This is a genomic window from Sphingomonas kyeonggiensis (assembly GCF_014196745.1).
GTDB classification, from domain to species: domain Bacteria; phylum Pseudomonadota; class Alphaproteobacteria; order Sphingomonadales; family Sphingomonadaceae; genus Sphingomonas; species Sphingomonas kyeonggiensis.
Genome location: NZ_JACIEH010000001.1, coordinates 1,182,935 through 1,298,277, shown reverse-complemented (window position 1 = coordinate 1,298,277; position 115,343 = coordinate 1,182,935). Strand labels below are relative to the sequence as shown.

General features: G+C 66.4%; 96 protein-coding genes and 1 tRNA gene (2 of these 97 running past the window's edge). 44 read left to right on the top strand and 53 right to left on the bottom strand.

Annotation, left to right across the window (positions count from 1 at the left end; translation table 11 throughout):
- From GGR46_RS06200 to GGR46_RS06175, 6 genes are all read left to right on the top strand, one after another.
- A protein-coding gene (locus GGR46_RS06200; RefSeq protein ID WP_183995546.1) for a TCR/Tet family MFS transporter crosses the window boundary here: on the top strand, positions 1-832 show its 3' portion. 395 nt of this gene lie to the left of the window's left edge; 832 of the gene's 1,227 nt are visible here — the last part of the coding sequence; its start codon lies off the left edge, out of view; its stop codon occupies positions 830-832.
- Between the two features lie 67 nt (positions 833-899).
- Positions 900-2,405: a class I adenylate-forming enzyme family protein gene (locus GGR46_RS06195; protein WP_183995544.1), complete on the top strand. Its 1,506-nt coding sequence runs from the start codon at positions 900-902 to the stop codon at positions 2,403-2,405.
- Entirely contained in the window at positions 2,402-3,175 is a 774-nt protein-coding gene (locus tag GGR46_RS06190; protein ID WP_183995542.1) for a thioesterase family protein, read from the top strand. Before GGR46_RS06195 ends, GGR46_RS06190 begins: the two co-directional genes overlap by 4 nt.
- A gap of 112 nt (positions 3,176-3,287) precedes the next feature.
- On the top strand, positions 3,288-3,704 hold the full coding sequence (locus GGR46_RS06185) for an EF-hand domain-containing protein (RefSeq protein WP_183995540.1): 417 nt from the start codon (positions 3,288-3,290) through the stop codon (positions 3,702-3,704).
- Positions 3,705-3,800: 96 nt separating this feature from the next.
- A complete protein-coding gene (locus GGR46_RS06180) occupies positions 3,801-4,520 on the top strand; it encodes a response regulator (RefSeq protein ID WP_183996815.1) in 720 nt (239 codons plus the stop codon).
- Between the two features lie 127 nt (positions 4,521-4,647).
- Positions 4,648-6,054 (top strand): sensor histidine kinase, encoded by a 1,407-nt coding sequence (locus GGR46_RS06175; RefSeq protein ID WP_183995538.1) that lies wholly within the window; start codon positions 4,648-4,650, stop codon positions 6,052-6,054.
- Positions 6,055-6,212: 158 nt separating this feature from the next.
- On the opposite strand, the gene GGR46_RS06170 is transcribed toward GGR46_RS06175, so the two are convergent.
- The 3 genes from GGR46_RS06170 to GGR46_RS06160 all read right to left on the bottom strand — a co-directional run bounded on the left by GGR46_RS06170 (position 6,213) and on the right by GGR46_RS06160 (position 8,384).
- Positions 6,213-6,935, bottom strand: coding sequence for a DUF6683 family protein (locus GGR46_RS06170; RefSeq protein ID WP_183995536.1), 723 nt, complete (start codon positions 6,933-6,935; stop codon positions 6,213-6,215).
- Positions 6,936-7,111: 176 nt separating this feature from the next.
- Positions 7,112-7,534, bottom strand: coding sequence for a nucleoside-diphosphate kinase (gene ndk / locus GGR46_RS06165; protein WP_183995534.1), 423 nt, complete (start codon positions 7,532-7,534; stop codon positions 7,112-7,114).
- Between the two features lie 403 nt (positions 7,535-7,937).
- The gene (locus GGR46_RS06160; protein ID WP_183995519.1) at positions 7,938-8,384 is read right to left on the bottom strand and encodes a DNA polymerase III subunit chi; all 447 of its coding nucleotides are present in this window, start codon (positions 8,382-8,384) and stop codon (positions 7,938-7,940) included.
- A 120-nt stretch (positions 8,385-8,504) separates the two neighbouring features.
- Here GGR46_RS06160 and GGR46_RS06155 point away from each other — a divergent pair, with 120 nt between their 5' ends.
- The 4 genes from GGR46_RS06155 to rsmA all read left to right on the top strand — a co-directional run bounded on the left by GGR46_RS06155 (position 8,505) and on the right by rsmA (position 14,102).
- Positions 8,505-10,805 (top strand): LPS-assembly protein LptD, encoded by a 2,301-nt coding sequence (locus tag GGR46_RS06155; protein ID WP_343058041.1) that lies wholly within the window; start codon positions 8,505-8,507, stop codon positions 10,803-10,805.
- A 96-nt stretch (positions 10,806-10,901) separates the two neighbouring features.
- Positions 10,902-12,293 (top strand): peptidylprolyl isomerase, encoded by a 1,392-nt coding sequence (locus tag GGR46_RS06150; protein WP_343058040.1) that lies wholly within the window; start codon positions 10,902-10,904, stop codon positions 12,291-12,293.
- Position 12,294: 1 nt separating this feature from the next.
- Entirely contained in the window at positions 12,295-13,290 is a 996-nt protein-coding gene (gene pdxA, locus GGR46_RS06145; RefSeq protein WP_183995513.1) for a 4-hydroxythreonine-4-phosphate dehydrogenase PdxA, read from the top strand.
- Positions 13,287-14,102, top strand: coding sequence for a 16S rRNA (adenine(1518)-N(6)/adenine(1519)-N(6))-dimethyltransferase RsmA (gene rsmA, locus GGR46_RS06140; RefSeq protein WP_183995511.1), 816 nt, complete (start codon positions 13,287-13,289; stop codon positions 14,100-14,102). Before pdxA ends, rsmA begins: the two co-directional genes overlap by 4 nt.
- A 91-nt stretch (positions 14,103-14,193) precedes the next feature.
- Here the strand turns inward: rsmA and GGR46_RS06135 are convergent, their stop codons facing one another.
- Positions 14,194-14,736 (bottom strand): tetratricopeptide repeat protein, encoded by a 543-nt coding sequence (locus GGR46_RS06135; RefSeq protein WP_246425905.1) that lies wholly within the window; start codon positions 14,734-14,736, stop codon positions 14,194-14,196.
- Positions 14,733-15,917: an RsmB/NOP family class I SAM-dependent RNA methyltransferase gene (locus GGR46_RS06130; protein WP_183995509.1), complete on the bottom strand. Its 1,185-nt coding sequence runs from the start codon at positions 15,915-15,917 to the stop codon at positions 14,733-14,735. The genes GGR46_RS06135 and GGR46_RS06130 overlap by 4 nt, the downstream gene beginning before the upstream one ends.
- Positions 15,918-16,140: 223 nt before the next feature.
- Between GGR46_RS06130 and purT the strand changes: the two genes are divergently transcribed.
- The gene (gene purT, locus GGR46_RS06125; protein ID WP_183995507.1) at positions 16,141-17,310 is read left to right on the top strand and encodes a formate-dependent phosphoribosylglycinamide formyltransferase; all 1,170 of its coding nucleotides are present in this window, start codon (positions 16,141-16,143) and stop codon (positions 17,308-17,310) included.
- A gap of 91 nt (positions 17,311-17,401) precedes the next feature.
- Positions 17,402-18,724: an SAM-dependent methyltransferase gene (locus GGR46_RS06120; protein WP_183995505.1), complete on the top strand. Its 1,323-nt coding sequence runs from the start codon at positions 17,402-17,404 to the stop codon at positions 18,722-18,724.
- A 4-nt stretch (positions 18,725-18,728) separates the two neighbouring features.
- On the opposite strand, the gene GGR46_RS06115 is transcribed toward GGR46_RS06120, so the two are convergent.
- From GGR46_RS06115 to GGR46_RS06095, 5 genes are all read right to left on the bottom strand, one after another.
- On the bottom strand, positions 18,729-19,151 hold the full coding sequence (locus tag GGR46_RS06115) for a hypothetical protein (protein WP_183995503.1): 423 nt from the start codon (positions 19,149-19,151) through the stop codon (positions 18,729-18,731).
- A gap of 34 nt (positions 19,152-19,185) precedes the next feature.
- Entirely contained in the window at positions 19,186-20,217 is a 1,032-nt protein-coding gene (locus GGR46_RS06110) for a phosphatase PAP2 family protein (RefSeq protein ID WP_343058039.1), read from the bottom strand.
- A gap of 88 nt (positions 20,218-20,305) precedes the next feature.
- Entirely contained in the window at positions 20,306-21,763 is a 1,458-nt protein-coding gene (guaB, locus tag GGR46_RS06105) for an IMP dehydrogenase (RefSeq protein WP_183995500.1), read from the bottom strand.
- A complete protein-coding gene (locus tag GGR46_RS06100; RefSeq protein ID WP_221262568.1) occupies positions 21,732-22,229 on the bottom strand; it encodes a hypothetical protein in 498 nt (165 codons plus the stop codon). Before GGR46_RS06100 ends, guaB begins: the two co-directional genes overlap by 32 nt.
- 72 nt (positions 22,230-22,301) lie before the next feature.
- Positions 22,302-23,108 carry an HpcH/HpaI aldolase/citrate lyase family protein gene (locus GGR46_RS06095; protein WP_183995496.1) on the bottom strand — a complete coding sequence of 269 codons (807 nt, stop codon included), beginning with the start codon at positions 23,106-23,108 and terminating at the stop codon, positions 22,302-22,304.
- A 48-nt stretch (positions 23,109-23,156) separates the two neighbouring features.
- Between GGR46_RS06095 and GGR46_RS06090 the strand changes: the two genes are divergently transcribed.
- Genes GGR46_RS06090 through GGR46_RS06075 form a run of 4 tightly spaced genes read left to right on the top strand, consistent with a single transcriptional unit; the run spans position 23,157 to position 26,834 of the window.
- Positions 23,157-24,149 carry an SPFH domain-containing protein gene (locus tag GGR46_RS06090; RefSeq protein WP_183995494.1) on the top strand — a complete coding sequence of 331 codons (993 nt, stop codon included), beginning with the start codon at positions 23,157-23,159 and terminating at the stop codon, positions 24,147-24,149.
- 1 nt (position 24,150) lies between these two features.
- Entirely contained in the window at positions 24,151-24,600 is a 450-nt protein-coding gene (locus GGR46_RS06085) for an NfeD family protein (protein WP_183995492.1), read from the top strand.
- 51 nt (positions 24,601-24,651) lie between these two features.
- Positions 24,652-26,472, top strand: coding sequence for a DUF885 domain-containing protein (locus tag GGR46_RS06080; RefSeq protein ID WP_183995490.1), 1,821 nt, complete (start codon positions 24,652-24,654; stop codon positions 26,470-26,472).
- Between the two features lie 32 nt (positions 26,473-26,504).
- A complete protein-coding gene (locus GGR46_RS06075) occupies positions 26,505-26,834 on the top strand; it encodes a ribosomal maturation YjgA family protein (RefSeq protein ID WP_221262567.1) in 330 nt (109 codons plus the stop codon).
- A gap of 39 nt (positions 26,835-26,873) precedes the next feature.
- Here the strand turns inward: GGR46_RS06075 and GGR46_RS06070 are convergent, their stop codons facing one another.
- The 3 genes from GGR46_RS06070 to GGR46_RS06060 are packed head-to-tail and all read right to left on the bottom strand — an operon-like array spanning position 26,874 to position 29,355.
- Positions 26,874-27,194 (bottom strand): hypothetical protein, encoded by a 321-nt coding sequence (locus GGR46_RS06070; protein ID WP_183995488.1) that lies wholly within the window; start codon positions 27,192-27,194, stop codon positions 26,874-26,876.
- Between the two features lie 59 nt (positions 27,195-27,253).
- Complete coding sequence (locus GGR46_RS06065) at positions 27,254-27,703, bottom strand: hypothetical protein (RefSeq protein ID WP_183995486.1); 450 nt, start codon at positions 27,701-27,703, stop codon at positions 27,254-27,256.
- 38 nt (positions 27,704-27,741) lie between these two features.
- The gene (locus GGR46_RS06060) at positions 27,742-29,355 is read right to left on the bottom strand and encodes a phosphoenolpyruvate carboxykinase (protein WP_183995484.1); all 1,614 of its coding nucleotides are present in this window, start codon (positions 29,353-29,355) and stop codon (positions 27,742-27,744) included.
- 188 nt (positions 29,356-29,543) lie between these two features.
- Between GGR46_RS06060 and GGR46_RS06055 the strand changes: the two genes are divergently transcribed.
- The 8 genes from GGR46_RS06055 (at position 29,544) to GGR46_RS06020 (ending at position 35,438) form a co-directional block, all read left to right on the top strand.
- Complete coding sequence (locus GGR46_RS06055) at positions 29,544-30,251, top strand: response regulator transcription factor (protein WP_183995482.1); 708 nt, start codon at positions 29,544-29,546, stop codon at positions 30,249-30,251.
- The gene (locus tag GGR46_RS06050) at positions 30,220-31,800 is read left to right on the top strand and encodes a sensor histidine kinase (RefSeq protein ID WP_183995480.1); all 1,581 of its coding nucleotides are present in this window, start codon (positions 30,220-30,222) and stop codon (positions 31,798-31,800) included. Before GGR46_RS06055 ends, GGR46_RS06050 begins: the two co-directional genes overlap by 32 nt.
- Positions 31,801-32,229, top strand: coding sequence for an HPr kinase/phosphorylase (locus tag GGR46_RS06045; protein WP_183995478.1), 429 nt, complete (start codon positions 31,801-31,803; stop codon positions 32,227-32,229). It begins immediately after the preceding gene.
- On the top strand, positions 32,226-33,155 hold the full coding sequence (gene rapZ / locus GGR46_RS06040) for an RNase adapter RapZ (RefSeq protein ID WP_183995476.1): 930 nt from the start codon (positions 32,226-32,228) through the stop codon (positions 33,153-33,155). Before GGR46_RS06045 ends, rapZ begins: the two co-directional genes overlap by 4 nt.
- Position 33,156: 1 nt before the next feature.
- The gene (locus tag GGR46_RS06035) at positions 33,157-33,564 is read left to right on the top strand and encodes a PTS sugar transporter subunit IIA (RefSeq protein WP_183995474.1); all 408 of its coding nucleotides are present in this window, start codon (positions 33,157-33,159) and stop codon (positions 33,562-33,564) included.
- Positions 33,561-33,833: an HPr family phosphocarrier protein gene (locus GGR46_RS06030; protein ID WP_183995472.1), complete on the top strand. Its 273-nt coding sequence runs from the start codon at positions 33,561-33,563 to the stop codon at positions 33,831-33,833. Before GGR46_RS06035 ends, GGR46_RS06030 begins: the two co-directional genes overlap by 4 nt.
- 32 nt (positions 33,834-33,865) lie before the next feature.
- Positions 33,866-34,666 carry a TrmH family RNA methyltransferase gene (locus GGR46_RS06025; protein WP_183995470.1) on the top strand — a complete coding sequence of 267 codons (801 nt, stop codon included), beginning with the start codon at positions 33,866-33,868 and terminating at the stop codon, positions 34,664-34,666.
- Between the two features lie 76 nt (positions 34,667-34,742).
- Entirely contained in the window at positions 34,743-35,438 is a 696-nt protein-coding gene (locus GGR46_RS06020; RefSeq protein WP_183995468.1) for an META domain-containing protein, read from the top strand.
- A gap of 197 nt (positions 35,439-35,635) precedes the next feature.
- Here the strand turns inward: GGR46_RS06020 and GGR46_RS06015 are convergent, their stop codons facing one another.
- The 3 genes from GGR46_RS06015 to GGR46_RS06005 all read right to left on the bottom strand — a co-directional run bounded on the left by GGR46_RS06015 (position 35,636) and on the right by GGR46_RS06005 (position 38,528).
- The gene (locus tag GGR46_RS06015; protein WP_183995466.1) at positions 35,636-36,304 is read right to left on the bottom strand and encodes a tetratricopeptide repeat protein; all 669 of its coding nucleotides are present in this window, start codon (positions 36,302-36,304) and stop codon (positions 35,636-35,638) included.
- A 66-nt stretch (positions 36,305-36,370) separates the two neighbouring features.
- Positions 36,371-37,147 carry an AAA family ATPase gene (locus GGR46_RS06010; RefSeq protein WP_183995464.1) on the bottom strand — a complete coding sequence of 259 codons (777 nt, stop codon included), beginning with the start codon at positions 37,145-37,147 and terminating at the stop codon, positions 36,371-36,373.
- 4 nt (positions 37,148-37,151) lie between these two features.
- A complete protein-coding gene (locus tag GGR46_RS06005) occupies positions 37,152-38,528 on the bottom strand; it encodes a DNA recombination protein RmuC (RefSeq protein ID WP_425506529.1) in 1,377 nt (458 codons plus the stop codon).
- A gap of 268 nt (positions 38,529-38,796) precedes the next feature.
- Between GGR46_RS06005 and GGR46_RS06000 the strand changes: the two genes are divergently transcribed.
- Positions 38,797-39,162, top strand: a complete 366-nt coding sequence (locus GGR46_RS06000; protein WP_183995462.1) for a hypothetical protein — start codon at positions 38,797-38,799, stop codon at positions 39,160-39,162.
- A gap of 30 nt (positions 39,163-39,192) precedes the next feature.
- Here GGR46_RS06000 and def read toward each other — a convergent pair whose 3' ends face one another.
- Together def and recR are read right to left on the bottom strand one after the other, a co-directional pair.
- Positions 39,193-39,720 carry a peptide deformylase gene (gene def, locus GGR46_RS05995; RefSeq protein WP_183995460.1) on the bottom strand — a complete coding sequence of 176 codons (528 nt, stop codon included), beginning with the start codon at positions 39,718-39,720 and terminating at the stop codon, positions 39,193-39,195.
- A gap of 40 nt (positions 39,721-39,760) precedes the next feature.
- A complete protein-coding gene (gene recR, locus GGR46_RS05990; RefSeq protein ID WP_183995458.1) occupies positions 39,761-40,357 on the bottom strand; it encodes a recombination mediator RecR in 597 nt (198 codons plus the stop codon).
- A 154-nt stretch (positions 40,358-40,511) separates the two neighbouring features.
- Between recR and fmt the strand changes: the two genes are divergently transcribed.
- Together fmt and truA are read left to right on the top strand one after the other, a co-directional pair.
- A complete protein-coding gene (gene fmt / locus GGR46_RS05985; protein ID WP_183995456.1) occupies positions 40,512-41,441 on the top strand; it encodes a methionyl-tRNA formyltransferase in 930 nt (309 codons plus the stop codon).
- Positions 41,438-42,178, top strand: coding sequence for a tRNA pseudouridine(38-40) synthase TruA (gene truA, locus GGR46_RS05980; RefSeq protein ID WP_183995454.1), 741 nt, complete (start codon positions 41,438-41,440; stop codon positions 42,176-42,178). The genes fmt and truA overlap by 4 nt, the downstream gene beginning before the upstream one ends.
- A 30-nt stretch (positions 42,179-42,208) precedes the next feature.
- Here truA and GGR46_RS05975 read toward each other — a convergent pair whose 3' ends face one another.
- From GGR46_RS05975 to GGR46_RS05935, 9 genes are all read right to left on the bottom strand, one after another.
- On the bottom strand, positions 42,209-43,399 hold the full coding sequence (locus GGR46_RS05975) for a class I SAM-dependent RNA methyltransferase (RefSeq protein WP_183995452.1): 1,191 nt from the start codon (positions 43,397-43,399) through the stop codon (positions 42,209-42,211).
- Entirely contained in the window at positions 43,390-44,784 is a 1,395-nt protein-coding gene (locus tag GGR46_RS05970; RefSeq protein ID WP_183995450.1) for an NAD(P)H-hydrate dehydratase, read from the bottom strand. The genes GGR46_RS05975 and GGR46_RS05970 overlap by 10 nt, the downstream gene beginning before the upstream one ends.
- Complete coding sequence (locus GGR46_RS05965; RefSeq protein WP_221262566.1) at positions 44,781-45,074, bottom strand: hypothetical protein; 294 nt, start codon at positions 45,072-45,074, stop codon at positions 44,781-44,783. Before GGR46_RS05965 ends, GGR46_RS05970 begins: the two co-directional genes overlap by 4 nt.
- 154 nt (positions 45,075-45,228) lie before the next feature.
- Entirely contained in the window at positions 45,229-46,950 is a 1,722-nt protein-coding gene (gene ilvD / locus GGR46_RS05960) for a dihydroxy-acid dehydratase (protein ID WP_183995448.1), read from the bottom strand.
- A 222-nt stretch (positions 46,951-47,172) separates the two neighbouring features.
- Positions 47,173-47,874: an N-formylglutamate amidohydrolase gene (locus GGR46_RS05955; protein ID WP_183995446.1), complete on the bottom strand. Its 702-nt coding sequence runs from the start codon at positions 47,872-47,874 to the stop codon at positions 47,173-47,175.
- Entirely contained in the window at positions 47,871-48,593 is a 723-nt protein-coding gene (locus tag GGR46_RS05950) for an enoyl-CoA hydratase/isomerase family protein (protein WP_183995444.1), read from the bottom strand. The genes GGR46_RS05955 and GGR46_RS05950 overlap by 4 nt, the downstream gene beginning before the upstream one ends.
- 200 nt (positions 48,594-48,793) lie before the next feature.
- On the bottom strand, positions 48,794-49,594 hold the full coding sequence (locus tag GGR46_RS05945; RefSeq protein ID WP_183995442.1) for a 4-(cytidine 5'-diphospho)-2-C-methyl-D-erythritol kinase: 801 nt from the start codon (positions 49,592-49,594) through the stop codon (positions 48,794-48,796).
- Complete coding sequence (locus tag GGR46_RS05940; RefSeq protein WP_183995440.1) at positions 49,594-51,174, bottom strand: tetratricopeptide repeat protein; 1,581 nt, start codon at positions 51,172-51,174, stop codon at positions 49,594-49,596. Before GGR46_RS05940 ends, GGR46_RS05945 begins: the two co-directional genes overlap by 1 nt.
- Position 51,175: 1 nt before the next feature.
- Positions 51,176-52,828: an electron transfer flavoprotein-ubiquinone oxidoreductase gene (locus GGR46_RS05935; RefSeq protein ID WP_183995438.1), complete on the bottom strand. Its 1,653-nt coding sequence runs from the start codon at positions 52,826-52,828 to the stop codon at positions 51,176-51,178.
- 127 nt (positions 52,829-52,955) lie between these two features.
- Between GGR46_RS05935 and GGR46_RS25350 the strand changes: the two genes are divergently transcribed.
- Genes GGR46_RS25350 through moaB form a run of 3 tightly spaced genes read left to right on the top strand, consistent with a single transcriptional unit; the run spans position 52,956 to position 55,991 of the window.
- Positions 52,956-53,672, top strand: a complete 717-nt coding sequence (locus tag GGR46_RS25350) for a uracil-DNA glycosylase family protein (RefSeq protein ID WP_183995436.1) — start codon at positions 52,956-52,958, stop codon at positions 53,670-53,672.
- Between the two features lie 2 nt (positions 53,673-53,674).
- Positions 53,675-55,477: a lytic transglycosylase domain-containing protein gene (locus GGR46_RS05925; RefSeq protein ID WP_183995434.1), complete on the top strand. Its 1,803-nt coding sequence runs from the start codon at positions 53,675-53,677 to the stop codon at positions 55,475-55,477.
- Positions 55,464-55,991: a molybdenum cofactor biosynthesis protein B gene (moaB, locus tag GGR46_RS05920; protein WP_183995432.1), complete on the top strand. Its 528-nt coding sequence runs from the start codon at positions 55,464-55,466 to the stop codon at positions 55,989-55,991. The genes GGR46_RS05925 and moaB overlap by 14 nt, the downstream gene beginning before the upstream one ends.
- A 47-nt stretch (positions 55,992-56,038) precedes the next feature.
- On the opposite strand, the gene GGR46_RS05915 is transcribed toward moaB, so the two are convergent.
- Together GGR46_RS05915 and GGR46_RS05910 are read right to left on the bottom strand one after the other, a co-directional pair.
- On the bottom strand, positions 56,039-56,551 hold the full coding sequence (locus GGR46_RS05915; RefSeq protein ID WP_183995430.1) for a YbjN domain-containing protein: 513 nt from the start codon (positions 56,549-56,551) through the stop codon (positions 56,039-56,041).
- A gap of 127 nt (positions 56,552-56,678) precedes the next feature.
- Positions 56,679-57,020, bottom strand: a complete 342-nt coding sequence (locus tag GGR46_RS05910) for a VOC family protein (protein WP_183995428.1) — start codon at positions 57,018-57,020, stop codon at positions 56,679-56,681.
- Positions 57,021-57,072: 52 nt separating this feature from the next.
- On the opposite strand from GGR46_RS05910, the gene GGR46_RS05905 reads away from it, so the two are divergent.
- A complete protein-coding gene (locus GGR46_RS05905; RefSeq protein WP_183995426.1) occupies positions 57,073-58,143 on the top strand; it encodes a PA0069 family radical SAM protein in 1,071 nt (356 codons plus the stop codon).
- A gap of 40 nt (positions 58,144-58,183) precedes the next feature.
- On the opposite strand, the gene GGR46_RS25150 is transcribed toward GGR46_RS05905, so the two are convergent.
- The gene (locus GGR46_RS25150) at positions 58,184-60,283 is read right to left on the bottom strand and encodes a GDSL-type esterase/lipase family protein (RefSeq protein ID WP_221262565.1); all 2,100 of its coding nucleotides are present in this window, start codon (positions 60,281-60,283) and stop codon (positions 58,184-58,186) included.
- A 314-nt stretch (positions 60,284-60,597) separates the two neighbouring features.
- Between GGR46_RS25150 and GGR46_RS05895 the strand changes: the two genes are divergently transcribed.
- Positions 60,598-63,207 carry a M1 family metallopeptidase gene (locus GGR46_RS05895; RefSeq protein WP_183995424.1) on the top strand — a complete coding sequence of 870 codons (2,610 nt, stop codon included), beginning with the start codon at positions 60,598-60,600 and terminating at the stop codon, positions 63,205-63,207.
- Between the two features lie 41 nt (positions 63,208-63,248).
- Here the strand turns inward: GGR46_RS05895 and GGR46_RS05890 are convergent, their stop codons facing one another.
- Entirely contained in the window at positions 63,249-64,841 is a 1,593-nt protein-coding gene (locus tag GGR46_RS05890; RefSeq protein ID WP_183995422.1) for a long-chain fatty acid--CoA ligase, read from the bottom strand.
- Between the two features lie 184 nt (positions 64,842-65,025).
- On the bottom strand, positions 65,026-68,499 hold the full coding sequence (gene dnaE / locus GGR46_RS05885; protein WP_183995420.1) for a DNA polymerase III subunit alpha: 3,474 nt from the start codon (positions 68,497-68,499) through the stop codon (positions 65,026-65,028).
- A gap of 210 nt (positions 68,500-68,709) precedes the next feature.
- On the opposite strand from dnaE, the gene GGR46_RS05880 reads away from it, so the two are divergent.
- Positions 68,710-69,198 (top strand): division/cell wall cluster transcriptional repressor MraZ, encoded by a 489-nt coding sequence (locus tag GGR46_RS05880; RefSeq protein WP_183995418.1) that lies wholly within the window; start codon positions 68,710-68,712, stop codon positions 69,196-69,198.
- A gap of 1 nt (position 69,199) precedes the next feature.
- A complete protein-coding gene (locus GGR46_RS05875; protein ID WP_183995416.1) occupies positions 69,200-69,628 on the top strand; it encodes a hypothetical protein in 429 nt (142 codons plus the stop codon).
- Positions 69,629-69,731: 103 nt separating this feature from the next.
- Here the strand turns inward: GGR46_RS05875 and GGR46_RS05870 are convergent, their stop codons facing one another.
- Positions 69,732-70,334, bottom strand: coding sequence for a hypothetical protein (locus tag GGR46_RS05870; protein WP_183995414.1), 603 nt, complete (start codon positions 70,332-70,334; stop codon positions 69,732-69,734).
- 180 nt (positions 70,335-70,514) lie between these two features.
- On the opposite strand from GGR46_RS05870, the gene gyrA reads away from it, so the two are divergent.
- From gyrA to GGR46_RS05835, 7 genes are all read left to right on the top strand, one after another.
- Entirely contained in the window at positions 70,515-73,283 is a 2,769-nt protein-coding gene (gene gyrA / locus GGR46_RS05865) for a DNA gyrase subunit A (RefSeq protein WP_183996803.1), read from the top strand.
- A gap of 54 nt (positions 73,284-73,337) precedes the next feature.
- Complete coding sequence (locus GGR46_RS05860) at positions 73,338-73,685, top strand: DUF952 domain-containing protein (RefSeq protein WP_183995412.1); 348 nt, start codon at positions 73,338-73,340, stop codon at positions 73,683-73,685.
- A gap of 90 nt (positions 73,686-73,775) precedes the next feature.
- A tRNA-Glu gene (locus tag GGR46_RS05855) sits at positions 73,776-73,850 on the top strand.
- 627 nt (positions 73,851-74,477) lie between these two features.
- Positions 74,478-74,861 carry a hypothetical protein gene (locus GGR46_RS05850; RefSeq protein ID WP_183995410.1) on the top strand — a complete coding sequence of 128 codons (384 nt, stop codon included), beginning with the start codon at positions 74,478-74,480 and terminating at the stop codon, positions 74,859-74,861.
- Entirely contained in the window at positions 74,858-75,418 is a 561-nt protein-coding gene (locus tag GGR46_RS05845) for a hypothetical protein (protein WP_183995407.1), read from the top strand. Before GGR46_RS05850 ends, GGR46_RS05845 begins: the two co-directional genes overlap by 4 nt.
- Positions 75,415-76,770, top strand: a complete 1,356-nt coding sequence (locus tag GGR46_RS05840; RefSeq protein WP_183995405.1) for a COG3904 family protein — start codon at positions 75,415-75,417, stop codon at positions 76,768-76,770. Before GGR46_RS05845 ends, GGR46_RS05840 begins: the two co-directional genes overlap by 4 nt.
- Entirely contained in the window at positions 76,760-78,052 is a 1,293-nt protein-coding gene (locus GGR46_RS05835) for a COG3904 family protein (protein WP_183995403.1), read from the top strand. Before GGR46_RS05840 ends, GGR46_RS05835 begins: the two co-directional genes overlap by 11 nt.
- 91 nt (positions 78,053-78,143) lie before the next feature.
- On the opposite strand, the gene GGR46_RS05830 is transcribed toward GGR46_RS05835, so the two are convergent.
- The 12 genes from GGR46_RS05830 to GGR46_RS05775 form a co-directional block, all read right to left on the bottom strand.
- A complete protein-coding gene (locus GGR46_RS05830) occupies positions 78,144-78,326 on the bottom strand; it encodes a hypothetical protein (RefSeq protein ID WP_183995401.1) in 183 nt (60 codons plus the stop codon).
- A gap of 215 nt (positions 78,327-78,541) precedes the next feature.
- Positions 78,542-80,260, bottom strand: coding sequence for a hypothetical protein (locus GGR46_RS05825; RefSeq protein ID WP_343058034.1), 1,719 nt, complete (start codon positions 80,258-80,260; stop codon positions 78,542-78,544).
- Positions 80,261-80,415: 155 nt separating this feature from the next.
- Positions 80,416-81,504, bottom strand: a complete 1,089-nt coding sequence (locus GGR46_RS05820; protein WP_183995399.1) for a protein-glutamate methylesterase/protein-glutamine glutaminase — start codon at positions 81,502-81,504, stop codon at positions 80,416-80,418.
- Positions 81,505-81,509: 5 nt separating this feature from the next.
- Complete coding sequence (locus GGR46_RS05815; protein ID WP_183996799.1) at positions 81,510-82,322, bottom strand: CheR family methyltransferase; 813 nt, start codon at positions 82,320-82,322, stop codon at positions 81,510-81,512.
- 157 nt (positions 82,323-82,479) lie between these two features.
- The gene (locus tag GGR46_RS05810; RefSeq protein WP_183995397.1) at positions 82,480-82,962 is read right to left on the bottom strand and encodes a chemotaxis protein CheW; all 483 of its coding nucleotides are present in this window, start codon (positions 82,960-82,962) and stop codon (positions 82,480-82,482) included.
- Positions 82,959-84,770, bottom strand: coding sequence for a methyl-accepting chemotaxis protein (locus tag GGR46_RS05805; RefSeq protein ID WP_183995395.1), 1,812 nt, complete (start codon positions 84,768-84,770; stop codon positions 82,959-82,961). Before GGR46_RS05805 ends, GGR46_RS05810 begins: the two co-directional genes overlap by 4 nt.
- 80 nt (positions 84,771-84,850) lie before the next feature.
- Positions 84,851-86,545, bottom strand: a complete 1,695-nt coding sequence (locus tag GGR46_RS05800) for a methyl-accepting chemotaxis protein (RefSeq protein WP_183995393.1) — start codon at positions 86,543-86,545, stop codon at positions 84,851-84,853.
- 15 nt (positions 86,546-86,560) lie between these two features.
- Positions 86,561-87,070: a chemotaxis protein CheW gene (locus tag GGR46_RS05795; protein ID WP_183995390.1), complete on the bottom strand. Its 510-nt coding sequence runs from the start codon at positions 87,068-87,070 to the stop codon at positions 86,561-86,563.
- 4 nt (positions 87,071-87,074) lie between these two features.
- Complete coding sequence (locus tag GGR46_RS05790; RefSeq protein ID WP_183995388.1) at positions 87,075-89,039, bottom strand: chemotaxis protein CheW; 1,965 nt, start codon at positions 89,037-89,039, stop codon at positions 87,075-87,077.
- Complete coding sequence (locus tag GGR46_RS05785; RefSeq protein ID WP_183995386.1) at positions 89,036-89,404, bottom strand: response regulator; 369 nt, start codon at positions 89,402-89,404, stop codon at positions 89,036-89,038. The genes GGR46_RS05790 and GGR46_RS05785 overlap by 4 nt, the downstream gene beginning before the upstream one ends.
- The gene (locus tag GGR46_RS05780; protein WP_183995384.1) at positions 89,401-89,712 is read right to left on the bottom strand and encodes an STAS domain-containing protein; all 312 of its coding nucleotides are present in this window, start codon (positions 89,710-89,712) and stop codon (positions 89,401-89,403) included. The genes GGR46_RS05785 and GGR46_RS05780 overlap by 4 nt, the downstream gene beginning before the upstream one ends.
- Before the next feature lie 430 nt (positions 89,713-90,142).
- On the bottom strand, positions 90,143-93,145 hold the full coding sequence (locus GGR46_RS05775) for a P-loop NTPase fold protein (RefSeq protein WP_425506541.1): 3,003 nt from the start codon (positions 93,143-93,145) through the stop codon (positions 90,143-90,145).
- 664 nt (positions 93,146-93,809) lie between these two features.
- Between GGR46_RS05775 and GGR46_RS05770 the strand changes: the two genes are divergently transcribed.
- Positions 93,810-96,533 carry a winged helix-turn-helix domain-containing protein gene (locus GGR46_RS05770; protein WP_183995380.1) on the top strand — a complete coding sequence of 908 codons (2,724 nt, stop codon included), beginning with the start codon at positions 93,810-93,812 and terminating at the stop codon, positions 96,531-96,533.
- A gap of 116 nt (positions 96,534-96,649) precedes the next feature.
- Positions 96,650-103,099: an IPT/TIG domain-containing protein gene (locus GGR46_RS05765; RefSeq protein WP_183995378.1), complete on the top strand. Its 6,450-nt coding sequence runs from the start codon at positions 96,650-96,652 to the stop codon at positions 103,097-103,099.
- 49 nt (positions 103,100-103,148) lie between these two features.
- Here the strand turns inward: GGR46_RS05765 and GGR46_RS25710 are convergent, their stop codons facing one another.
- The 4 genes from GGR46_RS25710 to GGR46_RS05750 form a co-directional block, all read right to left on the bottom strand.
- Positions 103,149-103,274, bottom strand: a complete 126-nt coding sequence (locus GGR46_RS25710; RefSeq protein WP_281396561.1) for a hypothetical protein — start codon at positions 103,272-103,274, stop codon at positions 103,149-103,151.
- 171 nt (positions 103,275-103,445) lie between these two features.
- On the bottom strand, positions 103,446-105,758 hold the full coding sequence (locus tag GGR46_RS05760; protein ID WP_183995376.1) for a TonB-dependent receptor: 2,313 nt from the start codon (positions 105,756-105,758) through the stop codon (positions 103,446-103,448).
- Positions 105,759-105,783: 25 nt separating this feature from the next.
- Positions 105,784-106,746, bottom strand: coding sequence for a FecR family protein (locus GGR46_RS05755; RefSeq protein WP_183995374.1), 963 nt, complete (start codon positions 106,744-106,746; stop codon positions 105,784-105,786).
- A complete protein-coding gene (locus GGR46_RS05750) occupies positions 106,736-107,332 on the bottom strand; it encodes an RNA polymerase sigma factor (protein ID WP_183995372.1) in 597 nt (198 codons plus the stop codon). Before GGR46_RS05750 ends, GGR46_RS05755 begins: the two co-directional genes overlap by 11 nt.
- Before the next feature lie 188 nt (positions 107,333-107,520).
- On the opposite strand from GGR46_RS05750, the gene GGR46_RS25705 reads away from it, so the two are divergent.
- A complete protein-coding gene (locus GGR46_RS25705) occupies positions 107,521-108,759 on the top strand; it encodes a MipA/OmpV family protein (protein ID WP_183995370.1) in 1,239 nt (412 codons plus the stop codon).
- Positions 108,760-109,229: 470 nt separating this feature from the next.
- Here GGR46_RS25705 and GGR46_RS05740 read toward each other — a convergent pair whose 3' ends face one another.
- The 4 genes in view from GGR46_RS05740 to GGR46_RS05725 are tightly spaced (at most 53 nt apart) and all read right to left on the bottom strand, a layout consistent with a single transcriptional unit that may run on beyond the window.
- Positions 109,230-111,737: a glycoside hydrolase family 3 C-terminal domain-containing protein gene (locus GGR46_RS05740; RefSeq protein ID WP_183995368.1), complete on the bottom strand. Its 2,508-nt coding sequence runs from the start codon at positions 111,735-111,737 to the stop codon at positions 109,230-109,232.
- Between the two features lie 32 nt (positions 111,738-111,769).
- Complete coding sequence (locus GGR46_RS05735; protein ID WP_246425904.1) at positions 111,770-112,045, bottom strand: hypothetical protein; 276 nt, start codon at positions 112,043-112,045, stop codon at positions 111,770-111,772.
- Positions 112,046-112,098: 53 nt separating this feature from the next.
- Positions 112,099-113,790, bottom strand: coding sequence for an AMP-binding protein (locus GGR46_RS05730; RefSeq protein WP_183995364.1), 1,692 nt, complete (start codon positions 113,788-113,790; stop codon positions 112,099-112,101).
- 1 nt (position 113,791) lies between these two features.
- Positions 113,792-115,343: the 3' portion of a tannase/feruloyl esterase family alpha/beta hydrolase gene (locus tag GGR46_RS05725; protein WP_183995362.1), read on the bottom strand. The gene runs 56 nt beyond the window's last position; only the last 1,552 of its 1,608 coding nucleotides appear in the window; the start codon falls outside the window, past its right edge; its stop codon occupies positions 113,792-113,794.

Below are 115,343 nucleotides of genomic sequence, written 5' to 3'. Positions count from 1 at the left end.
CAGCGCCGTGTTCGGGATGATCGGCGCGGCGTTCGGCGTCGGCTTCATCCTTGGCCCGGCGCTCGGCGGAATCAGCGCGGGGCTGGGCCTGCGCGCGCCCTTCCTGATCGCCGCGATCTGCGCCGCGTTGAACGCGGTCGTGATGTTCTTCCTGCTGCCCGAGACGCTGGCCAAGGAGAACCGCCGTCCCTTCCGCTGGTCGGACGCGCACATCATCGGCGCCTTCCGTCCGCTCTTCCATGCCGGCAATGCCGGGCCCCTGCTGCTCGCCTGGTTCTTCTGGCAGCTCGCCGGCACCGTCTACCCGTCGACCTGGTCCTTCTGGGCGGCGATCCGCTTCGGCTGGGACGCGACCGCGATCGGCTGGTCGCTCGCCTATGTCGGTTTCCTCACCGTGCTGGTCCAGGCGCTGCTCACCGGCCGGACGATCAAGCGCTTCGGCGAGCGCGGCGCCGCGCTGATCGCGCTCAGTTGCGCGTCGTTCACCCTGCTTTCCTATGCCTTCATCCAGCAGGGCTGGCAGGTCTATGCCTTCTTCCTGATCGGCGCGTTCGGGGCCTTTGCCTATCCGGCGCTCAACGGCACGCTGTCGAACATGGTCGACGCCTCGCACCAGGGCGCGCTGCAAGGCGGCGTGTCGAGCATGAACAACGTCGCGGCGATCCTCGGCCCGCTGATCGCCACCCAGGCGCTGGCGACAGGCTCGCACCACGGCTTCGACGGCGCCGCCTTCCTCGTCGCCGGCACGCTGATGGCGCTGGCAGCGCTGATCATCGGCCTGTTCGTCCATATGCGCCCGACCTCGGACGCTACGGCACCCGCCCCAGAATGATTTTTCGAAAATTGCGTATGGTGTTGGCGGCGACGCTCTTCTAGCCTGTACGCAACAGGGAGGGGTTATGCGTACCGACGAGATGCTGGCCGGCGAATTCGCCACGGTCTCCGATCTGATCCGCGGCCATGCCGCCGAGCGGCCGGACAAGCCGGCGATGATCTTCGAGGACCGCTCGATCCCCTATGCCGCGCTCGACGCACTGCTCGATCGCCTCGCCGCGGCGCTCCAGCGCGAAGGAGTGGGCAAGGGTGATGCGGTCGCGATCCTCGCCGCGTCCTCGATCGAATATGGCGCCGCCTTCCTGGCCGCGCTACGGGCCGGCGGCGTCCCCGCCCCGCTGCAGCCCTCCGCGACCCCGGCCCAGCTCGCCGCGATGATCGGCGACAGCGGCGCCAAGGTGGTGTTCCTCGATGCGACCGGCGCCAAGGCACTCGGCGACGCACAGGTGACCGCCAAGATCGTCCGCCTCGAAGCGCTGGACGACTTCCTCGCCCCCGAAGACGCGACGCCCGAACCGGTCGAGATCGGCCCCGACGATCCCTTCAACATCATCTATTCCTCCGGCACCACAGGCACGCCCAAGGGCATCGTCCAGCCCCAGTCGATGCGCTGGATCCACATCGCTCGCGCGCCCGGCGGCTTCGGCAGCGCGGTGACGATGATCGCCACCCCGCTTTACTCGAACACCACCCTGGTCAGCTTCATCCCGACCATCGCCTGGGGCGGCACCGCCGTCCTGCTCGGCAAGTTCGACGCGCACGCCTTCGTCTCCCAGGCGGCGAAACACCGCGCCACCCACGCCATGCTCGTCCCCGTCCAGTATCAGCGGATCATGGCGCTGCCCGATTTCGACAGCTTCGACCTGTCGAGCTTCGTCCTCAAGACCTGCACCAGCGCCCCCTTCTCGCCGGCGCTCAAGGCGGACGTGCTCGCCCGCTGGCCCGGGCTGCTGGTCGAATATTACGGCATGACCGAGGGCGGCGGCACCACCGCCCTGGTCTGCAACATGCACCCCACCAAGCTCCACACCGTCGGCACGCCGCTGCCCGGCCAGGACCTCCGCCTGATCGACGAGGAGGGCAACGAAGTTCCCCAGGGCGAGATGGGCGAAGTCGTCGGCCGTTCCGGCGCGATGATGACCGGCTATCACGGTCGCGCCGAGGCCACTCGCGACGCGACCTGGCACGACGCCGAGGGCAACCGCTACATCCGCCACGGCGATGTCGGCCGCTTCGACGAGGACGGTTTCCTGATCCTGATGGACCGCAAGAAGGACCTGATCATCTCGGGCGGGTTCAACATCTACCCCTCGGACCTCGAGGCCGTGCTGATCGGGCACGACGGCGTGACCGACTGCGCCGTGGTCGGCATCCCGTCCGAGCAATGGGGCGAGACCCCGATCGGCTTCTACACCGGTCCCGGCGACGCGGCCGAGACCCTCGCCTGGTTCAACGCCCAGGTCGGCAAGACCCAGCGTCTCGCCGACCTGGTCCGGATCGACGAGCTGCCCCGCAGCGCGATCGGCAAGGTACTCAAGCGCGAGCTGCGTGACCGGTACGCCGCCGCATGACTCCACTCGCTTCGATCCTCGCCACCGCCACCCGTACCGCGACCGGCTTCACCACCTCGGTCCCGACCGACTGGATGCAGGGCCGCACCGCGTACGGGGGCTTGTCCGCCGCGCTCGCGCTCCGGGCGGCGCTGGAGGTCGAGCCCGACCTGCCCCCGCTCCGCTCGGCCCAGGTCGCGTTCATCGGCCCGCTCGCCGGCGACATCACCGTCACCGCGACCAAGCTGCGCCGCGGCCGCAACGCCGCCTTCCTCCAGTCCGACGTGACGTCCGATGCCGGGCTCGGCATGCGCGCCACCTTCGTGTTCATGGCCCCGCTCGCCTCGGCGCTCGACCATGACACCGCCCCGCGCGCCACCCAGGCGCCGCCGGCCCCGGATGCCGAGCTCTACACCGGCCCCGAGGACTTCTTCACCGGCAACTTCAACTTCCACGACCGGAGGGATGGCCTCGGCCCCGCCGAATGGCTCCGCTGGGCCCGCCTGCGCGACCACACCGGCCTCCACCCGTTCGTCGAGCTGATGGCGATCGGCGACGCGCTACCGCCGGCCGCGTTCAAGCTGCTCGAGGAGCGCCGCACCCCGCTCAGCTCGCTGAACTGGCAGATCAACTTCCAGACCGCGGAGCCTGCCACCACCGATGGCTGGTGGCTGCTCCACGCCCATGCCGATACCGCGCATCACGGCTATTCCACCCAGCGCATGGCGATCTGGAACGCGGCGGGGGAACCCATCGCCGAGGCGATGCAGGGCGTCGCGATCTTCGGCTGACACAATTTGCGACAGTTTCCCCCCGGCCTGACAAACCATTGCGACAGCCCCGGGCGAAAAGCTGAACCCTGACGGGGGCCATGAACCTCCGCGACCAAGGAGTTCAGCCCCGATGAAGAAGTTCCTCCTCGCCGCTACCTTCGCCGCGACCCTGACGGCGGTTCCGGCCCTGGCGCAGGACGCCCCGCGCGGCGGCGGCATGTTCGAGCGCCTCGACGCCAACAAGGACGGCGTCATCACCAAGGAAGAGTTCGACGCCGACGTGGCCGCGCGCTTCGCCCGGCTCGATACCAACAAGGATGGCAAGGTCAGCGAAGCCGAGCGCGAGGCCGCGGGCCGTGGCGGCGGCATGGGCATGCGCGGCATGACCGGCGACGTGACCCTCGCCGACATGCAGGCCCAGGCCCAGCGTCGCTTCGACCGGCTCGACGCCAATCACGACGGCAAGATCGACCAGGCCGAAATCCAGGTGATGATGGATCGCATGCGCGACCGTCAGGGTCCCCCGCCGGGCGGCTCCAACAACTGAGCCCCCGCAAACTGCCCGGGCGGGCTCCTGCCTCCTCGCCCGCCCGGGCACCCCTTCCCCTTGCCTTGCGCTGCGCCCATGACCTACGAACCCGACATGTCGGATACGCCGCACCTCCTGCTCGTCGAGGACGAGCGCTCGATCCGCGAGCCGCTCGCCCAGTATCTCACCAAGCAGGGCTTCCGGATCACCCAGGCCGGCGATGCCGAGGGCGCTCGCGCCCGCATGGCCGCCTATGCGATCGATCTCGTGGTGCTCGACATCATGATGCCCGGCGAGGACGGCCTGTCGCTCTGCCGCCATATCCGCGAGACCAGCGACACGCCGGTGATCCTGCTCACCGCCCGCGGCGAGGAGACCGACCGGATCGTCGGGCTCGAGATGGGCGCCGACGATTATGTCGTGAAGCCCTTCTCCCCGCGCGAGCTCGCCGCCCGGATCAAGGTGGTGCTGCGCCGTCTCCAGGCCGGCGGTACCCGCCAGCACGCGCCCGACGCGGGCAGCTTCGCCTTTGCCGGCTGGGTGCTCAAGACCGGCGAGCGCGCGCTGGTCGACCGGGAAGGCGTCTCGGTCCCGCTCTCGACCGGGGAGTACAACCTCCTCCACGCCCTGGTTACCCGCCCCCGCGCGGTGCTGACCCGCGACCAGCTGCTCGACCTGACCCAGGGCCGCGAAGCCGCCGCCTTCGATCGTGCGATCGACAACCAGGTCAGCCGGCTGCGCAAGAAGATCGAGATCGACGCCAAGAACCCGGCGATCATCAAGACCGTCTGGGGCGGCGGCTACACGCTGGCGGCGGAAGTGACGCGGCTGTGAGGTCCCATGCGGCGGCGCGCGCCCATCGTCATCCCGGCGAAAGCCGGGATCTCAGGCGAAGGCGCGGGGCAGGAGCCGCAAGAGATCCCGGCTCTCGCCGGGATGACGGTTTGACAGGCGTGGCGGAATGACGCTCACCCGCCTCTTCCCCCGCTCCCTCCCCGGCCAGATCGCGCTCCTCGTCGCGGTTGCGCTGTTCGTCGCCCAGGCGATCAACTTCGGCCTGCTCGTCCGGGAGCGCCAGGGCGCGCGCTTCGCCCAGGTGATCGTCCCTTCGGTCACACGGCTGATCGACGCCGCCGAACGGATCGGCGCGCCGATCAACCCGCGTCCCGAGCCGCCGCCCCCGCCGGGCGGCCCCGACCACCCTCCCCGCGAACGCCGCCAGGGCCGCGGCGGCCGGGTCGATTTCGTCCCCGCCAACCCGATCCCCGTCGAGCTCGACCGCCGCCCCGATATCGAGGGCGACCTGCGCCGCGGCCTCACCGATGGCGGGGTGCAGGTCGGCCAGGTGATCGCGGTGATCCGCCCGATCGATGCCGATCGCCCGCTGCTCAAGCGCATGGATCCCGCCCGCGCCGATCGCCTGCGCCGCCTCGGCGCCGAGCTGATGGTCGCGGTCGAGCTGCCCGGCAGGGGCTGGCTGTCGCTCAGTTCCGCCTGGCCCCGCACCGAGCGCGCGCTGATCTGGCAGCTGCTCGCCCAGACGCTGATCCTCTATATCGTCGTGCTCGTTCCCGTGCTCTGGGCCGGCCACCGTATCGCCCGCCCCCTGCGCAAGCTTGCCGTCGCCGCGCGCGACTTCCGTCCCGGCGACGATGCCGATCCGGTCGAGGAGGCGGGCCCTGGTGATGTCCGCGCGGTGATCGCCGCGTACAATGCGCTCAGCACCCGCGTCACCGCGATGCTCGACGAGAAGGACCGCATGCTCGGCGCGATCGGCCACGATCTTCGCACGCCCCTCGCCGCGCTCCGCGTCCGCATCGAGTCGGTGGAGGACGAGGAAGACCGGGCCCGCATGGCGGACACGATCGACGAGATGAACCACACGCTCGACGACATCCTCAGCCTTGCCCGGCTGGGCCGCCCGAGCGAACCGCCCACGGATGTCGACTTGTCCGCGCTGATCGACGCGGTGGTCGAGGATTTCCGCGACCTCGGTCAGGACGTGACCTTCGAGGAAGCGCCGCGCCTGCGCATGCATCTCCGCCCCGCGCTGATGCGCCGCGCGGTCCGCAACCTGATCGAGAATGCCGTGAAATATGGCGGGGCCACCGAAGTGCGCCTGCGCTCGGACGACCACAGCGTCCGCATCGAAGTCTGCGATCGCGGCCCGGGCATCCCGCCGGAGAAGCTGGAGAAGGTGTTCGATCCCTTCACCCGGCTGGAGGAATCGCGCAACCGCGAGACCGGCGGCGCGGGCCTGGGCCTCGCGCTGGCCCGCGCCATCGTCCGCGACGCCAGCGGCGAGATCACCCTCGCCAACCGCGACGGCGGCGGGCTGGTGGCAACGATCACCTTGCCGAGGACATAATATATTCCTCCCCGAGCTTGTCTCGGGGAGGGGGACCGCCGTCGAAGGCGGTGGTGGAGGGGCCGGCGCGAATGCGCCGGTGGCCGGCGCACCCCTCCACCACGCCGCTTCGCGCCGCGGTCCCCCTCCCCCAGCAAGCTGGGGAAGGAATTGAGAGGTTACTGCGCCACGAACCCCTTCGCCGTCAGCGTCATCGCCGAGAAATCCATCCCCATCGGCGCCACCGTTCGCCGGACCAGCGCGGCCACCTGTGCCCTTTCGGAAGGCATCTTGGCCTGGTCGATCGCCGCCTCGACGAGCAGCGCCTGGAGCAGCAATCCCTCGGCGAGCCGCTGCTTGTCGGCGTCGTCCAGCTTCGCCTGTCCCGGCAGCAGCGCCACCACCTGGTTTCGCACGGCGGTGCAAACAACCGGGTCCGGATTGCCGCTCTTCCCCTGGGCGGCGTTCCACATCACGATCCACCACAGCGCATAGGCATCGGCGAGATTGTCGGTACGCAACTTCACCGGCGCGAGCAGCTGCCCCATCCGCTCGATGATGTCCCCCTGCTCCATCAGCAGCTCGAGCGAACGCGCGCCGGCGGGATCGCCCTTGCGGGCCTTGACGAGCATCGCATCCAGGCTGGCCTTCCGTACCGCAATGGACGGTTTGTACGCGAAAGCGGAGACAGGCACGGAAGCCGGCCGCGCCCGGGGCGCCGCCGTCCTGGTCGCCGTCCTGCCCCGCCGCTTCTCGAGATCGGCCAGGTGCATGCCCAGGATATCGGTCCGCGCGATCGACGGGGTGACGATCGTCCAGCCCCAGCCATCGACCACCTGCGCCTGCGCCGGCCCGCCTCCCAGCAGCGCGGCACCCATCGCCAGGCCCATGATATGCTTCATCCGCACGCTCCAGCCGCCGATATTGGCACAGGGCTATCGACGCTGGGAAACCCGGCAAGGACGCGGCGGTGGACGGTGCGCATTTTCCGCCGTCCCGCGCCCAGTTCCGCAAACGAAAAAGGCCGGAGCTTTCACCCCGGCCTTTCACATCCAATTCGGTTCAGAAACCCCGGCGTTTAGCCGACGATTTCTTCCGGCTGGAAGAAGAAGGCGATCTCGATCGCGGCATTCTCTTCCGAGTCCGAACCGTGGACCGAGTTCGCCTCGATCGATTCGGCCAGCTCCTTGCGGATGGTGCCGGGCTCGGCGTTCGCCGGGTTGGTGGCGCCCATGATGTCGCGGTTCGCCTGCACGGCGTTCTCGCCCTCGAGCACCTGCACGACGACCGGGCCCGAGATCATGAACTCGACCAGGTCGTTGAAGAAGGGACGCTCGCGGTGGACGCCGTAGAAACCCTCGGCCTGCTCGCGGCTCATCTGGATGCGCTTGGAAGCGACGACGCGCAGGCCGGCCTCCTCGAGCATCTTGGTGACCGCACCGGTCAGGTTGCGGCGGGTGGCATCGGGCTTGATGATCGAAAAGGTCCGGGTCGCGGCCATGGCCGTGCGGCTCCTGCTTTTGAGGTTGGGGAAAAGTCGCGGCTCCCTAGTCCGCGGATGCGCAGGATGCAAGCGTCCCGGCTGTCCTACAGCGGCGCGTTCTTCTATTGTTCCGGAAACGCTCTTTGAACCGTGAAGACGATGCGATGACGTGCGTGGCCCGTTGCGACCCGTGCGCCAACATTCGCGTGCAAACTGTCCGCTGCCGCACAGGACCCGTCACCCCCGCGAAAGCGGGGGCCCATCTCCTGAACGCGCCCGAAATACGCCGGATGTAAGGAGGATAGCCCCGGAGATGGGCCCCGCTTTCGCGGGGATGACGCATCGGAAACAGAACGAAACGCCCGTTTGACAACCACTTCCCCGCGCAACCTCAGCCAACTTCCGCATCTGAAGCGTCGGTTCAGGCCGCCTTTTCCCAGCGCCCCTGCTCGTTCTGCTTCCAGTAGTTGCGCTCCACACCCTCGCGGTTGGCCAAGCCCTTCCAGGCCGCCCGGGCCTCGGCGATGCGGTCCTCGTCGAAGAAGTGGAAGGCCCGGTCGAAGCCCAGCGCCTCGTCGCGCCACACGCCATCGGCCAGCGCGATGTTCTTGGCGCCATTGGCCGGCGCCGCTCCCGCCTCGCCTGCGATCAGGATCGGCTGGCGGTCGTCGTCCGGCCCGCCGGCCTGGCCGTGCGGCAGGAAGCTTTCTGGGCTATAGGTCCACAGCAGCTGGTCGAGCTTCGCCCGCTGGCTCGCCTCGCCCGCGACGATCAGCAAGCGCCCGCCGGTCTCGACCACGCGTTCGGCGATCCGCGGCAAGGCGCGTTCCAGGGGGAGTTGGGTAAGGTGGTAGAAATCGACCTGCATGGCTCCTGTTAGCGCTTCCGTGCGTTCGGGCCAACGCACGTGACGTTGCGGTGGCGCAACCGCTGCGATAGGGCGGGAAACGCCGCGTGCACGGGAGTTGAAGCAAAGGTGGGAATCGAAGTGACGCGCAAGGCCCTGCTGCTGTCGGCCGCGCTTGGCCTGTGCCTGGCAGCGGAGGCGCGCGCCCAGACGCAGGTCGAGCCTACTCAGAACGCGCCTGTATCGGCGCCGGCGCAGGATGCCGTCCCCGATCTGCAGACTCCCGCGGTGGAGCCGCCGCCCCCTTCGCCGACCACGCTGCCCGATGGCCAGGACCAGATCCAGTTCACCGCCGACCAGCTCGACTATGACAATGAGCAGGATGTGGTGACCGCCACGGGCGACGTCCGCCTCTATCGCCGCAGCGAGCGGCTGCGCGCCGACAAGGTGGTATGGAACCGCAAGTCCGGCCAGGTCGTGGCCGAGGGCAATGTCGTCCTGGTCAATCCGCAGGGCGACAGCGCCTATGGCGACAAGATCGAGCTGACCGACAGCCTGAAGGACGGCGTCGTCCAGAACATGCTGGTGGTGCTCGACGCCGGCGGCCGCGTCGCCGCCCAGCGTGGCGAGCGGCACGAGGATGGCAGCTTCACGGTCGAGAACGCCGCCTACACCCCCTGTGCGGTCGGCGATTCGGAAGGCTGCCCCAAGGAACCGAGCTGGAAGATCACCGCGACCCGCGTGGTCTATGAGCCCGCCAAGAAGCGGCTGCGCTATACCGGCGCACGCGTCTCGGTGTTCGGCTTCGCGACGATCCCGCTGCCGGTCTTCTCGCATCCGGTCGGCGGGCAGAGCGCCAGCGGCATCCTGGCGCCCGACCTTCGCTACAATCGCGCCAACGGCTTCCAGTTCGCGCTGCCCTATTATTTCAGCTTCGCGCCCAATCGCGACCTGACGATCACCCCGCGCATCTACACCGGCGTGCTGCCGGTGTTGCAGGGCGAGTATCGCGAGCTCAATTCGCTCGGCGCCTTCCGCGTCACGGCCTATGGCACCTATAGCCGCCGCGCCGACGACCTCACTGTGCCGGTCACCCCGGCGACGTCGAAGAACGATTTCCGCGGCTATGTCGATGCGGTCGGCAACTTCCAGCTCGATCCGGCCTGGAGCGCCAGCGCCTCGTTCCGGGTGACCACCGACCGCACCTTCCTGCGCCGCTACGACATCTCGCGCGACGACAGACTGCGTAACAATATCCGTGTAGAACGTATTGATCCAGATAGCTATTTCTCGATCAATGCCTGGGTGGTGCAGACGCTGCGCGTCGGCGAGCGCCAGGGGCTGCAGCCCTATGCCCTGCCCGAGATCGACTATCGCCGCCGCATGGACGACGGGCTGGTCGGCGGCCGCTTCGAGTTCCAGCTCAACAGCCTGGCGATCGGCCGTTCGGACGGACAGGATTCGCAGCGTGCCTTCGCCAGCGCCCGCTGGGACCTGCGCCGCCTGACCAACTGGGGCCAGGAGATCACTCTCACCGCCTATGCCCGTGGCGACCTGTACAACACCTCGGACACGATGCTGACGACGATCGCCAGCTATCGTGGCGAGGAAGGGTTCCACACCCGCGGCATCGCGGCCGGCGCGGTCGACGTGAAATGGCCGCTGGTCGGTGCCCTGTTCGGCGGCACCCAGCGCATTACCCCGCGTTTCCAGGTAGTTGCCTCCCCCAAGATCGCCAATCTCGAGGTGCCGAACGAGGACGCGCGGGCGGTGGATCTGGAGGATTCGAACCTCTTCGCGCTGAATCGCTTCCCGGGCTATGACCGGTTCGAGGATTCGACCCGGTTCACCTGGGGCCTCGATTATGCGCTCTACCTGCCGGGCTTCTCGATCGACGCGAATGTCGGCCAGAGCTACCGCATCTCGTCGCGCCCCACCCTGTTCCCGGATGGGACAGGCCTGAACGACCGGGTGTCGGACATCGTCGGCCGCACCGTGATCCGGTTCCGCGACTTCGTCAGCTTCACCCACCGCTACCGGCTCGACAAGGACAGCCTGGCCTTCCGCCGCAACGAAGTCGACATGACGCTCGGCTCGCGCTCGACCTATGCCCAGATCGGATACCTGCGCCTCAACCGCAACATCAACGCGTCGCTCGAGGATCTGCAGGATCGCGAGGAACTGCGCCTCGGCGCCCGCATCCAGATCGCCCGCTTCTGGTCGGTCTCGGGCTCGACCCTGGTCGACCTCACCGATCGCAAGGAAGACCCGACCTCGCTCGCCGACGGGTTCGAGCCGGTGCGCCACCGCCTGGGCATCACCTATGAGGACGATTGCCTCCGTCTGGGCCTGACCTGGAAGCGCGATTACGCCACCACCGGCGACGCTTCGCGCGGCAATTCCTATCTGTTGTCGCTGGCGTTCAAGAACCTCGGGCGCTAGGCTTCTTCGACTGAGGGGAACCGCTGGTAAGCCTAAGTTCAGGCACAATTGGCCATTATGCGCCACTTTCCGGCAGATTTGAGGGTACGGAATCACGTGAACATTGGTGTTAGCAAGGCGATCCGCGCAGGCCGCTTGTCCGTTCTGGCGCTCGCGATCTCCAGCCTGGCGTCGGGAGCGATGGCGCAGACGGTTTCGGACACGCCCGCCGCCCAGCCCTCGCAGGAGGATGCCGCCTCGGCGCTCGCCGCGCAGCTCGACCTGCCGCGCGACCTCAAGCTGTTCGGCAAGGCCGATCCCAATATCCGCAAGCCCACCGCGATCGTGAACGATTCGGTGCTGACGGGCACCGACGTCGATCAGCGGCTCAACCTGATCATCGCGCTCAACAAGCTCAACCTGAAGCCGGAAGAGCGCGACCAGTATCGTTTCATGATCCTGCGCCAGCTGATCGACGAGACCCTGCAGATCCAGGAGGCCAAGGCCAACGAGATCAAGGTCGATCCCAAGGAGATCGACAACAGCTTCGCCGCCGTCGCCCGCCGCCTGCAGAAGACGCCCGAGCAGATGCGCGCCTTCCTGCGCCAGGCCGGCGCCTCCGAGCGCACGATGCGCCGGCAGATCGAAGGCGAAATGGCCTGGAGCCGCATGCTCCGCCGCAAGGTCGACATCAACGTGAGTGACGAGGAGGCCAAGGCCATTCTCGACCGCCTCAAGGCCGCGCAGGGCAGCGAGGAATTCCACGTCTACGAAATCTACATGAACGCGACGGACGACCGTAAGCAGGAAGTCTATACGGGCATGCAGCGCATCATCCAGCAGATGAAGGAAGGCGCGCCCTTCGACTATCTGGCCAAGACCTATTCGGAGAGCTCGACCAAGGGCCAGGGTGGCGATCTCGGCTGGGTCCGCCTCGCCCCGGGCATCCTGCCGGACGAGATGGCCAAGGCCGTCGAGGACATGCAGCCCGGCCAGGTCGCCGGCCCGATCCCGCTCTCGACCGGTTTCTCGATCGTCTACCTCGCCGACAAGCGCAAGGTCGGCATGGCCGATCCGCGCGGCGCCAAGCTCTCGCTGCGCCAGATCACCATCACCTTCCCCAAGGGCACGACCGAAGCGCAGGCGACCGCCCGCGCCGGCCAGTTCTCCCAGGCGACCCAGGCGATCAAGGGCTGCGGCGACGCGGCCAATGTCGCTGCCGCGCAGAATGCCGAAGTGGTGGAGAAGGACGGCGTTGTGGTCGGCGATCTGCCGCCCGCGCTGCAGCAGATCATCCTGCCGCTCCAGGTCGGCCAGGTGACCCAGCCCTTCGGCACCGTCGAGGACGGCGTCCGCGTGCTGGTCGTCTGCGGCCGCGACGATCCGCCGCCCCCGGGCCTGCCGACGCTCGAGCAGATCCAGGACCAGGTCGCCGACCAGCGCACCAACCTGCGCGCCCAGCGCATGCTCCGCGACCTGCGGCGCGACGCGCTGATCGAATATCGCTGAGGTGATCCGGCCGCTCGCCATATCGATGGGCGATTCGGCCGGAATCGGCCCGGAGATCACCGCCAAGGCATGGAAGGCGCGCGAGCTGCATTCGCTCGCGCCCTTCTTTGCGATTGGCTGTCCTGATGCGGTGGAGCGGGTGTGGGACGGCCCCATCGCCCGTATCACCAATCCCGACCAGGCCGCCCAGGCCTTTGGCGAGGCACTGCCGGTGCTCCCGGTCGGCGACACCTGCGAGGTGACACCCGGCAGTCCGGACGAGGCCAGCGCCAAGGCCGCGCTGCAATCGCTCGAACTGGCGGTGGGGCTGGCCAATGCCGGCGCCGCGGGCGGCGTGGTGACCGGGCCGGTCTCCAAGGTCCAGCTCTACAAGATCGGCTTCACCCATCCCGGCCAGACCGAGTTCGTCGCCGAACGCTGCGGCATCTCGCCCGAGAATGCCGTGATGATGCTCGCCGGGCCGACGCTGCGGGTGGTGCCGATCACCGTCCATGTCTCCATCGCCAGCGTGCCGAGCCTGCTGACCACCGAGCTGATCCTCGCCAAGGCGCGGGTGACGGCACGGGGCCTGCTGCGCAACTTCGGCATCGAACGCCCGCGCCTCGCCTTTGCCGGGCTCAACCCGCATGCCGGCGAGAGCGGCCAGATCGGACGCGAGGAGATCGACGTCCTCCAGCCCGCCATCGCCATGCTCCGCGAGGAAGGGATCGACGCGGTCGGCCCCTTCGCCGCCGACGCGATGTTCTATCCCCGGGCCCGTGCCGGCTATGACGCGGCGCTCTGCCCGACGCACGACCAGGCGCTGATCCCGATCAAGACGCTGCACTTCGACGAGGGTGTGAACATCACCCTCGGCCTGCCCATCGTCCGCACCTCGCCCGACCATGGCACCGCCTTCGGCATCGCCGGCAAGGACGAGGCCAATCCCGGCGCGATGATCGCCGCGATCAAGATGGCGGCGAGCGCGGCCCAGCGCAGGGCCGAAACCGCGGCGTGAGCGAGCTTCCACCTCTCCGGGAAGTCATCAGCAAATATGGTCTCAGCGCGAGCAAGGCGCTGGGCCAGAATTTCCTGTTCGACCACCAGCTGCTCTCCCGTATCGCCAAGGTGCCGGGCAAGATCGACGGCGCCGAAGTGTTCGAGGTCGGCCCCGGCCCCGGCGGCCTGACCCGCGCGCTGCTCCAGGGCGGCGCCAGCGTCACCGCGGTGGAGCGCGACCGGCGCTGCATCCCGGCGCTGGAAGAGCTTGGCGGCTTCTTCCCCGGCAAGCTCCGCGTCATCGAGGGCGATGCGCTGGAAGTCGATGCTCCGGCACTGTTCGAGGGCAAGCCGCACGTCGTCGCCAACCTGCCCTATAATGTGGGCACCGCGCTGCTGGTCGGCTGGCTCTCGGCCGAATGGGAGCCGTGGTGGGCGAGCCTGACGCTGATGTTCCAGAAGGAAGTCGCCGAACGGATCGTCGCCGCGGCGGGGACCGAGCATTATGGCCGCCTGGCGGTGCTCGCCCAGTGGCGCTCGACCCCGAAGATCGCGATGAACGTCCATCGCTCGGCCTTCACCCCGCCGCCCAAGGTGATGTCGGCCGTCGTCCATATCGTCCCCGCCGAAGCACCCGAGGGCGTAAGGCTGAAGACGCTGGAGAACCTCACCGCCGCTGCCTTCGGCCAGCGCCGCAAGATGCTGCGCCAGAGCCTGAAGGGCGTGCCCGGTGCGCTCGAGGCGATGGAAACGCTTGGCATCGATTCCGCCCGGCGCGCCGAGACGGTAACGATGGCGGAATTCGTCGCGCTGGCCCGGACGCTGGGCTGACCCGCCTGGCACCTTTCAGATTGTCAAAGAGCGGCTCGGCTTTCACCGAACCGCCCCATCCAGCCAGACGAAATCCTACATTACAAGCCCGTCAGGGCTTGGCCGTCGGGCTCGCCGTGGGCGCCGGATCGGCCTGGGCAGTGGTGACCGGAGGACCCTTGGCAATCACCGCCGAGAGCTGAGTCGCATCGCCGCAGCCCTTGGCGCAGAGCTTCTCGATCTTGCCGAGATTCTCCTTGGCCCGCTCCATCGCGCCCTTGGCGACCATCGCCTCGCCCTGGCCGCGCAGCGCGGCGGTGTCGTTGGGCTCGAGGCTCAGCGCCTCGCGATAAAGGCGGATCGCCTTGCCGGGCAGGTTACCCTTCCGGGCGATGTCGGCCAGCACCAGATAGGCGTCGCGGTTGCGCGGATCGACCGCCAGTGCGCTTTCCAATATGTCGCCAGCACCTTCGGCATTGCCCGCGGCCAGCATGGCGCGGCCCTGCTTGACCAGCTCGACCGAGCGTGGATCGATCTGATCGTCCGCACGCTGCGCCATCAGCGAGGTGGAAACCGAGAGCAGCAGCAACGCACCAGCCGCTCCAATCGCAGTGAACCGCATCACATTCTCCGAAATCTTGCCGGTCGCTATCATGGCCGCCGCATCCTCGCGACAAAAAAGCCGTCGGTCGAGTCCCTTAGCGGGGTGAAGCGAACACCGGGGCCGCGCGGCGTGCCCGCACCGAGCGCCAGCGGCTCCGCTTCCCAGCCCGGATGGCGGGCGAGGAACGCCTCGGCCTGCCCCGCCCCTTCGGCATCGAGCAGCGAGCAGACGACATGGACCAGCACGCCACCGGGACGGACGAGATCGGCGGCGATGTCGAGCAACGCCGCCTGGGTCGCGACATAGCGATCGAGCCGCTGCGGGTTGAGCCGCCAGCGCGCCTCCGGATTGCGGCGCCAGGTGCCGGTGCCCGAACAGGGAGCATCGACCAGCACCACATCGGCGCGGCCGGCCTGGTCGGCCAGCATGCTCGTCTCCTGGTTGGGATTGAGCAGACGGGTCTCGACAATGCCGACCCCTGCCCGCTCGGCACGCGGCATCAGGCGGGAAAGCCGGGGCCGATCGATGTCGCAGGCGAGGATCGAGCCGTGATTGGCCATCGCCGCCGCCAGCGCCAGCGTCTTGCCACCGCCGCCGGCACACAGGTCGATCACATGCTGGCCGCGCTCCGCGCCTGCCGCCAGGCTGACGAACTGGCTGCCGGCGTCCTGCACTTCGAACTGGCCGTCCTTATAGGCGGGAAGCTGCTCGACCGGACTGTCCGAAGGCACGCGCAGGCCGGCGGGCAGGCAGGGCAGCGGCACGGATCCGCTGATCTCGGCCTGGATCACGGCAGGCGCCGCCTTGAGCGTGTTGACCCGCAGATCGAGCGGCGCGCGCTCGAGCAACGCCGCCTGTTCGTCGGCATCGAGGCCGGAGTCGGCAAAGGCATCGGCCAGCCAGCGCGGCAGCACACCGGCTTCGGCGACCGGCTCGCCGGGAACGATGCCCGCAGGGCCATAGGGCGAACCGTCGAACAGCTCGGCCAGCTCGGGGCGCCGCTCGACCAGCGCCAGCATCGCGGCGCGACCGCTCTCGGGACGCTCGCCGAGCATACGGACCGCATCATAGACCAGCTCGCGGATCGCGCGGCGGTCCTTGGAGCCCGCATAGCGGCGCTCGGCGAACCACCTGGCGATGATCGTGTCGGCCGAACCGCCCTGATCGCGGGCGGCGGCGGTGATCCTGTCGAGCAGGTCGATCGCTGCCTGAAGACGGGCTGAGGGATTCATTGACTCGCCCTCGAAAGTGAAGGGAGTCGGGCCAAATCATTCCACTTTGCGCAGTCGGGCCCGGTGCGTTCGGGAAGCAGGCAGTTTTTCGGCGCGCACGGCATTGCTCTGCTCAAGCAGAGGAAATCCTACATTGGTAGCGAAATCTGCGCGGACGCCGGGACGGTGGACAAGCCCGCCCGATCCCGCCAGTGACGCGCCAACCAATCAGGAAGGCAAGCACATGGCGTTCACGGCGAAGATCCTGCTCCTCGGCTCGGGCGAACTCGGCCGCGAGTTCGTGATCTCGGCCAAACGGCTGGGCGCCCATGTGATCGCCTGCGACGCCTATGCGGGCGCGCCCGCCATGCAGGTCGCGGACGGCTTCGAAGTGTTCTCGATGCTCGACGGCGAGCTGCTGCGCGCCGCGGTGGAAAAGCACCGGCCGGACTATGTCGTCCCCGAAGTCGAGGCGATCCGCACCGAAGTGCTGGCCGAACTGGAGGCCGAGGGCTTCACCATCGTCCCGTCCGCCCGCGCCACCCAGATGACGATGAACCGCGACGGCATCCGCGAAGTCGCGGCCGTCGAGCTGGGGCTGCGCACCTCGCGCTACCGCTATGCGGAGTCGCTGGAGGAAGTGCTGGCGGGCGCCGAGCACACGGGGCTCCCTTGCGTGATCAAGCCGGTCATGTCCTCCTCGGGCAAGGGCCAGAGCACGGTGCGCGATGCCGGCGCGCTGGAAGCGGCCTGGGACTATGCCGTCGCCAACATGCGCGGCGACCGCAAGCGGGTGATCGTCGAGGAGTTCGTCGCCTTCGACTATGAGATCACCCTGCTGACGATCCGCACCCGGGACGGCGTGCTGTTCTGCCCGCCGATCGGCCATCGCCAGGAGCGCGGCGACTATCAGGAGAGCTGGCAGCCCGCAGCCATGTCGGCCCAGGCGATCGCCGACGCGCAGGACATGGCGCGCAAGGTGGTCGACGATCTGGGGGGCCATGGCATCTTCGGCGTCGAGTTCTTCGTGAAGGGCGAGGAAGTGATCTTCTCCGAGCTTTCGCCGCGCCCGCACGACACCGGCATGGTGACCCTGATCTCGCAGAACCTCAGCGAGTTCGACCTGCATGCGCGCGCGGTGATGGGCCTGCCGATCCCGGCGATCACGCTGCGCGGCCCCTCGGCGAGCGCGGTGATCCTGGCGGACCGCGCCTCGGAGACGCTGTCGTACGAAGGGCTGGCCGAGGCGCTGGCGACCGAGGGCGGCGGAGTGGACGTGCGCATCTTCGGCAAGCCGAATTCGCGACCCTATCGCCGCATGGGCGTGGCGCTGGCGCTTGCGGAGGATACCGATGCAGCGCGGCGGGTGGCCGCCGAGGCGGCGGGCAAGGTGCGGATCGGCTACGACGTCTGAGATCGACGCGGCGGAACTAGGGTCTTCCGCAGCTATTGGAGAGCCTGTTTCGCGCTAAGGCCCGGCCCATGTCACCATGGGCGGAGGGCAGATGCGGGCGGGCAAGACGGGCGATCGTGCGGCGGACGCGGCGGAAGCGATCGCGCGGATCGTCGCCACGCATCTCCAGGCCGATCTCTCGCTCAGGCTGTGGGACGGGCGGATCGTTCCGCTGGGAGACGGCGCGCGCAGCGACATCCTGCTGACCGTGGCGTCTCCGGGCGCGGCACGGCGGCTGTTGCTCAGGCCCGGGCTGATGACCCTGTTCGAGCTCTACGCCGCGGGCGAGCTGGCCATCGAAGGCGGCTCGCCGCTGGAGGCCGCCCGGCGCTGGGACCATATGCGGGCACTGGCCATGCCGCGCGCACTCCCGCGCCGGCGCATCGCCCGGCAGCTGCTGACCTTGCTCACGGCGCCAACCGCATCCGCGGCACCGCGCGCCCTGGCCTATGCGGGAGGCGTCGCGGATTCGCCCGAGTCGGGCCGTGACGACGGTGCGCTGATCCGCTTCCACTATGACGTGTCGAACGCCTTCTACGCGCTCTTCCTCGGCACGGAGATGGTCTATTCCTCCGCCTATTTTCCCGAAGGCCCGACCGGGCTCGATGCCGCCCAGCAGGCCAAGCTCGACATGATCTGCCGCAAGCTGCGGCTGGAGCCGGGCATGCACCTGCTCGACATCGGCTGCGGCTGGGCCGGCCTTGCCTGCCATGCCGCGCGCCATTTCGGCGTGACGGTACACGGCGTCACGCTGTCGCAGGAGCAATTCGACTTCGCGCAGGAGAAGATCGCGCGGCTGGGGCTGGCCGATCGGATCACGATCGAGCTGCGCGACTATCGCACGCTCGACAGCGAGCAGCGCTATGACGCCATCGCGCAGATCGAGATGTTCGAGCATCTCGGCTTCGACAATCACGATCGCCATTTCGCGCTGATGCATCGCCTGCTGCGCCCGCGCGGGCGCTATCTGCATCAGGCGACCACGCGCCGCGCGACGCGGGACCTTGCCCGCTTTCGCAAGCCGACGGCCTATCAGCGCGTGATCACGCGGTTCATCTTCCCCGGCGGTGCGCTCGATCATGTCGGCATGACGGTGACCAATCTGGAACGGTACGGCTTCGAAGTGCACGACGTGGAGAATTGGCGCGGGCATTACCAGCGCACGCTGGAGCTGTGGGCAGAGCGCCTCTGGAGCCACCGCGAAACCGCCGAGCGCGAGATCGGGGCCGGAAGGACACGGCTGTGGCTGCTCTATTTCACCCTGTTCGCCCAGGCCTTCGAGCGGGGCACCTGCCTCGTGTTCCAGACGCTCGCGACGAAGCGGCAGGGCGGACCGGCGGGGCTGCCGCCTTCACGCGCGGACCTTTACCGATAGGCGCTCAGGCAGCCTGCCCGTTCCAGCCCTTCCGCCGCTCGCAGACCTGCGCGATGTGGTCCTTCACGTGCTTCATCATCACGTTCGCGCTCAGGCGATATTCCGGCCAGTTCTCAAGGACATGGCGCCGCGCCCAGCGCAGGCAGAAATCGTCATAGTCGCGCTGCAGCTGGATGCAGTCGATCTTCAGAGCGCGGGCGTCGCGGCATGCCTCTTCCGATCCGACGCCCTGCTGGGCCGGCTCGTAGATTTCTTCATGGACGAAGCGCTGATAGGCGGCCAGCGCCTCGACCATCTCGCGGCGCAGATGGCGCAGGGCGTCCAGATCCGCATCCTTCACGGAATCGGTGATCTGGCTTCGGGCAGTGACCATGATCTCGATCAGGCGATCATGATGGCGGGAGAGGATATCGAGACGCCGGGACATTGCTTCACAATGGAGCAAATGTCTTTCCAGACGCTTACTCCTGCCGGGCCACAGGCGCCGCGGTGCCGGACCGATCGATCAGCTTCGATGCGGCGAACACCCCGACCAGGGCAACGGCCGCGCCGATGAGCATGTCCGTCAGATAATGGGTGCCTTCGACGGGCACGGACACGAGCATCGCGAGGCTCAGGCAGATCAGTGGCCAGCGCAGCGGCCCGCTGTGCCACGCGGCGGCAATGTACAGGACGACGGACGCGGTGTGGAAGCTCGGCGCCGAAACCAGGCCGCGCAGCTCGTTCAGGTTGATCTGCGTCATCTGATGCGCCCGCAGCGCCGGAATGAGCTGCTCCTGCCAGATCGCACTGGTCGGCATATAGGGGATCGGCCCCTTCCACAGATAGGATAGCGGGCCGACGGCCGGCATGAACAGGTAGAGGGTCAGGGTGATCATCGCGGCCAGCCAGAAGCTCGCGAGGAAACGGTGCGCCTCGCGCCGCTGGCCGCGGATCGCGAAGGCGGCGAGCAGCGCGGCGGGGATCACATAGATGCACTGATAGGCCGCCACGCCGAGGATCTGGAGGCTGCGATGTGCCGCGACCATCTCGTACCAGGCGAGCCAGTGGAAGCGCAGCGCCTCGTCAATGCGCTGGAGCGGGGCATCGGCAAAGCCATGCGACAGCGCCGCCAGCGGATAGGTGCTCACGGCGCCGAGCAGGGCCATCGCCGTGAACAGGCCGACATATTCCGCGCCGTCGGAGAGCGGCTGCTTCCAGCGCAAGCCGGTCCGGGCAAGCGCGGGCCGGACGGCGAAGGTGAGCGCGAGCCCGATGAAATAGGGCGCATTGCTCGGCCGCAACAGGTCTATCCGGAGCCCGGCCTTCCACAGCAGCAGCGTGCAGATCGCGACGCTCAAGCCCAGCGCGCCCCACAATTGCATCGTGGAGAAGCCGGTCGAGGAAAGCAGGCGATGGTCCGAAACGGGGTTGGCGGAAATCTCGGGCGCTGCACGGAGCGGGCGAAACAGGGCATTGCCCGGCACCGGCCGGGCGCGATCGAAACTTGGCACTATCCGCCATGGATAGCGGATTGGCGCGCGGGCGCAATCGCTTCGGGCGGGCCCGCCTGCCCGCCCGTCCTCGATCGGGACCCGGCGCTCAGCGCGTCGGGTAGTTCGGCGCCTCGCGGGTGATCGTCACGTCATGGACGTGGCTCTCGCGCAGGCCCGCATTGGTGATGCGGACGAAGCGGGCCTTCTTCTGGAATTCGGGGATCGTCGCGGCGCCGACATAGCCCATCGACGCCTTCACGCCGCCGACCAGCTGGTGGATCACGTCCTTCGCCGGGCCCTTGAACGCGACCTGGCCCTCGATGCCCTCGGGCACCAGCTTGAGCTGGTCCTTGACGTCCTGCTGGAAATAGCGATCGGCCGAGCCGCGCGCCATCGCACCGACCGAGCCCATGCCGCGGTACGACTTGTAGGCGCGGCCCTGGTAGAGGAACGTCTCGCCCGGCGCTTCCTCGGTGCCCGCAAGCAGCGAGCCGATCATCGCAGTCGAGGCGCCGGCGGCGATCGCCTTGGCGACGTCGCCCGAGGTGCGGATGCCGCCATCGGCGACCACCGGCACGTCGTGCTTTGCTGCTTCGTTGGCGGCTTCCATCACCGCGGTGAGCTGCGGCACGCCGACGCCCGCGACGACGCGGGTGGTGCAGATCGAGCCCGGGCCGATGCCGACCTTGATGCCGTCGGCACCCGCGTCGATCAGCGCCTTGGCGGCTTCGGCGGTGGCGATGTTGCCCGCGATCACCTGGACGCGGTTGGAGAGCTTCTTCACCCGCTCGACGGCGCGGCTGACCTCGACATTATGGCCATGCGCGGTGTCGATCACGATCAGGTCGACCTCGGCATCGACCAGCGCCTCGGTGCGCGCAAAGCCCTTGTCGCCGACGGTGGTGGCGGCGGCGACGCAGAGGCGGCCGGCGGCGTCCTTGGTGGCCGACGGATAGTTCACTGCCTTCTCGATGTCCTTCACCGTGATCAGGCCGACGCAGCGATAGGCATCGTCGACGACCAGCAGCTTCTCGATGCGGCGCGAATGGAGCAGGCGGCGCGCCTCTTCCGAGCTGACGCCGGCGCGGACGGTGACGAGGTTCTCGTGCGTCATCAGCTCGGCGACCGGCTGGTCGAGCCGCTCGGCGAAGCGGACGTCGCGGTTGGTGAGGATGCCGGCGAGCTTGCCGCTGGCCTCGACCACGGGAACGCCGCTGATCTTGTGCTGGGCCATCAGCGCGCGGGCCTCGGCCAGCGTGCCGTTGGGGGCGATGGTGATCGGGTTGACGACCATGCCGCTCTCGAAGCGCTTGACCGCGCGGACCGCTTCCACCTGCTCCTCGATGTCGAGATTGCGGTGGAGCACGCCGATACCGCCGAGCTGCGCCATGACGATCGCCATGTCGGCTTCGGTGACGGTATCCATCGCCGAAGAGAGGATCGGAATGTTGAGCGAAAGGCCGCGCGTTACCCGCGTGCGGGTGTCGGCCATGCTCGGCAGGACTTCGGATTCTCCCGGATAGAGGAGAACGTCATCGAAGGTGAGGCCGAGGGGGATGTCCATGGGGTGCGCCAATGTCCTGATTCGGAAGTTGGCGGCCCATGTAACCGCGAGGGTTGGAAAGCGCTAGGGGGTCGGCGTTTTCTGACGTCATGCAAAGCAGTGCCTGCTCGATCGCGACCTGCTCGCGGATGCTGCGGGCGAGCGCCACCGAGGCACGGCAATAGCCGGGCCAGTCAGCCGCGACCTCACGCGGCCCCCAGGAACCGACGTGCATCGTGTACTCGATGCGCTTCTCGATATTCGCCTGGCGAAGCGCCGCGAGCTGATCGGCAAGGACGCCGGTCGCCTGGCGCTCGAGCTCCTGGCAGAGCTGATCGACCTTGTTGCGGCGCTCACCATTGACCTTGGAGATGTAGAGGCGGACGCGCGAGAGCCGGAGCTGGTCGAGCTCGGGCTGTGCGATCAGCATCTCGATCTCGTCGAGCGCGGCGAGCAAGTCACGGTGCAAAATGGGTAAGCCGGGCATGCTTTTATCATAGGATAAGTCAGGCCTACGTGGTCGCCCTTAGGCAGCGAAATGTTCCGTAGTGGCGGTATCTCAAATGCGATCGAGCAGCGCACGGGCCTGATCGACGTGCATCGTCTCGATCATCCGCCCTTCGTAGCGCTCGGCGCCGCCCGTCGCCGCCGCGATCAGCGCCCGGGCATCGGCGCGCTCGGCTTCGCTGGGACCGAAGACCCGGGCGGCGATCTCGATCTGGTTGGGATGGATCAACGACTTGCCGTCATAACCGAGCGCCCGGCCCTCGCCGCATTCGGCCGCAAGCCCTTCGGGATCGTCGAGCCGGTTGAACACGCCGTCCAGCGCCCAGACCTGGCTGGCGCGGGCGGCGAGGACGATGGTCTGGAGCGCCACGCCCATCTGGGCGCGGCCGCTGGACGGCGGCAGGCGGAGCGAGGCGGCGAGATCGTTGGTGCCCGCGATGAGCCCCGACACACCGGGCACCGCGGCGATATCGGCCGCGGCGAGCACCCCGAGCGGAGTCTCGATCATCGCGAGCAGCGGCTTGCCGAGCGCCCTGGCGACCTGCGCGACATCGGCCGCGCTCTCGGCCTTGGGCAGTACTGCGAAGTCCGCGCGCGAGGCGGCGACTGCGGCGACATCCTCCAGATGCTCGCCCGACTCGATCCCGTTCAGCCGGATCGCGGCGAGACGCGGGCCGAAACCCTGTGCCACCGCCTCCACCGCGGCGATGCGGGCAGTCGCCTTGTCCGCGTCCTTCACGGCATCCTCCAGGTCAAGGATCACCAGGTCGGCGGAGAGGCCCCGCGCCTTCTCGATCGCGCGCGGATTGGAGGCCGGCAGGAACAGGGCGGTGCGCGGTGCGAGACGGGCTGTGGTCATGGCCCCTCTCTATGCTAGCAAGAAGCAAATCGTGAAGGGGGAGTCGGAATGCTCGTACTCAATGTTTTCCTGGGCGCGGTGGCCGTGGTCGTCGTGCTCTACCTCTTCTCCAGCGTGACGATCGTCCGCCAGGGCTATCAGTACACGATCGAGCATTTCGGCCGCTTCACCAGCGTCGCCGGGCCGGGCTTCAACTTCTATCCCGCCTTCTTCTACCGGGTCGGCCGGCGGGTGAACATGATGGAGCAGGTGATCGACATCCCCGGCCAAGAGATCATCACCAAGGACAATGCGATGATCTCCACCGACGGCGTGGTGTTCTTCCAGGTCCTCGACGCGGCCAAGGCGGCCTATGAGGTGAGCGACCTCTATATCGCGCTGCTCCAGCTCACCACGACCAACCTGCGCACGGTGATGGGCTCGATGGACCTGGACGAGACGCTGTCGAAGCGCGACGAGATCAACGCGCGGCTGCTCTCGGTGGTCGATCATGCGACGACGCCCTGGGGCGTGAAGATCACGCGTGTCGAGATCAAGGACATCCGCCCGCCCGCCGACATCGTCAACGCGATGGGCCGGCAGATGAAGGCGGAGCGCGAGAAGCGCGCCAACATCCTCGAGGCCGAGGGTACCCGTGCTTCGGAGATCCTGCGCGCCGAGGGCCAGAAACAGTCCAAGATCCTCGAGGCCGAGGGCCGGCGCGAGGCCGCCTTCCGCGACGCCGAGGCGCGCGAGCGTTCGGCCGAGGCGGAAGCCAAGGCGACGCAGCTGGTGTCGGACGCGATCGAGGCGGGATCGAGCCAGTCGCTCAACTATTTCATCGCGCAGAAATATGTCGAGGCGGTCGGCAAATTCGCCACTTCGCCCAATGCCAAGACCATCCTGTTCCCGGTCGAGGCAACGCAGCTGATCGGCACGCTGGGCGGCATCGGCGAGCTAGCAAAGGAAGCGCTGGGTGGTGGTGGCAATGGCGGCGCGCCGCGTCCCCCGGCGCCCCCTGCCCCGCCGCGCCCGCGGCCGTTCGAACCCAAGGAGGGGTGAGATGGACTTCAACCAACTGCTCGCCGTGCCGGGTCTGGCCTGGCTGATCCTTGCCGCGGTGCTGGCGATCGCCGAGCTGCTGGCACCGGGCATCTTCCTGGTCTTCATCGCCGCCGGCGCGGCGGTGACCGGGGTGGCGACGTTGCTGGTGCCCGCGTTCGACCTGGTGTTCGAAGTGTTCCTGTTCGCCGCGGCGTCGGCTGCGGCCGTGGCGGTCGGGCGGCGCTGGTACCGCCAGAACCCGGTGCCGAGCGCAGACCCGCTGCTCAACGACCGCGTCGCCCGGCTGATCGGCCAGGTGGTCACCGTGGTCGAGCCGATCGTCGCGGGCCAGGGCCGGGTGAAGGTGGGCGACGGCGAATGGCCGGCCCATGGCCCCGACACCCCCGTCGGCGCGCATGTCCGCATCACCGGTGCCCGTAGCGGCTCGCTCGACGTCGAGCCCGCCTGAGTTTTCTGTTCGTCATCCCCGCCTTCGCGGGGTGATTTTGGGAGTTTGAAGTTGGATACCACTCGCCGCCAGTTGCTGCTCGGCGCGGGCTCTACGCTCGCGCTTGCCGGTTCTCCCGCCGCCGCCCGCGCCCTGTTCGCCCCGAACGACGCCCCCGCCCAGGCGCTGATCGACCGTGCCGCCGAGCAGATGCTGCGCGACTATCCCGAGACGGCGACGACTCTGGGCGTCGACAAGGACAAGCGCGCCAATCTGAAGCACCAGCTGATGGACCGCTCGGTAAAGGGCCAGGCGAAGATCGCCGCCAATCTGAAGCAGGTCCTGGCCGATATCGCCAAGCTCGACCTCAACGCGCTGAGCCCGGCGATGCGCACCCATATCGACGTGATCCAGGCCAGCCATTCCAACGCGCTGAAGGGCTTCGCCTTCGGCTATGGCGACGTCGCGACCGGCAGCTGGCGCAACACGCCCTATGTCGTGGTGCAGAATGTCGGCGCCTATATCGACACGCCGCGCATGCTCGACAGCGATCACCAGATCGCCAGCCCGGAGGACGGCGAAGCCTATCTCGACCGGCTGGAGAGCTATGCCGAGCAGCTGGACAGCGAGACCGAGCGGCTGAAGCTGGCGGCGCGCAAGGGCGTGATCGCCCCCGACTTCCTGCTCGACAAGTGCCTGAAGCAGATCAAGCTGGTCCGCAGCGGCAATCCGGCGGGCTGGGGCGTGGTGACCTCGGTCGCCAATCGCACTGCGGGGATGCAGGGCGATTTCGGCGAGCGCGCCTGGCTGCTCGCCAAGGACAAGCTGACCCCCGCCCTGGACCGCCAGATCGCCGAGCTGGAGAAGCACCGCGCCCGCGCGACCAGCGATGCCGGCGTGTGGAAGTTCAAGGACGGCGACGCCTATTACGCCTGGGCGCTGAGCGCGGGCACCACGACCAGCATGACGCCCGACGAAGTCCACCAGATGGGCCTCGACCAGTTGGCGAAGATCCAGTCCGAGATGGACGGGATCCTCAAGAAGGAAGGCTATAGCCAGGGTTCGGTGGGCGCGCGGATGGAAGCGCTCGCCAAGGATCCGCGCTTCACCTTCCCGGACAATGACGCCGGCCGCGCCGAGATCATCAAGTTCATGCAGGAGCGCGTCGACGATATCCGCGGCCGCATGCCCCAGGCCTTCCACACGCTGGTGAAGGGCAATCTCGAAGTGCGCCGCCTGCCGCTCGAGGAGGAACCGGGGGCAGCCGGCGCCTATGGCGGCCCGGGATCGATCGACGGTACCGTCCCCGGCAAGATCTGGCTCAACCTGCGCACCACGGCGTTGCACACGCGCTTCAGCGTGCCCGACCTCGCCTATCACGAGGGCATTCCGGGCCATGTCTGGCAGGGCGAATATGCCAACAAGATGCCGCTGATCCGCAGCATCCTGGCGTTCAACGCCTATTCGGAAGGCTGGGCGCTCTATGCCGAGCAGCTGGCCGACGAGCTGGGCGTCTATGCCGAGAACCCGGCGGAGAAGCTCGGCTATCTCCAGTCGCTCGGCTTCCGCGCCTGCCGGCTGGTGGTCGATACCGGCCTCCACGCCAAGCGCTGGACGCGCCAGCAGGCGATCGACTGGTTCGTCACCGCCAACGGTTCCTCGGTCGAGGAAGTCTCGGGCGAGGTCGACCGCTATTGCTCCTGGCCGGGCCAGGCCTGCGGCTACAAGGTGGGCCATAGCGAGATCAACCGCCTGCGCGACAAGGCGAAGGCGGCGCTGGGCGACCGCTACGACTTCCGTGCCTTCAACGACGCGGTGGTGCTGGGCGGAAACGTGCCGATGACCGTGCTGGGCCATGTGATCGACCGGCACGTCGCGGAGCGCCAGGCCTGAGCGGGCGCCCGCGTTACGCACTGGCCGCGGCTTTGCTGTTCGCGGTGGAGGTGGCGATCGCGCTGTTCGTGCGCGATCGCTTCGTCCGGCCCTATCTGGGCGACGTGCTGGCGGTGGTGCTGGTCTATTGCGGGCTGCGCGCGGTGCTGCCGCTACGGGTTCTCCCGGCGGCGGTGCTGGCCTTCGCGATCGGTGCGCTGATCGAGTTCGGCCAGGCGGTGAACCTGCTCGACCTGATCGGGCTGCGCGGCAACCCGGTCATCGCCGTCGTGCTGGGCGGAAGCTTCGAGTGGCTGGATTTCGTCGCCTATGCGGCGGGAGCGCTGCTGGCGCTGGCGGCGGAGCGCTTCATCCATAGATGACCGCCACCCCCGCTCTCGCGGGGATGGCGGATAGCGGGTTTACTGCTTCCCGCCGAGCAGGCCCGAAGCGAGGCCGCCAATCTGGCCGAGCACGCCGCCGGCGTCGCCCTTGAGCAGGTCGGCGAAATGCCCGAGCGAGCCCTCACCGCCGATATGGCCGATGATCTCCTGGAGCTTGTCCACCGGCAGACCGGTGTGCTCCGCCGCGCCTTCGGCGGTGTCGACGTCCATCGGGTGGAACTTGGCGAGCGCCTGCACGGCCTGCTCGACATGCTCGGGCGAGAGCCCGACCTTGGCTGCGAGATTGGCGATGTCCGCGTTCTGCGTGACCTGGCCGAGGATACCGTCGAGAATGCTCATAATCTGCTCCTGTTACGATGGGGTTCGGAACGGGAGCGTATCTAGCATATCCGCGCGGCTCAGCCCAAGGGCAACGGTGCCCGGTCCGGCGGAACGAAACCCCGACGCGCCGGGACGGAGAAGAGCAGCTCGCGGCTGTAGAAACCGAGCGGCCAGTCGCGCCGGCCCATCGGCGATGCCAGCAGCGCATTGACGCGCGCGGCAAGTCCGGTCTCGCTGGTCCGGGCAAGAAACAGACGCACGCCGGCGACATAAGTGCGGGTGATCGTGTCGTGATAGCCGCCCTTGTCGTCATTCACCCCGCCGACGCTCTCGTTGAAGCGCGAGATCAGCCCGGCGATCTCGGCATCGACATCGATGTCCGGACGTTCGGCGACCAGATACAGGCATGCGGCGAGATGCGCCTCATGGGTCCACTCCTCCTTCGCAAGCGAACAGGCGAGCAGGCCTTCGCCGAGATGGACGATCTCGGCGTCGGTGGCGAACAGTCTTGGCGAGAACTCGGTCATCGATCGGGCTCCTGTCGCCCGATCGATGACCGGGCCGGTTATGCGGTAGCTGTCACTTGCGGTGCGGCCTCGCGGACGCCTTGATCCACGTGATCCGCGAATTGGGCGAAGTTCTCGACGAACTGGTCGACCAGGCGGCCGGCGGTCGCGTCATAATCCGCCTTGTTGTCCCAGGTCGCACGCGGATCGAGGATCGCGCTGTCCACGCCATTGACCGCGACCGGCACCATGAACCCGAAATTCGGGTCCTTGCGGAACTCGGCCTGGGCCAGGCTGCCGTCGAGCGCGGCGTTGAGCAACGCGCGAGTCACCCGGATCGGCATGCGCTTGATGCCCGGATCGGTAGCGCGGCCGCCGCTCCAGCCGGTGTTGACCAGCCAGCAATCGACACCGCCCTTCGCGATCCGCTCCTTGAGCAGATTGCCGTACACCGCCGGGTGGCGCGGCATGAAAGCGGCACCGAAGCAGGTCGAGAAGGTCGTCTCGGGCTCGGTCACCCCGATCTCGGTGCCGGCAACCTTGGCGGTGTAGCCCGAGAGGAAATGATACATCGCCTGGTCCGGCGTCAGCTTCGCGATCGGCGGCATCACCCCGAAGGCGTCGGCAGTCAGGAAGATGATGTTGCGCGGGACAGGTCCGAGATTGCGCTCGGAGGTATTGGGAATGAAGTCGATCGGATAGGCACCGCGGCTGTTCTCCGCGAGGCTGTTGTCCGCCAGGTCGAGCGTGCGGCTCTCTTCGTCCATCACGACATTCTCGAGCACCGTGCCGAAGCGCTTCGTCGTCGCGAAGATCTCCGGCTCGGCTTCGGCCGAGAGGTTGATCATCTTGGCGTAGCAGCCGCCTTCGAAGTTGAAGACGGCGGTGTCCGACCAGCCATGCTCGTCATCGCCGATCAGCGTGCGCGACGCATCCGCCGAGAGCGTGGTCTTGCCGGTGCCCGACAGGCCGAAGAACACTGCGGTGTCGCCTTCGGGGCCGATATTGGCCGAGCAGTGCATCGGCATGATCCCATCGACGGGCAGCAGATAGTTGAGCAGCCCGAAGACGCTCTTCTTCATCTCGCCGGCATAGGCGGTGCCGCCGATCAGGATCAGCTTCTCGGTGAAGTTCACAGCGATCACCGTCTCGCTGCGGGTACCGTGGCGATCGGGATCGGCGCGAAAGCTCGGCAGGTCGATGATCGTGTATTCGGGCACGAAGCCGGCTAGCTCGGCGCCCTCGGGGCGGACCAGCATCGTGCGGATGAACAAATTGTGCCAGGCCAGCTCGTTGATCACGCGGACATTGACGCGGTGCTCGGGCTGCGAGCCGCCATACAGGTCCTGCACAAACAGCGTGTCGCGGTTGGCGATCTCGGCGAGGAAATCGGCCTTGAGCGCCGCGAAATGCGCCGGGCTGATCTCCTTGTTGACCTTGCCCCACCAGACACTGTCCTCGGTCGTCGCGTCGCGGACGATGAACTTGTCCTTGGCACTGCGGCCGGTGTGCTTGCCCGTGGTGACGACCAGCGGGCCATCCTTGGCCAGCTTGCCCTCCCCACGCGACACGGCCTGCTCGACGAGCTGGGCGGTTTCGAGGTTCCAGAAAATATCGGCGCCCGTCCCGATGCCCATGACATCGAGACCGTGGCGCGGCGTGCGCTCGGTCAAATTTGCCTCCGTCTCCAAACACCCTGGGGGTGATTTGCCCGGGCTGTTGCCGCCCAGTGCAATATTATTGCGTGGCCATAAGCCCCTGCCGAAAGGGGGGTCAACCCGAGTAAACGTTGTCAGCCGATTGAGCGGCGAAGAAGTTTCGGTTACGCCGTCCAATCAATGGTTCCGAGTGTCGCAAACGCATGACCGCTACGATCGCGCTGGTCGATGATGACCGTAACATCCTGACCTCCGTCTCGATCGCCCTGCAGACCGAGGGTTTCCTGACGCGAGTCTATTCCGATGGCGAGAGCGCATTGAAGGCGCTGATCGACAATCCGCCTGACCTGGCGGTGCTCGACATCAAGATGCCGAAGATGGACGGGCTCGAGCTGCTGCGGAAGCTGCGCGAGAAGAGCACGATCCCGGTGATCTTCCTGACCAGCAAGGACGACGAGCTGGACGAGGCGCTGGGCCTGGCGATGGGCGCGGACGACTATATCGCCAAGCCCTTCTCCCAACGGCTTCTCATCGCCCGCATCCGCGCGATCCTGCGCCGGACCGAAGCCGCGCAGCCGAGCGCCGAGGGTGGCGAGGAAGTCACCGCCGAGGCGCTGGAGCGCGGCCGGCTGACCATGGACCCGGCACGCCACCGCGTGACCTGGAACGGCACCAACGTGACCCTCACCGTCACCGAATTCCTGATCCTCGAGACGCTGGCGCAGCGCCCGGGGATCGTGAAGACCCGCAACCAGCTGATGGATGCCGCCTATCAGGACGACATCTATGTCGATGACCGAACCATCGACAGCCACATCAAGCGCGTCCGCCGCAAATTCCGGCAGGTCGATCCGGAATTCGATGCTATCGAGACGCTCTATGGCGCGGGCTACCGGTTCTCGGACGAGTAGGGACGAGCGCGACCTCGCGCTCAAATGGTCCAATCGCGTCAGCCTGACGCCGCGCATCCTCGCGGTGAACATCGTCGCGCTCGCGCTGCTGGGCGGCGGCTTCTACTATCTCGACTCCTACCGGAGCCGGATGGTCGACAGCCGCGTCGAGCAGGCCGGTCGCGAAGTGCGGCTGATCGCCCAGGCGCTGGCCTCGGCCAAGGACGAGAAGCGCCGCGACCTGCTGGTGCTGAGCCTGGCACGCGACACCGGCACCCGCATCCGGCTGTTCGACGAGAAGGGCAAATCGCTGGCGGACAGCAAGACGCTGGGGCTGCGCAACGTGGTGCTGCGCGATCCGGACAAGGATCCCTGGGGGCTCGAGGCGGCGCGCATCCTCGATGCCGTGATCGATACGGTGGCCGGCGCCGACCGCGCGCCGCTCTACCGCGAGCGCCCGGTCGACCAGGGTCTCGACTGGCCCGATGTGCGCACCGCCCTTTCCGCGCACGGTACGCCGGCGACGGTATGGCGTGCGCCCGATCGCACGCCGGTGATCACCGCCGCTGCGCCGATCACCGAGCTGGGCGTGGTGATGACCACGGCAAACGCCCGCGACATTACCCAGACCGTGCGCGCCGAACGCTTCCGGCTGGGCATGGTGCTGCTGTTCGTCTCGGTATTCTCGATCCTGCTCTCGCTCTTCCTGGCGCGGACGATCGTGCGGCCGCTGCGCCTGCTCGCCCGCGCAGCGATCCGCGTGCGGCTGGGCCGCGCCCGCGAAGTGGTGGTGCCCCGCCTGCCCGACCGCAGCGACGAGATCGGCCTGCTCGCCCGGGCGCTCTCGGACATGACCCAGGCGCTGCGCGCCCGGATCGACGCGACCGAGGCCTTTGCCGCGGACGTCACCCACGAGCTGAAGAACCCCCTCGCCTCGCTGCGCTCCGCCGTCGACGGGATGGCTGCGGTGAAGAAGAAGGAGCATCGCGACCAGCTGCTCGAGATCGTCCGCGACGACGTGCTGCGGCTCGACCGGCTGATCACCGATATCTCCGAGGCTTCGCGCCTCGACGCCCAACTCAGCCGTGCCACCTTCGAGCCGGTGGATATCGGCGCGATGATCCGGGCGCTGCTCGACCAGCGCGAGACGCGCGGTATCCCCAACCGCATCCGCATCGCCTTTGATCGTGCCGCCGGGACCAAATTCACCGTGCTCGGCGAAGGCGCAAGGCTGGAGCGCGTGTTCGAGAATTTGATCGAGAACGCGATCTCCTTTTCGCCGTCGGGCGGCCTGATCGCCATTTCCGCGGCCAGCGACGAGGAAGACCTGACGATCCGCGTCGAGGACGAAGGCCCCGGCGTGCCGGAGGAAGCCCGCGAGAACATCTTCCGCCGCTTCCATTCGGTGCGGCCGCAGCAGGAGGCGTTCGGCCAGCACTCCGGTCTGGGGCTTGCCATCGCCCGTACGATCGTCGAGGGCCACCAGGGGAGCATTTCAGTCGAATCGCGGGAGGATCGATTGAGCGGGGCAAGATTCGTCGTTCGTCTGCCACTGGCAGGACGAAGCTGAATGGCTGAAATTTCTTCGGAATCCATTCTGGCCGCCTGTGTGGCGATCGATGGGCAGGGCGTGCTGATCGAGGCGCGGGACGATGCCCAGCGCACCGATCTGCTGCTCCGGCTGATCGACCGTGGCGCCATGCTGGTGGTCGATGCGCGGACCGTCTGCGTGCGCCGCGGCAAGGCGCTGTGCGCCACCGTGCCTGCGGGTACCGGCGGGCGCATCGAGATTCGCGGGATCGGCGCGGTGCCGCTGCCCAGCCTCGACGAAGCGCCCGTCGCGCTGGCCGTGGTGGTGCTGGACGACGCGCCACGCCTGCCCGAGGACCGTCGCACGCGCCGCATCGCGGGGATCGAGATCCCGGTGCTCGCGCTGGGGCCGAGCGAGCCCGCGGCTCCCATCAAGGTGGAATATGCGCTAAGGGCCCTCGCACGATGAGCAAGGCGCGCCCCAAGCAGATCCTGCTCGTCACCGGCATGTCCGGTGCGGGCAAATCGACGGTGCTGCGCACGCTGGAGGATCTCGGCTGGGAAGTCGTCGATAACCTGCCGCTGCTGCTGCTCAACCGCCTGCTCGACACCGCACCGGCCGAAGCGGATGACGATCGTCCGCTGGCCATCGGCATCGGCAGCACGACCCGCGGTTTCGACCCCGAGAGCATCGTCCGTCGCATCAAGAAGCTGCGCGAGGAGCATGGCCACGACATCGGCACGCTCTTCCTGGAATGTTCGGGTGCCGAGCTGGAGCGGCGCTATTCCGAGACGCGCCGCCGCCATCCGCTCGCGCAGGATCGTCCGGCCTGGGACGGGATCGCGCACGAGCGCGAATTGCTCACGCCGCTGCGCCGCTGGGCGAATCGGCTGATCGACACCACCGATCTCAGCTCGAACGAGCTCGCCCAGCAGATTCGCGCGACCTTCTCCGGCGAAGGCCTGGGTGAGACGGTGATCTCGGTCGTTTCCTTCGGTTTCGCCCGCGGCCTGCCGCGCGATGCGGACCTGGTGTTCGACATGCGATTCCTGCGCAATCCGCATTGGGTGGCCGAGTTGCGGCCCGGGACCGGCCGGGATGCCGATGTCTCCGCCTATATCGCCGCCGATCCCGCCTATCCGGCGGCGATGGCGCAGATCGAGTCGCTGCTGCTCCTGCTGGTCCCGCGCTACCAGGCCGAGGGAAAGGCGTATGTTACGATAGCGTTCGGATGCACGGGCGGCCGCCACCGGTCGGTTCATGTCGCCGAACGGATGGCCCAGCGGTTGCGCGCCGCGGGTTTTTCGCCCACGGTGGCGCATCGTGATACCAAGACCGCGCCGCAGGACTCGCTGGAGGGGGCCCCGGTGACCACGGCAGGGGGCGGAGTTTGAAATGATCGGTTTGGTGCTCGTGACGCACGGACGACTCGCGGAGGAGTTCGTAGTCGCGATGGAGCATGTGGTGGGCAAGCAGGAGCAGATCGCATCGATCTGCATCGGGCCCGAGGACGACATGGAAGGTCGCCGCGCGGACATCGCCGCGGCGATCCAGAGCGTCGATTCGGGTCGCGGCGTGATCGTGCTGAGCGATCTGTTCGGAGGCACGCCTTCGAACCTCGCCATCTCCCTGATGGAGGCAGGCCGGGTCGAGGTGATCGCAGGGATCAACCTGCCGATGCTCATCCGCCTGGGCAGCGCGCGCAAGACGATGAAGGTCACCGAAGCGGTGGCCGCTGCGCGCGACGCGGGCCGCAAATACATCACCGTCGCATCCGAAGTCCTGGGAGAGGCTGCCGCTTGAGTCGCACGATCCGAAACGTCACGATTTCGAACAAGCGCGGCTTGCACGCGCGCGCCAGCATGGCCTTTGTGACGCTTGCCACCGCCCAACCGGTCGAACTTACCGTCGAGAAGGACGGCAACACCGCCTCGGGCACGTCGATCCTCGACCTGATGATGCTTGGCGCCGCCAAGGGAGACACGATCTCGATCAGCGCGGAGGGCGCCGGCGCCGATGGCGCGGTGCAGGCGCTGGTCGAGCTGGTCGAAGCGCGGTTCAACGAGGAATAGCCTCGTCCGCGCGGAGTAGCTAAAGGCCGCCGATGCCTCGCGAAATCACCGCCTTTTCCAATCCGCTCATCAAGCGCGTCCGCAACCTGCGCGACAAGAAGCATCGCCGCGAGGAAGGCCTGTTCCTCGCCGAGGGGCTGCGCATCCTGACCGAGGCGCACGAGGCCGGGCGGGTGCCGGAATATCTCTTCTACTCGAAGGACATGGCCGGCCATCCGCTGGTCCGTTCGCTGGTCGACGCCACCGAGGGCGCGGGCGGCTGGGCAGTCGAGACCAATGCCGACATCCTCTCCAAGCTCTCGGGCAAGGACAATCCGGGCGCGGTGGTCGGCGTATATCCCGACTTCGCCGTCACCCTGGCCGATCTCGATCGCACCAAGGCAGGCATCTGGCTGGTCGCCGAGCGGCTGCGCGATCCCGGCAACCTCGGCACCATCCTGCGCACCGCCGATGCGGTGGGCGCCGGCGGGCTGATCCTGATCGACGACTGCGTCGATCCCTTCTCGGTCGAGGCCGTGCGCGCCAGCATGGGGGCGCTGTTCACCGTGCCGGTGGCGCGATCGAGCTGGGGCGACTTCCTCGTCTGGCTGCGCAAGGGGCCGGGCCAGCTGGTCGGGCTCAGCCTGGATACCGAGCATGACTATCGCGCGCCGCTCTACGAGGCGCCGACCTTCCTGCTGACCGGCAACGAGGCGCAGGGCATGCCCGGCTTCATGGCCGAAGCCTGCGACCTGCTGGTCAAGATACCGATGCTCGGCAAGGCGGACAGCCTGAACGCCGCGATCGCCACCGCCGTCATGGCCTATGAGGTGCTCGGCCAGCAGCGAAGCTGAACGCCAGCTAATCGTTACGGCCATGGTCGGTTCAGACCGTCCCATGCATTGTGTTCCGCATAGAGGGAGTGAATCAATGCGACTTTCGACCATCGCCGCCGCCAGCCTGATCGCGCTGACCGCCCTGCCCGCCGCGGCGCAGGCCCAGGCCGATTATCGCGCCGGCGGCACCGAGCCGTTCTGGAGCCTGACGATCGGCGCGCGGACCATGCGCTTCGAGGCGCCGGGTCGCCGGCCGGTGAGCGTGCCGACGCCCAAGGTGATCCACGGCTTTGCCGGCGAGATGTGGCAGACCCGCCGGATCAACGTGAACACCAACCATCGCCCGTGCCGCGACGGGATGAGCGACCGCGTCCATCCCGACACTGTGACCGTCACCGTCGACGGACGCCGGTTCGAGGGCTGCGGCGGTGAACCGCGGGCCGAGGCCGGTACCGGCCTGGTCGACGGCAACTGGCAGATCACCGCACTGAACGGACGCCCGGTGGCGCCGGGCTCCCGCCCCTCGATCGCATTCGACAAGGGCCGGGTCTCGGGCAATGCCGGCTGCAACCGCTTCACCGGCAATTATACGTTCGCCCGTGGCCAGATCAGCACCGGCGGCGTGGCGAGCACCAAGATGGCCTGTATCGACCGCGCCCGGAACCTGCAGGAGCAGACCATTCTCGGGCTGCTCGGCGAGCGGCTGACCGTCTCGACCAACCGGGCCGGCAAGCTGGTGCTGACCGGCCCCCGCGGCCGCAGCCTGACCCTGGTCCGCAGCCGACCCTGACCTGACGCGCGGGGCGATGGAGACCATCGCCCCGCGCGCCTATATCGCATGCCGCAGCGCCCCCTCGCTGAAGTTCCGGAAGCGGTAACCGGAACGGGCCCCGCAGGCGGGATCCTGTCTTTCCAACAGGGCAAGGAGCTGCCAGGCCGGCCGCCTGGCCACACCAGCCAAGCAACCGAATCCTAGCCGCGTACCGCTCAGCTGGTCTTCTTCTTCGCCCGCTGCTCCTCGATATAGCGCAGCTCGCTCTTCACGGCCTCGTCGTTGGGCGACACTTCCAGGCACTTGCGGAACAGCTTCTCCGCATCGTCGAGCCGACCCATCTCGATCATGTCGAAAGCCATGCCGAACCAGGCGCGGCGCAGCGACTTGTTGCGCCGATCGCCTTCCTGGCGGAGCGCGGCATCAGCGGCGCGGGCATAGAAATCATAGGAACGCTGCCAGCTCTTCTGCGCCTGATAGGCATAGCCGAGCTCGGACAGATAATGCGGATGGAACGGCGCCAGCGCCACCGAGCGTTCGAGGAAGGGCACCGCGGCATCGAGCTGCTTCAGGTCGATCAGCGCGAACCCCTTGGCCCAGAGCGCGATGCACCAGCCGCCGTCCGCCAGGGTATAATCCTTGCCGGCCACCCCGGCATAGGCCTTGGTCTCGGCCGGCTCGACATCGCAAAGCGGCTTCGGCTTGCCGGCATAGCGGCGCTCGTAATCGGCGAGCAGCGGGTTGAGCTTGTCCACCGCCTGTTGCGGCTGCCCCCCCTGGATCAGCTGGACGATCTCGCCGAGCTTGGCGTCGTTGGTCGACTCCTGGGCCTGGGCGGCCCCGATCGGCGCGGCGGCAAGCAAGAGTGCGAAAGCAAGCTTCATCGAATTCCCCTCCTTTTCGATAGCGCGCCAGACTATCCCGCAGCGGCGCCGCCGTCACCACATCGATCAGTCCCCGGCCTGTCCTTCCAGCTGATCGCGCACCATGCCGTGCGGATCGAGCGCGAACTGGCGCTGCAGGCGAAAATGCAGCGTGTCTTCGAGATCGACCGGCTCGAGACCGTAACGGTTCATCGCGAGCAGCGTTGCATCGGGCAGCGCCATCAGCAGCGGCGAATGGGTGGCCATGATCACCTGTGCCTTGCCCTCTTGCTGGATGCGGTGGAGCAGGCGGAGGAAATCGAACTGGCGATTGGGCGACAGCGCCGATTCGGGCTCGTCGAACAGGAAGATGCCCGGACGGGCGCAGCGCTCCTCGAAGAAGCGGACAAAGCTCTCGCCATGCGAATGCGAGAGAAAGTCGGGCGGCGCAGCACCGCCCTCACGCGCGGCAGTATCGAGATACCGGGCGACCGAGAAGAAGCTCTCCGCCCGGAAGAACCAGCCCTGCCCGATCTTGGGCAGCCAGCTCGCCTTGAGCGTGCCGGCGAGCGCACCGCCGCTGCTCTCCAGCGCGCGGCTGTTGTCCACCGCGAGATAGCCCGGGCCGCCGCCGCTCTCGTCGAACCCGGCGATCACCCCGATCGCTTCGAGCAGGGTCGATTTGCCGACGCCGTTCTCGCCGACGATGATCGTCACCGGCCGGTCGAAGCCTAGCTCGAACTCGCGCCTGCGGAACAGCGGCAGGCACCAGGGATAGGCGGCCCAGTTCGCCTCGGCCTCGGGATCGAGCCAGATGCGCTTGAGATAGGGCGGCGGCAGGCTGGTGTGCCGGTAGCGCGGCATCGCGTTATTCCGCCGCTTCCGCCTCGGGCTCGCCGGCATGGCTGGCGAGCAGTTCGACCGGCGGCACCGCCTCGATCTCGCGTGCGCCCGTCTCGACGTTCAGTTCCTTGAGCTTGCGCGCCGAGACCAGCGCGCGGGTCTCGAGGCTGGTGGCGAAGGTGTTGAAATTCTTGACCGCGGTGTTGAGCCCCGAGCCGACAACGCGCAGATCGCCCAGCGCCTTGGCCAGCCGGTCGTACAGCTCCTTGCCGAGCTCGCCGATCTGGCGCGCCTCCTTGGCGAGCTTCTCCTGGCGCCACACCGCAGCGACGGTGCGCGCGATCGCGATCAGGTTGGTCGGGGTGGCGAGCAGCACGCGCTTCTCGAAGGCGAAATCCCACATCGTCGGATCGAATTCGAGCGCGGCGGAGAGGAAATGCTCGCCCGGCACGAACATGATCACATAGTCGGGCGCCTCGCTGAACTGGTTCCAATAGGCCTTGTTGCCCAGCCCGTTGATATGCGCCTTCATCGAGGCCGCATGCGCGGCGAGGCCGATGCGCCGCTCCTCCTCGTCCACTGCGCCGAACGCGTCCTGATACGCGTTGAGCGAGACCTTGGCATCGATCACCAGCGCGCTGCCACCCGGCACATGGACGATCACGTCGGGGCGCAGCCGCCCGCCATCCTCGCCCGCGACGTTCACTTCGGTCTCGAAATCGGCATGTTCGGACAGGCCGCAGGTCTCCAGCACGTTGCGCAGCTGCTGCTCGCCCCAGCGGCCGCGCGCCTTAGGCGCGTTGCGCAGCGAATTGACCAGCTTGGCCGCCTCGCTGCTCACCCGCTCCTGGCCGATCCGCATCTGTTCGATCTGGCCCTTGAGGTCGCCGAACGCGTCGCGCCGCTCGGCCTCGACCTTGGCGACACCTTCCTCATAGCGCTGGAGCCGCTCGTTGACCGGCTGGAGCAGCGCCTTGAGGTTCTGGCCCGAAGTCTGCTCGGATTCCTTGAACCGCTCCTCGGCGCGCTTGAGGAAGGCTTCCTGCGTCTCAGTGAGCATCGTGCCGGCGAGCTCGCGGAACTGGCCGGCCATCGCCTCCCGCGCGCCCTTGAACTCGGCGAGACGCTCCTCGAACGCTTCCGCCTTGGTGCGCAGCTCGGTGAGCTGGAGCCGGGCATCGTCGCGCTCGTCGCGGAGCATTTCGGCCTGGCTGCGCAGCGCCTCGACATGGCTGGCGCGCTCCTCTGCCGCGGCGAGATCGGTGATCGCCGCCTTGAACTGCGCCTCCCGCGCATCGCGCTCGGCCCGCATCTGCGCCGCCGGGCGCCCGCCCAGGAACATGCCCAGGCCGAGCCCGATGACGAGCGCGGCGACCGCAACTCCTAGCGCCAGCAATTCCAACACAAGCCTCCCGGAAGTTCACTAAGTTCACGACATGCACGCGCGAGAAAGGCCGGACCAGGCGCACAGCCCGCGCGGATGCTCAAGCGCGGAACATAACTTGAACAGTCTGAGTAGGACAGGGTTAATTTAGGGTCCGGTTCCGACATATCTTCACTTGTTTGAATATATGCACTGCCCGACTATGGGCCACCCACCCGGATCGGGGGGAATCAGGGGTCGCGCGTTCACCATCGTCCCATCGCACCAGCGAAAAAGGAACACGCACATGGCCCTCACCTATCATCTGGCCCGCGAATGCCTCAACAATGTCGATGACGCCGCCGGACGCTTCCAGATCGAAGGCGGCAAGCTCAGCGACGCGAAGAAGCAGCCCGTCGGCACCTATTCGATCGTACGGCGGATAAGCTGCGGCACCCAGGCGTTCAACACCGCCCAGGTCTGGATCACCCTGTTCTTCGGCAAGCTGCCCGACACGAAGATCCCGCCGGAAAACATCACGCTGCACGGCTCGCACGACTTCAACAGCGGCGACGGCCTGGGCAGCGTCAGCGCGGCATCTAGCAGTTTCGTCGCCCAGATCGGCAAGCAATACAAGTCCGCTTCGTCGACCGGAACGATCGTGATCGGCTGACGCGGCACCGAAGGGGCCGCGCGCCGGAGATCAGGCGGCGGCCCTGCGCGCCTTGTTGAGCTTCTTGAGGATCATGTCGCGCTTCAGGCGCGAGAGGTGATCGATGAAGACGATGCCCTGCAAATGATCCATCTCGTGCTGGATGCAGGTGGCGAGCAGGCCCTCGAAGACCTCGTCATGCGCGACGCCCTTCTCATCGAGCCACTTCACGCGGCAGCGCGCGGGGCGCTCGACATCGGCGAACTGCTCGGGGATCGACAGGCAGCCCTCGGTATAGATCGACTGCTCCTCGGCCGGATCGAGGATCTCGGGATTGATGAAGACGCGCGGCTCGCGGATCGGCTTGCCTTCCTCGTCTTCCTGTTCCTGGAGATCCATGACGATCAGGCGCTTGGGCACGCCCACCTGGATCGCGGCGAGGCCGATGCCGGGCGCGTCGTACATCGTGTCGAACATGTCCGCGATCAGGTCGCGCAGTTCGTCGGTCACCTCCGTGACAGGTTCGGAGATGAGACGCAGACGCGGATCGGGTACTTCGACAATCGGTAGAATGGCCATGGCGCCAATTTAGGCCAGTGGGGCGCTCAAATCAATAATTCTAGGCCACCGGCCGCCGCGCGCGCAGTGCCTGGGCGAGCGTGCCCTCGTCGAGATAGTCGAGTTCTCCGCCCACCGGCAGGCCGTGCGCGAGCTGGGTGACGCGTACCGGATAGGTCTCGATCCGCTCGGCGATATAATGGGCGGTAGTCTGCCCCTCGAGCGTGGCGTTCATCGCCAGCACCACCTCGTCGATGCCGCCGGCGGCGATGCGCGCGACCAGCCTGTCGATGCGAAGATTCTCGGGCCGGACGCCCTCCAGCGCCGAGAGCCGGCCGCCAAGGACATGGAAACGCCCCGGAAAGAGGCGCGAGCGATCGAGCGCCCAGAGGTCCGCCACTTCCTCGACCACGCAGAGCGAGCGCACGTCGCGGCGCGGATCGGCGCAGATCTGGCAGGGATCGCTGGTGTCGACATTGCCGCAGGTGCCGCAGGTGACCAGGTTCCGGCTAACCGCGCCCAGCGCCGAGAGCAGCGGATCGAGCGCGGTCTCGCGCTTCTTGAGCAGATGGAGCACCGCGCGGCGCGCCGAACGCGGGCCGAGGCCGGGAAGTCGCGACAGGGCCTGGGTGAGCGCTTCGATCTCGGGAGATGCCATGGCGGGAGAGATAAGCGAGGCGGAACGGAAAGCAAACACCCCTGCCCCGGCCCGTCGTCCCAGTGGAAGCGGGGATATCAGGAGATTGCGCAGGACCAGAGCCGCATGAGATCCCGGCTTTCGCCGGGATGACGGTTGGGGCTAAAGGCCCGGCATGCGAGTGATATTCATGGGAACGCCCGACTTTGCCGTGCCGGTGCTCGATGCGTTGGTGAAGGCCGGCCACGACGTCGTGGCGGCTTACAGCCAGCCGCCGCGGGCGGGCGGGCGGCGGGGCAAGGCGCTCACCCCTTCGCCGGTGCATGCCTGGGCCGAGGAACTGGGGATCGAGGTGCGCACGCCGCTCTCGTTCCGGAAGGACCCTGACGCGCTTCCGGCACTGCAGGCGCTGGAGGCGGATGTCGCGGTGGTCGCTGCCTATGGCCTGATCCTGCCCCAGGCGGTGCTCGATGCGCCGAAGCATGGCTGCCTGAACGTCCATGGCTCGCTGCTGCCGAGATGGCGCGGCGCCGCGCCGATCCAGCGCGCGATCCTCGCAGGAGACGCGGAGACGGGCGTCGGCATCATGCAGATGGAAGCCGGGCTCGATACCGGGCCGGTGCGGCTGGAGGAGCGGACGTCGATCGGTGGCAAGACCGCGGGGGAATTGACCGTCGAACTGAGCGCGATGGGCGCCCGGCTGATGGTCGAAGTGCTGGCGGACCTGGACGGGCATCCTGCGGTGGTGCAGCCCGAAGAGGGGGTGACCTACGCCTCGAAGATCGAAAAGGCGGAGGCGCGGCTCGACTTCACGCGAAGCGCGGTGGAGGTCGAGCGGCAGGTTCGGGCGTTCAATCCCGCCCCGGGTGCCTTTTTCGAGTTTCAGGGCGAACGCATCAAGGTCCTGACCGCGCACGTCCAGACCGATCTCGAACTCCGTGCGGACTTCGAGAGCATTCCCGGCCTGATCCTGGACGATCAGCTGGCGATCGGCTGCTGCGTCGGCGCGATTCGCCCCGACATGGTCCAGCGAGCCGGCCGCGGTGTCATGACGTCACGCGAGCTTCTGCGCGGCCTGGATATCCCCAGGGGAACCCGGCTTTGACGCGGTTCGCGCTGACGGTGGAATTCGACGGCCGGCCCTTCATGGGCTGGCAGCGGCAGGACCACGGCCCGAGCGTGCAGCAGGCGATCGAGGATGCCGCCTTCGCGGTGACCGGAGAGCGCGCCTCGGTGCAGGCCGCCGGCCGCACCGATGCCGGCGTGCACGGCCTGGGCATGCGCGCGCATATCGACATCGAGAAGCCGATCACCGCATTCCGGCTGATGGAGGCACTCAACGCGCGGGTGCGGCCCAATCCGGTGGCGATCCTCGATTGCGTCGAAGTGGCGGATGATTGGCATGCGCGTTTCTCGTGTGTTGCACGCCACTATGAATACAGAATCTCAACAAGACGCGCGCCGCTCACCTGGGAGAAGGGGCTCGCCTGGCGGGTGATCCCCCCGCTCGATGCCGGCCTGATGGCCGAGGGCGCTGCGCGGCTGGTGGGGCGGCACGACTTCACTACCTTCCGCTCGGCGCATTGCCAGGCGGACAGCCCGCTGCGCACGCTCGACCGGCTCGAAGTAATCGCGGAGGGCGAGCGGATCAGCGTCTTCGCCTCGGCCCGCTCGTTCCTGCACCACCAGGTACGCTCGATGGTCGGGTGCATCGTGCTGGTCGGCCAGCGCCGCTGGACGCCCGACGACATGACCGCGGCGCTGGAAGCCCGCGACCGCGCCGCGCTGGGGCTCAATGCGCCGTCGGACGGGCTGTTCTTCCTGCGGGCGGATTATCCCTGATGTCCCTCCCGCAGAAGCGGGAGGGTGGCCCTAACGGCTGAACCGCGCGGCCAGCTCGACATGGGTCGACCAGCGGAACTGGCCGACCGGCTGGATCCAGTCGAGCCGATAGCCGCCCTGACACAAGATCTCCGCATCTCGTGCAAAGGTGTTGGGATTACAGGAAACATGCGCCACGAGCGGCGCACGCGCCTTGGCGATCTCGGCAACCTGTTCGCGCGCACCGGCGCGGGGCGGATCGATCACCACTGCATCGAACTTGTCGAGGTCCGTGCCCGTTACCGGGCGGCGGAACAGGTCGCGATGGTCGGCAAAGACCATGCGCCGTGCGCTGCCCGCAGCGGCCTTGAGCGACAGGATGGAATCCCGGGCGGCTTCGGCCGCATAGACCTTGGCCTTGGGAAAGGCGAAGGTGAAGGTGCCCAGCCCCGCGAAGAGATCGGCGACGGTGCCGGCATCGCCGACGACCTCCCGCACCGCGGCGACCAAAGCCGCCTCGCCCTCGGGCGTCGCCTGGAGGAAATTGCCCGGGGGGAACGGCACGGGCACGCCGCCGAGCGTGATCGTCACCGGATCGGGCTCCCAGCGCGCCGTCGGCCCCAGCCCCTCGTCCATCGAGAAGCGGGCGAGCTGGTGGCGGTGCGCGAAGGCGGTGATCGCCTCGGCCGCGGCGAGGCCTTCGGCCTCGAGCCCGTCGAGCAGCACGTCGATGCCCTGATCGGCCCTGGCGAGATGGACGTTGATCCGCCGCGACGTCGGCAACAGCGCGGCGAGCAGGCCGCGCAGCGGCGCCAGCAGCGCGAACAGCGCGGGATCGAGGACGTGGCACTCGTTCAGGTCGATCAGCGTGTGGCTGCCCTGCCCGGTGAAGCCGAGCAGCACCTGGCGGCCGCGACGCTCGGCATGGAGCGTGGCGCGCCGGCGGGTCCGGGGCGGCGACAGCAAGGGCGGACGGATCTCGGTCTTGAGCTTGTGCTGGGCGAGCGCGCCGGTGATGCGGTCGACGATGAACGCACTCCAGGCGAAGTCGTCGAGATGCTGGAGCTGGCAGCCCCCGCATTCGGGAAAGTGCCTGCAGGGCGGTTCCTGATGATGCGGACCGCGGGTGATCGCACCGTGCGCGTCGACCTGGTCGCCGGGCGCGGTGAAGGGGATGTAGCGGCCATCGTCGGTGATACCCTCACCACGGCCCGCGACTTTCAGGACGGTGCTCAGAGACATTCGGAAATCGCTTGGGGGAGATGCATCGGCAGCGCATCGGCGATGAAGGCCGGTCCTGCAAGGGCTGCGGCACGGGCATGCAGCCAGACCGCCGCTTCCGCGGCATTTTTATTGCCCGAAGCGACCTGGGCGGCGAGCGTGCCGGCAAGGACGTCGCCGGTGCCGGCAGTAGAGAGCCAGGACGATGCCTGGGCGAGCACGCGAACCACGCCGCGCGGCGTGGCAATCACCGTATCGGCACCCTTGTGAATCACCGTCGCGCGGGTTTCCGATGCTGCTGCAAGGGTTTGGGTAATCTTGTCGCCATCGCTTTCGAACATCCGCTCGAACTCGCCCGCATGCGGCGTGAGCCAGGTGGCGGCATTGCGGCGCTGGAGCCAGGCGCCCGCAGACTTGCCCAGAAGCGTGAGCGCGTCGCCATCGAGGATGAGAGGGAGATCGGCACCGAGTGCCGCCTTGAGCAGCCCCTCGGCACGGCGATCGCGACCCAGGCCGGGGCCTATCACGACGGCGCCGATACGCTTCTCGGTGAGGAAGTCCGCCAGATCGTCGCCATTCGCGATCTTGTGGCGCACCAGCGCGTCGGGTCCACCGCCGCCGTCGCTGGCGCAGGCCAGGATCGTGTAGCCCGCACCGCCTGCCATCGCGGCATGCGCCGCCAACCGCGCGGCTCCGGGCATGTCGCCCTCGACCACCACGACCAGACCACGGCTGTACTTGTGCGCGCGCGGGCCCGGCGCGACGAGTTTCGGGCGGGTGACGGTGCGCCACTGGCTCTCGACCGGAATACCGATATCGGCGAGCAGGACATGACCGCAGCGCTCCAGTCCGGCGCCAAGGACATGGGCCGGCTTGAGCGCGCCGAGCGCCAGCGTCGCGCTGATGCCGCGGGGCACGCCGAGATCGGTGCCGCTGTCTGTCTCGAGGCCCGAGGGCAGGTCGATCGCAAGGGTGAAGCGCGCGGCGGCGACCAGCTCGGCGAAGACCGGGGCGATGCCGCGCTCCAAGGGACGCGTGAGGCCGGTGCCGAACAGGCCGTCGACCAGCACCGGGCGCGGGCGGGCCTGGTAGAGCGAACCCACCTCCCCGCCCCAGCGCGCGTGCATCTCGCGCGCCGCCGGAGTGCCGGGCTCGCCCGAGGCGGCGATGGCGACGTCATGGCCAGCTGCCTTCAACAGGCGCGCGGCGACATAGGCGTCCCCGCCATTATTGCCCGGGCCGGCGAGGACCAGGATCGGCGATCCATGGACGAAGCGGGCGGCCTCGCGCGCCACGGCGGCACCCGCGCGCTCCATCACGTCGAGCTGGGGTTCGCGCCGGAACACCGCCTCCTCGGCGGCGCGCATCTGGGCGGCGGTGACGATCGGTGCGCCGGGCGGGATCATTTGCCCGGTTTGGCCCCGCGCACGGTCGCAGGCAAGCGGTAGCGCGCGCCACCGATCGCGACTTCGACCTGATCGGGGGCGAGGATGGTGACTTCGGCCTTCTCGGCACCGTCCGCCGCGATCACACCGCGACCATCGGTGGTGACGAGCAGGCGACGGAAGCCGCCATCCGGGTGGCGGAGCGTAAGGAACAGCCCGTCCTGCGACTGGGTACGGTCGATCGCACAGGCGAAGGCGAAGGTCTCGGCGCCCGGCGGGGCGCATTCGATGCGCCCCTCCGCCTTTTCCATCTTCTCGGCGTGGATTTCGTTGCGGGCCTCGGCGGCCTTGTCACGGACCTGGGTGTTACAGGCGGGGAGGGAAAGAAGGGCCGCGAGCGTGAGCGCGGCGCGTGCCCTTCCCCTCTCCCCAACCCTCTCCCGACCGGGGAGAGGGCGAACTCGATCAGATATCGGCAAATACATGGGTTTCGGCGCTGGCTCCGGGATGCGTTACAGCCCCCTTATAAGCCGGGCCGACATTTTGCGAGAAGCGCCAGAGCGCGCCCGCCTGATAGTCGTTCATCCGCGGCTGCCACTTGGCCCGGCGCTCGGCCAGCACGTCCTCGGGCACGTTGAGATCGACGGTGCCGGCCTCGGCATCGATGCTGATCTCGTCGCCGTCCTGGACCAGCGCGATCGGGCCGCCCTCGGCCGCCTCGGGGCCGACATGGCCGATGCAGAAGCCGCGGGTGCCGCCCGAGAAGCGGCCGTCGGTGATCAGCGCCACCTTCTCGCCCAGCCCCTGGCCATAGAGCGCCGCGGTGGTCGATAGCATCTCGCGCATGCCCGGGCCGCCCTTGGGCCCCTCATAGCGAATGACGACGACCGTCCCTTCCTTGATCGCATTGGCCTCGACCGCGGCGAAGGCATCCTCCTCGCGCTCGAACACCTTGGCGGTGCCGGTGAACTGCAGGCGCTTCATCCCCGCGACCTTCACGATCGCGCCCTCGGGCGCCAGCGAGCCGCGCAGGCCGACGACGCCGCCGGTGGGGGTGATCGGAGCCTTGGCGTCGTAGATCACCTTCTGGTCGGGGTTCCAGGTGACCTCGTCGATATTCTCGCCGAGCGTCTTGCCGGTCACCGTCAGGCAATCGAGGTGCAGGAAGCCCTCTGCCGCCAGCGTCTTCATCAGCATGTAGATGCCGCCCGCCTCGTGCATGTCGCGCGCGACATAGCGGCCGCCGGGCTTGAGATCGGCGATGTACGGGGTGGTCTTGAAGATCTCCGCGACGTCGAACAGGTCGAATTCGATGCCGGCCTCGTTCGCCATGGCCGGCAGGTGCAGCGCGCCATTGGTCGAGCCACCGGTCGCCGCGACGATGCGGGCAGCGTTCTCGAACGCCTCGCGGGTGCAGATGTCGCGCGGGCGGATCTGCTTCTCGATCAGCGTCATCACCTGACGGCCCGCGGCAATCGCGATCTCTTCACGCGACTTGTAAGGTGCCGGCGCCATGTTGCTGTTCGGCAAGGACAAACCGATGGCTTCGGCGACGCACGCCATGGTGTTGGCGGTGTACTGGCCACCGCAGGCACCGTGGCCCGGACAGGCCGCCTTCTCGATCGCGGTGACCTCCGAAAGCGGGCACTTGCCGGCGGAATAGCGGCCAACCGCCTCGAACACGTCGATGACCGTCAGGTCGCGCTCCTGGTAGCGGCCGGGCAGGATCGAGCCGCCATAGACGAAGATCGACGGCACGTTGAGGCGGAGCATCGCCATCATCATGCCGGGGAGCGACTTGTCACACCCCGCGAAGGTGACGAGCGCGTCGTAGCAGTGGCCCCGCACCGAGAGCTCGACCGAGTCGGCAATGACCTCGCGGCTGACCAGCGAGGACTTCATCCCCTGATGGCCCATGGCGATGCCGTCGGTAACGGTGATCGTATTGAAGCGGCGCGGCATGCCGCCGGCCTCGTTCACCCCGGTGCGGCACCAGTCGGCCTGCTGATCGAGCGTGGTGTTGCAGGGCGCGCTGTCATTGCCCGCCGAGGCGATGCCGACGAACGGCCGGGCGATCTCCTCCTCGGTGAGGCCCATGGCGTAATAATAGCTGCGGTGCGGAGCGCTCTCGACGCCGACGGAAACGTAGCGGCTGGGGAGCTTGGACTTGTCGAATCGGTTGGTCATGATGCGCAAGCCTATGTCGCGAGAAGGCCGTTTTGCGCAAGACTATTGCGTAAAGAAATTATGTGGGGATGGAAATTATAGCCGTCATCCCGGCGAAAGCCGGGATCTCAGGCGATGGCGCAGGGAAGGAGCCGCACGAGATCCCGGCTTTCGCCGGGATGACGGATTGGGGGCGGTATGACGTATCAATGCCGGGATGACGGTCTGAGACGTGGACGACGACTATGGAAGCAGATGCGCCGCCAGATCCGCCAGCACCCCGGCCCACTCCTCCGCCCCCGCCGCATCCCGGATCAGGTCGTTGCGGATCTCGATCGCGACCGAGGGAATGCCCTGTGCTTCGGCGTGGCGGTTGAGCGTCGCATTGAGCAGCCGCCCCGAATAGGGCTCATTGTCGCCGGTCACGAAACCGCGGGCCTCGAAGAACTTCACCGTCGGGTGCGCGGCGCGGGTGTCGCGGTTGTAGAGCACGCCGACCTGCCAGGGCCGGTCGGTGCCGCCATGCTCCAGGCAAGGCGTGAAGCTGTGGATCGAGAGGATCAGCCGGGGCCGCTGGGCGCGGATGCGGTCGCGCAGCACGCGGTGATAGGGCGCGTGGAAGCGGGCGATGCGCGCAGCCTTGTCGACCGTCTCGTTGCCGGGGATCAGATGGCCGTCGCTGCGGTGTGGGATCAGACCGATATGATCGGGCTCGCGGTGGAGATCGATCACGAGGCGCGAGACCGTGGCAAGGATGGCGGGGCAATCGAGCCTGGCGGCCAGCCCACGGGTGACGGCGGCGGCGCCGATGTCGATCGCGATATGGTTGTCGAGCAGGCCGGGCGCGATGCCCAGGTCGATATCGGCGGGCACCGCGTTGGAGGCGTGGTCGCACAGCAGGAGTACGTCCCGGACACCGCCCTCGAGGATCTCGGCGGTGCTCACCAGACGGGGTTCCGGCGGGCGCGGAACGCGGCAAGGCCCTCGGCGAATTCGGCACCACCGAATGCGTCCTCGAAGCCCTGGTCGGTCTGCTCGCCGTGCAGGGTTCGCTTGAGCAGCCGGATCGCCTGGGGGGCGTTGCCGGCGATCGCACCCGCCATGGCGGTGGCGGTGTCGATCGCCTTGGCGGTCTTCAGCTCGACCAGCCCGATCTTGTGGACCTCGTCGGAGCGGAGCTTGTCGCCGGTGAAGAGGAGGAGCGATGCCATGCCCTTCCCGACCTGCGCCTCCAGCCGGGCGACATCCTCGCGGGGGTAGCCAAGGCCCAGTCGCGCTGGGGTGATGGCGAATTCGGAGAGCTTGCCGGCGATGCGGATATCGGCGGCGAGGATCAGCGCCACCGCCGCGCCGAAGCAGCCGCCGTCGATCGCGGCGATCACGGGCATCGGGAGCGCGGCGATCGCCTCGATCCCCTCGCGCATCGCCTCGCGGAACTCGGTGCGGAGCGCGGGATCGGTCTGGAGCTGCTCGAACTCGCGGACATCGGCGCCGGCGGAGAAGATACCGGGCACGTCGGACCGGAGGATCACGGCGCGGGCATCGCCGACATCGCGGGCGGCGGCAGCGAGCGCCCGCCAGGCGGCGGTGGGAAGCGCGTTCTTCGCCTCGGGCCGCGCGAGCGCGATGGTGGCGACATTGCCGGTGCGGGTGAGATGGATCATGGCGCGGATCGGCCCGAATGGCGGCGCGCTGTCAAGGGGTGGATGGGGCGGGACTTGGAGACTCTCCGCGCCCGCGCCACCGACAGACGTTCTGCTCCCGGCAGTCGATCCGCTGAGGGTCGTATGCGCCTCGAGCCACCAACATCTCGCTAAATGGACTGGTTAACCGTCCCTTCCGCTCGCCGGGGAACGGGCCGGGTTCAGGTCAGCCGGCTCGGCAGCACCCACCAGTCCTTCGCCGCCAGTACTTCGGCCGCCGCGTCCCGCTTCGCCTCGCTGTCGAACAGCGCGAAGCAGGTCGCGCCGGAGCCGGACATGCGGGTGAGCCCGGCGCCCGGCTGGGCGGTGAGCAGTGCCAACACCGCGTCGATCACCGGCGCGATCGCGCGGGCGGGCGGTTCCAGATCGTTGCGACCCTGGCGCGGATCGGCCGGCAGCGGTCCGCGGTCGATACCGTCCCAGCGGCGGAACACCTCCGCGGTGGAGACCGCCACGCCCGGGTTGACCAGCAGCACCGGCGTGCCTGGCAGGCCGGCGACCGCTTCGAGCTGCTCGCCCCTGCCCTTGCCGATCGCGGTGCGGCCGAACAGGCAGGCCGGGACATCTGAGCCCAGGCCGTCGGCGATTGCGAACATGTCCTCGACCGCGACGCCGTGCAGCCGGCCCAGCGCGCGCAAGGTCGCGGCGGCATCGGCCGAGCCCCCGCCGATGCCCGAGGCAACCGGCAGGTGCTTGTCGAGCGTGATAGCGTGCGCGCCGCCGCCGAACGCTTCCCGGAATGCACGGGCAGCGCGGGTGACGAGATTGTCGCCCTCCTCGCTGAGCACCGCGGCGAAGGGGCCGGTCAGGGCGAAGCTGTCGGCCTCGGCGGGCTCGACCTGGAGGAGATCGCCATGCTCGACGAACGCGAACAGCGTCTCCAGCTCGTGATAGCCATCGGGGCGCCGCGCGCGGACGTGCAGCGCCAGGTTGAGCTTGGCCTTGGCAATCTCGGTGACCATCAGTTCAGCCCGTTCGCCAGCTTGGCCTGGATCCGGGTGACGTCGCCCGGCTCGGCACTCACCTCGGCGGCGCGCCAGGCGTAGCGCGCCTCGATCCGGCGGCCGAGCTTCCAATAGGTGTCGCCGAGATGCTCGTTGGGACGCATCCCGCCCGGATCGGCACGCACCGCCTGTTCGAGCAGGGGCAGCGCCCTGCCATATTGGCCATCGGCATAATAGGCGCGGCCGAGCGAGTCGGTGATCGCGGGATCGCCCGGCTTGAGCTTGCGGGCACGCTCGAGCAGCGCCTGGGCGGTGGGCAGGTCGACGCCGCGCTCGACCTGGGCATTGCCGAGCCAGGTCAGCGCCTCGGGCTCTTCGGGGGCGAGCTGGACCGCGCGCTGCAGCGCGGGCAGCGCCTCTTCCCAGCGGCCGGCGCGATCGAGCGCGGCGCCGCGGAGATAATAGAGCTCCCAGCCGCTCTCGTCGCCGGAACGGACCTGGGCATGGGCATAGGCCTCCGCGGCATCGGCATAGCTGCCGGTCTGGAAGAGCAGCTCGCCATAGGCCCGGATCTCCTGCGGGCTGGCCCGCTCGGCAGTGGCGAGCGCCTTCGCGTCGGCAAGCGCTTCGGGGAGCCGCCCGGCCCTGCGAAGGGCGGAGACCCGGCCGGCGGTGGCGCTGCGGGCGAAGGGGCCGTCGGGGCGGACCTCGGCGAGCGTCTGCAGCGCGAGGCCGGTGGCGTCGGTGCGCGACAGCGCGTCGGCGAGCAGCAGCCGGGCGCGATCCTCCTGCGGATCGAGCAGCAATGCGGCGCGGGTGAGCAGGATCGAGAGCGGCGCCAGTTCCTCGCCGCTCAGATCGGCGGCGAGGCTGAGGAAGACATGGGCGGCGCCGAACGCGGCATCCGGCTTGCCGCCCTTTGCCTCGCGCTTGCGCCAGGCCTTGCTCGCGCCGGCGAGGTCGCCGAGTAGCTGGTCGGCCCTGGCCACCTGGCCGGTACGCAGCAAAGTTATGCCGGCGTCGATGCGCGCGTCGGCCGGATCCTCGGTGCCGCTGAACGCCGCGAGCGAGAGCAGGCCCTGGTCGGGCTTGCCGGTGGCGATCAGCAGCAGCGCGCGGTGGCGACCGGTGAAGCGCGAGGCGAGCGCGTTGCCATGCGCGGTGTCGAGCAGAGGCAGCGGATCCTCGCCACGATCGAGCGCGAGCCAGGCACCGAGCACGGGCACGATGAAATCGAGCTGCGCCTTGGACATGCGCTCCAGCGCCTTCTCGGCGCCGAGCCGGTCGCGGCCCTTCAGCGCGACGGCGAAGGCGAGCAGATCGGTGTCCGGCGGTGCGGTGCGAGCGGCGACCAGCGACGCGGCGGCGCGGGTGGCGAGCGCATAGTCGCCCGCCGCCAGCCCCTGGCGATAGGCGCGCATCGCGAGCAGCTGGTCGCCCGGCACTGCCGTCAGCGCGCGGGCATAGCCGGCGGCGGCAAGGCCGGGCTCCCCCGCCGCATCGGCGGCACGGGCACGAGCATAGTCGCGCAGGTCGAGCGGCGGCGCGGTCCGCTGCTGCGCTGCCGCCGGCAAGGCCAGCAGCAGCGCGAGCGTCAAACTACATGTTCGGATAATTGGGGCCGCCGCCGCCTTCGGGGACCACCCAGTTGATGTTCTGGGTGGGATCCTTGATGTCGCACGTCTTGCAGTGGACGCAATTCTGCGCGTTGATCTGGAAGCGCAGATCGTCGCCCTCGCCGACAACTTCGTAGACACCGGCGGGACAGTAGCGCTGCGCCGGCTCGGCGTACACCGGAAGATTATAGTTAATCGGGATTTCCGGGTCCTTCAGCGTCAGATGGACCGGCTGGTCCTCCTCGTGATTGGTGTTCGAGATGAACACCGAGGAGAGACGATCGAAGGTCAGCACACCATCGGGCTTGGGATAGTCGATCTTCGGCGCGACCGATGCGTGCCACAGCCCCTCATTGTCGGGCTTGTGCTTCATGGTGAACGGCCAGCGCAGGCCGATCAGCTCGCTCCACATCGCCGCACCGGCGAGCAAGGTGCCCCAGGTATCGCCGAACTTCTTGACGAGCGGCGCCACGTTGCGAACACCGCGCAGCTCCTTGTAGACCCAGCTCTTCTCGTACGCCTCGGGATAGGCGGCCAGCTCGTCCGCCTCGCGGCCGGCGCCGACCGCGGCGAACGCCGCCTCGGCCGCCATCATGCCGCTCTTCATCGAGGTGTGCGTGCCCTTGATGCGCGGCACGTTGAGGAAGCCCGCCGCGTCGCCGATCAGCGCGGCGCCGGGCGCCACCAGCTTGGGCACCGATTGCAGGCCGCCGTCCGAGATCGCGCGCGCGCCATAGGACACGCGCTTGCCGCCCTTGAGGATCGCCGCGATTTCCGGATGGGTCTTCCAGCGCTGCATCTCCTGGAAGGGCGAGAGATACGGGTTCTTGTAGTTGAGCCAGGTGACGAAGCCGAGCGCGACCTGCCCGTCGGCCTGATGATAGAGGAAGCCGCCGCCATTGGCGCCGTCGGTCAACGGCCAGCCCTGGGTGTGGATCACGCGGCCCGGCACGTGATTGGCCGGATCGATGTCCCACAGCTCCTTGATGCCGATGCCGTAGATCTGCGGCTGGCTGTCCTTGTCGAGCTCGAAATTGCGGATCAACTGCTTGGTCAGGTGGCCGCGGCATCCTTCGGCGAAGAAGGTGTACTTGGCGTGCAGCTCGAGGCCCGGCTGATAGTCGGGCTTGTGCTCGCCGTCGCGCGCCACGCCCATGTCGCCGGTGGCGACGCCCTTCACCGAGCCATTGTCGTGATAGAGGATCTCGGCCGCGGCGAAGCCCGGGAAGATCTCGACGCCCATCTCCTGCGCCTTGTCGGCCAGCCAGCGGCAGAGATTGCCCAGGCTGCCGGTATAGGTGCCCTTGTTGTGGAGGAACGGCGGGGTGATGAACTCGGGGAAGCCCGAGCGGCCCTTCTCGCTGAGAATCCAGTGGTGGTTCTCGGTCACCGGCGTCCGCGCCAGCGGGCAGCCATCGTCGCGCCAGCTCGGCAGCAGTTCGTCGAGCGCCTTGGGATCGACCACCGCGCCGGAGAGAATGTGCGCGCCGACCTCGGAGCCCTTTTCGAGGATGCACACCGAAAGCTCGCTGCCCGCTTCCGTGGCCAGCTGCTTCAGCCGGATCGCCGCCGAAAGGCCCGCGGGGCCCGCGCCGACGATCACGACGTCATAGGGCATCGACTCCCGTTCGCTCATCATCGCATCCTTCATAATCTTGGCCTTGAACGCGCCGCACCGCTTGTCGTCGCATGCTGGCAACGTCCTGTCCCTTGGTCGATGAAGGCAGATTGACCCGCCCGTCAAGCCGTGACTCTTAGGAGCGGTGGGAGGCGAATACACAGCGGATTGGGGGCGTACCCTCGCGAGCGCACTCGAGTGGTGGCGCGATGCGGGTGTCGAAACCCTTCAGGAGGATGAGGCTCGCGACTGGCTCGCGCGGCCCGCGCCCGTGCAGGTGGCGCAGGCTGCCGTAACGTCGCCGCAGCCCGAGGTCCTGCCGGATACGCTCGCCGCGTTCACGGCATGGCGCACCGGCGAGACGGTACCCGAGGCCGGCTGGATGACCCCGAAGATCGCTCCGAGCGGCCCCGTGAACGCCGAGATCGTCGTGCTCACCGACATGCCGGAAAGCGACGACCAGAGTGAAATTCTCGCCGACAGCGCCGCCGGAAAGCTGTTCTCGCGCATGCTGACCGCCGCCGGGATCGCGCGTGATTCGGTCTATTTCCTGCCGCTCGCCGTCGCCCGTCCGCTCGCCGGGCGGATCCCGCCCGACCAGGAAGGCCGGCTGATCGAGATCACCAAGCATCACCTCAAGCTTCTCCAGCCCGCTAAGCTGTTGATTCTGGGACAAACGGCAAGCCGTGTCCTGGCTGAGACGAATGACGGCGGCGCAGCAAATGGTTTAGTTGATGTTAACCATTTCGGTGGCAAAACAGCGGCCGTAGCGAGCCTGCACCCGCGCTTCCTGTTGGAGCGCCCGGCCGCCAAGAGCGAAGCCTGGAAGCACCTGCTGCAGTTGACCCGGGGGACCCTGTGACCATGCGTATCCTGCTTGCCGCCGCGTTGATCGCATCGCCGGCGCTGGCCCATGCCGCCGATCTTCCGGCCGGCAGCGCCAATTCGAACACGGCGGATGACGGCACCGCCGCCCCTGCCCCGCGCGAAGGCGACGGCATTCCCGAGCAGCTCGATTCGGACCAGAAGGCCGGATACCGCAAGGTTTTCGCCGCGATCCATACCGGCCGCTGGCAGGACGCCCAGCTCCAGCTCGATTCGATGAAGCCCGGCCCGCTCCATTCGATCGCCCGCGCCGAGCTCTACACCGCCAAGAATTCGCCCAAGGTCGAGCTCGCCCCGCTGCTCCAGCTGATCGGAGACGCGCCCGAGCTGCCCCAGGCCGACCAGCTCAGCCGCATGGCGAAGACCCGCGGCGCGGTTTCCACCCCAGTCATTCCGGCCGCCGCGCGCCTCGTCTGGTACGATGGCGCCCCGGTCCGCCAGCGCGCCCGCTCGATCAGGAGCGATGCCGCCGCCACCGAGATCGCGCTCGCCATCCAGCCCTATGTGAAGGCCGATCAGGGCCTCGAGGCCGAAGGCGTGGTGGGCAAGTTCGAAGCCGACCTCACGCCCGAGGCCAGGACCGAGTGGCAGCAGAAGGTCGCCTGGATCTATTATGTCGCGGGCGACGACAACAATGCCCGCCGCGTCGCCGCCAAGGCGCAGGACGGCTCGGGCGACTGGGCCCCGCAGGCCGACTGGGTCGCCGGGCTCGCCGCCTGGCGCGAGCAGGACTGCGCCGGCGCCACCGCCGCCTTCGAGCGCGTCGCCACCCGCGCCGCCGACACCGAGTTGCGCTCCGCCGGCCTTTACTGGGGCTCGCGGGCCGAGATGGCGTGCGGCCATCCCGACAAGGTCGAAGTGAAGCTGCGCGCCGCCACCCAATATGGCGAGACCTTTTACGGCCTGCTCGCCAAGTCGGCGCTGGGCATCGAGGACAAGGCCGGCAAGGGCGAGAAGTTCGTTGCCGAGGACTGGCGCGCGCTGGAGCGCCGCCCGAACGTCCGCGTCGCTGCCGCGCTGGTCGAGATCGACGAGGACGGGCTGGCCGACGAGGTGCTGCGCTACCAGGCCAAGATCGGCAGCCCTTCCGAGCACCTCGCACTCACCCGCCTCGCGGGCCGGCTGAGCCTGCCATCCACCCAGCTCTGGCTCACCCATAACTGCCCCCAGGGCACCCAGCCGCTCACCGCCGCGCGCTATCCGGCGCCGAACTGGACCCCGGCCGGCGGCTGGCGCGTCGACAAGGCGCTGGTGTTCGCCCACACGCTGCAGGAATCGCGCTTCAACTCCGAGATCCGCAGCGCCGCCGGCGCGATGGGCCTGATGCAGGTGAAGACCGGCGCCGCGATCGACATCGGCCGGCGCAACGGCATGACCTATGCCGCCAGCGACCTGACCAAGCCCTCGGTCAACATGGAGATCGGCCAGTCCTATCTCGAGCAGCTGCGCGACCAGCCCTTCACCGGCGGCCTGCTGCCCAAGGTGATCGCCTCCTACAATGCCGGCCCCACCCCGGTCGCCAACTGGAACGCGATGATCAAGGACGGCGGCGATCCGCTGCTCTATATCGAGAGCATCCCGTACTGGGAGACGCGCGGTTACGTGATGACCGTACTGCGCAACTACTGGATGTACGAGAACCAGGAAGGCCGCAAGTCGAGCAGCCGCGAGGCATTGGCCCAGGGCATGTGGCCGAAATTCCCCGGCATGCAGGGCCCGTCCGCGGTGCGGCTCAGCGCGCGCAAGCTCGCCTTCCACCAGGACAGCAATGCCAATCGATAACGGCATCGCCTTCCGCCCGGTGCGGATCGCGGTGCTCACGGTCTCCGATACGCGGACCCTGGCCGACGATCGCTCGGGCGACCGGCTGGTCGAGCGGCTGACGGCGGCGGGGCATGTCCTTGCCGACCGGGCGATCGTGACCGATGACGCCGATCTGATCGTCGCGCGGCTCCATCGATGGATCGACGATCCCCAGGTCGAAGTGGTGCTCACCACCGGCGGCACCGGCGTGACCGGCCGCGACGTGACACCGGAGGCGCTGGCGCGTGTGTGGGACAAGGAAATCCCGGGCTTCGGCGAACTGTTCCGCTGGCTCAGCTATCAGTCGATCGGCACCTCGACGATCCAGTCGCGCGCGACCGCCGGCGTGGCGCGCGGCACCTATATCTTCGCCCTGCCCGGCTCGACCGGCGCGGTGACCGACGCCTGGGACGGCATCCTCGCGAGCCAGCTCGATGTGCGGCACAAGCCATGCAACTTCGTGGAATTGCTGCCGCGGCTGGGGGAGCGGTAGATTGACCACCTAACTCCCCTCCCTTGCAGGGAGGGGAACTTCAAGCCTCACTTCTTCCCGCCGGCCGCCTTTTCTTCCTCTTCCATGAAATCGAACAGGTCGCCGGTCATCGACTGCCACCAGTCCACCGTGTCGGCGAAATTGGCGAAGCTGACCTTGCCGATCGTGGTGACGTCCATCCAGGTCGAGAGGTCGCCATCCTTGTCGATCACGATGCGCAGGAAACGCTTCGTGGCGTTCCAGCGATTGGCCATCGCGACGCTGAAATAGGGTTCCTTCTTGTACCAGGAGAAGAACTGCATCGAGGTGCAGCCCTTGGCCGCGCTGCAATCATAGAACTCGATCGTGAAGGCCGAGCCATTGGCGGCGCTGGAGATATAGGGATCGCCGCTGCTGTCGTGCTTCTTGAGCTCGGCCTTGTAGCCGGCTTCCTGCAGCAGCTTGGCCACCTGCTCGGGCCGCGACAGATCGACCATGCGCGCCGGATCGGCGCTCTGCGCCATCGCCGGCATCGCCCAAATGCTCGCCGCCAGCGCGGCCGCCATCGTGATACCCCGCATCATTCCCCCTTCGTCTCAAGCCCTGTGATGAGGAAATCCGCCTGCCCCGGCGTCAGCTACCGACAGGATCGGGCGCATTGGAATCCCCCATGCGCGCGATCCTATCCCCGCCGCCGCGGCGCGGCAATCATTCCGGTTCGTTGACGAACACACCCAGGCCGTTCCCCGCCGGATCGCGGAAATGGAAGCGCCGCCCGCCGGGGAAGCTGAAGATCGGCACGACGATCTCGCCACCCGCCGCCTTCACCGCTTCGAGCGCCGTCTCGAGATCCTGCACCTCGATGATCGGGAGCAGCTGCTCGATCACATGGTCGGTGCTGCCGCTGATACCAAGATCGGTGTCGCCGGTGGTGGTCGCCGCATAATGCGGGGCGAAATCGGTGAACTTCCAGTCGAACGCCTTCGCATAGAAATCGCGGGTGCCGGCCACATCCTTCGCGGGCAGTTCGAGATAGCTGATTCGTGCCATGTTCGCCTCCAATGTTCTTGCTATGTTCTAGTGGCAGGTTTAGGCATTGGCAATGGCGAAGAATCGTCCGGTGCGCGGCGCCACGCTCAATGAAGGCAGCAGCCGCTTCAACCTGCCCGCGCGCGAGGCGGACGGCGAATGGCTCGACATGCGCGCGGCGCTGGACGACGCCCCGCCCCCGTTGCGCACCACGGTGACGGTGGAGCGGGCGCGGACGATCATCACCCGCAACCAGTCACCCGACATTTCCTTCGATCGCTCGATCAATCCCTATCGCGGCTGCGAGCATGGCTGCATCTATTGCTTCGCCCGGCCGACCCATGCCTATCTCGACCTGTCGCCGGGGCTGGATTTCGAGAGCAAGCTGTTCGCCAAGCCCGATGCCCCCGAACTGCTCCGCGCCGAGCTGGGCAAGCGCGGCTATGTCTGCCGGCCGATCGCCTTCGGGACCAACACCGATCCCTATCAGCCGATCGAGGCGGAATGGCGGATCACCCGCCAGTGCATCGAAGTGCTGGCCGAGCACGATCATCCGCTGACGATCACCACCAAGTCGAACCGGGTGACCCGTGACCTCGACATATTGGCGCCAATGGCACGCAAGGGGCTGGCGGCGGTGATGGTCTCGGTCACCTCGCTCGACCCGAAGATCGCGATGACGGTGGAGCCGCGCGCGCCGCATCCGGAGAAGAGATTGCAGGCGGTGAAGCAGCTCGCCGATGCCGGGGTGCCGGTGTTCGTCTCGCTGTCGCCCGTGATCCCGCACGTCACCGATCACGAGCTCGAGCATATCCTGGAGCGCGCGGCCGAGGCCGGGGCGCGAACCGCTTTCTTCCTGCCGGTGCGGCTGCCGCACGAAGTCTCGCCGTTGTTCCGCGCCTGGCTCGACACGCATTTCCCCGATCGCGCCGGCAAGGTGATGGCGACGATCCAGTCGATCCGCGGCGGCAAGGACAACGACCCCAATTTCCACACGCGTTTCCGCGGGCATGGCCCCTGGGCGGAACTGCTGCGCACGCGCTTCCGGATGGCGGCGAAGCGCTACGGGCTGGACCAGGAAGTGCTGCGGCTCAGGACCGACCTGTTCCGTCCGCCAAGAGGCGCGCAGGGGGAATTGTTTTAGGTCTCAAACTCCCTCTCCCCGGAGGGGAAGGGGCTATTGCTCACATGCACATCGTCTCCAGCGGCAGCAGCGCCGGCGCCTGCGGCTCCTTCAGCCCCTTGGCCGCCATCGCGCCGTTCAGCCCCTGGGGCTGCGGGGCGAGCGCCGGGTTCAGCTCGGGCACGTAATAGGGGTCCTTCTCCGCCTCCTCGATGCTGACGAACCGGTACCCCTTCTCGCGATAGAGCGCGATCAGCCTGGGCATCATGTGCGCGTCGAAGGCGCCCAAGTGCATCAGCAGCACATAGGGGATGTCGCGGCCATAGAGCGCCTGCGCCATCGCACGCGACCTGTCTGCCTGGACCGCGGCGTTGCCGAGCCAGCTATGTTCCATCTTCAGGATCGCGTCGGTATCACCCCTGGCGACGCAGCGGGCATAGGTGTCGTTATAGGCCCAGTCGGAGAAATCCATCGTCACCGCCGCGACCTTGTAGCCGCGTGCGGCCAGCAGCTTGCGCACCCGCGTCCGCTTCGCCGGGTCGGCCGAGGCTTCGGAGAGGAAGGGATAGCGGAACCAGCGCCAGTCGGCCGCACCCATCTTCGCCTTGAGGATCGGCTCGTTCTTCTCCAGCTCGGTGAGGAATTGCGCGTCGCTCAGGTCGTTCAGATTGGCATGGCTCCACCCATGATTGCCGAGCATCAGCCCGGCCCCGCGCCACTTGTCGAGCACCGGTGCCGAGGCCGGCTCGCGTTCGAGCTGGACGCCATTGATGAAGCCGGTCGCCGGCGCCCCGCCCGCCTTCAGCGCCGCTATGATCTGCTCGGCGATGCCGACACGGGTATAGCCCTGGGGCAGAGGCGCATGGGCGGTGAGGTCATCGAAGGTGAAGGCGATCATCGGCGCGGGCGCGGCAGGCGCGGTGGCCACCCTGCCCTTGTCCTTCACCCGGTCCGAGAAGAGCGACAACGGCACCGCGTCGGCCATCACCTGATAGCCGGCGACCGAAGGATGGAGCCCGTCATTGTCGAACGCCTTCAGCAGCCTGATCGGCGCGGCAGGATCGCGCATCGCGGCGTCGAAATCGATTACCCCGTCGAAATTGCCCGGCGCGCGGATCCAGGCGTTGACCGCGGCGCGGTCCGCCTCGTTCTGCGCATCGGGGTGATAATAGGCCGAGCCGCCATAGGGCGTGATCGTCGCGCCGATCACCTTGATCCCGTGCGCGCGGGCACGGGCGACCATCTGGCGATAGGCACCGATCATCCCCTCTACGAGGGCGGCATGCGCCTCGGGCGTTGCCGGCGCGTCGCGGGTGAGCGTTCCGAGATCGTTGACCCCTTCGAAGATCACGAGATGGCTGACGCCGGGATAGCTCAGCACCTCGCGCTCGAACCGCGCCATCGCATTGGGTCCGAGCCCGTCGTTGAGCAGCCGATTTCCGCCGATGCCCGCATTGAGCACCGCCATGTCGGCCAGCGCAGGCGTGGCGCGCAGGCGCCGTTGCAGCGCATCGGTCCAGCGCGTGTTGCTGTTGGTCGACACGCCATAGCCGTCGGTGATCGAGTCGCCGAGGATGACGACTGCAGAGGCCTTTGCAGACACGGTCTCGATCGCGCCGATCTGCACCCAGCGATCGGCGGTCTTGGCGCCGGGCAGGTCGGCGTCTCCGCTATGGTCGCCGTGGAGCATGTGGCTGGTCGCGCGCGAGCCGGGATGGCCGGTCTGCTGCGCCGGGGCTTCGGGCAAGTAGAGCGTGACCGCCAGGTCCGCGCCCGCCTTCACCGGAAGGGTGATCGGATCGGACCAGTAATCCGCTCCCGCAGGAATGGTGACGCTCTTCGCCCCACCGAAGCGCAGACCGGTCAGGCTGGCCGGATCGATCTTCGCCGTGGCTGGGTCAGCAGAGTGCGCGATCGTCGCACTGCCGATCCGCAGCGACTGGGTACCATAGGCATTGGTCAGGCGTACGCGCAGCCTGGTGCCGGCGATCTGGATGCGGACGATCTGGCGGATCGTCGCATCCTTCAGGTCCTCGCTCGGCAGCGCATTGTTCCCGGGGATCATCTGCGAAGTCGCCCAGGCCGTCACCCAGCGCTCACCCGGCGTGGCCGCGGCGCCCAGCAACAGGACCAGCGCCAGCAGGCGCGCGATCAGCCCCATATTCCTCTCCTGCAGTCCATCATTATGATAGCGCTACCATAGCTCGGACATACCATCGCGCAATGGCCAAAAGATCTGCCGGGGGGCTGGAAAAAGAGCGGCCACCGCATCGCAGCGGTGGCCTGCCAAGTTAATAAGGGCAGCGGAAAGAGGGATCCAAACGCTGCCCGGGTCCTGAGACCTGACGCCACAATAGCTGCATCGTCGAAGCAGACATAATACGGAAACATACGGTAAGCGAGTCCGAAACCTTTAGCGGATTGCACGGGCATTGCGGCGGGCCTAGGCCCGGCGACAGACCATAAGGACCCTCCATGCGCGCGCTTGCCTTTGCTTTCGCTCTCACGCTTCCCGCCATCGCCAATGCCCAGGACGCCCAGCCGACCGGCAAGCTGCCGGACACGGTTACGCCCCTCGCCTATCGGCTCGACCTGACGATCGTACCGGAGAAGCCGCGCTTCACCGGCCACACCGAGATCGACGTGCAGCTCAACAAGGCGGCGCAGACGGTGTGGATGCACGGCCGCAACCTGAACGTGACCCGGGCGGTGGCGATCGTCGGCGGCAAGGAAGTGCCGCTCACCTTCGCGCAGAAGAGCCCCTATGGCCTGGCCCAGATCGATTTCGGCAAGACGGTGCAGCCGGGCAAGGTCACACTGAAGTTCGAGTATGACGCGGCGTTCGGCGGCGGCGCCTCGGGCCCGTACCGCATCAATGTCGCCGGCGACTGGTACAGCTGGACCCAGTTCGAGTCGATCGATGCGCGGGCGGCCTTCCCGGGCTTTGACGAGCCGGGGTTCAAGACGCCCTTCACCGTCTCGCTCACCACCAAGCCCGGATTCGTCGCGCTGAGCAATGCGCCCGAGACGGGCAAGGCCGTCAAGGTCGGCGAACTGGTAAAGCACCGCTTCATCGCCACCAAGCCGCTGCCGACCTATCTGGTCGCCTTCGTCGTCGGCCCGTTCGAATCCCTTGCCGGCAAGGTGCCGGCCACCGCGCAGCGCAAGGCTCCACTGCCGCTGCGCATCGTCGGCACCAAGCCCTACAAGGACGAGATGCAGTTCGCGCTGGACAACTCCGGCCCGATCGTCGCGCTGCTCGAGAAATATTTCGGCCAGCCCTTCCCGTTCCCCAAGCTCGACCAGATCGGCTCGCCGGTGATGCCGGGCGCGATGGAGAATGCGGGCGCCGACATCTATGGCGACGGCATCCTGTTCGTCGACGAGAGCGACGCCACCTCGCGCAAGCAGACCTTCGGCATGGTCGTGGCGCACGAATTGTCGCACCAGTGGTTCGGCGATCTCGTCACGCCGGCCTGGTGGGACGATATCTGGCTGAACGAAAGCTTCGCCAACTGGATGGGCTACCGGATCGGCAATGAATGGCGCCCCGATCTGGATATCGGCGTCGACGCCATTTCCGAGGGCTTCGAGGCGATGGACCTCGATTCGCTGATCGCGGGCCGGCCGATCCACCAGAAGATCACCAACGACGCCGATATCGACGCGGCGTTCGACCAGATCACCTATGGCAAGGGCGGCCAGGTCGTCGGCATGATCGCAGCGTACATGGGCGACGAGAAGTTCCGCGAAGGCGTGCGCCTGCACATGAAGCGCCACGAATATGGCAACGCCTCGACCGACCAGTTCTTCGGCTCGCTCGCCGATGCCGCGCACGATCCGCGCGTGCTGGCGTCGCTGCGCAGCTTCGTCGACCAGCAGGGCGTACCGGTGGTGACCTTCCACCGCCAGAACGGCATTCTCACCGCCAGCCAGCAGCGCTTCGCATATTTCGGCACCAATGCGCCGGCGCAGCAATGGATCGTCCCGCTCTGCGTCCGCCAGGGCGACGCCAAGAACTGCATGCTGCTCGACAAGCCGAGCGCGCCAGTGATCTCGAACGGCACTGGCACGCTCGTCCCCAACGCCAGTGGTTGGGGCTACTACCGCTTCGACCTCGATCCCGCCGACTGGGACGCGCTGATCGCCGCTGCCCCCACCCTGCCGACCGGCGAGGCGCTGGCGGTGGACGACAGCCTGTGGGCGAGCTTCTATGCCGGCAAGGCCAATACCGCGCAGATCGTCGCGCTGGCCCGCTCGATGGCGAAGCATCCCAAGACCAAGATGCAGCTCGACAATGGCGACCGGCTCGTCGGCCTGCGCCAGCGCGGGCTGATCGGCGCGGCAGCCCTGCCCGCCTATCGCAAGCTGTTCGTCGATATCTACGGTCCGATGCTCGACAAGATCGGCTTCGATCCCAAGGCCGGCGCGCACGAGAACGACAATGCCGACACCGCCGAACTGCGCGAGCAGCTGGTCGGCTTCGTCGCCGACAATGGCCATGATGCCGCGCTGCGCGCGAAGCTGAGCGTCGCCGCAGATGCCTGGCTGGCCGGTGACACCAAGGCGCTGGACGGTGATTTCGCCCCGCTGGCGCTGGCCGTTACGGTCGAAGATCGCGGCGTGCCCTTCGCCAAGACGCTCGCCGAGGCGGCGCTGGCGGGCAAAACCCCGGGCCTGCGCCAGGCCGCGTTCCGCGCTATCGCCTCTTCGGGCAATGCCGATGTCGCCAAATGGTATTTCACCGAGTTCAACGACCCGCGCTACACGCCGCGCGAGCGGCTGTTCGCCGCGTCGACCTTCCTGAAGCACGCCGACACCCGCGACGCCGCGCTCGAATACATGATCGCCCATTTCGACGAGTTCTCGAAAGTCACCGGCGGCGGCGGCATCTTCTCGGGCAATTCGGCGCAGACCTTCAAGACGCAATGCTCGCTCGCCGCGGCGGACATGGTCGACGCCAAGCTGCGTACCGAAGGCGGCAACAACCTGCCGATCGACCGTGCGGTGGAAGGCATCCGCAACTGCGCCCGCTTCAAGGACGCCAAGGCGGGTGAGGTCACGGCCGCGTTCGCGGGGATGTGATGGCACCCGTCATCCCGGCGAAAGCCGGGTGACGGTTCCTCTCAAGCCGCCGCCAGCTTGAAGTCCTTGTACTGCGCCCGGATCGCGGTCTTGAGCAGCTTGCCGGTGGCGGTGTGGGGCAGGCTCTCGACGAAGTGCACCTCGTCGGGCAGCCACCATTTGGCGACGTGCTGGGCGAGATGCGCCTGCACCTCCTCCGCCGTCACTTCGCTGCCGGGCTTGCGGACCACCAGCAGGATCGGTCGCTCCTCCCATTTCGGGTGATGGACGCCGATCGCCGCCGCTTCGGCGACGCCCGCGCAACCGACCGCGGCATTCTCCAGCTCGACCGAGCTGATCCATTCGCCGCCCGACTTGATCACGTCCTTCGCGCGATCGGTGATCTGCATCGTGCCGTCGGGATGGAGCACCGCGACGTCGCCGGTATCGAACCAGTTGTCGGCATCGACCGCGGGTTCCTCCGCCTTGAAATAGCTCTGCACGATCCACGGCCCACGCACCTGCAACCGGCCCGAGCTCTTGCCGTCGCGCGGCTGGAGATTGCCCTCGTCATCGACCACCCGCAGCTCGACGCCGTAGGGCACCTTGCCCTGCTTGCAGACCTGGTCGACCTGTTGCTCGAAGCTGAGATCGTCCCAGTCCCAGGACGGTGCACCCATCGTGCCGATCGGGCTCGTTTCGGTCATGCCCCAGGCATGATTGACCCGGATGCCCATCTTCATCAGCCGCTCGATCATCGCGCGCGGCGCGGCCGAGCCGCCGATGGTGACGATCTTCAGATGCTCGGGCTTCGCACCGGTCGCGTCCATATACTGGAACATCGCGAACCAGACGGTAGGCACGCCGGCGGTGTGGGTGACCTTCTCACGGTTCATCAGTTCGCACAGCACCAACGGGTCGTTGACCGCCGAGAAGACGAACTTGATCCCCGCCGCGGCGCCCGCCCAGGGCAGGCCCCAGCCGACCGCATGGAACATCGGCACGATCGGCATCGCCACCGCCCGCGCCGACAAGTCGAACACATCAGGCTGCATCTCGGCGATCGCGTGGATCACGCTCGATCGGTGGGTGTAGATCACGCCCTTGGGATTGCCGGTGGTGCCGCTGGTGTAGCAGATCATACAGGGCTCGCGCTCGTCGCCCTTCACCCATTCGTAATTGCCGTCCTCGGCCGCCAGCAGTGCCTCGAACCCGTCCGGCCCGTCGCTGTCGAAGCAGTAATAATGCTCGATGGTCGTCCAGTGCGGCTTGAGGCGCTCGACGATCGGCGCAAAGGCACGATCGTAGAACAGGACCTTGTCCTCGGCATGGTTGCCGATGAAGGCGAGCTGGTCGTCGAACAGGCGCGGGTTGATCGTGTGGACCAGCCCGCCCATGCCGGCGGTGCCGTACCAGGCGACGAGGTGGCGGCTGTGGTTCATCGCCAGCGTGCCGACACGGTCGCCCTTCTTCACCCCGAGCCGCTCAAGCGCCTGGGCTAGCTTGCGCGCATCGCGGGCGATACCGGCCCAGGTGGTGCGCGTCTCGCTGCCATCGGCCCAGCGCGTGACGAGCTCCCGTCCCCAATGCTCGCGCGCCGCGTGATCGAGCAGCGTGGTCACGCGCAGCTCGAAATCCTGCATTCCACCCAGCATCCTTGCTCTCCATACCGCTTTTTCGAGGAGCGTAACCTGCGGATGGCGCGGGTGTCGAGAGTGGGCCGTGTAAGGAAGGATGTCGCGCCTGTCCGTCATCCCGGCGAAAGCCGGGATCCCAGGCGATGGCACGGGACAAGAGTCGCACCAGATCCCGGCTTTCGCCGGGATGACGGTTATTGTGTCAGGCCGCCTCGGCCAGCTTCGCCGCTGCGCTCTTCAGCGAGGCCCAGCGGATGCCTGGGACATTCTCGATCTTCTGGCGCAGCTCTCCGTCGAGCCGGAAGTCGCGGCCGAGCACGATCTCGGCCACGCCGCCCGCGATGCCGACATGGACCAGCACCTCGCCGCGACCGCCACGCTGGTCACCGATGATGCCTGCCAGGATCGGGATCGCGTGGACGTCGTCGATGGTCACATCGAGCACGAGCCGCGCCGTGTTGGCCAGACTCTCGATGCTCTGGACACGCTTGATCGAAACGCGCGGCGTATCCTCGCCGGCACGCTTGTCGAGTTCCACGGTCAGCACCGCGCAACCGCCTTCGCGCGCGCAGCGCTCCAGATCGGGGACGGCGCTATCCTCGAAGCAGCTGGCGATGGTCTGGGCCGACTTGTCCGAGATCGAAGCCATCACATATTTGTTGCCGCGCGCCGAGGTGCGGGGGCGGCAATCCTCGATCAGCACCGCAAGCGTAGCGCCCACACGGGTGCCGGGCGGCACGTCCACCTCGCCCAGCGAGACGATATCGATCGCACCGAAGCTCCTGGCGAGGTGCTGGAAGCGATCGAGCGGATGCGCCTGGAAATAGAAGCCAAAGGCCTCGCGCTCATGGCCGGTCCGATCGGACGTCGACCAATAGACGTCTTCGGAAAGTCGAATTTCGTCGCCGGCCGGCTTGGTGAGCATGTCGAACGACGCCTGGAAGCTGTTCCGCTCGCCATGCGAGCGCTGGCAAACCGCCATGATCCGCTCCGCGGCGCCGTACACGCCAGCACGATTGTCGTTAATCGAGTCGAAGGCGCCGGCCGCCGCCAGGGTTTCCAGCTGGCGCTTGTTGATCAGCTGGGGATTGGTGCGCAGCGCAAAGTCGTCGAGGGTCTTGTAGACGCCCCGCTCCTCGCGGTCGCGCACCAACTCCTCCATCGCGCCTTCGCCGACGCCCTTGAGCGCGCCCAGCGCATAGCGGACGGCAAGCCCCTCCTCGGTCTTCTCGACGAAGAAATCGGCCTGGCTGCGATTGATGTCGGGCGACAGGTAGCTGATCCCGAGCCGCTTCATGTCGTCGACGAAGATCGCCAGCTTGTCAGTCTGGTGGATGTCGTACGCCATCGACGCGGCGAAGAATTCGTGCGGATGGTGCGCCTTGAGCCACGCCGTCTGGTACGCGAGCAGCGCATAGGCGGCCGCGTGCGACTTGTTGAAGCCGTAGCCGGCGAACTTGTCGATCAAGTCGAACAGCTCGTTCGCCTTGGCCGGCTTGATCCCGTTGTGCTCGGCGCAGCCCTTCACGAAGGTCTCGCGCTGGGCGTCCATCTCCGCCTTGATCTTCTTGCCCATCGCGCGGCGGAGCATGTCCGCGCCGCCCAGCGAATAGCCGGCCAGAATCTGGGCGGCCTGCATCACCTGCTCCTGATAGACGAAGATCCCGTAGGTCTCCTTCAGGATCGGCTCGAGCAGGTCGTGCGGATAGATGATCTCCTCGCGTCCGCCCTTGCGGTGGCCGAAGCTCGGGATGTTGTCCATCGGGCCCGGGCGGTAGAGCGAGACGAGCGCGATGATGTCGCCGAAGTTCGTCGGCCGCACCGCGGTCAGCGTGCGGCGCATGCCTTCCGATTCCAGCTGGAACACGCCGACCGTGTCGCCGCGCTGGAGCAGGTCGTAGACTTCGGTGTCGTCCCAGGCGAGCGCGTCGAGATCGACGTCGAGCCCGCGATCGGCGAGCAGTTCGACTGCCTTCTTCAGCACCGACAGCGTCTTCAGGCCCAGGAAGTCGAACTTCACCAGCCCGGCGCCCTCGACATATTTCATGTCGAACTGGGTGACCGGCATGTCCGATCGCGGATCGCGGTAGAGCGGAACGAGTTGCGACAGCGGGCGATCGCCGATCACCACACCGGCGGCGTGCGTCGACGAGTGGCTCGGCAGGCCTTCCAGCTGCATCGAGAGATCGACGAGATTCTTGATCTCGCGGTGCGCGTTATACTCGGAAAGGAACTCGCTCACGCCGTTCAGCGTGCGCTCGAGCGTCCAGGGGTCGGTCGGGTGGTTCGGGATCTGCTTGGCGAGGCGATCGACCTGGCCATAGCTCATCTGCAGCACGCGGCCGACACTCTTGATCACCGCGCGCGCCTTCATCGTACCAAAGGTGATGATCTGCGCGACGTGATCGGAGCCATATTTCTGCTGCACGTAGCGGATCACCTCGCCACGCCGGGTTTCGCAGAAGTCGATGTCGAAGTCGGGCATCGAGACGCGTTCCGGATTCAGGAAGCGCTCGAACAGGAGGCCAAGCTTCAAGGGGTCCAGATCGGTGATGGTCAGCGCCCAGGCGACTGCGGAGCCTGCGCCCGAACCACGGCCCGGGCCGACGGGAATGTCGTGCGCCTTCGCCCATTGGATGAAGTCGGCAACGATCAGGAAGTAGCCCGGGAAGCCCATCTGGATGATGATGTCGAGCTCGAACTGGAGCCGCTTCTCATAGACCTCGCGCTCGGCGGCATCGGCGATCCCGGCCTTTTCCAGCCGCTTCTCCAGCCCTTCCCACGAGAGATCGCGCAGCATCTTCGCCTCGCCCTCGCGGTCGCCTGCGAGGCTGGGGAGGATCGGCTTGCGCTTCGGCGCGGCATAGGCGCAGCGCTGGGCGACGACGAGCGTGTTGGCGATGCCCTCGGGCAGGTCCGAGAACAGGCTCTTCATCTCGGTTGCCGGCTTCATCCAGGCATCGGGCGAGGAACGCGGGCGATCGTCCGAGGCGACATAGGAGCTGTTGGCGATGCACAGCATCGCGTCGTGCGCCTCGTGGAAGGTCGGCTCGGCGAAGCAGCTCGGATTGGTCGCGACCAGCGGCAGGTTGCGGTCATAGGCCAGGTCGAGCAACCTCGGTTCCGCTTTGCCCTCGATCTCGTCGAGCCGCCGGACGATCTCGATATAGAGCCGATCGGGGAACATCGCCTCGAGCCGAGTCGCATAGGCCGCGGCTGCCGAATCCTGCTGCTCGGCATAGAGACGCGCCAGCGCACCCTCGGCGCCGGCGGTAAGGCAGAGCAGCCCGTCCGTCCGCCCATCCAGCGCATCGAAGGGGATGTGCGCCTCTTCCTCGAGCGGGCGATCGAGATGCGCCATCGAGACGAGGTCGCACAGGTTGAGATAGCCCTTCTCGTCCTGCGCATAGAGCGCGAGCCAGTCGATCGGCGCAGCGACTCCGTCGGGCATGTCGGGCCGCTTGACCGCGAGCAATGTGCCGATGATCGGCTGGATGCCCGCCTTCATGCAGGCATCGCCGAAGCTCATCGAGGCATAGAGGCCGTTGCGATCGACTACGGCAACTGCCGGAAAACCCAGTTCCTTCGCGCGCTTGGCGATCGCCTTCGGCTCAATCGCGCCCTCCAGCATGGTGAAGGACGAGAAGACCCGAAGCGGAACGAAGCCGGAATGCATCCGGCGATTGTAGGGTCCCGCTCTCCGTGGCGCTACCCGTGGGGAGCGTTTTCCACAATTTTCAAGCGTTTGGGCTCAGGATTCTTCCCTACGCACGGACTCGGACGGGTGGTCTCCGGAATGGCGAGCGGCGCCGCGCTGGTCCAGAACCATGGTTAACGGCGGTAAACCTTAACCGGGCGCGCCGCGAGATTCCGACAGCAGGTAACCATGAACACCCTTTACCACGGTAGCGAGCTTTGCGAGGTCGATGCGGACGGAAACGTCGCGATCCCGGCCTTTCTCGAAGCCGCCATGCCCGGTGAAGCCAGCCCCGAGATCATCGTCGCCAAACATCAGGGCGATGCCTGCCTGATCGGCTATGGTCGCGAGCACCTCACCACGCTTGCCGAGCGCGCCGAGCGCCGCCGACTCGCGGAGGAAGATCGCGGCGAGGAAGCACGCAGCCATTATCACCGCATGCGCGGCACCTTCGGCCTTTCCGAGCGGATGAAGCGCGAAGGCAAGGGCCTGCGCATCCCCGCGGCAATGCGCCATCTCGGCCGCATCGACGACCTCGCCCTGTTCGTCGGCACCGGCGACAGCTTCGAAATCTGGAACCCCGTGCTCGCGCTCGAAAGCGACGACGAGCATTTCCGCGCCCTGGCCGAATTCCGGCTGCGGTCGCGCGGCAGCAAGACGACCAAGGGAGTGCATTGAGATGAGCATCCGCTGCAACATGATGGGCCACACCGCCGGCACCACCCATCATCACAACCAGGGACTCGACTTCGCGGTCTGTCACCATTGCGGCCACGACCTGATCCGCCCCGAGGGCGGCGAGTGGAGCGAAGTGCCCGAGGGCTTCCAGGTCGTGTGGCGCGAGTTCGGCCGCACCGGCGATGCCGCCTCGGTCGCCGAGCGCATGGCCCGCATGGCACCCCCGCCCCGCCGCCGCGATCCGCGAAATGCCCGGCCCAAGCCCCGCCGCGATGCGCGCGGCCGCCCGTTCTCGGCAGGTTTCGGCATGGTCGGCGCGCTCGCCAGCCTCGGCAAGCTGGTCGGCGGCGAGGCCGAGGACGACACCACCGGGATCGAGGCCAGCGGCCAGTACGTCATCCGCCTGCCGCACGCCGGCTCGACCCATTAAGGACCGCGCATCCGCCTAGCGTACCGGCCGTAGGCGCGGTCCCAGGCCCGGTGGCGGGGTGCACCTCCTCCCGCCCCGCCACCGGCCATCTCAGTCCTTTGCCTTACGAAGGAAAAGCCGCCTCGCAGGCACGATGCAAGGCTCTGGCGTTCCCATAGACGACCGACTTCCGAAACACGTCCTGGACCGCCGCATAACGCTTCGCCTGACTGCGAAGACCATGTTTGGCCGAATCGGCGCTGGTCGCCAATGCTCTAAAATGCACCGACTTGCTTCGAACCCGAGTCAACTCCGCCGAGACATCGAACTTCTCAGCGATGGCGTCGAGCAAGCCCTCATAACTGCCGGAAATCGTCGAACATAGAAACCGTCGCTCAAAGTCGTCCTGCGGTAACGTAGCTGAACTCGACCACGCGAGAGGAAACCGAGCCCGGCATGCTTTCAGCAACTTGCCGCGCCTATTCGTCAGAACAGATTTCTCCGTGCTTGCCGCGTTCACCGCATTCGCGATTTCGCTTTCGACACTCCGATCCGGCTTTTCAGAAGCCGCCACGAGACCCAGGTAATTGAAACTAACGAACCAATCGAGGTCCGCTGGCGAGTCCTGCGAAGTGAGGACTGCGATACACGTCGTGGCAGCAGCATGCTGATCCGCCGCCAGCGGAACAGTCTGGATCGACAGTGCGATTGCGACCGGCAAGATCATGTGTGCCCCCACCCTTCTCCATGCGCAGATATTCTCCTTTTGTTCTCATTAACTGCCTTCGCTGTCAACTTATCCCCAGCTTTCCTCGCGTACGCGCACGCGCGCGGGCGGGGTTGGCAGGATGCATCGGCACCGCTAGAGCCGTAGGTCACACTCAAGAACCCGAAAGCGGTGAACACTTTGACCGACGAGACCATCCTCGCCGACGACCCCTCCGACATTACGCCGATCTCGATCGTCGACGAGATGAAGACGAGCTACCTCGATTACGCGATGAGCGTGATCGTGGCGCGCGCGCTCCCCGACGTTCGTGACGGCCTGAAGCCCGTCCACCGCCGCATCCTCTACGCCGCGCAGGAAGGCGGCTATGTCGCCGGCCGCGCCTATCGCAAGTCGGCCCGCCTCGTCGGTGACGTGATGGGTAAATACCACCCGCACGGCGACAGCTCGATCTACGACGCGATGGCGCGCATGGCCCAGGACTGGGCGATGCGGGTGCCGCTGATCGACGGCCAGGGGAACTTCGGTTCCATGGACCCCGATCCGCCCGCTGCGATGCGCTACACCGAAGCGCGCCTCGCCAAGGTCGCCTCGGCGCTGCTCGACGACATCGAGAAGGACACGGTCGACTTCGTCCCGAACTATGACGGGTCTGAGAGTGAGCCGGCGGTCCTCCCCGCGCGCTTCCCCAACCTGCTGGTCAACGGCGCCGGCGGCATCGCGGTCGGCATGGCGACCAACATCCCGCCGCACAATCTCGGCGAAGTGATCGACGCCTGCCTCGAGCACATCAAGAGCATGCTCGGCCAGCGCGAGGCGCTGACGCTCGAGGAGCTGATGGAGATCGTCCCCGGTCCGGATTTCCCGACCGGCGCGCTGATCCTTGGCCGCACCGGCTGCCGCAACGCCTATTCGACCGGCCGCGGCTCGATCATGGTCCGCTCGCGCCACGAGTTCGAGCAGCGCGGGGATCGCCGCTCGATCGTGCTCACCGAGATTCCGTACCAGCAGGGCAAGAACGCGCTGGTCGAGAAGATCGCCGAAGCGGCCAAGGACAAGCGCATCGAGGGCGTGAGCGACATCCGCGACGAATCGTCGCGCGAGGGCGTTCGCATCGTCGTCGACCTGAAGCGCGACGCGACCCCCGAGGTCGTGCTCAACCAGATCTGGCGGAACACCCCTGCCCAGTCGAGCTTCCCGGCCAACATGCTCGCGATCCGCGGCGGTCGCCCGGAACTGCTCAACCTGCAGGACATCATCCAGGCCTTCGTCAAGTTCCGCGAGGAGGTCATCACCCGCCGCTCGAAGTTCGAGCTGGCCAAGGCCCGCGAGCGCGCGCACATCTTGCTCGGCCTGGTGATCGCGGTCACCAACCTCGACGAAGTCGTCCGCATCATCCGCGGCTCGTCGAGCCCGGCCGATGCCCGCGACAAGCTGCTCGCGCGCGAATGGCCGATCGCGGAGATCGCCCAGTACATCAAGCTGGTCGAAGCGGTCGAAACCGAAGTCACCGGCGACGTCTATCGTCTGTCGGACGCCCAGGTCCGCGCGATCCTCGACCTGCGCCTGCACCGCCTGACGGCGCTCGGCCGCGACGAGATCGGCGAGGAGCTCAAGGAACTGGCCGACTCGATCGCCGAGCTGCTCGAGATCCTCGGCAATCGCGCAAAGCTGTACGAAGTGATGGTGGAGGAGCTGACCACGGTCCGCACCCTCTATGCCACCCCGCGCCGCACCGAGATCGCCCCCGCTGCCGACGGCATCGAGGACGAGGACCTGATCGAGCGCGAGGACATGGTCGTCACGGTGACCGTGCAGGGCTACATCAAGCGCACCAGCCTCGACACCTTCCGCGCCCAGAACCGCGGCGGCAAGGGCCGCGCCGGCATGGCGACCAAGGACGAGGATGCCGTCACCGAGCTGTTCGTCACCTCGACGCACACGCCGGTGCTGTTCTTCTCGACCCTCGGCAAGGTCTATCGCATGAAGGTCTGGAAGCTGCCCGAGGGCGGCCCGGCCACCCGCGGACGGCCGATGATCAACATCCTGCCGCTTGCGGCGGGCGAGACCATCTCGACCGTGCTGCCGCTGCCCGAGGACGAGGCGGAATGGGCGAACCTCCACGTGATGTTCGCCACCGCCAAGGGCTCGGCGCGCCGCAATGCGATGGACGCGTTCAACAACGTGCCCTCGAACGGCAAGATCGCAATGAAGTTCGAAGGCGAGGATGTCGACGACCGGCTGATCGGCGTCGCGCTGCTGGAGGAAGGTGACGACGTGCTGCTCGCCACCCGCCAGGGCAAGGCGATCCGCTTCGCCGCCGACGACGTCCGCGAGTTCCAGAGCCGCAACTCCACCGGCGTCCGCGGCATGCGGCTGGCGGACGGTGACGAGGTCATCTCGCTGTCGATCCTCCACCGCGTCGGCACCACCAGCGAGGAGCGCGAGGCCTATCTCCGCTTCGCGCCGTGGAAGGCCGAGAAGGAAGGCGAGCCCGATCTGCCCGCCGAGCGCTTCGAGGACCTCAAGAACCGCGAGCAGTTCATCCTCACCGTCTGCGCCAATGGCTATGGCAAACTGAGCTCGGCCTATGAGTATCGGCGCACCGGCCGCGGGGGCCAGGGCATCACCAACATCGACAATATCGGCCGCAACGGCCCGGTGGTGGCGAGCTTCCCGGCGAGCAAGGGCCACCAGCTGATGCTGGTCACCGACCAGGCCAAGATGATCCGCATGTCGCTGGGCGACCTGCGCGTGATCGGCCGCGGCTCGGCGGGCGTGCGCCTGTTCAACGTCGGCGCGAACGAGCATGTCGTCTCCGCCGCGCGGATCGAGGAAAGCGAAGGCGATGCCGAGGCGGAGCTGGGTGACGGCCCCACCATCGGCGACGCCACCGCCGACGGCACCACGACCGAGGACCTCGCTCAGGGGCCCGAGGACGGGCAGTAAGAGCCACGCACCCTCTCCCGCTTGCGGGAGAGGGTTTTAACGGGAAGCGCGTCGATGCCCGACAATACCGCCTACAAGATCCTCACCAGCGACCAGATGCACGTCCTGGAGCATGAGGGCGTGTTCAAGGGCGCGCCGATCGACCTCCAGGACGGCTATATCCACCTCTCCACCGCCGCGCAGGTCGAGGAGACGCTGGACAAGCATTTCGCGGGCCAGACCGGCCTGTGGCTCGCCGCTGTCGATCTGGAGGCGATGGGCGACGCGGTGCAATGGGAGCCGTCGCGCGGCGGCCAGCTTTTCCCGCATCTCTATGCCGACCTGCCGCTCGTGGCGGTAACCGCGTACAGCGAAGTCGGCTACGAGCCCGACGGCTCGCTCCGCCTGCCCATCACCGGCTGAAAAACGCGGCATCGCAATAAAATTGCCAAACCTTCCGGAAGGCGCTTGACGGGGAGAGATGCTACCCGTAATTGCCCGCTTCCGCTGCACGGCCCCTTCGTCTAGCGGTCAGGACGTCGCCCTCTCACGGCGAAAACACGAGTTCGATTCTCGTAGGGGTCACCAGCGATTTCAAAGGCTTGGCTGCGGTGGCAAAGCAGGCCGTCTAATATACGTCAAATAGGCCGTCTCGGATCTCGGCGATCATTCGCGGGAGCGAATCACGGCAGCCGCCCCTATCTGGCCTCGCGAGGTGGCTCTACGGCCGCCAACCCTACATTGTGACATTGGGGCCGACTTCAGCGTCTTCGGCCACAGGGTTTGCGCCGCCTGAGGCGGATCGGCGGGAAGCGCCAATGCCTTCCCTCCCCATCGCTCAAGGGCCGCCGGAATTTCGGAAATTGCTTGTGCATCGGCCTCCTCGCTGCCCGGCTTCGCCATCCAGAGGTTGAAGAGCGGTGGGAAGAGCTGGTCCTCTGCAAGACTGAGGTTTTCGCACGGGCCCTTGTACCAGTCGTGGTGATCAGCCCCTTGCAGGTCGAATAAGGGCTTCCGCGAGCTGTGGCCGCGCCATGTCCGAACACCTGGAGAATCGAGCCCCAAATGCCGCCCGAACCGGGCGTCGCATCGACGCCACGGCAAAAGAAAATCTCGCATATCATTTGCAACGCGGGGTTTTTATTCCGAGCTACACCCTTCCCCACAGCGCTAGGCAAAGTTAAGCTTAGGAACACCAATTTAGGGGGTAAGTCGGTGTCTTTCGTTCTTCTTCTGCTTTCCGTGCTGCATGGCGGGCCGATTGGCGCTGCCACCGAGCCGCAAAAAGAAACAATCACCATCGACGGAAGAGCGGCCGCGTGCCTGCTCAACCACAGGCGCGCCTATGAGGCCGACGCACGGGACGTCCTGGTGATCTATCTCGATCTTTGCCCGATCGCCCGGCCGACACAGACCGAGCTCAGCCGGCTCAACACCAACCAGAGCGTGAACATTCACCGGGGCAACACGGCAAGAAATCGCAATGTGCTGGTGCTGAGTAAGCGCGAGTTCGGGTGTCTCATCAGGGATCTTCAATCCCGGCGGAACCTCGCACGCCAACGCGCGGTATCGATCAGCAGCGCCTGCATTGCGCCGTGAGAGCGGTAGCAGAACAGGCAAAACTCTGGATCGGCCCAGTCCTGAAGCTGCTGGAGGCCGTTTCCTATGTGGCGGCTGTCGTCGCGCTCTTCCTGCTTTGGAAGCAACTCAGCGACGATGCCTCGACCAAACGCGCGGAGAACGCACTCAACTATATCGAGCAGTTCAATACCGGCGAGGTGAGCAAGAGCCGGCAAAATCTCAATCGCGTCTGGCTGCCCTATGCCGCGGACATCGACAGAATTAACGCGGCCGACGGACTGCGTGACCAACAGGCCGATCAGTTCATCTCAAAGGCCATCGCAGCCTATGACGAGAAGAACCCGAACGAACCCGCGACCCTATCGGTCGGTGAGATTTCGTCCTTCTACGATCAGGTCCAGACCTGCATCGAGGTTGCGGCCTGCGACGCAACGATATTGCAGGCCGCTCTGAAGGCGAGCGCCACCGATTTCCACAAGACCTATGCCAGCACGATTTCGGTAATGCGCAGGACCATGTCGCCGGAGATCGGGCGTGGGCTGGAGAGGTTCATCGCTTCGAGCCCGAAAAAATGAGCCGGGTCTTCGCGGCGTTGCTCACCGCCTTGGTAGCGTGGCCAACGGTCGCATTCGCCAAACCGATGCAATTCACGCTTTCGGAGTTTCAGCCTCCGGCTGGCGTCGTTGTCATTGCCAGTGGGACGATAGACGAGTCCACACCCGCCGCCTTCCTCGCCTTCGAGGAGCGCCTGGGCCCAGGCAGGCCGATCACGGACGTCCTCTTCCGAAGCGACGGCGGTAATCTGGACCCGGCGCTTGCGCTGGGGAGAATCCTGCGATCCCGCCGTATTTCGACCGGGCTCGCGCTCGAAAACGGCTATTGCAGGAGCGCCTGCGCCTATGCCTTTCTGGGTGGGCTGACGCGCTTTGCAGGATTGAGCGGCGGCCAACAGGATGTGCTTGGCTTTCACCAATTCTCTGCCGGCCTGAACGCGGCCGGCTTGCAGTCGATGGCGAAGAAGCGCGCCCTTGTCGACGACGTCTCGGGGCATGCCCAAGGATCGACAAGCGCGCTGGCCGCTTATGTCGAGGAGATGGGGGTCAGCGTCGAGATCATCCGCATCGCCTCCCGGGCGCTTCCCGGAACCATGGTCTATCCAGATGTCGCGACGTTGAAGCACCTTCGCGTCCTGTTCGAAGGGGACGATCAATGGACCTTCACGATGAGTTCCGACCTGGGACGGATCGTCTCGATCGGGCTCTCCGCCGACACGAACCACAGGAAGCAAGTTACCTTTGGTTGCTTCCCTGATTCCAACAACAAGAATCAGCCGGCGATCGTCCTGTCGCTCCCCAAGGGAGACTACCCAGCATCCTCCTATCCACTAATGATCGGCGATTGGATTAAATGGGAAAAGCTGAACGGATCTTCCTACAACGAGAAGCCGAACGGCTATTTTTTCCCAGATCAGGGCGATTCTCTACAGCAAATCGATGTGGGCATGAAATGGATCGGACCAGCCTATCGCTATGAAGAATCTGGTGATGATTACAAAGCGGTAGAGGACGGCGAGCAGGAATATTACAGCACTGAAACTTGGAATGTCATAGGCATTACCTTCTACGCCGATGAAGAATGGGCGAACATCGTCGCATTCCCCGGCCCATACTTCTTCGAATTGCTTCAGCGCAGCGGTGGGGTCGAGTTCACCATTAATTCCGACGGCAAGGAATCCTCCGATCACTGGATCAGGATAAGCGAGATTCCTGCCCGGCCGCTCAAGGATCTGATGACGGCGATTGCTCAATGCCCCTTCATCGAGAGTGGACCGCAAGACGAAGATTCGGACCCTTACAGCCGGGTGGCGTTGCCGAGGGAGAAGAAGAACAAGCGGAAGAAGGAGGCGAAGGCTGAGGATGATCAATAAAGCTTCCCGCCGCTTCACCGTCAGCGCGCACGCGATGGCCCGCTTCGCCCTTAGTGTTGCCCTGATAACTGGCTCAGCATTTGCGCCCGCGCTGGCCGGCGGACCTCAAGAAGAGCCGGTGCCGACAGCGGAGCAGCTGGAAGCGCCGATGAAGTTCGCGATCTATTACGGAGAAGCCGGATCGGTAGAGGTGAAGGCCATAGGGACCATCACACCGGACACACCTCGGGACTTTGCCGACTATCTCAAGCTTATGAGCGAGAAGAAACTGCGGATTCGATCGCTTTGGTTCAACAGCCCGGGAGGCAATCTCGACGGGGCTTTGCGGTTCGGCCGCATGATACGCGGCGAGAAGATCGACTCCAATCTGGATGGCATCTGCCTGAGTGCCTGCGCCTATGCGTTTCTGGGCGGACCGCACCGCTACATCTCCTTCCCGAACGCACTCGATAATGGGCGGGACAACAAAGTCCGGATTGGGTTTCATCAATTCGAAGGACCGCTCGCGGCCGCGTTTCTGAGTTCGCCCGAGAAGGCGCAAGCCTTTAGCGCAGACCTGTCCGGGCAGTCGCAGGTCACTTCAAGCGAGCTCGCCAAATATGTTGCCGATATGGGCGTGGATGCCGGGATCCTGAAATTGGCCTCCTCGGCGACGCCCAGCGATATGAGCTTCCCCGACTTGAAAACGCTTGAGGAGCTGCGCGTCGCGCTCGGCGACGAAAGGGGCTGGAACGTGCAGTTGCTCGCCGAGGGCGACCATCTGCTCGCGGTGGGTATCGAGACCGGCACGGACTTCCGGTATCAAACGAGCTTCGAATGCTCATCTGCAGGGGGCGGAGCTGTCCGGCCGGTCGTTATCCTGACCAAGCCGAAAGAGACTCTCGAACTGTCGGACTATCCGGGACTGATCCAGGATCCGCATTCCGTCCGCATGACGCTGCTCAGCGACTATCAGAAGAAGCCTGACGAATATTTCGCGGTGACCGACGGCAGCGTCATTGGCGCGGTAAGGCTGTTCGTCGAAGGTGGCGCGCACCAGAATTTCGAAGCACCTCAGGTCCGCCTGCTCGCCGACGCGCGGTGGGCCCATATCCTGCTCTATCCGTCCGAGGCGTTGGCGGCCGACATCGTTCACCTGGGCAATCTTTCCGCGCAGGTCGAATTCGGCGAGAACGACACCAGCGCCTATTGGCTGACGTCAATGGCATTGAACGGCCGCGAGAGAAACGCCGTAAGAGTCGCCTGGCGAGAATGCCGCCCGCCAGTAACCGCGCAACACTGATCCGAAACAGACGTCTCCTCCTGCACCCTCCCAAAGCGCGAGCGGCAGCTGATCCGGATGCGCAAGCGAGACCGAGGCGTCGCCAGCCGGTCTAGATCTCGCGCTCCAGCGCGTCGAATGCGGCCACCAATATCTCGGCGAGCGGGCGCTTGCCGTCCTCCCGGCCCAACGTGTCCAAAGACAGCCGCACGGCGCCGATCGACAACATCGCGATCATCCTGAGGGCCGTCTCGCGCTCGGGCTCCGGCCATTTCTCACGCAGCGCTGCGAACAAGGTCTGCTCGTGCCGTACACCAGAACGTCAGGAGACCAGCGACGGCTTCGAACTGCAGTTCGGCACCAACTATCTCGGCCATTTTGCGCTAACCGCCGGCCTGCTGCCGCTGCTGCGAAGCGGCAACAGCGCGCGCATCGTGTCTCTCTCCAGCGTTACCGCGAGCATTCTTCTCCGCCGATGCCAGCATCCCCGACCCCCTCGAGGAGCCCCCTCTAAAACAGCCCATCATCATCGTCTTCGTCTGCATCGAAGGTCACCGATACTTCCGCTTCGGGCTCCTCGGTGACGGCGAATTGTTTGTGGATCACCCGCTCGCTCGCCATCGTATAGCTCCCGGCAAGCACCGCGAGCAGTTCGGACAGCAGCAGCGCAGTCTCATCGGCAAATTCGGTCTGCGGTCGTGCGAAGGCGGAAAGCTGGGCGGCCAGGCTAGCGAGCATTTCGCTCACTTCCTCGCAGTCGACCTTCTCGGTCGCTTCGCGCAATATGTCCGCGATCTGCGAAGCGTCGTCATCAAGGCCTGACAGGCCGTCGCGCATCTTTCGCCCGCCTTCGCGAATGCATTCGAGCGACTCCCCGAGCGATTGCCCGGCTTCGCTATCCGACTGCGGATCGACTATCGTTTCGGCCGCTCCGGCAATCTGCTGGAATGATCCGCCAATCTCCGCCGAAATGCGTTCCAGCGTCGCAGAAAATCCACGGATCTCGCTGGCAATCACCGCCAGGCTTCGACCTTCGTTGCCCATGCGATAGCAGCGTAGATCGGTATTCCACGCCATATGCTCGACGTCCTTCTTGACGCGGTGGACATTCTTGAGCCGCTCGCCCAGATTCCGGGCCGTTTCCGATGTGGCGTTGCCCAGTTGCTGCGACCGTGCATCGGCTTCGCGCAATTGCCCGGTGACGCTTTCGACCTCGACAACACTGCGCTCCAGAACGTTGAGGAAGGAGCCTTCATGTTGCCCGCCATCGGAGCCCTCCGTATCCTTGAGCTCCAGCAATGCCACGGTGTTGGGGCGGATGTCGTGAAGGCTCTGCGACAACAAGCGGGTCTCGCGCTTGAAATCGGTCACGGTTTCGAATGCCTGCGCAGCCAGCAGCGCCAGCATGTGCCCCCGAACGGCATCAGCCACGGCAGGACTGATCTCACCACGTTCCCCCAGGAAAGTATCGAGCAACCGGCCACCATCGACCACATGCTCGATACGCTGGCGGGTGATATCGCCGATCTGTAACGCGCCGAGTGCGATTCCGACCTTGGTGCGCACGTCACGCGCTACATCGGCGATCTGCGCCGCGCGCTTCGCCAGCTCCGCCTGATGCTGCTGTAGTGCCACCGCGTCATCGGCGAGGCGTGCGGGGACATGCGGCACCACCGCCGCGCATTCGGCCGCCAGTTGCTGCTCGACGGCAAGCACATCGGGTACACCTTCCGCCAGCCGCTCGACCTCGCGCGCGATGCCCTGCATTTCGGCTTCCGCGATATCGAGCCTGGCGAACATTCCGTCGGAAAAGTCCGAAAACTCGCCCATTCCGGCAGCTGCGACCTTGATGTTCAGGCCGCAGATACGAAGAAAGCGTAGCGTCCGGTTGACCTGCGCGATCTGCGACTTCAGCGCGTTGCCTGCCTGCAGGATGGCGCCCAGCGCCTGTTCACGTCCGGCCTGCACATCGGGCAGGCGCATGAGACGATCCGCGGTGCTGCGCATATTCCCGATCGCCGCATCAGTGCCTTCGCGATCAAGCGCATTGGTGACGCGCTCCAGCGAAGAAACGAGCTTCTCGACAATGTCATAGGTGTGGGCAAGCGCCGTGCCCGCCTCGACGAAGCGTGCGTCCAGGTTGCTGGCAACGCCGCCAAGCGCGAGGCGCACCTCCTCCAGTGCCGCCACGGGCTCGGGATGCTGATCAGCTATCTTCGAAAGATACACGCTGTCCTCCGGTATGGCCGATGCGGCCGTGATATAGTTTCATGTCGTCGGACCAGCGGATCGGGTTCCACGCCCTGACTTCGAGCTCGGAGATGCCGTCATCGAGCATCACATGCCTTGTCGGTCTCAACGCCCGACTCCTGTGGAATGCACGCTCATCGCGACGTCGCCTGCAGCAATTCGCGAGCGATCATGCCCAGCGGCACCACCCGATCGGCCGCACCACGCGCAATCGCTTCCTTCGGCATGCCGAACACGATCGAGGTGGCCTCGTCCTGTGCGAAGGTACGCGCACCGGCCTGCTTCATCTCGAGCAGGCCCCGCGCACCATCATCGCCCATGCCGGTCATGATGATGCCCACCGCGTTCGATCCCGCGGCCCGCGCGGCGGACCGGAACAGCACGTCCACCGAGGGGCGATGCCGAGATACCAAGGGCCCGTCACGGACCGAAACATGATAGCGCGCGCCCTGCCGCTCCAGCATCGTGTGCTTGCCGCCAGGCGCAATCAGCACATGGCCCCGCAGTACCGGATCGCCGTCCGCGGCTTCCTTCACGTCGACTTCGCACAGCGTATTGAGCCGCGAGGCGAAAGCTCGCGTGAAATTCTCCGGCATGTGCTGCACCACGACGACGCCCGGCGAATTGGCCGGCAGTGCCTCCAGTACCTCGCGCAGCGCTTCGGTTCCGCCGGTCGATGCGCCCAGACACACCACCATCTCCGTGGTGCGGCTCATCGCGCGGCCGTTCGGCGGGGGCAGCACCGCATCTGCGGTCAATTTCTTCTCCGGCAGCTGCGACCTGGGCTCCCGATAGGCAGGGCGGCCACGCACCCGTGCCTTGGCTGCCGCCTTCACCACATCCCGAATCTGCAGATTGTGCTCGGCGAGGTGATCGGCAACGCCGACACGCGGCTTCAGGATCACGTCCACCGCACCTGCTTCCATCGCCTGCAGCAGCGTTTCCGATCCCTCTTCGGTGAGCGAGGAACACATCACCACCGGCAGCGGGCATTGCGCCATCAGCTTGCGCAGGAAGGTAATGCCGTCCATCCGCGGCATCTCGACATCCAGGGTGATGACGTCGGGCACTTCCTCCTGCAACCGCTTGGCGGCGGTGAAGGGATCGGATGCCGCGCCGATTACTTCGATCTCGGGATCTTCCTGGAGGATCGCCGTCATTGTCTGGCGCACGCTGGCGGAATCGTCGATGACGAGCACGCGGATTTTCCTGGCGGCGGGCATGCCGGTCAGCTCCGCTTGAACACGGTGTTGGCGACCTGGGTCAGCGGCAGGTCCAGACCGGTGATCGATTCCGAATGACCGAGGAACAGATAACCGCCCGGCGCCAGGCAATCGACGAGCCGCGTCACGACCTTCCGCTGCGTGGGCTTGTCGAAATAGATCAGCACGTTGCGGCAGAAGATCAGGTGCATCGCCTCCCCCACGGGGTAGCGATCGTCCATCAGGTTCAGTCGGGCAAAGCCGATCGCGCTGCGCAGTTCGGGCGTCATGCGGATGTCGCGGCGGCGCGGATCGAGCGAGCGCATCACATATTTGCGCTGCAGGTCTGCCGGCACCGGCTCGACCAGATCGACCGGATAGATGCCCGCGCGGGCTGCGGCGAGCACCTCGGTATCCAGATCGGTGGCGAGGATGCCATAGGAAGGGCCGCCCTGCGTATCGGCGAAATCGTCCAGCACCATCGCCACCGTATAGGGCTCCGGCCCGGTCGAGCAGGCCGCGCTCCAGGCGCGGATCGTGCGCATGCCGCTGGCCTTGAAGGCCGGCAGGATCGTCTCGGTCAGATAATCGAAATGCGCCGGCTCGCGGAAGAAATCGGTCTTGTTGGTTGTAACGGCATTGATGAGGTGCAGCCCTTCATCGGCGCTGTGATCACCCTTGAACACATAGTCGCAATATTCGTCGAGCGTACGACAGCCGGTAGCGCGCAAGCGGCGGCGCAGACGACCTTCGAGCATCGTTTTCTTGCTCTCGGGCATCTTGATGCCGGAGTAATCGTAGATGTAGCTCGACAGCATCGCGAAGTTGCGCCGGTTCATCTGGTCGGTGCCCGAGGACGGGGCGCTAAGGGTCGTTGCGGCGGTAGCCAATGGACCTGCTCCGATAGACTGGAGGCCCGGTTGCGGGAACACGGGCGGAAGAGGGAGTTCGGGCGATCAGGCCCGACTCCCCACAGGGGCGAGCCGGGCCGTTTCGTCAGGCCGCCGAGGAAATCGGAAGCAACAGAGCGGCTTCCCCAGCCGAGAAGATGCGCGCGACATCGACCAGCACGACGAAGCCCTCCGTCCGCTTCACCACCCCGGCGATATATTCGGACGGCCAGCGCACGCCGATGTCGGGCGCGGCGCCGATCTGGTCACCGCGAAAGGTGCTGACTTCCAGCACGCGATCCACCACCAGCCCGAGCACGAGCACGCGATCGGCTACGGGAACGTCCACGACCAGGATCCGCGTGTTGGGCGTCGGTTCGACATGCGGCATGCCGAGCCGAAGGCGGAAGTCTATCGTGGCAATTCCCTCGCCGCGCATGTCCGTCAGCCCGAGCAGGTAATCCGGGCCGTTGGGGATGCGAAAGGTCTCGCGGTAATCGAGGATTTCGCGAACCAATGTCACCGGAACCGCGAAGATCTCCGCCCCCAGCCCGAAGGTTACGGTCTGGATTTCCTGCGTGTCGGTCATGCTGCCTGCGCTCCGAAGGATGCGTCGTCCGCGTCCGGACCACCACTGGTCAGGTCGAGGGCAAAACCGTTCACGCGTGCCTTCTGATCGGCGATCGAGTTCGGCCGGGTCTTGGTCTTGGCGGGCGACGCCGGCTTGCGAGCCGGAGCGCTGCGCTGCGCAACAGGCGCGACCCTCGCAGTGGACTGGCCGGCGCGCTCGTCGATCCGGAAATAGGCGATACTGGCCTGAAGCTCCTCGGCCTGGGCAGCGAGCTCCTCGGATGTGGTCGAGATTTCCTCGGACGCACCCGCATTCTGCTGGGTCACCTGATCGAGCTGCTGGATCGCATCGTTGATCTGCGACGCGCCGATATCCTGCTCGCGGCATGCCGAGCTGATTTCCGAGACGAGCTCGGCGGTACGGCGGATATCCGGCACCAGCTTGGTCAGCATCTCGCCTGCTTCAGTGGCCGCGGTCACCGTGTCGCCGGAAACCGCGCCGATCTCCGCCGCCGCCGTCTGGCTGCGCTCGGCGAGCTTGCGGACTTCCGATGCGACCACCGCGAAGCCCCGGCCATGTTCGCCGGCTCGCGCAGCTTCGACAGCTGCATTGAGTGCCAGCAGATCGGTCTGGCGGGCGATTTCCTGGACGATCCCGATCTTCTCGGCGATCGTGCGCATGGCCACCACGGCACGCTCGACCGCGACACCACTCGCCTCCGCGTCCTTCGACGACTGGCGCGCGATCTTCTCGGTCTGCGCGGCATTGTCCGCGTTCTGTTTGATGTTAGCGGCCATCTCTTCCATCGACGCCGATGCCTGCTCGGCAGCAGCAGCCTGTTCGGTCGCGCCCTGCGACACCTGCTCCGAACTGGACGAGAGCTCCTGGCTACCCGATGAGACGTTATTGGCAGCGACGATCGCATCGCCGACGACGCCGCGCAGACGCTCGACCATGCGGATCAGGGCAAGACCCAGCGTGTCCTTGTCCGAAAGCGCCTGGTGGTGGACGGTCAGGTCACCATCAGCAATCTTGTCGGCCAGGGCGGCGCTGATGCGCAGATTTGCAGTCATGCCGTTTACGGTCGTGACCAGATCCCTGATCTCGTCGTTGGAGTTGACAGTAACTTCCTGGTTCAGATCACCAACCGCAACGGCGTTGATCGCAACCGATATCCGGCGCAGGCCGCCAGAGACGATACGCGAAATCCAGACCGCACCACCGACCGCAAGCAGCAGCGCGATGCCCGCAACGATCAGCAGCGTGTTGCGCGCCGCGTAATAGAGCGCCGTGGTCTCCGCGTCGGTCTCCTGCATCTGCCGCTTCTGCAGATCGACGATCTTGTCGATCGTGTCGGTGAGCGCCATGGCCGCCTTGCGTGACTCGGTAACCGACAGCGCAGCGCCCTTCTCATTCTCGTTCGCCAGTCCCAGATCGCGAACGCGGCTGTTCAGCGGCTTGAACGCGCTCCACTGTTCACGCACCTGCGACCAGAGCGCCTTGCCTTCCGGCGTGCTTGCCAGCGCCGCGCCCTCGTTGATCATGGCTTCGACGGAAGTCTGGCCCTTGTTGATCGCCGCGGAGAATTCGCTGTTGAGCTGCGGATCAGTGGTCAGCAGCAGGTTCTTTTCGGAACGCAGCAGCTTGCCCAGTTCACCATTGATCGTCAGCGCCATCTCGAGCCGTTTGGCCGGACCGCTGATAGTCTCGCTGATTGCATCGTTCAGCGTGCTCAGCCGCGAATTGGCGACCAGAACCACCGCGAACAGCATGACGACCAGCACCCCGAAGGTTATGCCGAGTTTGAGTTTTATCGTTGCGCGCATCTTCTAACGACCCCTTTGTATCCTTCACGTGCGGCCGCGGGCACTTTCTCCGCGGCCGCCGTGATTGTTGACTTCCGCCGTCAGGCGGCCTGGCTGCCGAACGCCGCGTCGTCCGCGTCCGGGCCGCCGCTGGTGAGATCAAGTGCAAAGCCGTTCACCCGCGCCTTCTGATCGGCGATCGAATTGGGCGTGGCGCCCGGCTTCCTGGCCGCGGGAGCGGCGGGCTTGCGCGCCGTGGCGACCGGGATACGACCGGTCATCGGCGCGACCTTGCGCCCGCTCGAGTTCTCCGAGATGCGGAAATAGGCGATGCTGGCCTGAAGCTCTTCGGCCTGCGCAGCGAGCTCTTCCGACGTGGTCGAAATCTGCTCCGATGCGCCCGCATTCTGCTGGGTCACCTGATCGAGCTGCTGGATCGCTTCGTTGATCTGCGACGCGCCGATATCCTGTTCACGGCATGCTGCACTGATCTCGGAGACCAGCTCGGCGGTCCGGCGAATATCCGGCACCAGCTTGGTGAGCATCTCGCCGGCTTCGGTCGCAGCGCGAACGGTGTCGGTGGAAACAGCGCCGATCTCAGCCGCCGCCGTCTGACTGCGCTCGGCAAGCTTGCGCACTTCCGAAGCGACGACCGCGAAGCCGCGACCATGCTCGCCGGCACGCGCCGCCTCGACGGCGGCATTGAGTGCCAGCAGATCCGTCTGGCGGGCGATTTCCTGAACGATCCCGATCTTCTCGGCGATCGTGCGCATCGCATCGACGGCCTTCTCGACCGCGACACCGCTGGCCTCGGCGTCCTTGGACGACTGGCGGGCAATCTTCTCGGTCTGCGCTGCGTTGTCGGCGTTCTGCTTGATGTTGGCTGCCATCTCTTCCATCGAAGCCGAAGCCTGCTCGGCGGCGGCAGCCTGTTCGGTTGCGCCCTGCGACACCTGCTCCGAGCTGGCCGACAGTTCCTGGCTGCCCGCCGAGACATTCTCGGCCGCCACGTTGGCGTCGCCGACCACGCCGCGCAGGCGCTCGATCATGCTGTTGACCAGCCCAAGCAACGCGCCGATCTCGTCACGGCTCTTTACCTCGACGGTTCGGGTCAGATCACCCTCCGCAACGCGGCGCATCGCATCGCCGGCAGACTTGAGGCCCCGTGCGATCAGCAGCGACAGATAAAGCGCGGCGGCGATCGTGATGACGAAGGCTGCGATACCCATCACCAGCATGGTGACGCGCGCCGAACCGTAGAGCGCCTCGGTATTATCTTCGGCTTCGGCCATCATCTGTTGCTGCAGCTTGACCAGCTGTTCGGCCTTCTTGGTCAGCACGCCGGCCTTGTCGCGTGAATCGCCGATGCTGAGCGCGACCGCCGCCGGCTTGTCGGTGCCACTGAGCGCGGCCACCTTCTCGTTTACCGGCTTGAAGCTGTTATAGTCGTCGCGCAGCTCGCTCCACATATCCTTGGTGCGTTCCGAAGGCTTGGCGTTGGCCTGCTCCAGAGCCTCCTCCACGCGCCCACGCCAGTTGGCGAGCGACGTTTCCATCTCCTGGCGGAACTTTGGATCGTCGCTCAGCGTCAGGTTCTTCTCGGCGCGGATCATCATGCTCACGCCGCCGTCGATGGCGCGTGCGCGATCGAGCTGCTTGGCCGGGCCGTTGATGACGGTGCCCATTGCGTCGTTCAGCGACGCGAGGCGCGAGACACCGATAACGATGACTGCGGTCATGATGATGAGCAGGAGCGCGAAGGTGGCGCCCAGCTTCAGCTTGATGGATGCGTGCATGTTAAGCCCCCTGGCTCAATGAACGGTGGAAAGCGCGGCGGCATCGCCAGCGCCAAGGAACGTGCGGAAAATCGTGGCGAGATCGGGCAGGACGATCACGCCGTCCTGGGTCCGCACCAGTTCGCGGACATAGTCGCGGCGCCAGCGCAGGCCGACCGCAGGCGCGGGCTCGCTATTGTCGCGCATCAGCGTCGCGACCTCGTGAACCTTGTCGGTGCGGATACCGAGCTGCAACGCCTCGCTTTCGGTCTCGAGCTCGATGACGACGATGCGGCTGTCGACCGTTGCTTCAGCGGCAGGCATGCCGAACGCCAGCCGAAGATCGGCGATCGGGATGATCTTGCCGCGAAAATTCACGACGCTGCCGACCAGCGACGGTGCACCGGGCACGATGGTCTCCGGCAACAGGTCAAGGATTTCGCGGACCATGATGGCCTCCAGCGCGAACGTCTCTTCCTGAAGATCGAAGGTCAGGACTTCGAGGGCACCGTCGGCGCCCCATTGCGTAGTGGTTTGTTCCTGCATGGCTTTATCCGGCGGCGCGAAGCCGCTCCTCCTGATGCTGGCCGAGGGTGACGAGCTGGACGACGTCCAGGATCAGCGCGACCCCGCCATCGCCCAGGATGGTGGCACCCGCGAAGGTGGTGACGTCACGGTGCAGCGCCGACATCGACTTGATGACGGTCTGGTGGCTGCCGATGATCTGGTCGACCACCAGGCCGACACGCTCCGCTCCGGTTGCGATGACGACGATCTTCTGGTGCGGATCGGGGCGCGTGCCCGTCTCGAACATTTCCCGCAGGCGCAGGAAGGGTACCAGCCGCTCGCGCAGGGTGATGAAGCTGCGGCCACGCGATCGGAGATCGTCCTCGAGGCTGAGCTCGATGCACTCCTCGACGGCGGCGAGCGGGATGACATAGCGCCCTTCGCCTACCCGCACGAGCAGGCCGTCGATGATCGCCAGCGTCAGCGGAATGCGCAGCGTGACGGTCGATCCCTCCCCCGGCGCGCTCTTGATGTCGATCGCGCCGCGCAGGCTCTCGATCGTGCGCTTGACCACGTCCATGCCGACGCCGCGCCCCGACAGATTGGTGACCGCCGCCGCCGTGGAGAAGCCCGGATGGAAGATCATCTGGAGCAGTTCCTGGTCGGCCAGCACCTGGCCCGGCTGGATCAGCCCCTGTGCTTCCGCCTTGGCACGAACGCGCTCGCGATCGATGCCGCGCCCGTCGTCGCGGATGGTGATGACCACTTCTCCGCCTTGCTGGTGCGCGGACAGGCGCACCTGCCCGCTGGCGGGCTTGCCGGCGGCGATGCGTTCCTCCGGCGTTTCCAGCCCATGATCGCAGCTGTTGCGGATCAGATGGACCATCGGGTCCGCCAGCCGCTCCATGACCGTCTTGTCGACTTCGGTCGCTTCGCCTTCGGTGACCAAGTCGATGGTCTTGCCGGTGTCACGCGCAAGGTCGTGGACCAGGCGGCGGAAGCGGCCGAACAACGTGGCGACCGGCACCATGCGCAGCACCATCATCGTGTCGCGCAATTCGCTGGCGAGCCGCTCGATTTCCTCGGAGATCGAGCGCAGCGCCATTTCCGATCCCACCGCGCTGCCATGGGCAAGCTGCGACAATCGGCTCTGAACGATGACGAGTTCGCCGACGCGGTCCATCAGTTCGTCCAGCCGCTCGGCCGGCACGCGGACGCTTTCGCCTGCCTTGGCGGCTGGGCGACCAGACGCCGGATTGGCTTCAGCCGGCGGCGGCGCGTCATTGGCGGCAACCGGCAAGCTGACGGTTTCGACGGCGGGCTCTGGCGCCAGCGCTTCGATCTTCAGCTCCATGTCGTCCATCACGAAGATGAAGACATCGTCGATATCGTCGCGCGAAATGTCGCCGCGCAGCTCGACGTCCCAGCCGATATGGCATTCGACCGGCACCAGATCGGTGAGCGGCGGAATGGCGTCGGTGCGTGCGACGATCTTGCACTCGCCCAGCTCACGGAGCTCATCGAGCAGCATCAGCGGGTTGGAGCCGTTCGCCATCGCTTCGGGGGGCAGGCGGAAGAACAGCCGCCAGCCCTGGGCGGGCGCTTCCGCAACGGCGGCGACGGGTGTGCCCGCTGCGCCGTCAATGGCCGCCTGCAGGCGCGCGAGGATCGCATCGCCGGTGGCTTCGAGCCCCTTGCCATCACCATCGACAAGCGCGCGCATATGGTCCTGTGCGGACAGGATCACCGCCACCAGTTCCTGCGTGGCCGGAGCCAGCCCCTTGCGAACCCGATCGAACGCCGTCTCGCAATGATGGGTGAAGTTCGCCAGCGCGTCGAAGCCGAACATCGCGCCCGAGCCCTTGAGGGTGTGCAGGCCGCGGAACACCGCATCGACCAGATCGCGATCGTCCAGCCGGTGACCGAGATCGAGCAGGCCTTGCTCGATCTGCTCGAGCAACTCGCCCGCCTCGACGCGGAATGCCGCGATCGGATCCTGCCCGATCACCGGCCCAGAACCTTGCGCGACACCTTGATGAGCTGCTCGGGAACGAAAGGCTTCACCAGCCACCCGGTCGCGCCGGCGGCCTTGGCCTGCTGCTTCATCGCATCATCGGATTCGGTGGTGAGGAAGATGATCGGCGTACCGCACTGCGCGGGATCCTTGCGCAGTTCGCGGATCATCGTCAGCCCGTCCATGTTGGGCATGTTCAGATCGGTGATGATCAGATCGAACTTGGCCGCATTGGCTGCTGCCAGCCCCTCGACACCATCGCCTGCCTCGGTAACGGCATAGCCCGCGCCGGTCAGTGCGATACGGATCGCCATCCGCAGGCTCGGGGAATCGTCAACGGTTAGGATCGAGGCGGTCATTGGGCGAGCACTCCATGGAACCAGAAATCGAGATCATCGGGGGTGATGTCGGTGAGGAAACCCGCGCGCGTCAGCAGCGCGGCCACCGGGCCCGGCGCAGGACGCGCGAGACGAAGCGTCTTGCCTCCAAGCACGGCATGGTGCCGCGCGGAGCAGACGGTCTGGACGAAGCTGAGATCCAGCTCGGCTATATCGGAGATATCGAGCGCGACATCGGCACCCGCGTCCAACGCAGCGAGCAGAGCGCGTTGCAGTTCCGGCGCAGTGCGCACGGTTTGAGAGCCTTGAAGCTCAAGGAGCTGATGCATCGATTCCTCATGTCCCAATGCCCATGAGGTCGCCGGCGTCGGCCGGAACTATGGGCTTCCCCTTGCAATTTTAGGAGGAGTTCCGAGGAAGCTGATGTTTTACCGCATTTTTCATGAACCGATTCGGATCAGAAACGTTTTCCAGGAAGCGCGAAGAGGGAACCCCTCCCTTCCGATCCCCACATTCAGATGCTGATCTCGATCGCGCGCAATGCCGGGCGTCGCGCTGACAGGCCTACCGCGCCCTGGCGCTGCAATTTGCCAACTTGATGGCGTTGCTGATCGCTGAGTTGGTCAGATGCTGCGCGGCATTCACGACCTTTGAAATCTGTCCTGGAAGCGCCGTGTCGCTCTCTACAGCGCGCCTCGAGTCAAACACTCGGCAGGACATGCTCAATGGCCCGATTTCACTCCGAAGCGCGTGTCATATTCAGGGATGGAAGGAGTATCGGGCCACGATCTGCCGAGCCAAGCGTAGTTCATGCGGTTCGATGGGACGACCCAGAACCCGGACGGCCTCCCGCACGCCTTCCAGGAAGGCATTTCGCAGACCCGCCTGGGTCAATGCAGTCAACCAGGCCGGCGCCGACGGCGGTGCCAGCGGATCTGCGTTGAGGCTTACACCTTCCACGATACGCCGCCAGAGTTCGTCGGGAGTCTGACCGATGCCGTCGAGGCAGATCGGCACCACTGCACTCGGAAAACCTGTCTCGATCGCGAGCATGAGCTGGACAGCGGCAAAGGATGGAACATTCGACAACTGAGCAGACAGGAAGCGCTCAATATCACTCTGTCCCATCGAAGCCCGGATCAGGCGATAGAGGTTGACGAAACGCTTAACCGCCCGCGGTGATTTTGCAGCTATCGGGCCCAAGGACATCAGCAGTTCCCGCTCGTCTACTGTCAAGGCCAGTAGGTCGGTGACTTCCTCGCGATCGCGCGGCGCAAACGGCTCCACACGCTCGAGCCAGTCTCTAGAAACTGCGGGCTCGGCGGCGGTCGGATCGGCAGGCCGGGCGAGAGGCACCGTCTGGGCCTCTGAGGTCGAACCAATCATCGCAGCCACGAAGCTCCGATATGCGTGATACTGCTTGCCATTCTCCGCCTCAGGGTCCCGAAGGCGCTTCACCCAGAAGGGAATCTGGAAGATTTTCTCCAGATAATCGGCGGCCTTGGCGCTTCCATCCGATCCCTTGAATTGCTCGTAGACAGTCTCAAGTGCGTGTTGAAGCCAATGCGCATCCACGGCGACGACTGCGATGAAGCAGTCATAGGCGAGTAGCAGGTGCACAGCCTGCAAGACCTGGACAACCTGTGCCTCGGTACAACGATCCAGATCGTCGATGTAGACGATGATTCGCTCTACGCTCTCGCCCGTCTCTTTGCGCCGACCGGCGGCAACCACCGCGCTCAATTGCTCGAAGCTGCGGCGTACGGCCGCTAACGAGCCGAGCTGGGCACGGACCGCAGCGACATCCGCCGAATCCTTGAGCAGAAATTCGAGCATAAGACTGGGCGCGCCAGCAAGGCCCGCCTCCGCGGCACCACGATATTTGGCGAGATAGGCCTCACGCTTGGAGCGTTCCGCAGCGGCCGCCTCAAATGCGGCCTTATGCCTGGCAAGCTGCTCTTTGGCGGCGAGCAGCTCTTCATCTGCCTTTTTTTGCCGCGCCGCGAGCTCCCGATTGAACATTCCCGCGACCCGCAGGGCCGGCAAGAGAAACGGGGCAACCGGCAGCAGGAACGCGAGCAGCGATGCGCATCGGACGACCCAGCCGATAGCTGGGGATACGTGAGGGAGCAGCAGAGCCCAGCCCCACCATAGCGTAAAGCCTATGACGGGGACCGCGAGCAGCGCCGCCCATCTCCGCCACCCCGCCTTCCAAAAATAGTCGATGGCTATCAGGATGACGCGCGTCATGTCGCCCGCAGCATTTGCGTAACGGCGTACCGCCTTCTCGCTAGGCTCGCGGCTTTCGTCGAACACCGCGTCTTTGAGCGCCATGATGGCGCTCTTTTCGCTCTTGCTTGCCTCCGACTTGTCGGCTTTCTCTTCCTCGCCAAGTAGAGCCAGGACCGCCTGTCCGGCAGCATCCGCAAGGGTAGATTGCCTTGCGTTCCGGGCCTTCTCGACTTGCTGCTCTGCCTTGGTAACAGCTGCCTGAGATTCCGACTGGGTCTTGAGCGTCGAGCGGAGATGCTCGGCTTCTTCGCCGGTTCGCTTCGCAACTTCCGCTACGAGGCTCGCGCCCCGCTGCGCCTCGGCGTGATCCAGCCCGCCGGAGGCGATCTGATCGAAAATCTCTGATGTGATCGATGCCCATAGGTTAGCGCTGTCCGCGAACGTCCAAGCGTTAAGCGACACCTGTATTATGTTGCGTATCCGCCGGTCCGCAGGGTCGGTCCCATCGGCCGTGGCTGTCGCGTTGTCAGTCCGGCGCTGCCGATCAACAGCTAGTGTGACCTGGTGTTGAATTTGCTTCAGCAGCGTGCTCTTGCCGCTGCCCCAGGCGCCGAACACGCCCACCGCCATGGGCGGCCCGGCAGATTCAAGTGTCAGAAGACCGGCAAGCGCCCGCGAGTCGTCACCTGATCCGAGCGCATCACGCCCGGCAAGCGCGCGATCATCAATATACTCCGGGCGAACTCTTCGCTCAGTGCGGAGGTCCGGCAGATCCCGGATGTAATCGGCGAACTCCCTGCGGTCTGCAGCCGATGTCGCAGCGATAAGTGTTTCAAGCAGTGCAGAACGGAACTGCTCGAACCCGTCCACAAAGAGGCCGAGCGATTGGAGGGCAGCTTGGCCGTCACGCGTGGAAAGCGCACCACCCCACATGAATTGCGCGGAAACCGCTCCCGCGCGCGAGCGTGTCCGGCGCTGCAAACGCGAGGCCGTCGCCAAGACCTCCACGAGATCCCATTTCAGGATCACCTGCGACGCCAAACCAAATTGGCGCGGGTCCCCAACTGACGCGGGTTCTATCGGCGGCAAGCGGAAATCGCTCCACGCGAACAGCCTATCACGCAGTGCGCCGTCGAATGGGCTCCCGAGCGACGTGAGCGCCGTCCGAAAATAAGCTTCGGCATCGACTATTGTCGGCTTGGGGTCCGGAACAGGTTCGTTAGCCAGTCTGTGTGCAGCTTCCTCGAGCACGGCAACCACACCGGGTGAAAGCAGGCGGCGGCTACCGCTTGATCGCTCGTTCAACTGATCGAGCCGAGCCGACGCGCCAACGAGAGCCTCGAAGGGGTCAGGTGGAAGCTCACCAGAGGCTTCCGAAATCGTCGCCTTCCCATTCGGTGACGCCTGATTGGGCTTCACTGGAGACGGCCTTGAAGGAAGACCGAGACGATGTGCCTTCCCGATTACTCTATTTCGGGAAATTCCCAACTCTTCGCCGATCTGCGTCCCCGTGAGGCCTGAATCCCACATCTCGCGCAGCCGCGTCACGCGTTCCGGCGTCCAGCCAGCGTCTCTATCTAGGGAGGCATTCTCTTCTTTAGGTGAAGTACTCATTGGACGCCCATCAAATCTTGGTTCCGCGCCTCGAACAACCTAGGGTTTGACTGCGACGGAGAGTGATTGGCCGGGTACCATCTGGTCGTCAATTTTCAAACCTCTCGGCTCCGAATTCCGTGCATTCATACCCTCCGCCTAATATTGAGGCTATGTTCAACGGGATCGTCCGCCACTCTGCGCTTGTTCACGCTCAAAGTCTCGAAGCCTCATCTGGCGATGTTGCCAGCCGCTGGCGATCGCGCCAGTCCCGAATCTTGCCCATTCGACACCCAATCTCGGGCAATACAGGGCAGCCTCCGGGCCGATAACTGTCCGACGGCTTTCATGGGCGCGATGACCATAGCCGCCAATCACCGATTGCACCGGGGACCCATCCGCAATCCAGTGTGACCGGGTATTGCTCTTGGGGATCGGTCTTGCGCCACTGATGACCGGGGCCTTGTCCGCGCCCCGCCGAGACGTGGCGAGTAGATGCGAGGAACGCCGCATCTTTAAAGGAACGACGTGTTACGCTAGCTTCTGGAACCCGGTCGGTGTCGCCGCAAAGCGGGGCGTCGCAGCCACTCCGTTCACACACATGCACGGCGCGCGCTTCGCCAATGGAAAGCTGGTCCTTCTGATCACGAACGCCTTCAGCAGTGCCAAGCATGCACCGCCTTCCTGTCTGACGCAGCTGGTCGAGCGTAACCGGCTTCTGCAGGCGATCGAACGGCAGCGCTCCAGACGCTTGTTGGTCGTTCAAGCTCCCGCCGGCTACGGGAAGACCGTTCTCCTGGCGCAGTGGCGCAAGCTCCTGCTCGACTCCGGCGCTTGCGTGGCCTGGATCGGGTTCGAGCCGCATGACGCCGATCCGGAGCGTTTCGTCGCAGGCATGGCATCGGCGCTCCGCCACGCCGGCCTCGACATTCCTCCCGAATATTGCGCACCTGGACACCAGCTCGGGCCGGCGGTGCTGCTGGAGGCCATGCTCGTGCTGGGGGACCAAGCTCGCCAGGAAACCTGGCTGTTCCTCGAGGACTGGCATCTGCTGAACGATGGGCCGGTATCCGAGCTCGTCGACGTTATGCTCCGCCGCATGCCGGGGAACTGGCATGTGGCGATTTCCAGCCGGGTGCGTCCAAAGCTCAACCTGATCGCGTTGAAGGCACAGGGCCAGCTCATCGAACTGGGCCAGGAGGACCTCCGGCTGAGCGCGGACGAGGCGGCAGCGCTCATGGCATCCGCCGGACTGTCGGCCGATGAGCTGGCCGAGCTCAGCCAGGTCACCGAAGGCTGGGCCATCGCCCTTCAGCTGGCGCAGCTCTGGTTCGCCGGCGATCGCTCACCGGCATCGCTGAAGGCATCGTTCATCACTTCGATCGAGGGGATGGCCGACTATCTCGCCGCCGAGATATTCGACGCCCTGCCGGGCGACCTCCAGGATTTCCTCCGCGAAAGCTCGATCTCGCCGCGCTTCAACGGCACGCTGGTGGACGCGATCCGGGGGCGCACCGATTCGGCAGCGTTCGTGGAACGGCTGAAGGCGCTGCACGGCCTGACGAGCCCGCTGGACGAAAGCCGCCAATGGCACCGACATCATCCCATCTTCGCGGAGTTCCTGGAGAGCGAGCGCCGCAAGCTGGCTCCCGAGCGGCTGGCGGCACTGCACGCGCGCGCCGCGGACTGGTTCGAAGGGCAAGGGCTGCTCTTCGAAGCGGTGGAACATGCGCTGCTGAGCGGCGACCAGCAGCGGACGATCGAGCTGGTCGAGAATGCCGGCTGCGTCGATCTCTGCATCCAGGTCGGCGCGCGGGCCGTGCGCGCGCTGCTCTTGCACCTTCCGGCGGAGGTGGTCCACGAACGGCCGAGGCTGCGGGCCGGCCATGTCGCGATGACCTTCAAGCTCGGCAGCATCGCGGAAGCCGGCCAGACGCTGCACGCGTTGAACACATCGCTGGTCGGGAAGGATATCGATCCCGGCCTCGAACGCGATCTCGCCGTCGTCGAGGGGCTGCATTTGTGCTTCATCGACCAGGCCCCTCCCCCCAACCCACGCGGCGCGCAGCGCAAGACCCTCGCCGATTTCGCGGAGCGCGACTGGTGGTTGAAGGGGCTGCTCCACAATGTGCAGGGCCGTGGGGAGATGCTGCGCGGCCAGTTCGACGCGGCGCTGGCGTCGCTCCGCCAGGCCTTCGAGATTTTCGATATCGGCGGAACCGGCCAGGCCCGTTTCATCATGCTGACCCATCAGGCAGTGAGCCAGTTGTTCCTGGGCAGGCTGTCGTCCGCCGAAGTCCTGCTGGCCGATGCGCGGATCGTGCTGAAGGCACAGCTGGAGAACAGCCCGGCCTTCGGGGCGATCGGCCATACTGTGGAAGCCAGGCTTCTCTATGAGCGCAATGCCCTGGCGCAGGCCGCCAATGCCGCCGAGCAGGCGCTCACCGGCCTGGAGCTCGCCGAAGGCTCGTTCGAGCAATATTTCATCGCCACCTATGTCGCGGCACGCTCCAGTTTCGCCACAGCCGGCATGACGGCGGCGATGCGCATGGTCGAGCGTGGCCGCCAGCTCGCCCGCTATCACGGCCTGCCGCGCATGGAGGCGCTGCTCGAGGGCCTGCACCTCCAGTTGCTCATCGACGATCGTCAATGGGAAGCTGCATCGCGCAAGGCTGGGCAGATCGGCATGTCCGCCGCCTCGGCAGAAGGCGACGGCTGGATGGAGCTCGACTTCTTCACGCCCGCTTTCTGCCTGCTCGCCCTGCACGAAGGGCATGACGGCGAGGCGCTGCGTCTTGCACAGGTGCTGACGGAGCGGTCGGCGGCGGGAAGGCGGACGCCCGCCAGAATCCGCGGGCACCTCCTGCTGGCGCTGGCGCACGCGGCACGCGGGGATCGCGAGCGCGCCGACATCGCCCTGAGCGAAGCGCTCGTGCTGGCTGCTGACGAGCAGATGCTGCAGCCATTCCTCGAAGTCGATCTGGCCGCACTTCTGCTGACGCCCGGTTTCGCGAAGACGATGACGCAGGCCTCGCCTCAGGGCGCCTTGCTATCGGACCTGCTTCCCCGGGTCATCGCCGCCGATTGTGCGAAGGACGTGGACCGGAAATTGACGGGTCGCGAACAGCAGATCCTGGCGACGTTGCAGGAGGGCCGTTCGAACAAGGTGATCGCACGCGCGTTCGATCTCTCCGAGGACGCCGTCAAATTCCACCTGAAGAATATCTTCCGCAAGCTCGGCGTGGACAATCGCGCGATGGCGGCGGCCGTCGCTTCGCACATCAGGCCGGTCCCCAACCCGGCCGGTGAGGGCATCCTACCCTAAAAACTGACTGACCTACCCTTCACCAGGCATCACTTTTTGCCGCGGTCTGCGCAACGCATCGCCACGATACCGGCGGCTCGCGAGCGAGTCTTGCCGCCAAGGTCGACGGGGGCAAGATGAGCAGCAGCAATGATCGCGGCACGGCGTGTGCGGGCGGATATTCGCCGAGCCGGAAGCAGGCAGCGCGATCCTGGTGGATCCTCGCGATCCTTGCCGTCGTCATGGCCGTGATCGCGCCGGGCGCGGCACTCGCGGCAACGCCGACGGTCAGCTCCGTCTCGCCCGCTATCGGGCGGACCGTCAATCCGGACGCGGTGACGATCACGGGCACGAGCTTCAGCGCATCGGGAAACAGCGTCACCTTCGACGGCGTCGCCGGCACCATCACGGCGGAAAGCCCGACGTCGATCACCGTCACGCCGCCCGATCATGCCGCGGGCTCGGTCAGCGTCAGGGTTACCAACGCGGGCGGCGAGTCGACCTTCGGGCCGGGCGGCTATTACTATGTCGAGCCGCCAAAGGTCGTCGCGACGTTCGGCGCGACCTCGATCGCGAACGGGGGCAGCACCACGCTCACGCTGACGGCCTCCAACCCGAACCCGGTCCCGCTCGGCGGCATCACGATCGCGGCGCGGGTCCTGCCGTCAGGCCTTACCGGCTCCCTGGCCGGGGGCACCTGCAGCGCCGGGGCCGTTTCGGGCAATGCGGTCAGCCTGAACACTACGAACCTGAGCGCCAACGGCGACTGCACGGTGATCGTCACGGTCACTTCGACGGCCCCGAACACCTACAGCTACACCACCGGCACCATCGCGGCGACCGGCGCCAACACGACGGGCTTCGCGCTCCCCGGCGACACCGCAACCACGCCGACGGGGCTCACCGTCGCCAGTTCGACCAACGCCAATCTGTCCAATCTGGCGCTGTCGCAGGGCACGCTTAACCCGGGTTTCAGCGCCGGCACGACCGCCTACACCGCGTCCGTCGCCGCCAATATAACCTCGCTCGACGTCACACCCGCCGTCGCAGGCCCGGCAGGCACGACGGTGACGGTCAATGGCAACCCCGCAACCTCGGGCAGTCCGACAAGCGTCGCTCTGAACTTCGGCGCCAACGCGATCACCGTCCGAGTCACTGCGCAGAGCGGCGCGACCAGGGACTATGGGATCACGGTGACGCGGACGGCTGACGTGCCGACGGTAATCTCGGTCTCGCCGGAAGTCGGCCCTGGTGCGGGCGGCATCGTGGTGATGATCACCGGAACCGGATTTTCGGCGGCCGCCCCCCAGCATGCCGTCAAGTTCGGAGCCACTGAAGCCACATATACGGTCCTCAACGACAACCAGATCAGCGCCATCACACCGGCGCGTATCGGCGGCGGGGCCACCGTCACTGTCACGACGCCCGGCGGGACCAGCGCGACGAGCGCGGGGAGCGTCTTCACCTATGTGCCGGTGCCGGTCGTCAGCACAAGCTCGCCGGCGAGCGGCCCGGTTGGGGGGGGCACCAGCGTGAGGATCACCGGCAGCGCCTTTGGCAGGTCGGCTGATATGGCAGTCAAATTCGGCGCGGTCGGCGCGTCCTATACGGTCTTCAGCGATACGAGGATCGACGCAACAGCACCTCCGGGTAGCGCAGGCACGGTCGACATCACCGTCATCAGCCCCGGCGGGACCAGCCTGACTTCACCTAGCGCCGTGTTCACCTATGTCGCGGCACCGACGCTCAGCGCGGCGTCGCCGGACAGCGGTCCGACCGCGGGCGGCCAGGCCGTGACGCTGACCGGCACCGACCTCACCGACGCGACGCTCACCATCGACGGTGCGTCCGTGGCGATCGGCTCGAACGATGGCACCAATCTCGCCTTCACGACTCCGGCCCACCTCTCCGGTTCAGTCCCCGTCGTGGTGACGACCGCAGGCGGCTCGGCGACTGCCAGCTACACCTATGTCCTCCGGCCGGCGGCCGGGAACCTCTCCAGCATCACGGTCCTCTTCAATACGCCCAGGACGATCAACGTTGCAGCCGCCATTAGCGGCAGCCACACGAGCATCGCGATCGGTACCGGGCCGGCGCACGGCACGACCAGCATCGCTGGCGACGTGATCACCTACACACCGAACGCCAATTATGTCGGCGCGGACAGCTTCACCTATACGGCGACCGGGCCGGGCGGCATTTCGGCCCCCGCGACGGCAAGCCTGACGGTGAACCAGGGCACGCAGACCATCCAGTTCGCCGCGCTCTCCAACACCTCGCTATCGCCCACGCCGCTCATGCTGTCGGCCACGGCGAGCTCGGGCCTGACGGTCAGCTTCTCCACGAGCACCACTGAGGTCTGCACCGTCTCGGGCACCACACTCGCGCTGGTCGCGACCGGTACCTGCACGATCGATGCCGACCAGGCAGGCGACGCGAGCTACGCCGCCGCGTCGCGGGTCTCGCGGAGCTTAACCGTTACCCCGGCGAGCCTGGCGATCAGCCCAGGCACGCCTTCGGACATCGTCGTCAGTGCGAGCTACGACCAGCGCAACCTGGCCGCGGGCGGTGTCGCACCGTACACCTATGCCCTCGCCTCAGGTACGCTTCCGGCCGGCACCGCGCTCGATCCGGCCTCAGGCACGGTCACGGGCACACCGACCACCGCAGGCGCATTCAGCTATGCGATTCAGGCGACCGATAGCCAGGTTCCGGCAGTCACCGCCACCGGCTCGACCGTCTCGGGCATGATCGCCAAGGGTAGCCAGGCGATCAGCTTTACGTCGGCCGCCCCCGGCGCGGCCGTGGGCGGCGCGCCCTACACTGTCACCGCGACCGCGAGTTCGAGCCTGGGCGTCGTTTATTCGCTCGACGGCGCCAGTACGGGCTGTGCGCTTTCGAGCAGCACGGTGACCTTCACCGGCACCGGCACCTGCGTGATCGACGCCAACCAGGCGGGCGATACCAACTGGAACGCCGCACCGCAGGTCCAGCAGAGCTTCGCGATCGGCGCGGCGGGAGCAGTCAGCCTCAGCGTCGCCTATGCGCCGACGCCGATCACCTCGGGTGCGTCGGGCACGCTGACGCTCACCTTCAGCAACCCCAATGCCGCCGTCACGCCGGCGTTCAGCAGCGAGTTGCACTCGAACAATATCGTGTTCACTCGCGCATCGGGCCTGGGCGGCAGCTGCGGTATCCCGGCGAGCAGGACTTCAGCGCCGTCGACGTCGCAGGTTAGCTTCACCAACATCCAGATCCCGCAAGGGACCTGCACGGTGACCCTGCCCTATATGGGCGCGGCGCCGGGCACCGCGAGCTGGGCCTTCGACGGCTTCACACCTTCCGGCTATCCCGCGACACCAGGTGCGACCAGCAACGTGGCGACCGTGCTGCCCTCGGTCACCTCGATCTCGCTGGCCACCGGTCCGGCAAGCCAGGCCGTGACGATCAGCGGCACCGGCTTCAGCACGACGCCGGGGGACAATATGGTCCATTTCGGCAGTGCCACCGGCACGGTCACCGCGGCGAGCGCGGCCTCGCTTACCGTCACCGCCCCCGCCACCGGCGGCGGCACGGTCCCCGTTTCCGTGACGGTCAACGGCCAGACCAGTCCCGGCAGCGTCACCTACACCTTCATCGACAAGCCAGTCGCAACCGATAAGCCGGGCGTGGCGGTTCCGTACAACGGCACGGGCACCGCGATCGACCTCGCAGCCTCGATCACCGGCGGTCCGCACAGCGCGATCGCGGTCGCGACGGGGCCGGCGCACGGTACGACCGGCGTCGCAGGCGATGTCGTCACCTACAGGCCGGCCACCGGCTATTCTGGTCCCGACAGCTTCACCTACATCGCGACCGGCGCAGGCGGCACGTCGGACGCCGCGAGGGTGAGCGTCACGGTCGCCACGCCGGTGGCGCCGATCGCTGCCGACACGGCCATGGCGGTGCCCTATGCGGGCACGGGCACGGCGATCGACTTGTCGGGCACGATCTCGGGCGTGCATACCAGCATCGCAATCGGGACGGCACCGGTGCACGGCACGGTGACGATCGCGGGCGATATAGTGACCTACACTCCGAGTGTCGGCTATTTCGGTACGGACGGCTTCACCTACACCGCGACCGGCCCGGGTGGCACCTCGGCACCCGCGACGGTGAACCTGACCGTGGCGACGCCGGCGATACCGGTCGCGGCGAACAAGTCCGGCGTGGGGGTGCCCTATGCAAGCGCCGGCACGGCGATCGACCTCTCGGGCTCGATCACCGGCGTCCGTTCCAGCCTCTCGATCGGCACCGCGCCCGCGCACGGCACGGTGAGCATTGCCGGCGAAGTGGTGACGTACACACCGGCCGCCGCTTATTATGGCGCGGACAGCTTCACCTACACCGCGACCGGCCCGGGCGGCACTTCGGCGCCCGCGACGGTCACGCTGACAGTGGCAACCCCGACCGCGCCCACCGCGTCGGACAAGAGCGGCACCTCGGTGGCCTATGGCAGCACCGGCACGGCGATTGATCTCGCCGGCTCGATCACCGGAACCCATAGCGCGCTGGCGATCGGCACGGCGCCCAGCCATGGCACCGCGACGGTGAACGGCGATATCGTCACCTATATGCCGGCCAGCGGCTATTATGGAGCGGACAGCTTCACCTACACCGTCACCGGCCCCGGCGGCACCTCCGCCCCCGCGACGGTGAGCCTCACCGTGGCGACCCCGCCGCCGCCGGTTGCGGCGCCGGGTGCCGGCTCGGTCGCCGGCAGCAGCACCAGCGCGGGCACCAGCGTCAATATCGACCTGTCCTCGCTGGTGTCCGGCGTCTACGATACGATCCGCATCGACACCGTATCGGCGCACGGCACCGTGACGCTGAGCGGCGGCGGCACCGCGATGGCGCCCGGCGCCGTCACCCTGGCCCTGGCGGCCCCCGCCCCGTACATCGCGACCTACACCCCTGCGGCGAACTATACCGGCACCGACAGCTTCACCTATGTGGCGGTCGGTCCGGGCGGCACCTCGGCGCCGGGCATGGTGACGATCACCGTTACCGGCCAGGCGCCGGAGGCGGCGCCCAAGGCGGCGAAGACCGGCGACGGCCAGACCGTATCGGTGATGCTGACCGACGGCGCGCGCGGGGGCCCGTTCACCGCAGCGACGGTGGTGAGCGTGTCGCCGACGAACGCAGCCACGACCAGCATCGTCGCGAGCGGCAGCGGTGCCTATCGCCTCGACGTGACGCCGAACAACCGCTTCGGCGGAGCAATCGCGATCACCTACACGCTGAGCAATATCCATGGCACCTCGGCGCCGGCGACCGTGACGCTCACCGTCGAGGCCCGTCCGGATCCGCGGGGCGATCCTAATGTCGGCGCGATCAGCGATGCCCAGGCCGAGGCGGCGCGCCGCTTCGCCCGGGCGCAGGTGTCCAACTTCATGCGCCGCAACGAGCAGCTTCATCATGGCGGCGGCTATACGGGCATGGACATGGGCCTCACGCTTGCCGCGCGCGACGCCTCCTCGACGATGCAGCGCCCCGACGACAGGAATTGGGGTCTGGCGATAACCGAGCGGATGCGCATGTCGGGCGAGGATCCAGCGATCGGCCGTTACGCCAACGACGCCCAGTCGCCGCTGTCGCACGGCGATACGCTCGGCAACGGCCGGATGCTCGCCACCGACCCGCATGCGGTAGGTGCCGCGCCAGGCGCCCCGTCATCCCTCGCGCGCGACGCGAGCGATGACGGCAAGCGCCGCATCGGCTCGGTCGCGACCTGGGCGGGCGGCTCGATCGACATCGGCACGCGCGATGCGACGACCGACCGCGCGAAGGTGACCGCCACCACCGCCGGCCTCAGCGCCGGCGTCGATATCAAGCTCGCCGAGAATGTGCTGGTCGGCGCGGGCGGCGGCTATGGCAACGACCTCAGCCGGATCGGATCGGCGGCGCAGGTACGCAGCAAGAGCACGCTCTATGCCGCCTATGCCAGCGTCCAGCCGATCGACAACGCGTTCATCGACGCCATGATCGGCCGTGGCGGGCTGGACTTCACCACCCGGCGCGTCGCCGCGACGGTGAATAGCGCCGCCATTGGCAATCGTGGCGGCAACTACACGGTCGGTGCGATCTCCGCGGGAATCGACCAGAACAGTGGCGCGCTGATATGGTCGATCTACGGGCGCGGCGAATATATGGGCGCTGGTCTCGACTCCTATGCCGAGACCGGGGCCGGACGCGACAATCTTCGCTTCGCCGCGCGCCAGGTGGAATCGATTACCGGCACGCTCGGCGGTCGCATCGAATATCGCCAAAGGCTCGGCTTCGGCTCGGTGACGCCGCGGATCCGGGCGGAGTGGAACCACGAGTTCGCCGATGTCGATGCCCAGTGGCTCGACTATGCCGATATCCCGGGCAGCGCGATCTACGCCCTCTCCGGCAATGGCTGGAAACGCGAGCAGCTCCAGCTGAGCCTGGGTACGCGCTTCGATATCCTCAAGGGCGGCTGGTCGTTCGACTTCGAGACCGGCCTGCGCGCAGGCCAGGGAGAGAAGGCCGGCACATTGCAACTCCGTATGTCGAAGGAATTCTAGGACGCGTCGAATAGGCTCTCCCGATACCCCCCGCGGAAATGCCAGGAAATCAGGAGCGGAAATCATGTTCGAGGTAGAATACAAATTCAGGGAGCCGGATGAAGAATTTGATCGCGAGATCGAACTGAAAATCCGTACCTCCGGTACTGATGTATTCTTCGATCGCTTCACGCACGGTAGGGACCTTGCCCTGGTGCCCCGGCCTCGGCCAGCTTGCGACTTAGCTCGACCGCCTCTTTCGCAGCCTTCAGCGCACTTTCGTAGGCAGCGACAGCGGCCAGCTTCCCCGTATCGCCAAGCAGGACGATGCTGCGCTGATATCACTCGCGGTGCCGGCTTGCCTCGCTCAGAAACGAGCGCTGAGACCTAGGCGAATGGCCCGCGGTCGCAACGGAGTAATTTGATTGCGCTCGGTCAGGCCGAACGGGTTTCCAAAGGCGAAGCTGTTCCCGCGAACATCGCCGAGATTCGTCAGGTCCAGCGAAACGACGAACCTCCCGAAGCTCAATTGGCCGCCGATGTCGCCGACGACATAATCCCCTTGCGGGATATCGAGTAGCGACCCGACTCCCAATCGCGACGAGCCCACATGGCGCAGCGAAGCCTCGCTGCTGAGCGTAACGCCGGATGCGATCTCGCGGCGCCATGCAGCAACGACATGTGCGCCGGTGCGCGCCACATTCGGCAGGGTCCGCTCGCCGGCTGCCACAAACTCCGCCTCGGGTGCATACAGATCGCTGTTGTTCAGGAACGCCGATGCCGTGATCGCCAAGGTCTGAGAGGGGCGCCAGACTATGTCGCCATCCAGGCCATAGATTCTCCCGCTTCCGATGTTGGCCGTATAGGGAAGACCAGAGCGATCGATGAGATCGGCCTGGATATTGTTCCAGTCGGCGTAGAAGATTGCGGCGCGGATCGACAGACGTCCATGTTCCTTGCGGCCAAGTCGAATGCCGAATTCGCCCATGATCAGGTCATCGGTCGCGAACTTACGCGATTCCAGCGCCGATCCCGCCGGAGCGACCGCCAGGCCGCCGGCCCGATATCCCTGCTGATAATGAAAGAAGGTCGAGAACTTCGCGCTGGGGTGCCAGTCAAACGCCAAGGTCGGCGAGAACCGGAGCTCGTTGCTGAACGGCTCCTTTGACTTCTCCACGGGGCTGTCGAGCAGGTTGCCGACGCTTCGAGCGAAGGTGAGTCGTCCACCGATCGTGCCGGTCAGGCGATGGAGCAACGGCCTCGATAGCTGGCCGAAGACCGCCGCCTCCGCCTGCCGATTTACAACGCCCGCGATCCGCGTTGGGGCGTCAGGGGCCCCGAGCGAACGAGACAATGCGCTGATGTTGTAGATGGCCGAAACGCCCAGGACCCAAGGGTAATTCCTGCTCCCTCCCGACAGCCGCGTTTCGTGGCTGATGAGGGCGATGTTGTTGTTTTCCTCATAGCGGGCGGGCGACGCCGAACCGTCATGGCCCGTCGCATCGAAGACCGTCTTCAGGTCATGCCGGACGATCGACGTCGTCGAAACAAACTCGGCGCGCCCGATTGGCCGCCGGGCGGTGAGATAGGCCAGGTAATAGGTGTTCTTGAAGGGCTGGGCGATCGCGTTGTCCCGGGTCAGCGGCGGATCGCCCCGAACCGTATATTGCCCGTCCTGGGTGGAGGTGTTGTGGGTGGCGGTACCGAAATCGACGGTGAGCCCCCACAAATCCTCGACACGCCACGCCATCCGCTGCCCGTAGCTGGTCGTGTTGTTGATATTCCGCCGCTTGCGCGCGGGCGCGTCGATATACCCCGCTTCGCGGGTTCCGAACCCGACGAAGCGAACGGCGACCCGACCATCTGCTATCGGCAGATTGAGCATCGCGGCGCCGTCGCCGCCCACGCCGCCTGACTGGGTCCCGCTGATGCCCATCGATATCGTCGTCGACAGCGTATGCGTGTCCGGTTCGTTGGGAACGAGGCGAATGATGCCGCCGAGCGAACTCGCGCCGTAGAGTGTGCCCTGCGGCCCCGCCAGCACCTCGATGCGCTTCATGTCATAGAGGTTCAGGTTCGGATCCGGCGCATTGTAGTTGAGCCGGACATCTCCAAGATACTGGCCGACCGTGGCCTGTGTCTGGCCGTTGAAGCTACTGTCCGCGATACCGCGGATGAACAGCTTGTTGCGCGCGGAACCGAGATTGGTGGACCCGACCGAGGGAAGCAGCTTCGTGATCGCAGCCGTGCCTCCGGCGGCATTGCGCGCCACCCAGCCCGGATCGAACTCGACGAGCTTGACCGATCCTGGATAGGAGTCGATCGGGATATCCTGCTTGCTGGCGGTGACGACGATTTCCGGGGACCAGTCAGGCTGGATCACCGGTGCAGCCGGCGGCGCGCGCTTCACGGGTTTCGGTTTCGACGGACGCTTCCACACGATGCGAACGGTATTGCGGTCATAGAACAAGGCTTCGGTGCCGGTTCCCCGCAGCGCGTGCTCGAGCGCGGTGCGCAAGGGGAAACTGCCTCGCACTCCGGGGGATCGGCGGGCGGCCAGGTCCGGATCGGTTACCGCGATCGTGGTTCCGCTCTGTTCGCCCAGGGCAGCCACGACGTCACCGAGACGGCCGGGCGGGACGTTGAAACTCTGGGCATGGGCTGTGCCGATGCCGAACATGGCAGTCGCGGCAAGTGCCGCCCCCTTAACGTTCCGCACCGGCAGCGGTCATCGTCCAGCCCTCGGCGTTCTGTGCGAACGTCACATCCAGGGCCGGTGTCAGACGCCGAAGCTCGTCGGGGCCGGTTCCGCGCAATGCGATCGCGCCGGAGAACGGACGGTCCGCGATGTCGGGGGATGCGGTGATCCGCATGCCGAGCGCCCTGCCGAGGTCTGTTGCCACCTGCGAAAGAGGTTCCCCGGAATAGACCAGCCGTCCTCGCTGCCAGGCGCCCACCGCACCGATGGTGGTCCTGGTCACGCGAAGCGGACCAGTCGAGGATGAGTCCAGCACCGCCTGTCCGGCGTCGAGCGAAAGCGTCTGCCTCCCGGATTTGTAGAGAACCTTGCCCTCGGCGACGGCGACGCGCACTGCCGCGGCATCGCGCACGACGTTGAACACGGTTCCGACATCCACGACCTTGCTGCCGCCGACCTCGAGCGTGAACGGCTTGGCGCCGTCATGCTGGACCTGAAAGAGCGCTTCGCCCGCCTCCAGCGATGCGAAGCGCCGATCCGCACGATCGAAGCGCATGCGGGTCGAGCCGTTGAGCGTGACCTGGGTGCCTGGCTCCAGGCTGATGATCTTTCGCTGCCCGGGACCGGTCGCCACCTCGTAGCGACTGGGTGAGGCCTGCGGCACGAACAGGAGCGCCGCCGCGACTGCCGCGGCAGCCGCGCCACCGCCGAGCCCCCACCAGTGCCATCGCGGACGATGCTGCCCGGTTTCGATATCGGCATCATTCGCAGCTTCCCGGAAGCTTACCGCGGGCAATAGCGGCTCTATGGCGAGGTCGGCCTGCTCGATCTCGTCATAGGCCACCGCATGAAGCGGGTCTTCGGCCAGCCACTGCGCAAACGCCTTCCATGCCGCGTCGTCGCCGTGGCGAAGGCGGATGTGCCATTCGATGGCCTGTGCGCGAGCGCTGTCCTGTGCCTCAGATGTCATGACGACCTCTCTCGATCCTGAGATGCCGCGGATTGCCGCCATCCCCATCAAGACGGAATTTTGCGGCCGCAATGGCCTCATAGGCGCGGGCGAGGTGCTTTTCGACCGCGCTGATGCTGATGCCGATATCCTCGGCGATCCGGCGCTGGGGCTCACCATCGATCCGGAAGCGGCGGAAGATGGTGCGGGTCCGATCAGGCAGTCCGTCCAGCACGCGCTGCAGGAGGGCGAGTTGCTCGCGAGCGATGAGATGCGTCTCGGCCGACGGCTGCTCGTCTACTTCCCGCTCCTGCCCGCTATGCGCTTCGACCCAGTCCTCCTCGCGCCGCGCGCGTCGTCCGGCGGTCCGGCGCAACCCGAGGAAATGGTTGTTGGTCATGCGATAGAGATAGGCGCGTTGTTCCGCGACGGGGCCGATCTTCTCCACGAGCAGCTTGAGATGAACCTCCTGGAGGATGTCGTCCGCCTCGTCCGCGGTGGCCCCCCGCAATGTGAGATAGCGCAACAGCGCAGGACGCGCCGCGGTGAAGGCCCCGACTAGACCGCCACTGGCAAGACCCTGCTCATCGCGCTCGTCCTCCGACATGCCGTGGTACTAGCCCCGGAGCCGGCCTCTAACAATCCGGTGCCGAGGGCGTAACGAACAGGTGGCGCCGATTGCCGCCCGGCCCAGCCCCTTTTCGTGATGTCCATTGCACTGCCGCGAGCGACCATGCCTTTTTTGATGAGGATGGTCGACGGCGCCGGTGTCTCAGGCAGGAAAGGAGACAACCGGTGCGCAAAGAAACGCTGACGGACCTCGAAGTCACGGTGCTCGCACTCGCCTGCCGGGACCCATTGTCGAGCATTCTGCCGAAGAAGCGATTTTCGTTCCCCCTGCTCGGCGCGTCCGCCCATCTGCCATTGGCGAATCCCCGTCTGGAAGCGCTTCGCCGCTTCGCGATCCTGTATCGTCTTCACGGACGCGCCTTGGCACTGGCCGAGCACGAACGCATCTGCGGCGCCGGCTATGATCCGCGACAGATCGACGCGATCCGAGCCTTCGTCACGCGAGCATCGTTCCGGAAAGACAGCGCGACAAGCGCCCTCACGAGAGTCGTCCGGCGTTGGCGAACCGTCCTTGCGAGCTGGCGACGGCCCCGATTCCGAAGCCCCCTTCATTCCATCCCCAACAGCTCCCGCGAGCCCCGCGGAGCCATTTCTGTGAGAGTATCCGTGAACAATCCAATCAGCACTTCCTTCTGCCTCGCAATCTCTGCCGTCATTACGACGCTCTCGATCCCTCCGGCCCTGGCGCAATCGCAAGGTCAGTCCGGATCTGAGCAGCAGAGCAAGGATCATGTCGTGATCGGTGTGGGCGCGGGTTATGCTCCGGCATATCAAGGCGCCGAAGACTATCGCGTCATGCCGCTTCCCGTGATCGATATCGCGTGGGGACCATTTTTTGCCAATTTGCGTAACGGCATAGGCGTCAACGCCATCGACACGGATCACGTCACGATCGGAGCGAGCGTGGCAGTGATGCCGGGCTATCGCAGCAAGGATGCCCCGCAAGGGATCGGCAAGCTGACGTTCGGCGCCGGTGCCCGTGGCTTCATGAACCTCAAGGCAGCAGGCTTCGTCGCGACGATCGGCGCAACCAAGGGCTTCGCCGGGAATACCAAGGGCCTCGTCGCGGACCTCAGCCTCTCCCGGCCGGTTTTCGTATCGTCCCGTTTCATGCTCATTCCCTCGATCGGGACGACCTGGGCGGACGGGAAGCACAACGACCGCTATTTCGGGGTGAATGCGGCGCAAGCCGTTGCCTCGGGCCTGCCGCAATTCCGTGCGGGTAGCGGTTTCAAGGACGCTTCGGCCACACTGACCGTCCAGTATCGCCTGACCGATCGCATCAGCCTCGGCGCCACCGGCGGCGTCACGACGTTACTCGGGAACGTCCAGGACAGCCCGATCGTCGCCCACAAAACCCAGCCGCTGGGTTTCTTATCGCTCTCCTATCGTTTCGGCCATTGAGGGGACACGTCGATCGATCCTGAACTATTCAGGTGAGAGCGGATCCGATCGGTGGGGAGGCCCAGCCTGCTTCCCCACCGATCGAGGGCCTCCAGCTTCCATGCCGCGGGGATTCCTCGTCTGGTACGAAGCGCTCGGCAGTTTTGGGAATCCGTCGGGTTGACGCCCGTGAGTGGCTGCCTCTGGCTGAGAATCTGAACAGCACCGATGCTGAATATCGCTCAGCGACAGCGGACATCGCCACGCATGCGGCGCCTATTTGAGACCTATGTCGCGTCCAGATATTTCGAGAGCGACCATGCCGAGGCCAGTGGCGGCGAAGCGGGAAACACCAGGGGCGATATCGTTCACTGGCGCGAGCCGCCGCCGCGGTCTAACTCCGCGTGCGGCGGCCCGTCATCACCACGCCGGAGGCCGCGGTGTACGCCCTGCGAAAATCGCTCCTTCGATAAGCGCAGAATGCGCTCCGATCACTCAAGCACCTGGATTTCACGAGTGATCCGAATGTCGTCCGAAGCGCTTCCGACCATCAATTTGTATCTGCCCGGACGAACCCGCCATCCGGCTCTATCGACATCGTAGAAGGAAAACGCCCGGCGATCGAGCGTCAGCGTCACCTCTCGCGCCTTTCCGGCAGGCACGTCGACCTTTGCGAAGGATCGCAGCGCAATCCCTGCCTCGCCCGGTACCGGCACGTCCGGCGCGACGTACAGCTGGACCACTTCCTTGCCCGATCGGGTGCTGCCGTTGCGCAGCGTCACCTGGACCTTGACCGGCGCGTCGCCGCGTGTCCGCCCTGGCGCGCGCATGCCGGCATAGGCGAAGCGCGCATATGACAGCCCATGGCCAAAGGCGAACAACGGCTTCAGCCCGCGTGCCGCATAGCCGCGATATCCGACCTGAAGCCCTTCGAGATAATTGCTCTTTGTACCCTTCAGATCGACGGCGTCGTCCTCGGTGCTGGCCGGCAGCGAAACGGGCAGCTTGCCCGACGGGTTCACCCGGCCCGTCAGGATGTCCGCAAGCGCCGCAGCGCCTCCTTCGCCTGGCAGCCAGGTCTGGAGTATCGCATTGGCCTTGTCGTGCCAGGGCATCGTCATCGCCGCGCCGGCATTGATGACAACCGCGGTGCGCGGATTGGCGGCGATAACCGCATCGATCAGCCGGTTCTGGTCGCCCGGGAGATCGAGCGACGTCCGGTCATACCCCTCCCCTTCGGTCGTCGACGACGAACCGGCTATGACGAGCACCGCGTCCGCCGATCGCGCCGCCGTCACGGCATCGTCGATCGATGGCGCCGGCTCGCGCACGCCGAAGCTGAGATATTCGTACGGTGTCTGGCCGACCTTGTAGTCCAGCCGGAAGGGATAGCCCTTCCCCGCCACCAGTTCGAGGGAGATAGTGCGCCGGGGAATCGGAAAGCCGAGCACGTCACGGATGTCCGCGGTGGAAGGCGATGCCTTGTCGAGCACGGTCTTGCCGTCGAATATGATCGTGGCGTTCCCGGTGCCGCGCACGCTGAATTCATGGCGACCGGACTTCTCGGGCCAGAATACGCCTTCCCAGCGTAGCGAGCTGTACCCTGTGACCTGCGGCCCGGCGATATTGCCGCTGATCCGCTTGAGAAAGCTCGTCGCGATCTCGTTGCGGATGGGCGCGCCGGATGCATCGGGCGTGGCATAATAAGTCGCGTTCAGACCGTGTGCGGCGCGATCCGATTTTGGGCTGAACAACGCTGGATTGGCTGCCGGAGGCGTCTCTTCATTGTCCACGCCCTGGGCATAGGTCACCCGCACGCCAGGCAACGCCGCCCGCAACGCCTGCAGCGGCGTCACGGCATCAAACGGTACCACGGTCGAGCTGCCGCCACCCTGAATCCGCGAGACGTCGGCGTTGGGGCCGATGACGGCAAGCGACTTGATCGAAGGATCAAGTGGCAGCATGCCGGCATTCTTGAGCAGCACGATCGCTTCCTCGGCCGCTTCACGCGCAACCGCTGGATGCCGGATCGGCTTCGCATCGGGCTGGCGCGCCGCGCCGCGATCGATTGCGCCGCTCCAGAACAGCAGGCGGACGATGCGCCGGGCATTCTCATCGATCTGCGACGGCGTAACCTCGCCCGCCGCCACTGCCGCCTTCAGCTTGTCTCCGAAATGCGTCGGAGGACCAGGCATTTCGAGATCGAGGCCGCCTTTTACCGCCGGGGCGGTCGAGTGCGTCGCGCCCCAATCCGACACGACAAAGCCATCGAAGCCCCACTCCCCCTTCAGAACAGTCTTCAACAACCACGGATTTTCGGCTGCATAGACGCCGTTGATCTTGTTGTACGAAGCCATGACCGACCAGGGGTGCGTTTCCTTCACCACGGCTTCGAACGCAGGCAGATAGATTTCGCGCAAGGTGCGCTCGTCGACGATCGAGTTGACGAAGAAGCGGCTGGTTTCCTGATTATTGGCCGCGAAATGCTTCACCGATACGCCAATTCCCTCGCCCTGCACCCCACGGACATAGCCCACTGCCATGCGGGCCGTGAGCCACGGGTCTTCGGAATAGGTCTCAAAATTGCGCCCCCATCGCGGGGTCCGGACGATGTTGACGGTCGGCGCGAGCAGCACGTCGGCGCCGTGCGCGCGGGCTTCCTGGCCGATCGCCTTGCCCACCCGCTGGGCAAGCGCCGGATTCCAGGTCGCAGCCAGGGCCACGCCTACGGGAAAGACAGTTGCCGGATGCCCCTCGGGCGAGCGCACGCCGGTGGGGCCGTCGGTCATCCGAACCGAGGGGATGCCCAGACGAGGCACCGGATGTGTCGTCATCGATCCTTCGCCGGCGAGCAGCATGATCTTCTCGTCGAGCGTCAATTTCGCCAGCAGGTCGGCTACGCGATCCTCCAGCGGCGCCTTCGCATCACGATACACCGGCTCGCCCCGGTGCTGGGCCAGAGCCGGGGATACCGGCCAGGCGCTTGCAATCAGTGTCATGCACGTGGCCACCATCCACCGGCCCGGCTCCCTCACTTGATCTTCGCCAGATCTGCATCGACGCCGGCGAGCATTGCGTCGGTGAGCTTGCCGTCCGAATAGGGCTGGAGCTGACGCAGGCTGATCGCCTTGATCATTTCATACTGGGGCAGTGCGGTCAGGCCCGGCAGGTGCTTGTCCATTACCGCCTTGGCATCCTTGTCGGCGTAGAGGTCCTGGATCGCCGTATCGAGCGAGAACTTCGCCGCAGCTGCCGGCTGGGCGGCGGTCGGTGCCGTTTGTGCAGGTGCCGTCTGTGCGGACGCCATGGCAGGCAGGGCAAGCGGGACGACGGCAGCCGCAATCAACGAACGCAGGAACATCACAGTCTCTCCTTATCGGCATTGGCCGCGAAATCGGCCCCGATCATGTGCAGCCCGAGTTCGGCGATCATCGCCTCCCGGATCATGAATTTCTGGATTTTGCCGGTCACCGTCGTCGGAAATGCATCGACGATGCGAACGTAGCGCGGGATCTTGTAATGGGCGATCTGGCCGCGACAAAAGTCACGGACTGCCTCGCCGTCGAGCATCTCGCCCTGGCGCACGCGGACCCAGGCGCATAATTCCTCGCCCATCTTCGCATCGGGCACGCCAACCACCGCGACGTCCTCGATCGCGGGATGGCGATAGAGGTAATCCTCGATCTCTCGCGGATAGACATTCTCGCCGCCGCGGATCACCATATCCTTCAGGCGGCCGACGATATTGCCATATCCCTCGGCATCGATCGTCGCGAGGTCACCGCTGTGCATCCAGCCCTCGCTGTCGATCGCCTCGGCCGTGCGTTGCGGATCATTCCAATAGCCGAGCATCACCGAATAGCCACGCGTACACAGCTCCCCCGGCTGGCCCGCGGGCACCACGGCACCCTGCCCGTCGATCACCTTGCATTCGAGATGCGGCAGCACCCGGCCGATCGTGCCCACGCGACGCTCGAGCGGGTCGCCCAGTCCGGTCTGGAAGCTGACCGGGCTGGTTTCGGTCATGCCATAGCCGATGGTGACGTCGTGCATGTTCAGCCGCCCGATCACCTCCCGCATCAGCGGTTCGGGGCAGATCGCGCCCGCCATGCAGCCCGTGCGCAAGGTCGACAGATCGAAGCGGTCGAATTCGGGGTGCGCCAGCACCGCGATGAACATCGTCGGCACGCCGTAAAGCGCCGTGCACCGTTCCGCCGCGACTGCGTTCAACACCGCGCCCGGATCGAAGGCCGGCGACGGATAGACCATCGCCGCGCCATGGGTGAGACAGGCGAGATTGCCGAGCACCATGCCGAAGCAATGATAGAGCGGCACCGGAATGCAGATCCGATCGCCGGGCGTCAGGCCCATGCCGATACCGACGAAATACCCGTTGTTGAGGATGTTGCGATGGGAAAGCGTCGCCCCCTTGGGCAAACCGGTGGTGCCGCTGGTGAACTGGATGTTGATCGCGTCGTCCGCACGCAGTTCCGCGCCGATCCGGTCGAGCAGCTCGGGCTGGGAGGTTGCCAGATCGCCGAACTGCACCCAGCCCGCGCGCGGCAATCCGTCGATCTGGATCGCGTGGCACAAGGACGGCAACCGCGCGGACGGAAACCCGTCTGGCGCCAGTTCCCCGATCATGTCGAGATAGGCACTGGTCTTGAAGCGCTCGGCCACCACGATCGCCCGCAGCGCGACATGGTTGATCGTGAATTCGACTTCGGACAGTCGATAGGCCGGATTGATCGTTACCAGGATAAGTCCGGCACGCGCCGCCGCGAACTGGGTCAAAGCCCATTCGGCGCAATTGGGCGACCAGATGCCGATCCGGTCGCCCGGCACCAGCCCCAGCGCCAGCAATCCGCCCGCGAGCAGATCCGCGCGCGCCAGCAGGTCGGCAAAGGTCCAGCGGATGCCCTGCTCCACCGAAACCAGCGCCTCGCGCTCGCCCCATAGAGCGGCCGCGCGGGCCAGCGCCTCGCCGATGGTCGTCTCGAGCAAGGGCGGACTCCCGGCGCCCCGAACATGGCTGATGGCAATTGCGGTCATGCTAGCGCCCCGGTGCTACGCAACTGAAGTTCGCGGCATCGTCGGTCGACCCGCTACCCTTCCAGCGCGCCACCTGCGGAAAGGCGCAAAGGGGCCGGGTTCGCACCGGCTTTGCGGGAAAGCCGAGATAGCCCAGCATGTCGTTGTCGAACTTGGTCGCGATGATCCGCTCGGGCGCCGTCCCCCCTTGCCGCCAGCTATCCAGCGCGCCCAGCGCATCGAACACGTTGGGCCCCGGACCGGCCAGGCAATGCGACATGCCCGGCACCATGAACAGCCTGGTCGAAGCCCGCGCCTGTGCGGGATTGGCGCGCTGGACGCGTTCGAAATAGGCGATGCTGTTCTCGGGCGGGATCGCGGCATCCTGCCAGCCATGATACATCAGGAGCTTGCCGCCCCGCGCGAAGAAGCCGCGCAGATCAGGGTTGTCGGCATCGAGATTGCTGCCCTGCAGCCGCTTTGCCAACGGATAGTCGCGCGCCAGGTCAAAGTTCGCGATCTGCCAGTTCGGATCCGAATGCACCATGTAGCGCATGAATTCGGTTGCGAACTTGCCATGCTGCGAATCCGGCCCGGTCAGCCACAGATCCCAGGTGCCGGCCACGGCTTCGGCGCCCGGCTGAAAGCCATGGTAGAAGGGCTTGCCGTCTGTGCCGAGCGGCCCGCGATAGATTGCCCGCGCAGTCTCGACCTGCGGCGCGGTCAGGCAATCGGCAGCGTCCCCTGCCTTGCACTGGAGCACTACGGGATCGAACTTGCAGGAGCGCGGATCGTCGATCACGCCGTCCGCAACTCCGTCCGCCTTGTCGCACTGGGCCAGCGATGCGTTCTGCAGCAGCTTGAGCTTCGCATTGGGAATGCTCGACTCCGGCCTGCCGAAGGCCGCGAGATGGTTCGCTGCGAACGCGCTCGTCATGCGTGTCCAGGGGATCGCGGGTGCGCCGGCGATGATCGCGTCATAGTCGTCGGGAAAGCGCTGCGCTTCCATCAGCGCTTCGCGGCCACCGTCGGAACAGCCATGGAAATAGCTCGCGGCAAGCGGCGCAGTGTAATAGGCGGCGATCACGCGCTTGGCGGCCTCGGCGGCGAGATGGTTCGCCCGCCAGCCGAAATCCTTGATCCGCTCCGGTGCGCCCAGCGCCCACTCCGCCTTCACGTCACTGGTTGCGGTGTGCCCCATGTCGCTGCCGACCGAGGCATAGCCTTTCGCCACCGCACCGCGCATCAGCAATGCCGGGATCGCGATGTTGTTGCCGAACCCACCATTGCCGGCGCCGAGCAATTTGCCGTTCCAGGCGTTCCGCTCGGGCAGCCACATCTCGACCTTTATCGACGAGCCGGCGACCGGCGTGAGCACCGCCTGAACCCGGCAGAAAACCGACGTTGCAGGAAGCGCCGGCATCTCTCCGCCGGTCGATACCATGGCACCCTGGGCGACCGGCGCGGCCGCGTCGATACGCCCGTTGGGCAATGCCATTCCGGTCAGTGCGGCGCAGCTATCGACGGTTCGTGCGGCAATCGGCGATGGCGCCTTCCGCTCGTCCGCCGCGCAA

Coding starts and splice junctions, on each gene's coding strand:
- GGR46_RS05785 (WP_183995386.1), bottom strand. CDS start 89,404: ATGACCGCCTCGATCCTAACCGTTGACGATTCCCCGAGCCTGCGGATG.
- GGR46_RS05945 (WP_183995442.1), bottom strand. CDS start 49,594: ATGGTCACCGAGATTGCCAAGGCCAAGCTCAACCTGGCGCTGCACGTC.
- GGR46_RS06085 (WP_183995492.1), top strand. CDS start 24,151: ATGGACTTCAACCAACTGCTCGCCGTGCCGGGTCTGGCCTGGCTGATC.
- GGR46_RS06065 (WP_183995486.1), bottom strand. CDS start 27,703: ATGACCGAGTTCTCGCCAAGACTGTTCGCCACCGACGCCGAGATCGTC.
- fmt (WP_183995456.1), top strand. CDS start 40,512: ATGCGAGTGATATTCATGGGAACGCCCGACTTTGCCGTGCCGGTGCTC.
- rapZ (WP_183995476.1), top strand. CDS start 32,226: ATGAGCAAGGCGCGCCCCAAGCAGATCCTGCTCGTCACCGGCATGTCC.
- GGR46_RS06160 (WP_183995519.1), bottom strand. CDS start 8,384: ATGCAGGTCGATTTCTACCACCTTACCCAACTCCCCCTGGAACGCGCC.
- GGR46_RS05895 (WP_183995424.1), top strand. CDS start 60,598: ATGCGCGCGCTTGCCTTTGCTTTCGCTCTCACGCTTCCCGCCATCGCC.
- GGR46_RS05835 (WP_183995403.1), top strand. CDS start 76,760: ATGATCAATAAAGCTTCCCGCCGCTTCACCGTCAGCGCGCACGCGATG.
- GGR46_RS06100 (WP_221262568.1), bottom strand. CDS start 22,229: ATGCCCGGCTTACCCATTTTGCACCGTGACTTGCTCGCCGCGCTCGAC.
- GGR46_RS05975 (WP_183995452.1), bottom strand. CDS start 43,399: ATGTCTCTGAGCACCGTCCTGAAAGTCGCGGGCCGTGGTGAGGGTATC.
- GGR46_RS06180 (WP_183996815.1), top strand. CDS start 3,801: ATGTCGGATACGCCGCACCTCCTGCTCGTCGAGGACGAGCGCTCGATC.
- GGR46_RS05810 (WP_183995397.1), bottom strand. CDS start 82,962: ATGACCGACACGCAGGAAATCCAGACCGTAACCTTCGGGCTGGGGGCG.
- GGR46_RS05750 (WP_183995372.1), bottom strand. CDS start 107,332: ATGTCGGAGGACGAGCGCGATGAGCAGGGTCTTGCCAGTGGCGGTCTA.
- GGR46_RS06035 (WP_183995474.1), top strand. CDS start 33,157: ATGATCGGTTTGGTGCTCGTGACGCACGGACGACTCGCGGAGGAGTTC.
- guaB (WP_183995500.1), bottom strand. CDS start 21,763: ATGGACATCCCCCTCGGCCTCACCTTCGATGACGTTCTCCTCTATCCG.
- GGR46_RS05815 (WP_183996799.1), bottom strand. CDS start 82,322: ATGAACCGGCGCAACTTCGCGATGCTGTCGAGCTACATCTACGATTAC.
- GGR46_RS06010 (WP_183995464.1), bottom strand. CDS start 37,147: ATGCCGCGCTACCGGCACACCAGCCTGCCGCCGCCCTATCTCAAGCGC.
- GGR46_RS05905 (WP_183995426.1), top strand. CDS start 57,073: ATGGCGAAGAATCGTCCGGTGCGCGGCGCCACGCTCAATGAAGGCAGC.
- GGR46_RS05935 (WP_183995438.1), bottom strand. CDS start 52,828: ATGAGCGAACGGGAGTCGATGCCCTATGACGTCGTGATCGTCGGCGCG.
- GGR46_RS06115 (WP_183995503.1), bottom strand. CDS start 19,151: ATGTCCCGGCGTCTCGATATCCTCTCCCGCCATCATGATCGCCTGATC.
- GGR46_RS06000 (WP_183995462.1), top strand. CDS start 38,797: ATGGCCCTCACCTATCATCTGGCCCGCGAATGCCTCAACAATGTCGAT.
- GGR46_RS05765 (WP_183995378.1), top strand. CDS start 96,650: ATGAGCAGCAGCAATGATCGCGGCACGGCGTGTGCGGGCGGATATTCG.
- GGR46_RS05970 (WP_183995450.1), bottom strand. CDS start 44,784: ATGATCCCGCCCGGCGCACCGATCGTCACCGCCGCCCAGATGCGCGCC.
- GGR46_RS05780 (WP_183995384.1), bottom strand. CDS start 89,712: ATGCATCAGCTCCTTGAGCTTCAAGGCTCTCAAACCGTGCGCACTGCG.
- GGR46_RS05915 (WP_183995430.1), bottom strand. CDS start 56,551: ATGCGGGGTATCACGATGGCGGCCGCGCTGGCGGCGAGCATTTGGGCG.
- GGR46_RS05770 (WP_183995380.1), top strand. CDS start 93,810: ATGCACGGCGCGCGCTTCGCCAATGGAAAGCTGGTCCTTCTGATCACG.
- GGR46_RS05880 (WP_183995418.1), top strand. CDS start 68,710: ATGAACACCCTTTACCACGGTAGCGAGCTTTGCGAGGTCGATGCGGAC.
- GGR46_RS05730 (WP_183995364.1), bottom strand. CDS start 113,790: ATGACCGCAATTGCCATCAGCCATGTTCGGGGCGCCGGGAGTCCGCCC.
- GGR46_RS06015 (WP_183995466.1), bottom strand. CDS start 36,304: ATGAAGCTTGCTTTCGCACTCTTGCTTGCCGCCGCGCCGATCGGGGCC.
- GGR46_RS05820 (WP_183995399.1), bottom strand. CDS start 81,504: ATGCCCGCCGCCAGGAAAATCCGCGTGCTCGTCATCGACGATTCCGCC.
- GGR46_RS06175 (WP_183995538.1), top strand. CDS start 4,648: ATGACGCTCACCCGCCTCTTCCCCCGCTCCCTCCCCGGCCAGATCGCG.
- GGR46_RS05740 (WP_183995368.1), bottom strand. CDS start 111,737: ATGACACTGATTGCAAGCGCCTGGCCGGTATCCCCGGCTCTGGCCCAG.
- GGR46_RS06095 (WP_183995496.1), bottom strand. CDS start 23,108: ATGACCACAGCCCGTCTCGCACCGCGCACCGCCCTGTTCCTGCCGGCC.
- GGR46_RS05735 (WP_246425904.1), bottom strand. CDS start 112,045: ATGGCGTCCGCACAGACGGCACCTGCACAAACGGCACCGACCGCCGCC.
- GGR46_RS05925 (WP_183995434.1), top strand. CDS start 53,675: ATGCGTATCCTGCTTGCCGCCGCGTTGATCGCATCGCCGGCGCTGGCC.
- GGR46_RS06090 (WP_183995494.1), top strand. CDS start 23,157: ATGCTCGTACTCAATGTTTTCCTGGGCGCGGTGGCCGTGGTCGTCGTG.
- GGR46_RS06055 (WP_183995482.1), top strand. CDS start 29,544: ATGACCGCTACGATCGCGCTGGTCGATGATGACCGTAACATCCTGACC.
- GGR46_RS06045 (WP_183995478.1), top strand. CDS start 31,801: ATGGCTGAAATTTCTTCGGAATCCATTCTGGCCGCCTGTGTGGCGATC.
- GGR46_RS06020 (WP_183995468.1), top strand. CDS start 34,743: ATGCGACTTTCGACCATCGCCGCCGCCAGCCTGATCGCGCTGACCGCC.
- GGR46_RS06025 (WP_183995470.1), top strand. CDS start 33,866: ATGCCTCGCGAAATCACCGCCTTTTCCAATCCGCTCATCAAGCGCGTC.
- GGR46_RS05775 (WP_425506541.1), bottom strand. CDS start 93,145: ATGTGGGATTCAGGCCTCACGGGGACGCAGATCGGCGAAGAGTTGGGA.
- ilvD (WP_183995448.1), bottom strand. CDS start 46,950: ATGACCAACCGATTCGACAAGTCCAAGCTCCCCAGCCGCTACGTTTCC.
- GGR46_RS05875 (WP_183995416.1), top strand. CDS start 69,200: ATGAGCATCCGCTGCAACATGATGGGCCACACCGCCGGCACCACCCAT.
- GGR46_RS05965 (WP_221262566.1), bottom strand. CDS start 45,074: ATGGAAAAGGCGGAGGGGCGCATCGAATGCGCCCCGCCGGGCGCCGAG.
- GGR46_RS06130 (WP_183995509.1), bottom strand. CDS start 15,917: ATGAATCCCTCAGCCCGTCTTCAGGCAGCGATCGACCTGCTCGACAGG.
- GGR46_RS06135 (WP_246425905.1), bottom strand. CDS start 14,736: ATGATAGCGACCGGCAAGATTTCGGAGAATGTGATGCGGTTCACTGCG.
- recR (WP_183995458.1), bottom strand. CDS start 40,357: ATGGCATCTCCCGAGATCGAAGCGCTCACCCAGGCCCTGTCGCGACTT.
- GGR46_RS06190 (WP_183995542.1), top strand. CDS start 2,402: ATGACTCCACTCGCTTCGATCCTCGCCACCGCCACCCGTACCGCGACC.
- GGR46_RS05760 (WP_183995376.1), bottom strand. CDS start 105,758: ATGTTCGGCATCGGCACAGCCCATGCCCAGAGTTTCAACGTCCCGCCC.
- GGR46_RS06120 (WP_183995505.1), top strand. CDS start 17,402: ATGCGGGCGGGCAAGACGGGCGATCGTGCGGCGGACGCGGCGGAAGCG.
- GGR46_RS05950 (WP_183995444.1), bottom strand. CDS start 48,593: ATGATCCATCTCACCCGCACCGGCAATGTCGCCACCATCGCGCTCGCG.
- dnaE (WP_183995420.1), bottom strand. CDS start 68,499: ATGCATTCCGGCTTCGTTCCGCTTCGGGTCTTCTCGTCCTTCACCATG.
- purT (WP_183995507.1), top strand. CDS start 16,141: ATGGCGTTCACGGCGAAGATCCTGCTCCTCGGCTCGGGCGAACTCGGC.
- def (WP_183995460.1), bottom strand. CDS start 39,720: ATGGCCATTCTACCGATTGTCGAAGTACCCGATCCGCGTCTGCGTCTC.
- GGR46_RS05805 (WP_183995395.1), bottom strand. CDS start 84,770: ATGCGCGCAACGATAAAACTCAAACTCGGCATAACCTTCGGGGTGCTG.
- GGR46_RS25150 (WP_221262565.1), bottom strand. CDS start 60,283: ATGGGGCTGATCGCGCGCCTGCTGGCGCTGGTCCTGTTGCTGGGCGCC.
- GGR46_RS06185 (WP_183995540.1), top strand. CDS start 3,288: ATGAAGAAGTTCCTCCTCGCCGCTACCTTCGCCGCGACCCTGACGGCG.
- GGR46_RS06050 (WP_183995480.1), top strand. CDS start 30,220: ATGGCGCGGGCTACCGGTTCTCGGACGAGTAGGGACGAGCGCGACCTC.
- GGR46_RS05890 (WP_183995422.1), bottom strand. CDS start 64,841: ATGCTGGGTGGAATGCAGGATTTCGAGCTGCGCGTGACCACGCTGCTC.
- GGR46_RS05755 (WP_183995374.1), bottom strand. CDS start 106,746: ATGACATCTGAGGCACAGGACAGCGCTCGCGCACAGGCCATCGAATGG.
- GGR46_RS06170 (WP_183995536.1), bottom strand. CDS start 6,935: ATGAAGCATATCATGGGCCTGGCGATGGGTGCCGCGCTGCTGGGAGGC.
- GGR46_RS05910 (WP_183995428.1), bottom strand. CDS start 57,020: ATGGCACGAATCAGCTATCTCGAACTGCCCGCGAAGGATGTGGCCGGC.
- moaB (WP_183995432.1), top strand. CDS start 55,464: ATGCCAATCGATAACGGCATCGCCTTCCGCCCGGTGCGGATCGCGGTG.
- GGR46_RS05795 (WP_183995390.1), bottom strand. CDS start 87,070: ATGCAGGAACAAACCACTACGCAATGGGGCGCCGACGGTGCCCTCGAA.
- GGR46_RS05840 (WP_183995405.1), top strand. CDS start 75,415: ATGAGCCGGGTCTTCGCGGCGTTGCTCACCGCCTTGGTAGCGTGGCCA.
- GGR46_RS05800 (WP_183995393.1), bottom strand. CDS start 86,545: ATGCACGCATCCATCAAGCTGAAGCTGGGCGCCACCTTCGCGCTCCTG.
- GGR46_RS05870 (WP_183995414.1), bottom strand. CDS start 70,334: ATGATCTTGCCGGTCGCAATCGCACTGTCGATCCAGACTGTTCCGCTG.
- GGR46_RS05860 (WP_183995412.1), top strand. CDS start 73,338: ATGCCCGACAATACCGCCTACAAGATCCTCACCAGCGACCAGATGCAC.
- GGR46_RS06070 (WP_183995488.1), bottom strand. CDS start 27,194: ATGAGCATTCTCGACGGTATCCTCGGCCAGGTCACGCAGAACGCGGAC.
- ndk (WP_183995534.1), bottom strand. CDS start 7,534: ATGGCCGCGACCCGGACCTTTTCGATCATCAAGCCCGATGCCACCCGC.
- GGR46_RS06195 (WP_183995544.1), top strand. CDS start 900: ATGCGTACCGACGAGATGCTGGCCGGCGAATTCGCCACGGTCTCCGAT.